Genomic DNA, 99236 nt, shown 5'->3' with positions numbered 1-99236 from the left:
GTTGCATCGACCCATTGAACTCACAGCACGAAGCGGAAGTTGCTGAGCAGAAGATCCTCAGTGAGCGAGAAGCGGACGTTGAGGCGCCTGATAAATCGTCTCAGTTTTCAACTTTTCTTACCCTTAATGTCCTGATTAGCAAATCATACAAGCTATCCACAGCTGAAGAACTCTGAGAAGCACGACTTCTGAACAAGGCGACTTCCATCGGTTCAAGGGGCCCCAAAAGATGTTCACTGCCAAGAACTTGCAAGTGGGGGGGTACGCTGCACTGGGTGAGAACGGCAACAGCCAGACCACTTTCTACTGCTGTAATCTGTCCCGACAGACTGGAGCTGTTATACACCACCTTATATCTCCGCCCCTGTAATGCTAATGCATTGATGGCGCTACGCTTAGCAAGGCTCGTGCTTTCATATACCGCAATGGGTAATGGATCACGCCTCCACACCTCAAACTGCGGAGAACCTACCCACACCATGGGTTCATAAAACAATAACGAGCCCTGGCTGGGATGTTCCCGGGAAACCAGGGCCAAATCGAGATCGCCGCTCTCAACGCGAGGAATGAGTGATGTTGATTGCTCACAGCTCAGTTCGATCTCGACCGATCCAAAGTTAGGCGCAAATCTCTTCAGCGCAGGTGTAAGGTATTTTGCTGCATAATCATCAGGAACCCCCAGACGAATACGCCCTGTTAATTCCTTACCGTGGAATGCTGCCATCGTTTCAGCATGAAGGTCGAGCATCCTTCGGGCATATCCCAACAGCTTTTGTCCCTCAGAGGTGAGTTGATGCTGCCGAGGACCGCGAAGTAAAAGCTGACATCCTAATGCGGATTCCAGCTTCTTGAGTTGCATGCTGACCGCAGACTGCGAGCGATGAACCTCAGGTGCCGCTGCCGAAAGCGACCCCGCGTCTACTACCGCAACAAAACATTTGAGCCAGTCCATCTGGAGGTCTTGATACTGCACCGTTGATCCTTGTATTCGATAATCAAATATTAACATCAATTATTATGCGTTTTTATTGATTTCACAACGCTGTCATAGTGGCGCTCTGTTTAACATGACTGAGAGGAAGAGCATGAGGCCCCGGATGACGTATTACGAATCTGATTTATCTCAACTAAATCATTCGCTTGTATGGGCTGGTTTTCGGCAACTTATCCCGGTGTCACTTTTTGTCGCTGTTTTTGGTGCCGCCTTTGGCCTGGCTGCATCGCAGAAAGGACTGGACCAGATGACCGCAACAATGATGAGTTTGCTGGTTTTTGCCGGTTATGCGCAGTTCGCTACGTTAGAGCTTTGGACGTCTCATGTTCCGGTATTAACGCTAATAGCCACCGTCTTTGCCATTAATGCCCGGCATCTGTTGATGGGGGCAACTTTATACCCGTGGCTGCGCTCTTTAACACCCGCTAAACGCTACGGAATCATGATGGTTGCATCCGATGCTAATTGGGCTATGTCCATCCAGGCATTCGGCAGGGGAAAAGCAGGACTTGGATTGCTCTTTGGCGGCGGTCTTGCGTTATGGCTTTTTTGGGTAGCAGGGACTCTGGTAGGGCTTTATTTCGGCAATGCTATACATGAGCCTAAACGCTATGGACTCGACATGGTCATGGGATGTTTTCTCCTTTCCATGGTGTTCGAAGGAGAAAGAAATCTAAGGATGCTTTGTATCTGGGCCGTAGCGGCCGGGGCTTCGCTGATAGCGTATAAAGGGTTACCAGAAAATAGCCACGTGATCGCCGGAGCCCTCGCCGGAGGCATCGCTGGAATCATCATGAGAGATAAAAAATGAGTATTGAGACGGTAGGTTTTGGGCCTCTGATTATTATCATTATTATGGCCCTGGTCACTCTTGCTACCCGATGGGGGGGCGTCTGGGTTATGTCTTTTGTTCCTTTTAATAACAGAATAAAAGCCTTTATTCAGGGCATGTCAGGCTCCGTTCTCGTTGCGATTTTAGCCCCCGTGGCTCTTACCGGCGACAAAGGTGCTCAGATGGCATTATTGACCACCGCTATTGTAATGCTGGTTTTTAAAAGGCCTTTGCTTGCGATCGCTTTTGGGATTGGCGTTTCAGCGCTGGTCAGGTTTTGTTAAACCGTTCTAACGAATGTTTTCCTGACTGACTTCATTACGGTAAGGTCCGCTTTTGGCACCAGGCTGACGGTTCAAATGACAAGAATACCTAGATTTCAAGTGCAGCCAGGATGACGGTTTCCATTTTCGCAGGGGTAGTGAACGGTGCAAAACGCTTTAGCGGCTTGCCATCGCGTCCAATAAGGAATTTTGTGAAGTTCCATTTTATCCGTCCACCCAGCATGCCGGGCAATTCATCTTTTAGATAACGAAATACCGGATGTGTAGCGGCGCCGTTAACCTCCACTTTTTCAAACATCGGGAAGCTTACACCGTAGTTGACGTGGCAGGTCTGCGCGATTTCGTCGGCGTTGCCGGGTTCCTGCTTACCGAACTGGTTGCAGGGGAAGCCAAGCACCACCAGTCCGCGAGCGGCGTACTTTTTGTAAAGCGCTTCCAGACCTGCGTATTGTGGCGTGAAGCCACAATGGCTGGCGGTATTTACCACCAGAACCAGCTTGCCAGCATAGTCAGCCATAGGGATACGCTGGCCGTCCAGGCTGGTGGCTGTCAGTTGATAAAATGTGGTCATAGCGAACTCCTCAGAGCAGGACCTGTTAGATATTGGCATAGCCATCCAGCACGGTGCTGCTGGGGCAAGTGAGAAGCGGAGGTGAGTCCGCTCGGTAAGTGCTGTCAGATTCAGTCCCTAATGCTCCAGATCTTCGCGAGTGGGTCCTTGAAAGTAAAGGGTACTAATATGGCAACTACGCGGTTGAGTCAGCACAAAACGAATTGTTTCCCAGACAGAACGCCCATTCATTAGATGCTCTCCCATTCTGGATTGAGTGTCGACCAGAGGATCTAACCCGGTCAATTCAAAATCCGGTGGGTATAATCCGGTAACCCGTATATTTTCTTTGGATAACTGTTTCGACAGTTTAGTTGTAAAACCACTCATCCCGTGTTTACTGGCAAAAAAAGCGGGATGGGCAATTGAATCCGTAAAATTCGGAATGCCGCAGACAGATATAATCGCAACGATGTCAGCACTGTCTGAGCGCCTTAACCCTGGAAGCAATGCCTGTGTTAGTAGAATTGAGCCTGTCAGGCCTGAGCTGACGGTATTGAAGATTTCTGTGTCCGGTTGTTCGTCTATGGTCCCTGACAACCACTGAGCAGCATTGAGGATTAGAATGTCGATGGGCCTGTCTATATTTAAGAGCTGTGAAGCAAACTGAGAAATAGACTCAGGTTGGGTTAAATCACACAGATACCCTTTTGCAACACCACCTTCAGCGGCGATGATGCTGCAGGTTTTGTGAATATCCTCAACCCGCCGAGCAGAAAAATCCACGTTGACGCCTTCTCGAGCCAACCAAACGCACAACGCCTGACCAAATTCTCCTCCGCCGCCTGTGATAACGGCTCTTTTACCTTTCAACATAGCGATGATCCCCTTTCGTGATGAGTCAGTATCGCTGGATATATAGCATGGCGATACGGGGTCACATCTTCCCGTTAGTGCCATTTACGGCGGGATATAAATAGCGGTTTGCATGCGTTATATCGTTCTCAAAAGGGGCGCAGATCAGATTTAAGCAAAATGCATACCGACGGGGAGGAAGCATGAAGGAGGCTCATCCTGTTCGTTGCTTTCAACCTGTCCTGCGAATGGTGCCAGGTGTCGGGCATGTAAATGGCTGGAACCGATATTGACAATCAACTGGATAGCATTTAATCACAGCTTCATGTTCCGCGTAATGTGGGCAAAATGCGGCGCACAACAGAGTCACCCCTCCCGGTGGTTATTCTCCGCCGGGAGGGACATCAATTCAGATTAAAATACCGACAATCCCAACCCTTGTTTTACTTCTCTTAGCGTTTGCTGCGTGATGTCGTAGGCCTGTTCGCTGCCTTTTTTAAGCATCGCCATCAGCATACCTTTATCCTGAATATAGGTTGCCCGACGCTCACGCATAGGCGCGATGAGTTCTTGCAGGCACATCTCCAGCTCATTTTTGCATGCCCGATCACCCAATCCTCCTTGCTGATAATGCGCTTTCATTGCTGCGACTTTGGCCTTGTCCGGGTGAAAAGCATCCAGGTAGGTGAACACGACATTGCCCTCAATTTGCCCCGGATCGGACACTTTTAGGTGGTTAGGATCAGTGTACATTGCGCCGACGGCGCGATGGATAGTCTCTTCACTTGCCGACAGGAGCAGCGTATTGCCAAGTGATTTCGACATTTTGGCGTTGCCGTCGATACCCGGAAGACGACTGGTTTCGCTTAACATAGCTTTACAGTGATGCAGAACGGGGGCCGGTAACAGGCTGTTCATCTTGTGCACGATTTCATTAGTTTGCTCAATCATCGGCAACTGATCGTCGCCGACGGGGACCAGGCTGGCTTTGAACGCCGTAATATCTGCTGCCTGGCTGATCGGGTAAACCAGGAAACCGACCGGAAGCGAACGGGCGAAACCTTTTTGCGCAATTTCATTTTTGACCGTTGGGTTACGCTCGACGCGAGCCACGGTAACGATATTCATATACAGCGCGGTGAGTTCGGCAAGAGCAGGTAGTGCCGATTGTAAACAAAGGGTGGTGAGTGAGGGGTCAATACCTGCGGCGAGATAATCGGCCAATACTTCGGGTATATTATTTTGGATCTTTTGTGGGTTGCTGCCGTTATCGGTCAGACCTTGCAGGTCTGCGACCAGAACAAATTGCTGATAATCGTGTTGCAGTATCGCACGTTGGCGCAGGGAACCTGCATAGTGGCCAAGATGCAATGGCCCAGTAGGACGGTCGCCGGTAAGGATGATGGATTTGTTGTACATAGAAGACTCCTTAAGCATAAAACCGAAAGGGGTCTCAAAATGCAAATAACCGCCTTTCGGCGGTTATTTAAAAATGGATAAACACATTCTGACCGCCTTTAAGAAGGCAGCCACCAACGCTGGTGGTTAAAACCGTTGCAATCGTGTTTTATATTCATCTGATCAACATATCACTGCAAGGAGCTGAGGTAAAGTAATGCTCTGCCCGGTCGGGGTGGGCAACGTCATTTTGGCTTTACGGGTAGGGCATCCATTGTTATGTTTGGAAGCCCCCTTGTAATCATGGCGATAATTTTCGACAAGGAAGTACAATGCATAAAGACGTTCCGGTGAAACGCGATCTCGCGGCATTGCAAAGTAGTGGACCATTGCTGTGGGAGAAAAAGCTGCGTCCAGGTGACGTTTTGTTAGTTTGTGGAAACAGTCCATTCAGTTCACTAATTGTGAAAGCGAGCGGCGGACCATACTCTCATGCCGCTATCTGGATCCATGGTGGTGATTCAGGCATTGAAAGTCTATATCTTGCCGAATCGGATACATCGGGAGTTGGATTTACTTTTTTATTGCCAATGAGTCTGTATCCCGGTGGACAGTCCACTGCAGAAAAGGTTATTTGCATCCCCGAAAATCCGAGAGAATGGATTTTATTGCGCCATCCTGAATGCGAAAGTATTGATCTCTCCAGGATGATTCAGGCTTCGAAAGATCTACAAGAAAATGATTTTTATAAAACCTACTCTGCTGTACCGAGGCTTCTTGAGGCCATAACGCTACCAGATTTTCCACATTTACTGGCAAAACATGTTGCGCAAGCAATCGAGTCCTGTCGTTTTGATAAAGGAACGCGAGGCGCATTTTGTTCTGAGCTTGTCGCTACATTTTTTTCCAGACTCGGTCTGGAACTGTTTACCGATGGACGTGATCCGCACACCGTTTCGCCAAATGATTTTTTATTGCCAGAATGCCGATTAACCGTGGTTACGGATGCGTTTGTCGATGCAGGTAGTTTGCTGCCCGGGACCTATGGCTACGGAACGCCTTATCAAAAACGGAGTAACGATCCTTTTTTGCGTGCGATGATAAGCAATCGCGACGTATACGATAAAATCACCGTAAGTATGAAGGGTGCAGAGAGCGCTCAGCAAGAAGCATACACTAGGATTATTACACCGCACATTAAGAATGCCGATGCTATGGAGCACCAGTTTGCTGAGCAGATAGCGCTGGCAGAACAGTGGCATGAATATGAGTACGTCGAGAAATTACAGCGTTACGCGATTATGTTTAAATATAGCCACCGCTTACTACAAAATGTATGTGAGCTAAAACATCACTATTGGTCTGGAGATAATCCCCTTATCGACATTACTGCCTGGGATCAGGCGAGTGCAACGCTTCAATTGAGCGCCAGCCAGATGCTATATTGCGCCCAGCGTGCACTAATTAGAAACATGGCACTTTCCGGTCTGCGCAGAATAAGAAGCATACACAAAGTTTCACCGCCAGGCCGAATACAGTTAGCTAAATTTAGACGCTTACGTGCTAATAATTTGAAACGTTGGTGCCAGTATAAAAAAGACAGTTACGCCAGTCTTGACTCCTGTATAAAATTCTCTTCTGCAGGTGTGCCTGGTGAGCAGGCAATTGTCTATATTCAGGATGTAATCCAGAAAACTCACCAGTCACTTATCGATGAATATACCAATTAACGGGGGACTTCCTCGAGGGGATAGTTTAGGAAGTACCCGTCTGGGCTTACGCCCCGCTTTTTAGCTCGCTTCCAGCATCCCAAAGCTCACTATGCGCGAACGCCCCAGCTCTTTTGCACGATACAACGCGACATCCGCGGCACGTAACAGGTTATCGCTCTGGGCGTGCTGCGGGTAGCTGGCGACACCAATAGACACATCAACGTGACCGATATCAGAGACGCCAAAGCTGAGCGTCAACTCGCGTACGCCGTTGTAAATGTCCGTCGCAAAGCGATTGGCCGCTTCTTCATCCATACCGGCAAGCAGAACCAGAAACTCTTCACCACCGTAGCGGAAGGCCATTCCGTGGTCGTGAACAACGCGCTGAATAATTGCTGCGATACTTTTTATCACCCCATCACCTGCCTCATGACCAAAACGGTCGTTGATGCTTTTGAAGTGATCGATATCGATCATCAGGCAACTGATCGGTTCCTTGTTGTGGACAGCCTGACTCATCTGGGTGCGCAGAGTGTCTTCAAGGTGATGGCGATTGCGCAGACCGGTCAGAGGATCGTAAAGCGCTTTTTCCAGTAGCGCATCGCGCAGACGTTGGTTGGCTAATGCCAGTCCAAGTGCCTCGGCCATCAGTTCCAGATAAGCACGTGAAGGGGCAGAATTGTCGCTGAGATTCTGGAATGAGAGCAGGCCGATGGCTTCCCCCTGGGCGATCAGTGGTATACACAGCGTATGATCCTGACACGACTCAGGCAGGTGGTAGCAGGCGATATCCGGCTCACCTTGCACGGGAGGATGACTTTGTCCACGGCGCACAGCCCAGCATTCATCCGGATGGAAAGGGTCTGCTTTGCCCTGCGGTGAGAGCCACTCGGCGGCACAGCGCATGTGCCAGGCTTCCCGATCAAGAATGTAGAGCCGTCCGGCAACGCCAGGGGCAATGTTCGGGGCAAAAAGCTGCGCGACATTGATAACATCGGCAAAGTTTTCGCAGCCCTGTAAACGCTGGGTCATACGAGCCAACAGTTCGCGGATTGCCCAGTCGGCATCCCGCTCTTTCTCCAGCCGCTGCCGCGCCAGGCCGTTCTCACGAAAAATGCGAATGGCTTGCGCCATATCGCCAATCTCATCAATCTGATTAAAGTTAGGCGTTTCTACGGCATAATCCTGCGATGCGAGGCGGTGAACCACGTCGCTCAGACGCACAACCGGGCGCAGTACGCGGCGTTTCAAAATAAAACCGAGGACAAACAAAAACAGCAGCGCGGTTAATCCGACCATGACTTCAGAGAGCGTACGCAGTATGCGGGAAGTCCTCGTGGCATCGTCAATGCTGTTACGTACACGGTTATCGAGCAACTGCCGGAAATGATCTATCCGCACCTGCGCCCGTTCCAGCTCCTGTTCATAGGCTTTACCGTAGAGCAGGGCGATTGCCTGTGACGTTTCTCCGCGGGCCATACTGGCGAGCGCTATTGCTTGCTCTTCCTGCAGCGCATCGACAATTTGTAATCCTTCATGCAGCAGCGCCAGCTCTTCACCTGTCGCGCCGACGTCTTTTAATTTTGTTAACCGCTGCTCAACCTCTTGTAGCGACGACGCCTTCTGGCGATAAGCATTCAGTGCCTCTGGATCTTTAGCGATCACGTACTCGCGAGCTAAATCGGACAAGGACCAGGCATCGAGCTCCACCTCTTCGGTGAGCTGATCAAATTTATACCGCTGCTCCACCACCTGACGTTCAGTATTGTCTGCTCCGGATGCCATCAGCATAACAACGCCGGAGGCAATGGTCAGGCATACCGTCGCACTGTAAGCCCAGTTGGTGATTGTGGCTATTCGCACTTTTTCGTTCCTTCTGCGACGATTAATGAATAAGCATGATTGAAATTATAGGAAACGTATGATTTTGCGTGAAAACAAAAGGCGACCCGAGGCCGCCCCTTGTTATCGTCATGCCATCATAAATCTGGAGGGTTTTTTCCTTCTTCCATGAAGGCTTCATCGATACCTTCTACGTTGCCCTCATGGTCACGTCCGGAGAACAGATTCCAACTGGCCAAAAACAGTGCGGCGATCAGCGGGCCAATCACAAAGCCGTTGATACCGTAAATCTCCATCCCGCCGAGGGTGGTAATCAATATCAGGTAGTCCGGCATTTTGGTGTCTTTTCCTACCAGTAGCGGGCGCAGGATATTGTCCACCAGTCCGACAATAATGACGAAGAATCCGACAATAAACAGCCCTTGCCACAGCTGGTGGGTGGCAAAGAGGAAAATAGCCGCAGGGACCCAGACTATCGCCGAGCCAACCGCAGGCACCAGCGAGAGGAATGCCATTAGTGCGCCCCACAAGATGCTGCCGTCGATGTCGACAATGGCGAAAGCAATGCCGCCCAGCGTGCCCTGTACGACAGCGACAACCGCCGTGCCTTTGACAGTCGCCCGCGTGACACCCACGAATTTGGCAAACAAGTGCTGCTTGGCAAAATCAGACAGCGGTAAGGAATCCAGAATCTGACGCACCAGATACGGTCCATCCTTCAACAGGAAAAACAGCAGGTACAGCATGATGCCAAAGCTGATGGCGAAGCCGAAGGTCCCTTTACCAATCAGGAAAGCACTGCCTGCGAGGTACTGCCCGCCCTGCAGCGCGATGTCGGAGAGTTTCTTCTGGATCTGCGCGACGTCATCCAGATTGTGTTCTGCGAGGAAGCCCCTGGCCCAGTCAGGAAGATAAGAAAGAATAGAACTAACCACTTCCGGAAACTGCGTATCGTTTTGCTGCAACTTGGTGTAAACCACATTCAGTTCGATTGCCAACGACGACAGGATCAGCATCAGAGGAATAAAGACAATCAAACAGATAATCCCGATAGTGATTAACGATGCCAGACCGTTACGTTGGCCAAGCGCGCTGCGCAGTTTGTTTTTTACCGGATTAAAGATAGTTGTCAGAATTGCGGCCCACAAGATTGCGGAGAAGTAGGGGGACAACACGTCGAAAAACGCCCAGGTCACGAGGGCAAGAATGAAAATGAAGAAACCTTTGGTCAGTCCGTTAAATCGCATTAGTGAATCCTGTAACTGAGAAGCAGTCTCGACTATAGAACTGTTCAGCAGAATTACCAACTGTGGATGTTGATTCCGGCTTAACGCCGCCTTGATGATCAAACAGTGAACTCAGAGCAAAAAATTGCCCCGTGTTCCTGTCTCTGTCAGGGGTGAGCGAATGATCTATCTACGCGTCGAGAAATGGGGCAATGTGTCTGGAAAGCCAAAATTTCTCCGTTGTCGATTCAAACAAACCACAGCAACTGTCTCGTTTCACACAGTCAGTACAGGCTATATTCCAGCTATTTTTAAAATCACTGATACTCTGCTTACAATACGTATAGGTATCAGGATTCACGAGGCAAAGAGGGAGATTAAAAACACGTACGTCAATCCCATATAGCTGAAAAATTTCAATTGCAGCTGAAAGCTTGTCTTTATAATCCCATGGATCGATAAATACTGTTTCCCGATTCAGCTTTGCATAACCCATATTTTCCATGCCCATCAGGGCGACATGTTTTACGAAGAAAAGATTACGCGAGATATACTCGGCTAGTGCTTTCAGATAGGGTACGGTTGCCTTGTTTAATACGACGCGTAGTTCGATACTGATCCCCTGTTTGTAACAGTTCAGAAGCCCTTCAATCGTTTGATTAAAAGCACCGTCGGACTGAACTACGTAGTCATGTACTTCAGATACATGACCAAAAAGAGGGATCCCCACGAGCAACTGATGCCTCCCCGCTCGAGCCAGACGTGCGGTGTAGTATTCATCAGAGAGATATCGTCCATTTGTCAGGAGATGGATTAGGGTTTGGGGCATTTTTACTGAAATACCATCTACAATGCGCAGTAACCCGTCGTCGAGCATTGTTGGCTCACCACCGGTAATACAGAGAGATGAGGGAGCGTGCTCATTATCAATCAGGGCGAGCGTCTGCAGGATCCGTTGTTCAATAGCGCCATGATTAACCTGTGATTGTGGTTTAGGTGGCTGCGGGCACATTATACAAAGATTGTTGCACGCTTCGGTCACTAAGAACGCGTTGTTTTGCGAAGATGCCCGGAAGTAGCGATGAATCCTCCCTCGCTCGCTAACGGAGATAATATCTCCCTGGCTAAATACGACATCGGCCGCAACAACAATGACTGGAATTGTTTTCTGCAATTTAATCATATTCAGACGGGAGTCGTGGTTTGTACATATTACCGCGCTGACAAGGTCTAATGACGGCAGAGAGTCTTGTTGGTTTGGTGGTAGGTAGAGAATAGTATCGGCCTGGTTTATCTGAAAATCGGTTACAACCTTACCGAAAAGCGGGGCGTTTAAGTGCAGCGTGTTCTCTGCCTGCACAGAAAGAAAGAGTGTATCTTTTGCGTACGGTGTATTCATTTCATGCCCCACTGCATCAACAGACGACGTGTGTCGTCATCGCCCTCGGTGAATTTTTTGATAACCATCGCGATAATTCCTTTGTTTTTCAAACAGAAATCATCTTTTCCAGGATGTCCATATACCGAACCCGTTACCTGATATCTGCGAATTGGGTCTGCGCCGCAATAAGGTGCGAATGCGCAATCTGAACAGACAGGTAAGCAATCATTCACACCAGAGGCAGCTAATTCTTGCATTACAGGGCCAAAGAAGAGTTCTTCACGGCTACTTTCGAAAATATTGCCCATTCTGAAGTGTTGGTCACCCATTTCAGCCATCATGCGGCTTTCATCACTGGGGTAGATATTCCCGTCGTAGTTATACAACGTGACGCCAAAACCAGAACCACAGGGAGACTGAAGATCGACGAAGCCGGTTGCCCACGGGGTCATGAGCTTTTTCATTATCAGGCTGGCATAGGATTCACGAAAGGGAATACCCTGACGATTGAGGTGAATAATATAATCGAGACACGTTTCATAAAATGCCAAAAATTGAGCGGTGCTGTAGCCAATTTTGTGAAAATATTTATGGGCAAAACCATATGGGTTAAGTTCCCGAATAAAGATACTGCGAAACCCATGCTTCACATATTCATCAATAATCGCATGCGGCATTTCGAGGCTTTGCCGGGTTGTCGTCATTAATGCGCTGACCTTGTCAAAAGCATTTTGCTGTTTAATTTTACCCAGTGTTGAGATCAGCGCATTCCAGGCGCCTGTGTTTGCATATCTACGATTCGCATCATGCAACTCTTGTGGGCCATCCAGTGACGTACTGATTGAGAAATCATGCGTAATGAGAAATTCAAGATCGCTATCGTTCAGCTCGCACAGGTTAGTACAAACGACAAACTGAATATCCTTCTGTGTATTTTTCTGTTTAACCAGTGCGACAGCCTGCCTGATAAGTGGCATATTGAGTGTGGACTCACCACCCTGAAATTCCAGCGTTAACTTATCTGCTGGCATCGACAAAAATAGTTCGATGCTCTTTTCCATCACTGCAGGGCTCATGTCATAGCGCGCCTGATCTGACTGGCAACTTTTACGTGATGCCTGGCAGTATACACACGAGTTATTACAGCGAACTGTCAAAACAAAAATATGCAATTGAGAGAAGTTCTCGATAAATGCTTTTTTCGTTCGATAGCGTGAGGCTAATAATGCAATATTTCCCGTGTCATTATGCTCGCAGACAATGTGCCTGGCTTTCAGTTCATACCAAAGCGACTCATCTTCAATTTTTTCTTTATTTGTTAGTGCGATAAGTTGTTCGGGCTGCAGACAAATCCACTCACCATAATCTGTCGACAAGAAATAGCATCCATTGTCCAGCAAACTAAAGCGGAATGGTAGAAGACGATATGACTCGTGGGCGAATTTCTCGGGAAGCTGGAATTTAACGCTCATTATTCATGATATCCTGTATGCTTAACTCAAGGATGTTATTGAGGAAGGCGTTAATAATCTGCGAGCGTTCTTCGTCATACTCCTGTTTCACATTCATTATGAGCAACATTTCCTCTCCGACAACAGACTCAACGCGCATAAAGTCAGAAAACTGCTGCGTCATATCAGCAACAGCTTCCAGGGAATAAAACTCAGGGTCTAATGTAATCTTCATGGAATCATACTGCCGACGTAATGATATTTAGAGTGTCATTGTGGGACTTGTTGTTAATAAGTGCTGTTGCCGGAGCGAAAGCTTTTTTTACAATTTCTTCATGTAAAACAGATGTTTCTTGATAAATTATCTGGCGCATCTGGTTTTCGGTAAGGGATTGTAAAAATTGCCTGATTCCAGCATCTATATGCTGATTGTTGTGATCCTCATTTTTGCTGTAAAAACAGATCCCAGTTGTGTTATTAGCGACTTTCACAACATGGATATAATAATTATCTGTAAAAGCATAACAAGTCTTCATTATCGCTTCACGACTGTAAATTTCTTTATCCAGTGATAGCAGAAAGAAGTCACCTAACGCATTGGTACCTTGCACAACATTTTCCATCATCATTACCTTTAGGTTGGCCAGCGTTGCTGCTGGCCGTGAGTATTAGCACGTTGAACCTGGTGTGCAGGAATAGTGGCTGGAATGGCTGGCATGACTGGAGTGGCTGTAATGCGCAGCGAAGGCTTGCCCATCAAGAGATGGCTTCGCCAGGATGATGGCGGTATTGGTTTGTTGTGCCGTATGGTTAACTACGGTTTGCATTTGCGTTGTCGAAACCGGGGTTCCGCTACTGCTGGATGCCATTGCTGGTGCACTCACACCTGCCATAACCCCGGCAACTATACCTGCGACAATAGGTGTAATGTTTTTATTTGAAAGTTCGTTAACGGAACCTTTTGCTACTTTCGGCAAAACTTTCATTTTTAATCCTTACCAAAGGTGAGTTGATAACGGCGTTGTTATCTTTAACATAATAAACCGCTGCTATATTTTCTTCGCTCGTTATATTTAATAAATATTTGATTTGAATCATTAGAAAATAAACTGCTGAGCTAATGTGAATAAGTTGGTATTAAGGTCATTTAACCATGGTTAGACACTTAGATAAAATATGCACACAGATATGTTACACTGAATTAATGTCTACATTAACGCCATGCTGTGATAGATGATTAAGCTGTGTTAATTTCTTATCCTGGCTATTGATTATATCTCTCTCAGTTTTCTCAATGTGCTGGTCACGGATAATTCAAACTCCAAAGCCATGTCATCTGACATAATAGATTGTATTTCTTCAAGGTCATCCCGGTGCAAAGTGAGTATTGACCTGATGGAAAGATCTGGGTGAGCAGCATGCAGGTTAAAAGCATAATCAATTACCTTGTTGGTTTTTAGGCGAATTGACTTGTTTTCATCATAACTAACGAAATTAAGTGGGTTTTCTTTTTTATAAGCCGGTGGTTCAGTGGCTGAGAGTTCATGCGTTTCTTGAGACTTTGGCGAGAATGGTTTGCTATGGTTGAACACCCAGCGAAAAATATACAGGCTGATTATTATCGGTAGTACAGGGGTGACAAACACGGATGTGGAAAGACTTGTGTTGTTATGTAAGAAGTAGGCAAACGTATCGCTTACAGATATCGCTTTGTTTATGGAAAGATCCAATGCCAGTAGGTATAGTACAAAAACGGCTGCAGCATAACACCATAGGAATGCTTGCCAGAATGCCATGTCTTTGAAGTAATTAGTTGCCCATTTATATTTAAAATACAGCATGCCGATACTAATGATAATGACAGATAACACAGTCGTGCCATTATAACCTTCAGTGTAGAGTGCACCGGGTGAAATAATGCCGAAAAGGCATATAAGCCCCAATACTAGCTGTTTTATTGTAGACATGACTATGGCCGAAGAACAATGGATGGTTAATGATAATTATTTGTTCCAGATATGCAAATGGAAAATATGTGTATTAATGTACACATTGACTTGAGTCTCACGATTCATACCGTATATTTAATAACGGTTCTGTAAAAGAACAGCATGGTATTTATCATATGCTCAACATTATCCTCATCGAAAGTAGACAATTTCCAATGCCACCGCATTGGGTTGATTATCGTCCTTTCATGAAGCGAGTTGATTCGCCAGCCGGTTGAAAATTCGTTATGATCCACCCCCACTTTTTAGTCTGGTTGTCTGATGTCTACGATTCTCGATACCTTTGTTGCTCCGCCGTGCCATGACGAAATAGAGATCCTTTACCAGGATGAACATCTGCTGCTTATCAATAAACCCAGCGGGTTGCTGAGTCTGTCGGGGAAAAATCCGCAAAATCTTGATTCGGTGCACTATCGCCTGGTACAGATATTCCCTGGCTGCACGCTGGTGCACCGGCTTGATTTTGGTACATCGGGTCTGATGGTCGTTGCACGCAATAAAGCAATCAATGCTGCGCTCTGTCAGCAGTTCAGCCAACGTTCGGTGACTAAGGTGTACAGCGCATTGTTATGTGGACACCTGAAACAGGATAACGGTGTGATTGATGCCGCCATTGTCAAAGATCCCGCACTGTTTCCGTTGATGTCGATTAGTACCATTAGCGGTAAACCTGCGCGTTCCCGTTTTCGGGTGATTGAGCGCTTCAATCAGCGACTGAAGGATGGAAGGTCACTGCCCCTGACGCGGGTGCAACTGATGCCGGAGACCGGACGAACCCATCAGCTACGTCTTCACTGTCAGCATTTGGGTCATCCGATCTGGGGCTGTGATCTTTATGGTGGACGCGAGTGGCCTGGCACGGAACAGACGTCACGGCTGATGTTACATGCCAGCGAATTGCGTCTGGTACATCCCATCAGCAAAGAACACATCAACGTCTGCCATGCCTGCCCATTTTAACCCGGCGGCTATTACGGTGTTATCGTGCGGCACGTTGCAGAATGACGGCTGACGGCTGGCGTTGCAGAAAACGCATCCGCAGCATCATCAACACCGCGGCAGAGGTCAGGCCAATAATAAAGCCCATCCAGAAGCCCGCTGGCCCCATGCGGTCGACGACCAGATCGGTGAGCGCAAGAATATATCCACTTGGCAAACCCAGCACCCAATACGCCGTGAAGGTGATAAAGAAAATGGAACGCGTATCTTTATAACCACGCAGGATCCCGCTGCCAATAACCTGAATTGAGTCTGATATCTGGTACACGGCAGCCAGTAACATCAGCTGTGCAGCCAGTGTGACAACTTCAGGATTATTGTTGTAGAGCAGGGCGATGTGCTCGCGCAAGGTGACGGTGAAAATGGCGGTCATCATCGCCATGCATACGCCGACACCTAAGCCTGTTCTGGCTGCGGTCTGTGCATCCAGCGTTGATCCCTGACCCAGGCGGTATCCCACACGAATGGTGACGGCAGCAGCCAAAGACATCGGCAAGACAAACATGAGTGAGCTGAAGTTCAGCGCGATTTGGTGTCCGGCGACGTCGACAATCCCCAGTGGGGAGACCAACAGCGCTACCACGGCAAACAGCGTGACTTCAAAAAATAATGCCAGCGCAATGGGCAAACCCAACTGTACCAGGCGTTTCATCACCGCGGTGTCAGGTTTCTGGAAGCCACGCGCATTACGGATATCACGCATTGATCGGGCGCGTTTGACGTAAGAAAGCATGGCGGCAAACATCACCCAATATACCGCAGCCGTAGCCACACCGCAGCCTACGCCGCCCAGCTCTGGCATACCCAAATGGCCATAGATGAAAACATAGTTAACCGGAATGTTCACCAGCAGGCCGAGAAAACCCATTACCATTGCCGGTTTGGTCTTGGCCAGACCTTCGCACTGGTTACGGGCAACCTGGAAGAACAAATATCCGGGCGCACCCCATAGCAGCGCGCGCAGATAGCCAACGGCTTTGTCGGCCAGTGCAGGATCAATGTTATGCATAGAGCGGATAATGTGTCCCGCATTCCAAAGCACAATCATAATCAGAACGGATACCATCCCCGCCAGCCAGAAACCCTGACGTATTTGATGAGCAATTCGATCGCGGCGTCCGGAACCGTTAAGTTGCGCAATCACTGGCGTCAGCGCCAGCAACAGCCCGTGACCAAACAAAATTGCGGGTAGCCAGATGGACGTACCAATAGCAACGGCGGCCATGTCCGTCGCGCTGTATCCGCCGGCCATCACGGTATCGACGAATCCCATTGCGGTTTGAGCGATTTGCGCAAGAATCACCGGAATTGCCAGAGCTAATAACTGACGCGCTTCACTTACATACTTTTGCACGTGTACACCACTATATTGTTGTTATTTGAGAGACTAAAAAAGCCGCCTTATATGGCAGCAAGAAGAAAATGCAGGGGAAATTTCAGTCTATTGTAGCGAGGAATCCGTATTTCTCCAGTGAAAAAATAGGTGGGAGTGGCGCATTGCTGGCAACCTGATTTTCCACCTGCTATTGTGCACAGCAGAGATGTCTTAATTGAGTTCAGGAGTTACAGGTATGTTTACGGGTATTGTGCAGGGCACCGCGAAACTGGTGTCGATTGATGAAAAACCGAATTTTCGCACACATGTAGTGGAGTTACCTGAATACATGTTGGATGGGCTGGAGACCGGCGCATCGGTGGCACACAACGGCTGTTGTCTGACAGTGACCGAAATTAACGGTAACCAGATAAGCTTCGATCTGATGAAAGAGACGCTGCGAATCACCAATCTGGGTGACCTGAAAGTCGGGGACCTGGTCAACGTTGAACGTGCGGCAAAATTCAGCGATGAGATTGGCGGACATCTGATGTCAGGCCATATTATGACTACCGCTGAAGTATCCAAAATCCTGACCTCTGAAAATAATCGTCAGGTATGGTTTAAAGTTCAGGATCCGTCGCTGATGAAATATATCCTGTACAAAGGATTTATCGGTATTGACGGTATTAGCCTGACGGTAGGCGAAGTCACACCGACACGCTTTTGCGTGCATTTGATTCCGGAAACGCTGGAACGTACGACGCTGGGTAAGAAAAAACTGGGTGCGCGAGTCAATATCGAAATCGACCCGCAAACGCAGGCCGTTGTTGATACGGTTGAACGTGTACTGGCCGCACGTGAAAGCGCTATGAGTAACGTGACTGGCGAAGCGGGCGTTTAAGTCGGAATAAAAAGCCCCCGGTCGTTCGGGGGCGATGCTGTCTAACGGGGAACGCGGAGCCCGTGTTCAACGCCACGAGAGAACACAACCTGCCACAGCTGGATGTCGCGCGCGCGAAATGCGCCAGCACACGCATTCAGGTAATAACTGAACATCCGTTTAAAGCGTTCACTATAGTTGTCGGCAATTTCTGGCCAGGCGGTCATGAAACGCTCGTGCCAGGCCATCAGAGTGGTATCGTAATCCGCCCCAAAGTTATGCCAGTCTTCCATCACGAAGTGCGGTTCGCTGGCGTTGGCAATCTGGCGAACTGACGGTAAACAGCCGTTCGGGAAGATGTATTTATTGATCCACGGATCAACATTATTGTCGGTTTTTTTAGAGCCGATGGTATGCAGCAAAAAAAGACCATCTTGCTTTAAATTACGGTCAACAACGTCAAAATAGGTGTTGTAGTTTTTCGGTCCCACATGCTCAAACATACCGACGGAAACGATACGGTCAAACCGGTCATTCAGGTCACGGTAGTCCTGCAGCAAAATCGTGACATCCAGCCCTTCACAGCGCGTCTGCGCCATTTTTTGCTGTTCTGCTGAAATCGTCACGCCAGTCACGCTTACCCCGTATTGTGACGCCATGAACTGGGACAAGCCTCCCCAGCCGCAGCCAATATCGAGTACGCGCATACCTGGTTTCAATTGCAATTTCTCGGCAATCATTTTTAGCTTCGCCTGCTGGGCAGATTCCAGGGTATCGGCATCTTTCCAGTAGGCGCAGGAATATTGCATGTAGGGATCAAGCATGCGGGTAAAGAGATCGTTGCCAAGATCGTAGTGTTCTTTGCCGACGACCCAGGCACGTTTTTTGGTTTGTAAATTAAACAGACGAGCCGTTGCGATACGTAGCGTATCTCTGAAGTGGCGGGGGAGTTGGCTTTCAAGACCTGCACGCAGGACTTTGTTAAAAAACATATCCAGCCGATCGCATTCCCACCAGCCGTCCATATAACTTTCACCTAACCCCAACGATCCTTCCTGCAACACGCGTTTGAAAAAGTCGGGGTTTTTAACGCGAATATCTGCCGGTGCCGGGCCATTAATGGTAATGCCTGCACGGCTCAATAACTCATTGGTGATTCGGTACCAGTCATCATCCGGTACGCTGACGTCTTCTATACATGATGAACTCATAGCTTCTCCATCACTGGTCGGTGATCAGAACCTTAAAACAGCGTAGACGCTTTTTTGGGCTTTGTGAGAAATCTCACGGAATTAATCCGTGAATCTATAATCCGACGTAGAACAGAGGAAGGGAGGAACCCTTGCCGAAAAGGCCATCCATGGAAAAGCGGGAACCTGCTTGTTCCCGTTACTCTATAAATCTTATCGTTTTATTAACAACCGAAAATCAGTATAGGCCTGAATTTTTGGCTATTCAACCGATAATTGTTAGCGGGCTAACTAAATGCCCGCAACAATGATTAATGTGACTCACCGTGGGCAATTTGCGCGCTCTCATCCGGCAAGGATGTGTTGTCAGTCTGTGACTGCATTTTGTAGCCTAGCGCGGCCAGCAGCACTGTCGTCAGCATAACGCTGGTGGTGGTGAGCAGCGGCGTGCTGATTAACCACGAAACGACCAGGCTTGCCAGGAAGCATAACCCCAGTTGCAGCGTGTTCTGCAGCGCAGCGGCACGCCCTGTTGCCTGTGGGAATGGACGCAGCGCCTGGGCGACAACGATAGGGTAGATTGCCCCGTTCGCAATGGCCATCACACAGAATGGGATCAGGATTTCAGCCAACGCAACGTGGTGAATAAAGCCAGTAGCCCAGGTGGCGATAACGCTAATGGCATACAGGATAAGTAACCACGGCAGAAGCTGGCGACCCTGCCATTTTTGCAGTGCCGCACGGCAGCCGTAACCACCGATCAAAAATGCAATAGTTTGCGGAACATAGCTCAGACCAATCACCGCCGGGCTATAGCCCATTTCGCTAAGGATAAACGGTGAACCCGTCAGCCATGCGAAGAAGCTCGCAGAACATGCTGCGTAAATCAGTACATTTCCACGGTATGCTTTGGAGCGCAGCAGCGTAGCGAACGTCAGTTTATCCTGGCTGTCATCGCGCGCTTTTGCCGTTGGTTTTAAGCGCAGGGCCGGCAGCATCAGGACCAGGGTAATTGCAAAAAGGGTGGCAAAAATGGCCTGCCAGGAAAAATGTACCAGGATCCAACTGCCTAATAATGGTGCAAGAGCAGGAGACAATCCGACCAGCGGCATAATGGTGGCAAAGATGCGGTTTACTTTTTGTGAAGGATAATAATCGGTAACCAGCGCCTGCCAGATAACCGAAGCCGCACAGACACCAACGGCCTGAATAAAGCGCAGCACCAGTAAGCCGGTGGCGTTTTCTACCCACAACATGCCCAGGCTGCCCAGCGCGAAGATGGATAAGCCCAGCATCAAAATCGGTTTACGACCATAGTGGTCGGAGAGTGGCCCCCACAAAAGTTGTGCAACGGCAAAACCCGCTAAGAACAAACTAAGGCTGGCACTCACGGCGGAGGCGGGTGTCTGTAAATCGGCCTGAATAGCCGCAAAGGCGGGCAAATACATATCGGTTGCCAGAAAACCCAGCACGCTAAGACCTGCCAGCCAGACTAAAAACCCTTTTCCTGGTTGCATTATCGTTTCTCTTTTTAGCAATAGAACATTGCTGCTGAGTGTAGTGAGTGTAATTCTCGCTGTGAAACGCTAATATTTGCTTACTGATTTCAAATTTTTTGCAGGCAGAATATGTGGTCGGAATATTCACTTGAGGTGGTTGATGCGGTGGCGCGTAACGGTAGCTTTAGTTCCGCTGCTCAGGAGTTGCACCGCGTACCTTCGGCGGTAAGCTACACGGTGCGCCAACTGGAAGAGTGGCTGGCTGTGCCTCTTTTTGAACGTCGTCATCGGGACGTGGAATTAACGCCTGCTGGCGCATGGTTTTTAAAAGAAGGCCGGTCTGTTATCAAAAAAATGCAGATCACCCGTCAGCAATGTCAACAAATTGCCAATGGCTGGCGAGGACAACTGGCAATTGCGGTAGATAATATTGTGCGTCCAGACCGGACTCGACAGATGATTGTGGATTTCTACCGCCATTTCGATGATGTGGAACTTCTGGTCTTTCAGGAGGTGTTTAATGGCGTCTGGGACGCGCTTTCGGACGGTCGCGTGGAGTTAGCTATCGGCGCAACGCAGGCTATTCCGGTAGGGGGACGCTATACGTTCCGCGACATGGGAATGCTGAGCTGGAGTTGCGTGGTAGCCCGTCATCATCCGCTGGCGGCGATGCCGGGACCGCTCAGTGACGATACGTTGCGCAACTGGCCATCGCTGGTACGCGAGGACACCTCCCGCACACTGCCGAAACGTATTACATGGTTGCTGGACAACCAAAAACGCGTTGTGGTTCCTGACTGGGAATCCTCGGCCACCTGCTTGTCAGCCGGGCTTTGTGTCGGGATGGTACCGACGCATTTTGCCAAACCGTGGATCGATAGCGGAAAATGGGTGGCGTTACAGCTGGAAAATCCGTTCCCGGATGCCGCTTGTTGCCTGACCTGGCAGCAGAATGATACGTCGCCAGCACTGAGCTGGTTACTGGACTACCTGGGGGACAGTGAGACGCTGAATAAAGAGTGGCTGCGGGAGCCGGATGAGGCCCCCGCACAACAGGCTTAACGACGATAATCGCGGAATGGACCGTCGGCAACGGAACGACGTTCTACCAGGCGTGGGTGCACCTCGATAGACTGCGATTCTTCACGTTTATTCACGATTCGGTCTAACAGCATGTTGAAGGCCGTTTCACCCAGTGAATCTTTTGGCTGATGAATGGTTGTCAGCGCAGGGGTGAAGTAACGGGCGTTGCGCACGTTGTCGTAACCGATAACTGAGATATCCTGCGGCACGCGCAGTCCCATCTCGTCTGCGGCACACAGCGCACCCATCGCCATAATATCACCACCACAGAATACGGCGGTTGGGCGATGCGACTGGGAGAGGATTTGCTGCATAGCGCGATAGCCGGATTCAGGTTCGAAATCACCCTGGACAATCCAGTTTTCGGGAACTTTAATCAGCGCTTCTTCCATTGCTTTCATAAAGCCAGCCAGGCGGCCTGCGCCGGTATTACGCTCCATGGGGCCCGGGATTACGCCGATCTCACGATGACCGCGTTCAATCAGATACCGGCCTGCCATGTAACCACCTTCAAAAGCGTTATCAATGACGGTATCGGTAAAGTCGGCTTTTGCCTCGCCCCAGTCCATGACCACCATTGGAATATGGCGATACTCTTCGAGCATGGAAAGCAGTGATTCCGGATACTCTGAACACATTACCAACAGGCCATCGACGCGCTTTTGCGCCATCATAGACAGGTAGGCTTGCTGTTTTTCAAGACTGTTCCAGGCATTGCCCAGAATCAGCGTGTAGCCTTTCTGGAAACAATTTTTCTCAACAGCCTCGATAATTTCGGCGAAATAGGCAGCTTCACTGCTGGTTGCCAACAAACCGATCGATTTGGTGTGATTCACCTTCAGGCTACGTGCCACTGCGCTAGGGGAGTAGTGCAGTTCTTTAATCGCTGCCCAGACAGCGTTGCGCGTTTCTTCTGCGACAAAGCGCGTTTTGTTAATTACGTGTGATACGGTTGTAGTGGAAACGTTTGCTCGCTTCGCTACATCTTTAATAGTTGCCATTACATCTCACTCCAGACCATATCCTAAGCTCCTGAGAATACTCCAGGTAAACGTTTGCCTTCACACACCCTCAACGCAACGTCAGGGTTGCGGCACGCCGGGAAAACGACACGGAACGTCAGGAAGGGGTCAATGGCCGGTACGCTAATCAAGTAAGCGTGGAATTTTGTCTGATCTTAACGAAAAGGGGAAGAGTTAAAAGCAGTTATCAATATAAATCGTGAGAGATTTTTGCTTTCAAGTGTGTAAAAATGCGCAATATCACTTTTTGTGTGGGAATAAAAAGGAGAAAACTTGATGAGCACCGATCTGAAATTTTCGTTAGTGACGACCATAATTGTTCTGGGCCTGATTGTTGCGGGTGGCCTGACTGCAGCACTGCACTGATTTCCCCCGAGGGAGTTCGCTCTCCCTCATCCTTCCTGATTGTCTTTCCCCTCCTATTTTTTGCAAATAAGCAAAAGTCTTTTGCAGTTTTGTTAACTTTATTAATTTTGCGATCAATGTCATGCTTTTGACTCTTATGATGTGTCGTGCCAAGGCTCGACGTTACGGAGTCGATAGATGAAAATAAATTATCCTTTACTGGCGCTGGCGATAGGTGCGTTTGGCATTGGAACGACCGAATTTTCTCCCATGGGATTGCTACCCGTCATTGCCAAAGGCGTGGATGTTTCCATTCCGGCCGCAGGGATGTTAATCAGCGCGTATGCGGTAGGCGTGATGGTTGGCGCACCGCTGATGACCTTACTGCTGTCCCATCGTGCGCGTCGCAATGCGCTTATCTTTCTGATGGCCATTTTTACGTTGGGTAATGTGCTTTCGGCGATATCTCTGGATTACACGACGCTGATGCTGTCGCGCATTTTGACCAGTCTTAACCACGGGGCATTTTTTGGCCTCGGTTCAGTTGTGGCGGCAAGCGTTGTCCCTAAACATAAACAGGCCAGCGCCGTTGCGACTATGTTTATGGGGTTAACTATCGCGAATATTGGCGGTGTTCCCGCGGCAACCTGGCTTGGGGAAACCATCGGCTGGCGTATGTCCTTTATGGCGACGGCGGGACTGGGCGTTATCGCGATGGCTAGTCTGTTCTTCTCGTTACCGAAAGGCGGGGCAGGTGAGCGCCCTGATGTGCGCAAAGAACTGGCTGTGTTAATGCGTCCACAAGTGGTGTCAGCTTTACTGACGACCGTTCTGGGGGCCGGGGCGATGTTTACGCTTTATACCTACATCTCACCCGTGCTGCATAGCATTACTCATGCTACGCCGGCGTTTGTCACCGGTATGCTGGTGCTGATTGGCGTTGGGTTCTCTATCGGTAACTATCTGGGGGGTAAACTGGCTGACCGTTCGGTTAACGGTACGCTGAAAGGCTTTTTACTGCTGCTGATGGTTATTATGCTGGCGATACCTTTCCTTGCTCGTAATGAGCTGGGTGCGGCCGTGAGTATGGTGGTATGGGGTGCTGCAACGTTTGCGGTGGTTCCGCCGCTGCAGATGCGTGTGATGCGCGTTGCCAGCGAAGCACCTGGATTGTCATCGTCAGTCAATATTGGCGCGTTTAATCTGGGGAATGCCCTGGGAGCGGCGGCTGGTGGGGCGGTAATCTCCGGAGGGTTGGGCTACAGTTTCGTCCCGGTAATGGGGGCGATTGTGGCGGGACTTGCGCTACTGCTGGTCTTTGTCTCGGCAAGGAAACAAGCGGAAGACGTCTGCAACGCAACGAACTAAAAACAAAAAAACGCAGAAGGGAACTCCTTCTGCGTTGTCATTTTATGCTGCGAAGTTTTTCGCAACAAATTCCCAGTTCACCAGTGCCCAGAAGTGTTCCAGGTAGCCAGGACGGGCATTACGATAATCGATGTAGTAAGCATGTTCCCACACGTCAACGGTCATCAGCGGCGTCGCATCAGTCGTCAGCGGCGTACCTGCGTTGGAGGTGGACACGATAGCCAGTTTGCCATCCGTTCCTTTTACCAGCCAGGTCCAGCCAGAACCGAAATTCTTGATAGCGGCATCGGTGAATTGTGCTTTGAAGTCTGCAAAGCTGCCAAAGGAGGCGGCAATCGCTTCGGCCAGTTTACCGGTCGGCTCGCCACCTGCGTTTGGCGCCAGGCAGTTCCAGTAGAACGTGTGGTTCCATACCTGTGCTGCGTTATTGAATACACCACCTTCAGAGCTCCGTACGATCTCTTCCAGTGATTTACCTTCAAACGCGGTGCCTTTAATCAGGTTATTCAGATTGGTCACGTAGGTCTGATGGTGTTTGCCATAGTGGTATTCCAGCGTTTCGGCAGAAATGTGCGGTGCCAGAGCATCTTTGGCATACGGTAATGCAGGTAATTCGAACGACATTGCTTCTCTCCTTATTATTTATAGTGAGTACACACAATAGCCTCATTGTGAGTAAGGATAGGGTAGCAAATTGAAAGGTTATGCAAAAGAAGAACTTACCCTACAGCATATTCTGTAGGGTAAGTTTTTAGCGAATTGTTTTCGGCGTCATCACACGGCGAGCGCCCACGTAGTGGCGTTGCCAGTAATCTTCGCTCAGAGAGGTGATTTGAATTTCCTGACCGCTACGTGGGGACTGGATAAATTTACCATTGCCGACATAGACGCCAACGTGATCAGCAGTACCGCGACCTTGCGTGCGGAAGAAGACCAGATCACCGTTTTTCAGTTCACCACGTTCAATCGGCGCAGCGTCGCGCAGGTGATACATTTCATTGGCGGTACGCGGAATGCGGAACTTCACCAGATCTTTATATGCGTAATAAACCAGCCCGCTGCAATCAAAACCGGTTCTGGGTGAGGTGCCCCCCCAACGGTAAGGTTTACCGATTTGGTTCATCAGGGTAGACATGGCGGTTTTGGTCGCTTTCTGTACTTTCACTTTATGCACATCAGCAACGGCTGTTGGCGCAGTCGTCTTCACTTTTACACAACGTGGCTTATGACCTTTGCGCGGGGTACATTTTTCAGTCCAGGTGACGGCGGGGGTTTGTATTGCCGCTGTTTTACTGCGACGGTTTGCTGTTTTCGTCGATTTTGCCGGAGTCGCTGTGCGTTTTTTGGAGGAGGAGGCCGTTTTCGTACTGGTTTTACTGGTGTTTTTTGTCGCCGTTTTCTTGTTGGTTTTTGTTGCTTTCTGGCTGGTTGTTGCGCTTTTCTTTTTATCTACCGTCTTGACAGTGTGGGAAGCGGTAGGTGTCGTCCTGGCCTGCTTGGAAGCATGAGCCATAGGCGTAAAAGGCAGTGTGGTAAAAAGTAAAGCACAGAGCGTGATCGAGATTCGGTTTATCCGCGCCACTGAGCAGTCCTCTGGTAAGGCAGGTCTATCGCGCCTGCGTGTGATTTTCAAAACTTGACGATTCTAATCTATAGAAAGAGGGAAAGTTAATAGCTTTTTTCGTTTAAAACTACGTTTCGTAACCGACCGCAAAAAAAAACAGCAATTCAAGGCGTAATTGGTGAACAGATAATCAAATCCCCAGGCTTTACGCGGATAAGTGAGATTGTGAATGCAACTTTTAACGACAGGCGATAAAATAATATCGCGTAATGAAAATGTTATTTTCCGTTACCTGCCTGACCCGCTACAATGTCAGACTACTGCCGTAAAAGAAGTTTAAGGAAGCAAGATAATGAGCACCACTATCGAAAAAATCCAGCGCCAGATCGCTGAAAACCCGATTCTCCTGTACATGAAAGGTTCCCCAAAACTGCCAAGCTGCGGTTTCTCTGCTCAGGCTGTGCAGGCGTTGTCCGCCTGTGGCGAACGTTTTGCTTATGTTGATATTCTGCAGAACCCGGATATTCGCGCCGAGCTGCCGAAATATGCCAACTGGCCGACTTTCCCACAGCTGTGGGTTGATGGTGAACTGGTAGGCGGCTGTGACATTTTAATTGAAATGTACCAGCGCGGTGAGTTGCAGCAGTTGATTAAAGAAACTGCAGCGAAATACAAAACCGAAGAGCCGGACGCTGAGTAACCAGCAAAAATAAAAAAGCGACCTCAGCTGGTCGCTTTTTTTATGCCGCCGTTACGCCTCTTCGGGCACTGGCAGAGGCCAGCCGCCGAGACGTTTCCAGCGGTTAACAATCTCGCAGAACAGAACGGCTGTTCGTTCTGTGTCATACAGCGCCGAGTGCGCCTGAGTCCCATCAAACTCCATACCTGCAGCCAGACAGGCTTTTGACAGTACGGTTTGCCCCAATGACAGGCCGCTTAATGCTGCCGTATCAAAGGTGACGAAGGGGTGAAACGGATTACGTTTCAGTGAGGCGCGTTCTGCCGCAGCCATCATAAAACTGTGATCAAATGTCGCATTGTGCGCCACCATGATAGCCCGATTACAGCCGCTATCTTTGATACCTTTACGTACCATTTTAAAGATGGCATGCAGCGCATCGTACTCGCTGACGGCGCCACGCAACGGGTTGCTCGGGTCGATGCCGTTAAATGCCAGCGCTTCGGGTTGTAAATTCGCCCCTTCAAACGGTTCAACGTGGAAATGTAACGTCATGTCCGGCATCAGCCAGCCCTGTTCATCCATTTTCAGTGTGATGGCGGCAATTTCAAGCAGCGCATCGGTTTTGGCGTTAAATCCTGCTGTTTCGACATCAATGACGACAGGATAAAAACCACGAAAACGGTCACACAGACCGGAAAGTTGAGCGTTATCGGACATCTGGGTCTCTTAATACGGGAAAATTGCAGCGCGTATTATGGCAAAATGATGAGTATAAAACTACGGGCACAGACGATCTGCGCCCGAGGAGAGATTAGTCGCCCAGACCGCGGCCGGCGTCTTTTTCTTCGATCAGTTCAATTTTATAGCCATCTGGATCTTCAACAAACGCGATGACCGTCGTACCGCCTTTTACCGGACCCGCTTCACGCGTCACGTTCCCGCCGTTTTGACGAATACGTTCACAGGCCTCTGCCGCGTTATCTACGCTCAAGGCAATGTGACCATATGCGGTACCCAGTTCATACTTGTCAACGCCCCAGTTATAGGTCAGTTCGATCACGGCTTCGCTGGTTTCAGGGCCGTATCCGACGAATGCCAGAGAGTACTTATATTCAGGGTTTTCGCTGGTACGCAGCAGCTTCATGCCCAACACGTTGGTATAAAACTCGATGGAACGCTGCAGGTCACCTACGCGCAGCATGGTATGAAGTAAACGCATCTTTCTTCCCCTTCAAAAATGGCTAATACATTCAAAATGTTGTTTTAGTATAGCGGCGTTATAACGCCGCTATCAATGAACGATTAGAAATCGATTGGCAATTCTCAGGACGTTACAGGGTAGGATAATCGGTATAGCCTTCAGCACCGCCGCCGTAGAAACTTTCCGCACGCTGCGGATTGAGCTCGGCTTTACGCTGCAGACGTGCAACCAGATCCGGGTTAGCAATGTAAGCACGACCAAAGGCAACAGCATCGATCAGACCTTTCTCGATCAATGATTCGGCTTTCTCTGGCGTATAGGCGCCTGCACCAATAATCGGACCGTGGAAACGGGCGCGAACTTTCTCGCGAAACGCGTCTGAATACGGTTCGCCACCCGCCCAGTCTGGCTCGGACATATGCAGATAAGCAATGCCGCGTTTGCCCAATTGCTCGATCAGATACAGAGCATCAGCCTCTTCATTTGGACCGTTGTCGACGTTCTGGAACGAGCCGATTGGGGAAACACGGATACCAATGCGATCGGCACCCCATTCTTTAATACCGGCATCGACGACTTCCAGTACCAGACGGGCGCGGTTTTCGACGCTACCGCCGTATTGATCGGTACGCTGGTTCGAGGTTGGCGATAAGAACTGGTGCAGTAAGTAACCGTGAGCAGAGTGCAGCTCGACCAGGTCAAAACCGGCTTCACGCGCATTGGCAATCGCCTGGCGGAAATCATTCACGATGCCCGGGATTTCTTCGGTTTCCAGCGCACGCGGCATTGAGGTATCGGCACGTGTGGCCAGTCCATTTTCATCGCGCAGAGACGTTCGGGTGCCGGCACTGATGGCGGACGGTGCGACCGGAGCCTGACCGTTTGGCTGCAGGCTGGAGTGGGAGATACGTCCGGTATGCCACAGCTGAACGGCGATATGGCCCTGCTCAGCGTGTACAGCCGCCGTAATCTTTTTCCACGCAGCAATTTGCGCATCACTGTGCAAACCTGGCGCTCCGGCATAACCTTTCGCCTGCGCAGAAATCTGTGTCGCTTCGCTAATGATCAGACCCGCACTGGCGCGTTGACGATAGTATTCGGCCATCAGCGGAGTAGGGATGTCGCCAGGTTCGATGCTGCGCAAACGGGTCAGTGGGGCCATAAACACGCGGTTTGCCGCGGTGATCGCACCCACCTTCAGCGGGGAAAAGAGTTTTTCAGATGACATGTTACACTCCTGAATAGACCGGTCGTCTAGTGATAAATTAAATAAAAACGCCTGTTAAACGACAGGCGCTGCAATGATGGTTTTGACGTGAGCCAGCGCGTTTTCCAGCGGCGTGGCACTACGCGACATTTTGGCCTGCAGGTTGGCTCCCAGCCACAGCGCATACAACACCTGCGCCTGCTGCAAAGGTTCGCCAACAAACGACAGACAATGGTTCGCCTGACCTTTTTCCAGCGCCAGCGCCAGCAGCGTAATAATGTGTCGGGCGCCTTTGTCCATTGCTGTACGCATATCTTCGGAAAGATCGCACACTTCGGCAGACAATTTCACGGTTAAACAGCCACTGATGATGCCGTGCTGGCTAAACTGGTTCAGAGTTTCCTGGTAGTAGGCCAGAATACGGTCACGGTAGTTCCCTGCGCCCGTCTCAAAATGCGTAGCCAGTCGCTGATGATAGGCCGCGTAATGACGCTCCAGCATCGCCACACCGAACGCTTCTTTTGAGCGAAAATAGTGATAAAACGAACCCTTGGGAACCTCCGCGGTTTTCAGTAGCTCGCTTAAACCCATGCCGGTGAAACCGCGCTGCATACACAGTCGTTCGCCGGTCGCCAAAAGATGTTCGCGTGTATCGTGTTCAGTTACTTTGTTCATGCCGAAGAGTGTAATAGACCAGTCGGTCTAATGCAATAGCGCTTGCCAGATTTTCAGTTACCGTCTTCAATAGGTATATCAATCTTACAAAAGGAGGGGATGTGGCCGAACAGCTGGAGTTTTTCCCCGTCCAGAGCCCATGCCGCGGTATATGTCAGTCTGACGATCGCGGTTTTTGTCGTGGATGTTTTCGCAGTCGGGATGAGCGTTTTAACTGGCAGAAAATGAGCGATGCCCAAAAGCAGGAGGTACTGCGGCTCTGTCGCCAGCGTCTGATGCGTAAATTACGCGCAAACAAATCCAACCCACCGGAAGAACCGCAACAACCTTCACTCTTTTAAAAGCGTAATTGCGTATACTCGATGCACATTCACTTATAAGGAAGCTGCTATGGTTCAGCGTATTACTATTGCGCCGCAAGGCCCGGAATTTTCGCGCTTTGTGATGGGGTACTGGCGCCTGATGGACTGGAATATGTCCGCACGTCAGCTAGTCAGCTTTATTGAGGAACATCTCGATCTGGGTGTCACGACTGTCGATCACGCGGATATTTATGGCGGATACCAGTGTGAGGCTGCGTTTGGCGAGGCGATGAAACTGGCGCCGCACCTGCGTGAAAAAATGCAGATTGTTACCAAATGCGGTATTGCCACGACGGCGAAAGAGGAAAACACGCTGGGTCATTACATCACTGACAGCGCCCATATTATTGCCAGTGCCGAAAAGTCGCTGAAGCTGCTGGCAACCGATCGTCTTGATCTGCTGTTGATCCACCGCCCCGATCCGTTAATGGATGCAGACGATGTGGCGGAAGCTTTCAAGACATTACATCATAGCGGTAAGGTGCGCCATTTTGGTGTCTCTAACTTCACGCCGGCACAGTTTTCACTGCTGCAATCACGATTACCCTTTACCCTGGCAACCAATCAGGTCGAAATTTCACCGGTGCATCAACCTCTCCTGTTGGATGGGACGTTAGATCAGCTGCAACAGCTGCGTATCCGCCCAATGGCCTGGTCTTGCCTGGGTGGTGGGCGTCTGTTCAATGATGACGCCTTCCAGCCGCTGCGCAATGAACTGGCCGTGATAGCAGAAGAACTGAATGCGCAGTCCATAGAACAGGTGGTGTATGCGTGGATCCTGCGCCTGCCGTCGCAGCCGCTGCCGATTATTGGCTCGGGTAAAATCGAACGTGTGCGTGCTGCAATTGAATCAGAGTCATTGAACATGTCTCGCCAGCAGTGGTTCCGTATTCGTAAAGCGGCGCTCGGTTACGACGTGCCTTAATCACGTATTCAGCGTTCCGTCGTTCAAATTTGTGTCACTGGATTACACTTATCAGTCAGACACCTGGATGACGGAGGTTGTATGAAGCGTTTGAGTTTAGCCATCATCACGTTACTGGCCTGTGCAGGTGCACAGGCTGCCAGTGAGAAAGTGGTGATGAATCTGGTGACGTCGCAGGGCGTTGGCCAGGAAATTGGTACTGTCACTATTGCCGAATCCGCAAAAGGGCTGGAGTTTACGCCTGATCTTAAAGCACTGCCGCCGGGTGAACATGGTTTTCATGTGCATGCTAACGGCAGTTGCCAGCCCGCGATTAAAGAGGGGAAGGCCTCGGCAGCAGAATCGGCTGGCGGTCATTACGACCCGCATAAAACCGGCAAGCATGAAGGTCCGGAAGGTGCAGGCCACATGGGCGACCTGCCTTTGCTGGTGGTAAATAATGAAGGGAATGCCACGACGGCAGTGACAGCCCCCCGGTTGAAATCACTTGATGAAATTAAAGGTAAAGCGCTGATGATCCACGTTGGTGGCGATAATATGTCCGATCAGCCGAAACCACTTGGCGGTGGCGGGGCGCGCTACGCCTGCGGTGTTATCAAGTAATCAGCGACTCAGCGTGCCCGGTGGCGGCGCTTGCTCAAGTTGTGAAAGTGAGCAGTGTAGTCGCCAGATCAGGGCCGATAACTCCTGCGCAGCGGGCTGATGATGATGGGCCAGTGCATCACAGATGCGCTGGAGTTCATTAAGCGTGGCATTCAGCGGACGTTGCTGCACGCCACGCTCACTCATTACATCGCGTAGCAGTGAGATACACACATCCCTGACGCGCGCCAGCGGATCTGAGCGTGCCTCCCAGACGCGAAGTTGCCACACTACGTGTGAGCAGTTCAGTAGCACCACTCCCCAGCGTAGCAACCAACGTCGCGCCAGTGCATCCTGGCTGTTGCTGAGCTGGCTGACATGATGATAGGTCAGTGACTCAAACTCGTTTTCACTGAGTGAAGGGTGGCGGCTAAGTTGATCGACGAAGTTACGCCGTAACGCGCGAATGTGGCGGCGGCTTTTTCTCGCATCAGAACCTGGCCGCAGAATGGCAAAAGCCAGCCACGACAGCGCGACGCCAGTGATTTTCGCCGTATTATCATTCAAAAAACCTGCAAAATCATAGACGGGAGGATTGGTCACCGCGATAAACGATCCCATAAAGACGATCAGCTGTCCCCAAAGTCCCGCCAGTTTCGGCATCTGTAGTTTTAACAACTGCATGGTGGCAAGCAGCGGGAAGAGAAACAGAATGAACTGCCAGAGATCGGTAATTTGGACCATCAGACCGAATTTCACCGCAAAACTGAACAGCGACAGCAGGACCAGCGTGCGCATCAGCAAAGAGAGTGATTTGAAGGGGGCCGCTACGGCGGAGTACAACACGCAACTGATAGCGGCAAGCGTCAGAGCCCCGGAGCCTGACTCCCATTGCGCGCCAATGCTCCACGCGCCGATTGCCATCAGCGTAATAAAGGTACGCAATCCGCTCCAGAGAGCCTCCGCGTTATCGGTATGACGGGCAAGACCCGGCGTGCGCTCAATATTGAGATTATCGACCGTGACACCCTTTTCCAGTAAGCGCAGATAATGGCTGCTTTGCAGATAGATACGGCAAAAATAGCGCAGACGCTGCCAGAAGGCGACGTGCCGATAATCATGCTGATCGACGGGGCACAGCGGGGCGATAATCCGTGCGACGGCGTAGCTGTCGGTATCAGGTTTGACTAACGCGGTCAGCAACTGCTCGATGATATCCCGGGTATTAGCCGGATGATTAGGCCAGTTCAGTAGCATCCGCCGCAGACTGGAAATAACGCTGGTCAACCGCAACTGTTGGTGTAACAACGCATTGAGTAAGGTATTTTGACGGCGAAAACGGTAGTGGCTCCAGAACGCCTGAATACGCAGCAGATTCATTGTCAGGATTTGGCCGATCACCCCTTCATGGGCGGTGCGGATAGCATCTGTGGTTTCTGGCTGCCAGAGTAAACTGGCATGCTCCAGCAAACGTGCATGCATATTTTTCAATGCGGTCAGCAGCGTGGTGCCATCGGATGTACTGGGCAGGATCATCATCATCAGGCCGCCACAGAGGATCCCGACGATGACTTCGCACACGCGTGCCTGGGCGATATCCCACAGCTGCGTAACCTCTGTAATATGCACCATTGGAAAGGCAATAATCGCCGCGGTATAGCCTGCCAGTTGAAAAGCGTAGGCCACGTTGTTGGTGAAATGTGCACACGCCCAGGTACAAAAACCGATCCAGACTGACATGCTCAACAGAAACAGCCAGGGTTCATTGAGGGTATGGCCGGCTATAATCAATGCGGCCGTTGCACCGAGTAAACTGCCCGCGATACGCCCCAGGCTTTTGCTGATCACGCCACCGACGGTTGGAAAACTGACTACCGCCGCTGATGTCATCGCCCAGTAGGGTTCGTCCAGATTGAGGTAATAGGCGAAGGTTAACGCCAGACACATCGCAATAGTATTACGCAGCGCGTAACGCCACTGTCCGCTCGTGGCTTTAAACCACGGCAGACTGGCGGGTGTCAGGCGGGGCAGTTTCATTTTTGCTGACCGATGGACACGCTACAGGTTGTCCCTGAAACCAGCGTAACATCGTGCGGAAGGGTATCAAATTCGATACGAACGGGAACCCGCTGCGCCAGACGAACCCACGGAACGTTTGGTTTGATGTCAGGAACCAGACCGGAATTGCTTTCCACACTCTGATCATAAATGGCGCGACCAATGCCGGAAACGTGACCCTGTAACTTAATGTTGCCGCTGTAGAGCGTGATAAGAGCAGGTGCCCCGTCTTGAATATGGCGTAGCTTGGTTTCTTCAAAATAGCCCATGACATAAAAAGAGTGGCTGTCGACCAGGGCAAACAGAGGTTTACCCGTTGAGGCGTAGTCCCCGGTACGGGTTGATAGATTGGTGACCCAGCCTGTGACCGGGGCTTTGACTACCGTTTGCGCCAGTTGCCACTGAGCATGGCGCAAACTGGCCTGGGCTGCGGCAACGGTCGCCTGCATGGCTTTAACATTGAGCAGTGCGCTGTCCAAATCTTCGGCCGAGATGAAATTTTGCGACAAATTGCGGCGACGTTTGGCTTCATTACTGGCTTTGGTCAGATCGGACTGCGCTTTGGCCAACTGAGCCTGTGCGTTCAGCTCAGCAATCTGGAAAGGGGTCTTGTCGATAACAAAAAGAACATCGCCTTTGTTAACCAGTTGATTATCTTTAATGTTGAGTTCACTAATGCTGCCAGAGATCTGCGGAGTGATGCTGACTTGTTCAGCGCGGACTTTTCCGTCACGCGTCCATGGCGATTGCATATAGTAATTCCACATCCACCACCCGGCGAGGACGGCAATAACAGCGACTATAATAGTGGAGAAGTATTTAATGGTTTTAAGCGACATAATCACCACGCAATCAACATGATAAAGGCCAGACACACGCAAAGCGTAAAGAGGGACAGATCCATTAACAGGGGATGCCAGATTTCGCCAGAATAGATCCCGTCGCGTAGCAGGCGATGAACAACTAGCCAGAGGATAAATCCTGCAACAAACGCCTTGAAAATAGGGGGGAAGTAGACAGATGCTCCGATCATTAAATCTTGTAGGGGCAATCCTGTTGCATTAAACATAAACTTCACGGGCAAAATCCTTGGCGAAAAGAGCGTTGCTATAGGTTTAGCAAAAAAAGGGACAATGTGTCTTTGTAACGCATAATGTCTGAAAAAATGTCATCCGGTAAGCAAATTTGGCAATACATTTGTTTTGGGAATACAAATGCTGCACACTATTCTAAAATCAGCACAATAACTTAGCAAGCTAATTATAAGGAGATGAAATTGGAATCGCCATTAGGTTCTGATCTGGCACGGTTGGTGCGCATTTGGCGTGCTCTGATTGACCATCGCCTGAAACCTCTGGAGTTGACGCAGACGCATTGGGTTACGCTGCACAACATTCATCAGTTGCCACCGGATCAATCACAGATTCAGCTGGCTAAAGCGATTGGTATTGAGCAGCCTTCATTGGTGCGTACGCTCGACCAGTTAGAAGAAAAGGGACTCATTTCACGACAGACTTGCGCCAGCGATCGTCGGGCAAAGAGAATTAAATTAACGGAGAAGGCCGAACCGCTGATTGCTGATATGGAAGCCGTTATCAACAAAACGCGCGGCGAAATTTTGGAAGGGATTTCAGCTGAGGAAATTGATCTGCTGATAAAACTGGTCGCCAGACTGGAACACAATATCATTGAACTGCAGTCGCAGGGCTAAAGCGATCAACACGACGTGTGGCCAGAGGCTGACCACACGTGAATTCGATTAACGTGGAGACACGGTAACCTGGCTACCATTGTTAGCCATAACAACGCGCTGACCCGCAGAGAATTTGGTCGCACCCTGCTTCTGAACCACCATGATGGTATTACCATCATCCTTACGAATTTCCAGTTCTACGCCCTGGGTTTTATTCATCGCACCTTGTACGCCCTGGCCTGCTACGCCGCCGGCAACCGCACCTGCAGCTGTCGCTAATGAACGACCGGTACCGCCGCCTACGGTGTTACCGAGGAACCCACCCAGCACAGCACCACCAATAGCGCCAATCACGTTTGCGTCGTCACCACCCTGGATTTGCACCGGACGAACATGAACAATCGTACCGTAGGTAACGTTCTGAACTTGTTTCGCTTCGGATGCGGTATACACGTCACCTGAAAGGCTATCATTGTTAACGCAGCCCGCTAAAGATACGCCCATTAATGAAACAATCAGCACACGTTTAATCATTTACAAATCTCCTTTGTCACCACGAAACGCTAATAAAGCACTCCTCATGGCTAAATTATATGGCATTTGTGAGTCTAAGGTCACATGTTCTACTGGAACAATATGAAAATCTTAACCGAAATCGGGTTAACCGAGTATAAACGAATCATTCATCACGTTAATGGAATTTAAGGGTTACTGGAAAGATTAACCCGCAAAAATCATCAAGGAAGCATGGAATTAGTCGACACTTTATGGTGGAGTGTCAAGGCTAATTTGCTTAAAAGGATGACGTATGAAATCGGGCCGTTTTATCGGAGTGATGTCTGGAACCAGCCTTGATGGTGTGGATGTTGTGCTGGCGGCGATAGATGAAACGATGGTTGCGCAGCAGGCAAGTCTGACATGGCCCATCCCCGTTCATGTAAAACAGGCCATTCTGGATATCTGTCAGGGGCAGCAACTGACGCTTTCCCAATACGGTCAACTGGACACGCAGTTGGGGCGTTTGTTCGCCGATGCGGTGAACGCGTTGCTGCAGCAGGAAAAATTAAAACCGCAGGATATTGTCGCGATCGGCTGTCATGGGCAAACCGTGTGGCATGAACCGACAGGAATTGCGCCACATACGCTACAAATTGGTGATAACAACCAGATTGTTGCGCGTACCGGGGTAACGGTGGTCGGCGATTTTCGTCGGCGCGATATCGCGTTAGGCGGACAGGGGGCACCGCTGGTTCCTGCTTTTCACCAGGCGTTGCTGGCGCATCCAACGGAGCGCCGGATGGTGTTAAATATTGGTGGTATTGCCAATCTGTCACTGCTCATTCCAAAACAACCGGTTCGGGGATATGACACCGGTCCGGGCAATATGCTGATGGATGCGTGGATTTGGCGGCAATGTGGCCAACCTTATGACAAAGATGCGCAGTGGGCCTGTTCGGGGACAGTGATTCTGCCGCTGTTACAAACGATGCTTAACGACCCGTATTTTTCCGCACCAGCGCCAAAGAGTACGGGGCGCGAATATTTCAATTATGGCTGGATTGAACGCCATCTGACCCAGTTTCCGGGAATTAGCCCACGAGACGTACAGGCGACGTTGGCTGAACTGACGGCCGTGACAATTTCCGAGCAGGTCCTGTTGAGCGGAGGGTGTGAACGGTTGATGGTATGTGGCGGCGGTAGTCGCAATCCACTTCTTATGATGCGTCTGGCGGCGCTGCTGCCGGGTACGGAAGTGACCTCCACTGATGAAGCCGGGATCAGTGGTGATGATATGGAAGCGTTAGCCTTTGCCTGGCTGGCGTGGCGTACTCTCGCGGGACTGCCGGGGAACCTGCCTTCTGTGACCGGCGCATCTGAGCCCAGCGTTTTAGGGGCTATTTTCCCCGCTAATCCACGAACTCAGAGTTAACTGAAATTATTCTACGCGCTATACCGATAAACTAGGGATGTTAGGGAGGGTGTTTTTGCCCTCCGGGACCAGGAAAGTCTTCAGGATATGGCTATGAAAAAACTGTTATTAGTGTGTCTGCCCGTATTGCTTACCGGTTGTAGTGTGTACAACCAATTTGTCGAGCGTATGCAAACGGATACGCTCGAATATCGCTGTGATGAAAAACCGCTTACCGTAAAATTGAATAATACCCGACAGGTGGCGAGCTTTGTTTATGATAATCAACTATTGAATCTCAAACAGGGCGTGTCGGCATCGGGTGCACGCTACACAGATGGTATCTACGTCTTCTGGTCTAAAGGAGACAATGCGACGATCTATAAACGAGACAGAATTGTGCTGAATAACTGTCAGTTACAGAACCCGAAGCGTTGAGATTTTCACCTGGGCGGCGCACAATAGCGTCACCCACTGACAATCCGTAGCCCAACATCATGTCTGATAACGACGAATTGCAGCAAATCGCGCACCTGCGCCGTGAATACACGAAAGGCGGTCTTCGCCGCCGCGATCTTCCCGCCGAACCCCTCGCGCTGTTTGAGCGCTGGCTGGGGCAAGCCTGTGATGCCAAACTGGCAGACCCTACCGCGATGGTCGTCGCAACAGTCGATGAACACGGTCAGCCGTACCAGCGAATCGTGTTGCTCAAACATTATGATGACAAAGGGCTGGTGTTTTATACCAACATGGGCAGCCGTAAGGCGCACCAGATCGAGAACAACCCGCGCATCAGTCTGTTATTCCCCTGGCATACGCTGGAACGGCAGGTGATGGTCATCGGCAAGGCCGAACGCTTGTCCACGCTTGAGGTGGTAAAATATTTCCACAGTCGCCCGCGCGATAGCCAGATTGGCGCCTGGGTTTCTAAGCAGTCCAGTCGGATTTCCGCACGTGGAATTCTGGAAAGTAAATTTCTTGAGCTCAAGCAGAAGTTTCAGCAAGGGGAAGTGCCGTTGCCAAGTTTCTGGGGCGGTTTTCGCGTGAGCATTGAACAAATGGAGTTCTGGCAGGGTGGCGAAAACCGTCTGCACGACCGTTTTTTATACCAACGTGAAGATGACGCGTGGAAAATTGACCGTCTGGCCCCCTAAAGATGCAAAATTCTTGTTTTAAGCGCTGGTGCTGATGAATCCGGCGCTTTATTCTATGTCTCTTTCGCATCAGGCGAAAAGTCGTGTACCGGCAAAGGTGCAGTCGTTTTATACATGGAGATTTTGATGGCAAGCAGTAACTTGATTAAACAATTGCAAGAGCGGGGGCTGGTGGCCCAGGTGACGGACGAGGAAGCGTTAGCAGAGCGACTGGCGCAAGGCCCGATCGCGCTCTATTGCGGCTTCGATCCTACCGCTGACAGCTTGCATTTGGGGCATCTGGTTCCATTGTTATGCCTGAAACGCTTCCAGCAGGCAGGCCATAAGCCTGTTGCGTTGGTGGGTGGTGCAACGGGTCTGATTGGCGATCCGAGCTTTAAAGCCGCCGAGCGTAAACTGAATACTGAAGATACCGTGCAAGAGTGGGTGGATAAAATCCGCAAACAGGTTGCACCGTTCCTCGATTTCGACTGTGGCGACAACTCGGCGATTGCTGCGAACAACTACGACTGGTTTGGCGGTATGAACGTACTGACTTTCCTGCGTGATATCGGCAAACACTTCTCCGTAAACCAGATGATCAACAAAGAAGCGGTCAAGCAGCGTCTGAACCGTGACGATCAGGGGATCTCCTTTACCGAGTTTTCTTACAACCTGCTGCAAGGTTATGACTTTGCCTGCCTGAATAAACTGCATGGCGTGGCATTGCAAATTGGTGGTTCTGACCAGTGGGGTAACATTACCTCTGGTATCGATCTGACCCGCCGTCTGCATCAGAACCAGGTATTTGGCCTGACGGTTCCGCTGATCACAAAAGCTGACGGTACCAAATTCGGTAAAACGGAAGGTGGCGCAGTTTGGCTGGATCCGAAGAAAACCAGCCCATACAAGTTCTACCAGTTCTGGATCAACACGGCTGATGCGGACGTTTATCGCTTCCTGAAATTCTTTACTTTCATGGACATTGAAGAGATCAATGCGCTGGAAGAAGAAGATAAGAACAGCGGTAAAGCGCCGCGTGCCCAGTATGTTCTGGCTGAGCAGGTAACGCGTCTGGTTCACGGCGAAGAAGGTTTAGTGGCGGCGAAACGCATTACCGAAAGCCTGTTCAATGGTAACCTGAGCGACCTGAGCGAAGCGGACTTCGAACAGCTGGCGCAGGATGGTGTACCGATGATCGAAATGGACAAGGGTGCCGACCTGATGCAGGCGCTGGTGGATTCTGAGCTGCAGCCTTCTCGCGGTCAGGCGCGTAAGACCATTGCGTCTAATGCGGTCAGCATTAATGGTGAGAAACAATCTGACCCGGAATATTTCTTCCAGGACAGTGATATTTTGTTCGGCCGCTACACCTTACTGCGCCGTGGCAAAAAGAACTACTGTCTGATTTGCTGGAAATAAGTAAAAGTCAGCAGGGGCGTGGGAAACTACGCCCCTTTATTTTTTTAGGGTTGTGGTAAGTAAAATGAAGAATATCCTCGCCATCCAGTCCCACGTTGTTTTTGGCCATGCCGGCAACAGTGCTGCCGAATTTCCGATGCGTCGTCTTGGCGCGAATGTCTGGCCGCTCAACACCGTTCAGTTTTCTAATCACACACAGTACGGTAAATGGACCGGCTGTGTTATGCCGCCCAGCCACCTGACTGAAATTGTTCAGGGCATTGCTGATATCGATAAACTTCAGACCTGTGATGCGGTGCTGAGTGGTTATCTGGGATCGGCTGAGCAGGGCGAGCATATTCTGGGTATTGTGCGCAAAGTGAAAGCGGCAAATCCTCAGGCGAAATTCTTTTGCGATCCAGTGATGGGGCATCCTGAAAAAGGCTGCATCGTGGCGCCCGGTGTTGCGGAGTTTCATGTTCGTCACGCACTTCCGGCCAGCGACATTATCGCGCCAAATCTGATTGAACTCGAAATTCTGTGCGAGCATGCGGTTAACAATGTTGATGAGGCGGTGATGGCTGCCCGTGAACTGATTGCTCAGGGGCCGGAAATTGTGCTGGTTAAGCATCTTGCCCGTGCAGGTATCAGCGCAGATCGCTTTGAGATGCTGTTGGTCACCGCCGATCAGGCGTGGCATATCAGCCGTCCGCTTGTTGATTTTGGCGCACGTCAACCGGTTGGCGTTGGTGACGTCACCAGCGGCTTGCTGTTGGTTAAACTGTTGCAGGGGGCTTCATTGCAGCAGGCGCTGGAGCATGTGACTGCGGCGGTGTACGAAATTATGATCGCCACCAAAGAGATGCAGGAGTATGAACTGCAGGTGGTTGCCGCACAGGATCGTATCGCGAAACCAGAACACTACTTTAGCGCCACTCAGCTGTAATCAATGTGCAATGGCGCTCACGCTTATCGGGCCTACGTTTGTCGGTAGGCCGGGTAAGCGCAAGCGCTACCCGGTAACAGCAATTACTTTAACCCTTCCGCTTTAAGCGCTGCGGCAACTGCCGGACGCTCAGTCATGCGCGTCATATATGCCTCGATATGGCTTAATCCTGCCATATTCAACTTAACCGCATACGCCCAACGCAGCACGGTAAACAGATAGGCATCAGCAATGCTGAAGCGTGCGCCGCAAATCCACGGATTGTCTTTCAGCGATTCGTTCACATACTGCATTTTTTTCTCAAGCAATGCGCGAACGGTTGGTTTGTACTCCTCTGGCGTATCCGGGCGGAACAGTGGGGTAAAACCTTTATGTAGCTCTGTAGCGATATAGTTAAGCCATTCGATAGTTTTGTAGCGTGAGAGACTGCTGGTAGGGGCCAGGAGATGACGGTCTGGAACGGTATCTGCCAGATATTGCATGATGGCGACGCCTTCGGTCAGTAGTGTACCGTCATCCAGCAACAGTGCGGGAACTTGTCCTTTCGGGTTTACCGCGAAAAAATCGTCGCCGTTTTCCAGACGTTTCTTCATCAGATCAACACCATCCAGCGTGAAATCTTTACCGCTCTCACGAAGTGTGATGTGGGAAGCAAGAGAACAAGCGCCCGGTTTGTAGAACAGTTTCATCGGTAACTCCTTTTGGCTGAGGTATACCGTATGGTAGTGCTACCTGGAGCAAAAAAAAAGCCGCTAACAACAGTTAGCGGCCTGAAATTAAGTTTCCCTGAGAATTACGCTGTTGCGGCCTTAGCGGCTTTCTCACTGATGTCGTCATCTTGCGTCATGCGGTTCAGTTTCGGCGCCGTCAGCAGCATCAGTACGGCGATAACTGCAGTAGCAACACCAATCTGCAGGAACACGCGACCGTAGACTTCAAGGGACATCAACGGATCGGTCACATTCTCCGGAACCGCCATCATGTTTGCCACGTAACCACCGATGATGTTTGCACCGGCAGTGGTCAGGAACCAGCTACCCATGATGAAGCCCATCAGACGCTGTGGAACCAACTGCGCCACCATCGCCAGACCCAGACCAGAAATCATCAGCTCACCGATACTTTGCAGGCCGTAGCAGATGATCAGCCAGTTAACCGAAACGATACCCGCATCGGTCGCGAATTTCGCACCCAGCGGCAGGATCAGGAATGCGCCGGAGCACAGCACCATACCAATTGCAAACTTGGTCGGCATCGGCAGAGTGTCACCCATCTTGTTATAGATAGCGGCAAGAATTGGGCTACCGATGATGATCCAGAACGGGTTCAGTGCCTGATACTGCTCTGGTTCGAAAGCAATACCCAGAATAGAGTGTTCAACGTTACGAATCGCAAAGAAGTTCAGGGATGTCGGCATCTGGCTGTACAGCACGAAGAAGATAATGGCTTCCAGCATCAGAATAAAGGCGACGATCATCTTACGACGTGCAGCACCCTGCATAGAGAACGCTTCTTTCGCAAAGATAACCACGATACCCATGGCGATAACACCCAGAACCATACGTGCGATGCCCTGGTTGTGCAGCAGCCATGTTGCGATAGCGATAAGCACCACAACACCAACAATGGTCAGCAGCAGGTTGCGGAAGTTGATGGGTTCAAAGTCAGGCTTGGAACCGTACTGTTTAACCCAGCGCTGGCAGAAGGCGAAGTTAACAACGGTGATCAGCATACCCACGACGCTCAGGGCGAATGCGGTGCTCCAACCGTAACGCGCTGCCAGCCACGGCGTTGCCAGCATAGAGAAGAATGAACCGATGTTGACGGACATGTAGTACATGGTGAATGCACCATCAAGACGCGGGTCATCTTTGGCATAGCAGGTAGAAAGCAGGGAAGATGGGTTTGCTTTAAACAGGCCGTTACCGACCGCGATGGCCGCCATACCCATATAAACGATACCCGCATCGTGACCAGACCATGCAACCAGTGCATAACCGATGGCCAGGACAACGGCACCCAACATAATCACACGCTTTGTGCCCAGAACTTTATCACCTAACCAGCCACCAATGGCAACAAGGCCATACACCAGGGCGCTAAAGGAGGAGAAAAGAGTGATGGAATCCGCTTCTGACATACCCAGTTGCTTCACCAGGTAGACGGCCATAATCCCTTGCAGGCCGTAATAACCAAAACGTTCCCACAGCTCAATTGAGAAAATGAGATAGAACGCTTTTGGTTGTTTGAAGGCGTTTAAACTGACGCTTTCTGTTGGTTTATTGTTTGCAGTAGACACTTTTACCTCTTTTTTTACATCCCATATCAACGGGGGTGTTCTGGTACGTGATGAGTCAAGTTCATCCGTCCGATTGTTATAGTGGGAGGGGAAACGGCAAGTAATGTTCACTATCTTGACCATTCAGACAAGGGGTTTGTAATAATCTGTTACATATAACTCAGATGGTGAAATCGTCGGGGCTGAGAAATGTTATCCAGCGTTAAATTTCTTCATTTGAAGAATGGCAGATTTTTACACTGTGAGGATGGGGTTAAAATGGGAATGTGGCGATATGTTCTGCTATTTTGCCTTGAAGGTAGTGATATGGTCCATTATCTGAAAAATAGCCAGTGTAATGTTTTGTATCGAAACGAAGCTGTCAGGTCATCTGATTGTCATTTTAACGATAAAATAATAAATATTTTACATAATGTTATCAGGGTGATCCTGATCACGGATAGATAGAAATTTCTACTATTAAAAAAACGATTAACCTGCTCAGGTGTTAGTTCACAAGAATATTACATTAGATATGCCGGAAGGTACGGCATCATTGTCGGGAAATGAACGATTGAGAAGTGCATAACTAATCGTTATGGAAGAGGGGCCAATGTTATGGCCCATACTGTCAGATATCGACTTTTTCTTTGAATTCGCACAGATCTTCGATAATGCAGGAACCGCAGCGTGGTTTTCTGGCTATGCAGGTGTAGCGACCATGAAGAATTAACCAGTGGTGACAATCGACTTTAAATTCACTGGGGACGACTTTCAGCAGCTTCTCTTCGACCTGTTCGACGTTTTTACCTGGGGCGAATTGTGTACGATTACAGACCCGAAAAATATGGGTATCTACGGCAATCGTTGGCCAGCCGAAGGCGGTATTCAACACCACGTTGGCCGTTTTACGACCAACACCGGGCAGTGCTTCCAGTGCCGCCCTGTCTTCGGGTACTTCGCCATTATGCTGTTCCAGCAGGATACGACAGGTCTTAATCACGTTCTCTGCTTTACTGTTGAACAGACCAATCGTCTTGATATACGACTTAACCCCCTCAACACCGAGCTCGAGCATGGCAGCAGGGGTATTGGCGACGGGGTATAGCTTAGCCGTCGCTTTATTGACGCTGACATCGGTGGCCTGCGCGGAGAGCAAGACCGAAATCAGCAGCTCAAACGGTGATGTAAAATTAAGTTCGGTTGTCGGATGCGGATTGTTATCACGCAGGCGCGTCAGTATTTCCAGCCGTTTCGTTTTGTTCATTACACATTCCCTGTTTCACCCGCCGGGTCTGTTGCCATTGCGGCCTCGGCACGGCGCTTCTTCATCTTTTCATCAATCAGATACTTAACCGCCAGCATCAGCCCCAGGCCAATGAATGCACCCGGCGGTAGCATGGCCAGCAGAAATGGTGTGTCAGTATGGAAGATCTCCACGCGCAGGACTTTGGCCCAATTGCCCAGCAGGCCGTCTGCGCCGTCGAACAATGTACCGTTACCTATTATTTCACGCAGCGATCCGAGTACAAACATGGCACCGGTCGCCCCCATACCAATAGAAAAACCATCGAGCGCGGATAAAGCAGGGCCCTTTTTCGCGGCAAAGGCTTCAGCACGGCCCACAACAATGCAGTTGGTTACAATCAAGGGGATAAAGATACCCAGTGATTGATACAGGCCAAAGGCGTAGGCATTGATAAGCATTTGTACCGCACTCACCACGGAGGCGATGATCATGACATAAATGGGAATACGGATTTCGGGCGGTGTCCAGCGGCGTAGCGCTGAAATAGTCAGGTTTGTCAGGGTCAACACCAGCGTAGTCGCAAGCCCCAGACCTAACGCATTGGTTGCGGTAGAGGTAACGGCCAGCAACGGACACATGCCGAGTAACTGGACAAGGGCGGAGTTATTTTTCCAAAGACCCTGAACAATGACGTCTTTAATTTCGCTCATGGTTATTCTCCACAGGCGCTAAGTTGAGGAAGTTGCGCAGGCAGCGTCTGCGCAAACAGGCCAGCACGTTTCACAGCATTAACCACTGCTCGGGGCGTAATGGTCGCACCGGTGAACTGATCAAAATCGCCGCCATCTTTTTTCACCGCCCAGTGAGGGTCGTTCTCCGCGCTAATCGTTTTGCCGCTAAAGTGGGTTATCCAGTCTGACAGACGTAACTCAATTTTATCACCGAGGCCTGGCGTTTCATGATGTTCCGTCACCCGCGTACCCAGCACAGTACCGTTGAAATCTACACCAACCAGCAGTTGAATTGCACCGGAATAACCATCAGGGGCCGTGGCCTCCAGAATTGCCGCAACCGGACGGTCGTCCTGGCGGGCAATATAGATACGATGTGTACCTTTACCTAGTGCCTGCGCATTAACCAGATAGCAACTTTCTGGCAGATTGTTATTGTAGCGATCGCCAGGCAGTACCTGATCAAACAACGCCTTTTGCTGCAGGGCAGCTTGTTCATCAATGGTAGACTTGGTTAGCTGATTAATCGCCGCTGTTAACCCTGTAGAGCCCGCAGCAAACAGTGCCAGAGTGATACCGCGTTTACGAATCGTTTTCAGCATACGTTGTCCTTAGCGATGTCCGTACACACGAGGACGGGTGTAATAATCAATCAGTGGAACGGTGATATTTGCCAGTAACACGGCAAAGGCTACGCCATCAGGATATCCACCAAAACTACGAATCAGCCAGACCAACAGACCCGCAAGCGCGCCAAAAATCAGGCGACCACGGTTGGTAGTTGATGCCGTAACGGGATCGGTAAGAATAAAGAATGCACCCAGCATGGTGGCGCCGGAAAGCAGGTGCAACTGCGGTGATGCCAGAGAATCTGGCGAGAAAATCCAGCCTAAAGTGGCGCAAACAGCAAGCGATAGCAGGAAGCTCACCGGGATATGCCAGCGAATCGCTTTCTGCCATAACAGTATGATACCACCCGCAAGCCAGGCAAGGTTTACCCACTGCCAGCCAGCGCCTGCAAGCATGCCGCTGTAGATAGGGTATTGCATCACCTGCTCAACAGTACGTCCCGCGTGCAGGGAGGTCTTAAAGGTATCCAGAGGCGTTGCCTGACTAATACCATCAATGCCCATGCGTAGTGTGTTCATATCGCCGCCGCCAGCGGTATGCCCGGTAAAGATAACGTTTAAAGCATCAAAAAAGCCGGGCACCGTAGCGGCAATTTCATGCGGTGGCAGCCAGCTTGTCATCTGCACCGGGAATGAGATCAACAGCACGACATAACCAATCATTGCCGGATTAAAGGGATTCTGCCCAAGACCGCCATACAGTTGCTTGGCAATGATAACGGCGAAGACGGTACCCAGGATCACCATCCACCACGGAGCCAGAGGGGGAATACTGACGGCAAGCAGCAACCCTGTCAGCAGGGCGGAGTTGTCTTTCAGGATCGCGGCAACGGGCTGTTTACGTAGTTTAAGCACGCCCGCTTCGGCGGCGATGGCACTGACCGATGCCAGCACTATCTGGAACAATGTACCCCAGCCGAAGAACCACCATTGAGCGGCAATTCCTGGTAATGCAGCAATCAGAACCAGCATCATGATACGCGATGTCTGACGCTGGTTATGGGTATAAGGGGAGCTAGCTATTCTGAATACCATTTATTCCTCGTTTACAACCTGCTGCTGTGCGGCTTTCTTGGCCTGAGCGCGTGCAATAGCGGCCGCAACGGCAGCTTTGCGCGAGTCAACCGGTTCGACAGATTCCGTGGCGACTTGTTGCTCAAGCTTGCGGGCTTTGGCGCGGGCAATTGCGGCTTCGACGGCAGCTTTGCGCGGGTCAACCGGCTCGGCGGGTTCTGTGGTGGCTTGTTGCTCAAGCTTGCGGGCTTTAGCACGGGCGATGGCAGCTTCGACGGCGGCTTTGCGCGTGTCAACCGGCTTGGCGGGTTCCGTGGCGGCTTGTTGCTCAAGCTTGCGGGCTTTGGCGCGGGCAATTGCCGCTTCGACGGCGGCTTTGCGAGGGTCCGTACCCGCGCTGCTGTTCTCATCTTTTGACGGATTTTCACTGCGCGCGGCGCGGGCCTGCGCTTTGCGCGCTTCACGTGCGGCAATCACTGCGCTGTTATCCGGTTTTTCACCCGCCTGGATGACAACCGGCTGCATAGCCTGAGCCTGTTTCTCTTTCACGCGAGCCAGTGCCGCAGCGATGGCATCATGATCTTTCGCTGCAGGTTGTACAGCTGCGCTTTTATGCCGTTCAAGACGTGCCGCTTTTTCACGCTCAAGTCGGGCTTGTCGGGCCTCAAAGCGCGCTTTTGCTTCTGCAGCACGTTTTTCTTCCTGACTGATGGCGTAAATCTCCGCCTTTTCCTGGCGGAAGTACTGTACCAGCGGGATATTGCTTGGGCATACCCATGCACATGCCCCGCATTCAATGCAGTCAGCAATGTTGTGGGTTGTCGCTTTATCATGCTGCTGGCCTTTACTGAACCAGTAAAGTTGCTGCGGCAGAAGATCGGCAGGGCAGGCATCGGCACAGGCGCTACAGCGAATGCAGCCTTTTTCTTCCTGCGGTTCACCCATTTCACTGGCAGAGGGCGCAAGCAGGCAGTTGCTGATCTTCACGATGGGAACATCCAGCCAGGGCAGGGTAAAGCCCATCAGCGGACCGCCCATGATCACCATCTGGTCAGCAGAAGGACAGAAACCTGCATCGTTAAGCAGGTGACGAACAGGTGTACCCAATCGCGCCCAAACGTTGCCCGGGCGGCTGACTGCTTCGCCCGTTAGCGTGACCACTCGCTCGGTGATTGGCTCGCCGTCAATAACGGCCCGCTTGACAGCATAGGCAGTCCCCACGTTTTGCATCAGCACCCCGATATCGGAGGAACGTCCACCGTGAGGCACCTGCTTCCCGGTCAGGATTTGCGTCAGTTGCTTGGCGCCGCCTGACGGGTATTTGGTGGGGATGACACGTAAGCTGATATCGTGAGAATCAGCCAACACAGCGCGCAGCATGGAGATGGCTTGTGGTTTGTTATCTTCAATGCCCAGCAGGACTTCACGCGGTTGAAGAATATGAGCGAGTATGCGGATACCTTCGACTACCTGAGCCGCGCAATCTTGCATTAAGCGGTCATCGGCGGTGATGTAGGGTTCACATTCAGCGGCGTTGATGATCAGTGTTTCAATTTTATCACCGCCCCCTTGCAGTTTGACGCCAGTTGGAAAACCGGCGCCGCCGAGTCCGGCAACACCGAATTGGTGAATACGGGCTATGAGCTCCTCGCGGCTGTGGGCACGATAATTTGCCCAACCGTCACGCTCAATCCAGCGATCTTCACCGTCCGCATCAATGATGACGCTAAGTTCAGCTAAAGCCGAAGGATGCGCGGTAGAGTGCGGGGCTATGGCAACAACGGTGCCGGAGGTTGGGGCGTGCACGGGCAGCATTCTGCCGCGCCCACGGGTTAGCGCCTGACCACGCAGCACGGTATCGCCCACATTGACACACAGTTCACCTTCAGCGCCAATATGCTGCTTCAACGGAATAATAAAGCGCGGAGCCAACGGAACCTGCCGCAGCGGTGTCCCGTTAGACTGGGTCTTCATTTCTGGTGGGTGAATGCCGCCATCAAAGTCCCAGATTTTATTTTTTCTGAATGCGGAGAATAACTTAAGCATGTTGTTCCACAGGAATGATGCGCACAGGAATAGTGTTTAAATCCCACTTCCAGCTGTCAGGTGTCTCGGCGACCGGGCGTAATTCGATACATTGGGTCGGACACGGATCAACGCACAAATTGCATCCGGTGCACAGATCGCTCATCACCGTGTGCATGGCACGCGTCGCGCCCACGATGGCATCGACCGGGCAGGCCTGAATACATTTCGTGCAGCCGATACAGTTATTTTCATCAATGACCGCCAGCATACGAACGGGGGTAGCATCCTGCTCATCACCATCAATAGGTTGCGGATCGACGTTCAACAGGGTCGCAATTTTTAGCATCACCGCTTCGCCACCTGGGGCGCAACGGTTGATTTTTTCGCCCTGACAGCCAATCGCTTCAGCATAAGGACGGCAGCCCGGGTAACCGCACTGTCCACACTGGCTTTGCGGGAGAATTTCATCAATTTTCTCCACGACCGGGTCATCCTCGACGGCAAATCGACGAGAGGCATAACCCAAAATAGCGCCGAACGCCAGACCCAGCAGACTCACTGCGGCAACGGCAATCCAGATAGCATTCATTACAACTTCACCAAACCACTAAAGCCCATAAAGGCCAAAGACATTAAACCAGCGGTAATCAGCGCAATCGCATTACCGCGGAACGGGGCAGGAACGTCTGCCACGGCGAGGCGTTCGCGAATTGCGGCGAACAGAACCATCACCAGTGAGAAGCCGACGGCGGCGGAAAAACCGTACAGCGCCGACTGTAAAAAATTATGCCCGAGGTTGATGTTCAGCAACGCCACACCCAAAACCGCGCAGTTAGTGGTGATCAGCGGTAAGAAGATCCCCAGCAGGCGATACAGCGCAGGGCTGGTTTTGCGTACAACCATCTCGGTAAATTGCACCACCACGGCGATGACCAGAATAAAGGCCAGCGTGCGCAGGTAGATGAGATCGAGCGGGATGAGGATCCAGGTGTCAATCAGCCATGCGCAAATGGATGCCAGCGTCATTACAAAGGTCGTGGCGAGGCCCATACCCATTGCGGTTTCCAGTTTTTTGGAAACGCCCATAAAGGGGCATAAGCCCAGAAACTTGACCAGTACAAAGTTATTGACCAGTACAGTTCCGACAAACAGCAGCAGGTAATCAGTCATTTTTCGGCCTGAAATAAAAAAGCCGCCTATTATCTGACAATCTACAACAGGCGACAACAGGTTAACTGTAGGGTTATTACGGGTTCACAAACGTTGTCTTAACGCGTTGCGAGCGTTTGAAATAGGGCACCAGCAGCGCAGCCGCCAACAATGGGAACAGCAGCTGACGTACGGCAAACGCATCCGGAACAGGAGAGAATGCAAACGCTTTAATCGCCAGCAACACGGAGATCAGCAGCCATATAATATAGTGCTTTGGCACACAGACTCTGCGTTTGAAAAACGCGATGGTCAGCCACAGCGTGTAGTACCACATAGCGATAGCGGTAATAAAGGAGACGCCCCATAGCAGCAAATTCGTCGTGCTTTGCTCGCTCAGCGTGTGGAATGTCTGCGGTGTGGCCAACGCAGTGACATACAGCAGTAACGCCAGCGAAGCACTTAACAACGCGACTAACAGCCAGGCCAAAGGCCCAAGTAGCCAGCCTCCGATACGTTGTGCCGGTGTTGTAGTCATTTCATCTCCAGGTTTACGCGCGCGAACAGACATGCCGTTCATTTTGGGGCGATTATTATAAAGCTTTTAACGCCAGGCGCTACTTTCTTGTTTATTGCACGTAATGCCAGACGGATTTGGGTACCTGACCGACATCGAACAGGCGGCCTCCCGAAATGAGCTCGGCACGGCGGTGGTCTGCAGCGCGATACATATTGATAATGTCGCTATCGTCAGTCAGTGTGTAGTTAAGATGATCGAACAATTTTTCCAGACTTTCTAGCGAACTGATTTTGCGGAATTTTAATAAGTAATCCTGAACAGTCATAAAAGGCAATCCATATTAATAAAATAATACTAACGGAGTAGTAAATATTAAAAAACAACCAACGTTGTACAGGTAAACGCGAATTTGCGCGCAAATGTAAGAAGAGTTTTCAACCCTGTGGGAACCAGGCGCTATTCGCGCCTGTGGAAAGGGTAACGCGCTTCACGATCGCAGGCAATACGCACTGGAGCGGGATGCGGCATAATTCGCTTTTTTTTGACAAAAACTGATCTTTTACAGCCCCACCCAGCAACCATCGCGGAGTTAACTGCCAGGCTATAACGGGCTGCGTATATTTATTTTTTCTGTACTGCAGCGACGGGTTCCGGTGGTTGGTAGTTGTCAATATGATTGGCAACACCCAACAGGATCACGGAGACCACGAGAACAATCCAACCTGTTAACTCAATAAGACGATTCATTACTGACGACATTTGCTTTGATTTATCCATAAACACAGGGAGCAAATGTTACTTATCAATAAATAATACAGCAAGAGCATTGGGAACGATTTCGATGACTTTTTCGCGGCAAGTTAACTCTAAGTGGCATATGTTTGACTTAAGTTAAGTAACAACCTTTGTAGCGCAAAGGTTATTAAACTATTGTGGCGCTACTGTCTATGGTGTGAAATAGGCCAGATCTGAATTGAGAGGCAAAAACATGAGTGACAACATCCGCGTTGGGCTAATCGGTTACGGTTATGCCAGTAAAACTTTCCATGCCCCCCTGATCGTGGGCACTCCGGGTCTGGAACTGGTTGCGGTGTCCAGTAGTGATGAAACAAAAGTGAAGGCGGACTGGCCTTCAGTGGCAGTTGTTACTGAGCCTAAACACCTGTTTAACGATCCGAGTATCGACCTGATTGTGATCCCTACACCCAATGATACACACTTCCCGCTGGCGAAAGCGGCGCTGGAAGCAGGTAAGCACGTGGTTGTTGATAAGCCTTTCACTGTGACACTGTCACAAGCACGCGAGCTGGATGCGCTCGCCAGAAGCGTAGGTCGCCTGCTTTCTGTCTTCCATAACCGTCGCTGGGACAGCGATTTTCTGACGCTGAAAGCCTTGCTGGCGGATGGCGCGTTGGGTGAGGTGGCTTATTTTGAATCTCATTTCGATCGCTTCCGTCCGCAGGTCCGTGACCGCTGGCGTGAACAGGGTGGCCCGGGGAGTGGTATCTGGTATGACTTAGCGCCGCATCTTTTAGATCAGGCAATTAACCTGTTTGGCTTACCCGTGAGTCTGACGGTCGATCTGGCACAGCTCCGCCCGGGGGCGCAGTCGACAGATTACTTCCATGCCATCCTGACGTATCCGCAGCGTCGGGTGATTCTGCACGGAACGATGCTGGCAGCCGCTGAGTCTGCTCGATATATCGTTCACGGATCGCGTGGCAGCTATGTGAAGTATGGTCTGGACCCACAAGAGGAACGGCTTAAAAATGGTGAGCGCCTGCCGCAGGAAGACTGGGGTTATGACATGCGTGATGGTGTACTGACACGCATGGAAGGTGATGAGCAGGTAGAAGAAACCTGGTTAACCGTGCCAGGCAATTATCCTGCGTACTATGCGGGTATCCGTGATGCGCTGAATGGTAACGGCGAGAACCCGGTTCCAGCCAGACAAGCCATTCAAATCATGGAACTGATTGAGCTGGGCATTGAATCGGCGAAACACCGATCGACGCTGTGCCTTGCCTGATAATGTCGAGGCATCTTATCCGACCTACATTGTAACGTAGGCCGGATAAGCGTTAGCGCCATCCGGCAATAAAACCATTACGCTGCGGCGACTTTGTCACGCAGTGCTTGTTTCTCTACATTGCTCAGAAACGCCATTTCCAGACCATTGATTTGCGCCTGGCGAATCTGTTCACGCGTCAATCCTGCAGCCGGAGCGGCTACGGTGTATTCGTGAATAATATCCACACCCTGAACCGCCGGATCGTCCGTATTCAGACTCGCCAGCACTCCGTGCTCAAGGAATGTTTTCAGCGGATGCGTCGTCAGTGAGGCGACGGTACTGGTTTGAATATTCGATGTCAGGCAGGATTCAATGCCGATACGCTGCTCGGCGAGAAAATCCATCAGGGCGCGATCTTCGACGGCTTTTACGCCGTGGCCAATACGCTCTGCTCCCAGTTCTCTGATAGCTTGCCAGATGCTTTCCGGGCCTGCCGCTTCACCTGCATGAACCGTGATATGCCAACCTGCATCGCGCGCACGGTTGAAATGGGACAGGAACAAACTGCCCGGGAAACCGAGTTCATCGCCGGCCAAATCCAGTGCTGTGATGTGATCGCGGTGCGCTAACAGTGCATCCAGTTCCTGCAGACAGGCTGCTTCACCGAAGGTACGGCTCATAATGCCAATTAAACGGGCTTCAACGCCGAAAGCCTTACAACCTTCGCGTACGCCGGCAATAACGGCTTCAACCACACCTGCAACGGGGAGTTGATGCGCCATAGCCATGTAGCCTGGAGAAAAACGTAATTCAACGTAATGAAGACCGTTACGTGCGGCATCCTCAATATTTTCAAATGCGACGCGACGACAGGCATCCAGCGATGCCAGCACTTTCACACCCCAGTCAAGCTTTGACAAAAAACTGACCAAATCAGGCTCAGTCGATGTTACCTGCACGTGAGGGATCAGCGTTTCAAGTGTTTGAGCAGGAAGCGTTAAATTAAACTGACGACCAAGATCCAGGATCGTTTGGGCACGGATGTTCCCATCAAGGTGGCGATGGACGTCGGTTAATGGAAGGGAAGTATCAATCATGGTCGCACTCATGTTTTTAGGTAAAGTGCGCAGTATTATAAGAATAAATCGGGATAAAAAGCTATGTTGCGCAATGATTAATTTCATTGCGCAACTTTAGTTAGCGCAGAGAGCGCAGGGCGTTAATTAATCCCTGAACGCCTTTCTCAAGTTTTGAACGGGGGCATCCGGTATTTAGACGTACAAAACCGCACCCTTCCTCTCCGTAAGTCGATCCCGGCATGATCGCCACTTTTTGCTGGTGGATAAGCGCATTTTGTAACGCCTGGTCATCAACCTTGAGCGGACGTAAGTCTATCCAGGCCAGATAGGTGGATTGTGGGATCTGCCAGTTAAGTTCAGGGAATGCGGTATTAAGTTCATCAGCAACGTAATGCAGGTTGCCGGCAAGATAATCTCGTAAGGCATCCAACCAGCGCTCACCTTGCTGATAGGCGGCAATATGTGCGGTGAGTGCCAGCACCGCAGGAGAAGACAGTCCGTCGCGTCCCTTTAGCACACTGAGATAATTGTTGCGGCTATTAGCGTCTTCGATGATCCCATACGCGCCGGTTAATGCCGGGATATTGAAACTCTTGGAGCCGGAGGTGAGTAGCGCCCAGTCACCGCGTGCGACATTGATCCATGGGATATGCGGTTGGTCTCCCCACACCATATCCATATGGATTTCATCGGAAATGACGTTGACACCATATCGCTGGCATAAGTCAGCCATGGTTTCCAGTTCCTCGTGCGTCCACACTTTGCCCGTTGGATTTTGCGGGCTGCACAGCAGAAGAATTTTACTCTCGGGTCGTGAGAGAGCTGCCTCCAGCTTTGCCATGTCGCAATACCAACCGTTGCTCCGCTTTTCCAGACCGACGGGGAGCACTGTGCGCTGGTTGCCTTCGATGGCCTTGTAGAATGCATCGTAAGCTGGTGTATGGACAACGACCGCGTCGCCAACAGACGACCACTGGCGGATGAGTTCAGAGACCATATAGATAACTGAGGGGCCATATACCAGCGATTGAGTGTCGATCCGGGTATGGTGACGAGTTTGAAACCAGTAGCTAATGGCCGCCAGAAATTCGTCATTTTTCCAGCGGCTGTATCCTAACACACCGTGTGACAGGCGCTGGGTCAGCGCCTCCAGAATGCAAGGGGCCGTAGCAAAATCCATATCAGAGATGGTGAACGGCAGCAGATCGGCAGTGCCAAAACGGTCAGCGACATAATCCCACTGAGTGCACCATGTTCCTTGCCTGTTCACAACCTTTGAAAAATCAAACATGTCGTTGTCCTCACGCCTGTACTGTATTCATCAGAACCGCGATTTCGTCTTTCACTGACTGGACCTGCGGGCCAATAACGACCTGAAGGTTATGCTGATTGAGCTGTACCACGCCAATGGCCCGGTTGTCTTTCAGTGCCTGGACATTGACGCGTGACATATCTTTGACCGACAAACGCAAACGCGTAATGCAGTTGTCCAGACTAACGATATTCTCTGCGCCACCCAGTGCCGCCAGAATTGCCGGGACATTGTAGCCAGATTTACCGGGGGTGCCTGCCATCACTTTCTCTATATTGCTGGCAACGTCGACATCACGGCCCGGTGTCTTCAGGTTAAAGCGGGTGATCGCGAAGCGGAAGATAACGTAGTACACCGCAAACCAGATGGCCGCGACAACAGGGACCAGGTACCACTTGGTGGACAACCCGTGCAGGATCCCGAACACCACGAAGTCAATCAGGTTACCGTCTGTGTTGCCGATAGTCACACCGAGCACCGCCATCACGGTAAAGCCGAGACCGGTCAATAAGGCGTGGATCACGTACAGAACCGGGGCAACAAACAAGAACAAGAATTCCAGTGGTTCGGTGGTACCGCCAATGACGCAGGCAATCAGACCAGAAATTAATAACCCTTTAATTTTATGTCGATTCTCAGGACGAGCACAGTGATACATCGCTAATGCTGCACCCGGTAAACCGCCGAGGAATGCCGGCATTTTGCCCTGAGACAGGAAGCGGGTTGCGCTTTCAGAGAAGCCTTGCGTGGTTGGGCAACTCAGCTGCGCCTGGAAAATAGTGAGTGCGCCACTGACGCTATGACCACACACTTCCTGGGTACCGCCCGCTTCAGTAAAGCGAATGAGGGCCACCAGAATATGGTGCAGGCCAAAAGGCAGCAGAAGACGCTCGCCGGTACCAAACAGCATCGGACCAAATTCACCTGCGCTGTTGATGATATTACCAAGCCCGGTAATACCCATCGCAAATACAGGCCAGATCAGAGGGATAACTAACCCAACCAGCCCCATGACCAGTGAAGAGATGATGGGGACAAAACGGGTGCCGCCGAAGAAAGCCAATGCGTCCGGCAGACGGATATTGTGGAAGCGCTCATGCAGCATCCAGACAATGATCCCGGCGATGACGGCCCCGAGGATCCCGGTGTCGATCGACTGGATACCCAGGATGTTTTGGATATTATTGGCCTTCAGGATTGCCGCATCTGTGGTGGGTAAAATCCCTTTCGCCGTCAACCAGAAGTTAACGGCAAGGTTCATGACCGCATAGCCAACAAACCCAGCAAATGCCGCCACACCTTTGTTCTCGCGCGCCAGACCGAGAGGAATAGCAATACAGAACATCACGGGTAAGAAACTAAAGGCGAAAGAGCCGACTTTACTCATCCAGGTAAAAAGAGCCTGAAGCACCGGGTTACCCAATGCGGGGATCAGCGTTAAGACATCATGGCTGCTTAACGAACTGCCGATCCCCAACATGATCCCGCAGAAGGAGAGCAGAGCCACGGGCAACATGAAGGTTTTGCCCAACTGCTGGAAAAATTCCCATAACGTTATTTTGGGTGTGGTTCTCGTCGTCATCTAACGACTCCTCGTGAAAGCTTGGTGACAAATGATGGCGAGAAGATAAAACGTTTTACCTAATTTTAGTGCGGTATAAATCACATTATCGAATGATAATAGAGCGTATAACTATAACCGATTGATAAAACGTTTTATCCGTCACGTTATCAGGGAGTTTTCTGTTTTTATGGCTATAGCCAAAAAAATAACCATCCATGATGTTGCGCTGGCTGCGGGAGTTTCGGTCAGTACAGTCTCATTGGTGCTTAGTGGAAAAGGGCGTATCTCATCCGCAACCGGGGAGCGGGTAAACGCTGCCATTGAGCAGTTGGGGTTCGTACGTAATCGTCAGGCATCGGTGCTGCGTGGCGGTCAGAGTGGTGTGGTCGGGCTGATTGTACGCGATCTGTCTGCGCCATTTTATGCTGAACTGACGGCAGGCCTGACGGAAGCATTAGAAGCACAGGGTCGGATGGTCTTTCTTTTACACGGCGGTAAAGATGGTGAGCAATTGGCGCAGCGTTTCGCGATGCTCCTCAATCAGGGCGTGGATGGTGTAGTCATTGCGGGTGCCGCTGACAGCAGTGATGCACTGCGGCAGTTGGCTGAAGAAAAAGGGATCCCGGTCGTATTTGCCTCACGAGCCAGTTACCTGGATGACGTCGACACGGTCCGCCCCGACAACATGCAGGCAGCGCAATTGTTGGTTGAGCATCTCATTCGGCACGGTCACCAGCGAATCGCGTGGCTGGGAGGACAGAGTTCTTCTTTAACCCGCGCGGAGCGTGTCGGCGGCTATTGTGCGACGCTGCTAAAATATGGTTTACCGTTTCATAGTGATTGGGTTCTGGAGTGTTCATCCAGTCAGAAGCAGGCTGCCGAAGCCGTTACTGCACTGTTACGCCGCAACCCGACGATCAGCGCCGTTGTGTGTTACAACGAGACCATCGCTGTTGGCGCCTGGTTTGGACTGATGAGAGCGGGGCGTCAGAGCGGCGAAATTGGCGTCGATCGCTATTTTGAACAGCAAGTTTCACTGGCGGGATTTGCGGATGTGGCGGAAAACGCGCTGGATGACATTCCCATTATCTGGGCCAGTACCCCGGCACGCGAAATGGGTTACACCCTGGCTGAACGTATACTGCAGCGCATTGGTCATGATGACAGCCATTCCCGCAATCTGACGCTTTCCGCCCGACTGGTCACGCAGAAATAGCTTGTCGAAGGTCAAAGCCCGATAAGCGGTATTATCGGGCTGGGTTCAGAGAACAATTACTGCTGGGGAACAGCCGGAGCATCCGGTTCGCCAAGGGTCGGCATACCGAACATACCAACAAACTCATCCAGCGGCATCTTCTGCCCGTTGAGCGTTACCTGACCATTGGTGTACTGCAGGCTGGAGCCGATGGTGTTGTCCTGCATCGTGGTAATGCGGAACATCTGACCCATCGCAGCCAGACCATTAACCTGCTGTTTCGCCAGCCCCGCGGCTTGCTCCTGCTGATAGCCTTCAATTTTGGCTATCTGTGTCATGAACTCAGTCGCCATATCCACAGGAATAGTCAGCTTCGCGTCCAGTGATTTGACGGAACGATCCACTTCCTGAGCCAGCGTTTGTGGCTCTTCTTTGGTCGCGGTTGGATCTTTGAGCAGCAGCGACAGGTTAAACGTCGTTTCACCTTTCGCATTTTTCCAGCTTAACGGCGCAATGGTGATTACGGGTTCACCCTTCATCAGAATGGGCAGCGCATTGAAGAACGCTTCCGTCACTTTCTGCTGATACAGCTCTGGGTTTTGGACGACATCAATCTGCGACATCAGGGCCTTGGTTTGGGCACTGTACTGCTGGCTGAACTGATGCAGGGCTTCACCGTCAATCTGACCCACTTTCAGCGTCAGCTTGCCGCTACCCAAATCCTGCCCCTGTAATTTAAGGCTGTTCAGGGTGTAATCCAGCTGACTGTTCACGGTTTTTCCATCGTTAATCAGATCGGATTTACCATCAATTCCCATGCCTTCCAGCACGGCCAGCTCTTTGCCTTCGACCGATATCGACAGCTTATCGAGTGCCAGCTTTTGGTCGCCGATGCGTTCACCAAAACTGGCGATGCTGCTGGACCCTTCGGTTGTCAGGTTATTAAAGGTAACTTGCACCTTCTGGTCGTATTCGTTGACTGCATTAACCTGACCGCTTTGCGCAGCGCCCGTCAGGGAAACCGCGTTACCGTCTTTATCTGCGGTGAACTGGAATTCCCCGCCGCTAAAGGCCACTTTTTCGTCGCCTTTCTCGTAGTTCAACGGTTTGAGGGAGAGATCGGAACGGGTGTCGCCACTGTAGCTAATACGGGAGTTAATGATGAATGGCGTCTCACCTTTGGCAATATCAAACAACGGTTTGGTAACGTCGTTATTGACCAGCGTCGTTTTCACGGAGGCCATAGCCGGAACCAGATTCAGTGATTTCAACTGAGCCAGCGGGAAGGGACCGTGATCCACGGTTTCATTGAGGACGATGCTTTGCCCCGGTTTCAGCCAGGAACCAGCCTGTCCGGCGATAGGTTTTACCACCAACTGCAGTTGGCTATTGAACACGCCGCGCTGGTAGTTTTGATAACTCAGTTCAATGCCCGCCTCAGGTGAGTAGCGTTTTAACTGATCGTTTGCCTGCGTCACCATCTCGGCGAGATGCGTTTCCAGTTTCTTTCCGGTGTACCAGGCGCCGCCCGTCCAGACGATACCCAGCGCAACCACCACACCCGCAGCTACCAGCGATTTTTTCATTTCGATATCCATAAAATAAAACCAGGCGTTTAAAGACGCCTGGAGGAGTGACATGTTTTTAACTCTCTACTAGCTTAGCAAGAGTTGTTAAAAATATCAGTATCTTGCTAGAGCTTGTTGTAAACACGCGCTAAACGGCCGACGCCGCTGACACTTATTGGCGATTCATTCGCACTAATAAATGCGGATTCACCCGGTTTTAGTACCAGACGCTGATCGCCTTTGCTCAGTAGCGCTTCACCTTCTATGCAGAACAAAATCGCCGCGCTGTGCTGGCTAATTACGGCTTCCCCGGCAGACAGTTCATGCAGGGAGAAGGCGAAATCATCAACCGGGATCGGGAAGTCGAGTTCACCACCGGTTTTGACCGGAGTGGTCAACAGTTGGTTCGCCGGTTTTGCGACAAATTTAACGTTGGCCACCAGCTCCGGAATATCAATATATTTCGGTGTCAGCCCAGCACGCAGCACGTTATCTGAGTTAGCCATGACCTCAAGTGCCACACCTTGCAGATAGGCGTGCGGTGTTTCGGCGAACAGGAACATCGCTTCGCCAGGATTTAGCTTCACCACATTCAGCAGCAGTGGGGAGAAAAGACCACTGTCGTTCGGGTAGACATCAGCGATAAGGCGAATAGTCTGCCACGGTTCGCCTTGCTGGCTGTTAAGGGCTGATTTCAGTATTGCCAGTGCATGCGATTTTTCCTGGTCCTGCATATTTAACAGGCTGGCGAAAAGGTAGCTCAGGCGCTCGGCACCGGGTTCCTGCAAAAAGTGAGCAATGGCAGGATGCGCGCCAGCAACCGGTTGTAACAACGCAACGATGTCAGAGAACTCGCGAAACGCATTCATCGCCAGGAATGGCGTCAGGGCAAATACCAGCTCTGGCTTGTGGTTCGGATCTTTGTAGTTACGCTCCGCGGCATCCATTGGGATCCCGGCTGCGTTTTCTTTGGCGAATCCTATCTCAGAGTTGTGTTTGTTCGGATGGACCTGAATAGAAAGCGGTTGAGCGGCGCAGAGCACTTTAAACAGGAAGGGCAGTTCGCCAAAGCGTTTTGCTACGGCATCGCCTAACAGTGCGGATTTATCGTGCTCGATAACATCGCGCAGAGCAACGGGTTGGCCATCGGCCCCTTGAACCTGAGAGCTGCTTTTCGGATGAGCACCCATCCACAGCTCGGCCATTGGCTGCTGGGTTGGGTTGGCAATGCCATAAAGTTCCGTTAACGCAGTTTTACTTCCCCAGGCGTAGTGTTGCACTGAGTTGATCAGTTTTTGCATTATCAATGCCCTGTTTCAATGTTGAAAAATCTCTGGCTATTAAACCAAGAAACCCCGGACGAAGTAACCTGCACGTGCAAAAAGTCGTACTAGTCTCAGTTTTTGTTAAAAAATTGTGTAGGATATGGTGACTCGCTTTTAATACCCTGAGTAATTCCGGTTGCAGAAAGCCATACCTTCTACAACCCGAGCTGCGGCAGGGAAGCAGGGCAATGGAACATCTGCCCAGAAAATAACCAGACCGAGCAGTAAGTGAGAGCACAATGTCAAACAAACCCTTTCATTATCAGCATCCTTTTCCCCTCAAAAAGGATGATACCGAATACTATCTGCTGACCCGCGACTATGTTTCCGTTGCCGAATTTGAAGGGCAGGAGATTGTCAAAGTCGCGCCTGAGGCCTTAACTTTGCTGGCTCGCCAGGCGTTCCATGACGCATCGTTTATGCTGCGTCCTGCACATCAGCAGCAGGTTGCAGACATCCTGCGTGATCCGGATGCCAGCGAAAACGATAAATATGTCGCCCTGCAATTCCTGCGTAACTCTGATATCGCGGCAAAAGGCATTCTGCCAACATGTCAGGACACCGGCACGGCGATTATCGTGGGTAAAAAAGGACAGCATGTCTGGACCGGCGGCGGTGACGAAGCGGCGCTGGCACGTGGGGTTTATAACACCTACATCGAAGATAACCTGCGCTATTCACAAAACGCCGCGCTGGATATGTACAAAGAGGTGAACACCGGTACCAATCTGCCAGCCCAGATTGATTTGTATACCGTCGACGGCGATGAATACAAATTCCTGTGTATTGCCAAAGGCGGCGGTTCGGCGAACAAAACCTATCTGTACCAGGAAACCAAAGCGCTGCTCACACCAGGCAAATTAAAAAATTACCTGGTGGAGAAGATGCGTACACTGGGAACAGCCGCATGCCCGCCGTACCACATCGCGTTTGTGATTGGCGGAACGTCCGCAGAAGCCACGCTGAAAACGGTGAAACTGGCTTCGGCGAAATACTACGATGAGCTGCCGACCGAAGGTAACGAGCACGGCCAGGCATTCCGTGATGTTGAACTGGAAAAAGAGCTGCTGATTGAAGCGCAGAACCTTGGTTTAGGCGCCCAGTTTGGCGGGAAATATTTCGCACACGATATCCGTGTGATCCGCTTACCGCGTCACGGCGCGTCGTGCCCGGTTGGCATGGGCGTTTCTTGCTCAGCGGATAGAAACATCAAAGCTAAGATCAACCGTGAAGGGATCTGGATTGAGAAGCTCGAACACAATCCTGGCAAATATATCCCGGAAGAACTGCGTCAGGCAGGCGAAGGCGAAGCGGTGCGTGTCGACCTGAACCGCCCGATGAAAGATATTCTGGCGCAGTTGTCGCAATATCCGGTTTCTACCCGCTTGTCGCTGAATGGTACGATCATCGTTGGACGTGACATAGCGCATGCGAAACTGAAAGAACGGCTGGATAACGGCGAAAGTTTGCCGCAGTATGTTAAAGATCACCCAATCTATTACGCCGGACCGGCAAAAACGCCGGAAGGTTATGCATCTGGCTCGCTTGGCCCAACCACCGCCGGTCGCATGGATTCCTATGTTGATCAGCTTCAGGCCGCGGGCGGGAGTATGATTATGCTGGCAAAAGGAAACCGCAGCCAGCAGGTTACTGACGCTTGCCATAAGCATGGTGGTTTCTACTTAGGCAGCATTGGCGGGCCAGCGGCTGTGCTGGCCCAGGGCAGCATCAAGAGCCTGGAGTGCGTGGAATATCCCGAACTGGGGATGGAAGCCATCTGGAAAATTGAAGTGGAAGATTTCCCGGCGTTTATCCTGGTGGATGACAAAGGCAACGATTTCTTCCAGCAAATTCAGACGTCGCAGTGCGCACGCTGCGTTAAGTAACGTCAGCCGCCCTACGGGGCGGTTTTTTTTACCGCACGAACCACCAAACGACAGTTTTTTCCTCGTTAATACTCATAAGACCAATGCAAGTGGGCAATGTCGAAACATAACCTAATCAATTGTTAATATAAGGAGCAGGTAATGGTAACGGTACGCCGCGAGAATGATTCAATGGGTGCGATCGATGTTCCGGCCGATAAACTCTGGGGCGCGCAAACTCAACGATCGCTGGAGCATTTTCGCATTTCAACAGAGAAAATGCCGGTCTCGCTGATCCACGCGCTGGCGCTGACTAAGCGGGCCGCTGCGAAGGTTAACCAGGATTTGGGGTTGCTGGCTGCGGAGAAAGCCTCCGCCATCATGCAGGCTGCAGACGAGGTGCTGGCAGACAAACATCGTGATGAGTTTCCGCTGGCTATCTGGCAGACCGGCTCCGGCACGCAAAGCAATATGAATATGAATGAGGTGCTGGCAAACCGGGCCAGCGAATTGTTGGGCGGCGTGCGGGGGATGGAGCGAAAAATACATCCGAACGATGACGTCAATAAAAGCCAAAGTTCAAATGATGTTTTTCCCACGGCAATGCATGTCGCCGCGCTGTTGGCTCTGCGTGAACATCTGATCCCACAGCTGAAGGTGCTGACCACCACATTACGTGAAAAATCGCATGCCTTCGCCGACATTGTCAAAATCGGCAGAACCCATTTACAGGATGCGACGCCACTGACGCTGGGCCAGGAAATCTCCGGCTGGGTGGCAATGCTGGAACATAACCTGAAGCATATCGAACATAGTCTGCCGCACGTTGCTGAACTGGCGTTGGGCGGTACGGCAGTAGGGACCGGGCTGAACACCCACCCGGAATATGCCGAGCGGGTTGCGGATGAACTGGCGGCGTTGACCTCTGCACCTTTTGTCACCGCGCCGAATAAATTCGAAGCGCTAGCCACCTGTGATGCACTGGTACATGCCCACGGTGCGCTCAAAGGCCTGGCCGCATCGTTGATGAAAATCGCCAATGATGTACGCTGGCTGGCATCCGGTCCGCGCTGCGGCATTGGCGAAATTTCTATTCCTGAAAATGAACCGGGCAGTTCCATCATGCCGGGCAAGGTCAACCCGACACAATGTGAAGCCCTGACTATGCTGTGCTGTCAGGTCATGGGTAACGATGTTGCCGTTAATATCGGCGGGGCGTCAGGGAATTTTGAACTGAACGTCTACCGCCCGATGGTTATCCATAACTTCCTGCAATCGGTTCGCCTGTTAGCTGATGGTATGGAAAGCTTCAACGAGCACTGTGCGACAGGGATCGAGCCAAATCGTGAACGCATTGATCAGTTGCTCAACGAGTCACTGATGCTGGTAACCGCGCTAAACACCCATATTGGCTACGATAAAGCGGCTGAGATTGCTAAAAAGGCGCATAAAGAAGGACTGACTTTAAAAGCGTCAGCCCTGACGCTGGGATATTTAACCGAGGCCGAATTCGACAGTTGGGTCCGCCCGGAACTGATGGTCGGTAGCATGCGACCGGGTCGTTAATCCGCTACATACAGGTGCAGCCGTGGGATAATCAGTCTTAACGGTTGCGCTTGAGGTTTAAAACGATGCTGAACATTGTCAGCATCGTAGTTCAGTAATCCTCCGATATCCGGCACCGTCATGCCATTTTCGTTATTTATTAGCGCAATTAATGGCGTCGGGCAGGCATATTGCACCTGTTTTTGCTGCCCTTTGTACCAGACACGGGCGATGGGCTGTACTTTGACCGGGCGTTTGATTTTTAATTTTGCCTGTTGTGGCAGGGCAGCGATGTCCTGGTATTCGCGCTCAAGCCTGGCCTGCCACTCTTCGCGTGTCCACGGATGCACGCTGCGCGGTGATGTCAGGCTCTTTTCCAGTTGTTGCAGCACCTCATCACGCGTCAGGTTCTTAATAATGTGCTTGTTGGCCCAGCCAAATCGCAGGGTAGCCGGTTCTCTGACAACCGTTAGCGTCCGATACGCGTTCAACGTAATCAGCCCCGGTAGGTGGCGGTGCACCCATTCAAAACGCGCGGCTGATGGCAGACCAGACTCGACGGTGACAATGCGCTCAAAGGTGGTTTTAAGCTGATTAATACGTTGTATTTGCTCTTCCAGCACGACTTGAGTGGCGGTATCCACCTGATAGCAGAGTACCCCCGGCAGGCGGACAGCCGCTTTGCTACTGCGATTCTCGGACTGCTGTTGAATAAACAGGTGGCGATAGTGGCGTAGTGCCAGGCTTTCCGCCTCTTTACCCAGGTGCTGTTTAACGTCGATGGTTTCCAGTGGCGCGTGTTCTGCCTCTTTCACCACTTCCGGCAAAGAGAACACGCGAGCAATCAGCAGCGTCTGCTGTTGCAATTGCCCGGTGAGGTGTGCCAGTTCTTGTTCCATTTGGCGAAAGGTTCCGTTTAAGCGTTCAACGAGATCGTAGCGAGCCATAGGTTTACCATTTTAGTTACAACATACTTTTTTATAGCACAAGACGCTCAGCCTGACCACCGAGCAGGGTAGGTCAGGCAGCTGAAAATTCAGGTATGTTATGCCAGACAGGCCAACTGAAGGTGAAGCGGGCGCCACCCAGTTCACTTTCATCACAGACCACCGTACCGCCCATAGCCAGAGCGATGGAGTGGACGATGGCGAGGCCAAGTCCGCAGCCACCTGTCGCCCGGTCACGGCTGGGGTCCAGACGTACAAACGGTTCAAAAATTTGCTCGCGCGCAGCTGGTGCGATGCCAGGTCCATCATCTTCGACGATCAGCGTTGCCTGACGCCCATTGAGTTGCAGGCTGGCTTGAACCGTGGACTGGCAGTAACGCAGAGCGTTGTTTAACAAATTATCCAGCACACGCTCCATCAAACGCATATCCAGTGCGCCGTAGTCTCCGATCTGAAGATGGCGCAGGCGTACCGCACGATCAGGATTGACGCTTTGTACATCTTCCAGATGGGTTGTTAGCCACACGGGCAGGTCAGGAACACTGAGTTTTAGCTCATTTTGCGGCCGATCCAGACGCGCATAGGTGAGCAATTCTTCAATTAACGCTTCCAGTTGACCAATATCGCGGTTTAGCGCCTGCGATTCCTGCTCGGTAAGGTTATCGCTCATCTCCAGGCGGTAACGCAATCGCACCAGCGGCGTGCGAAGCTCATGGGCAATGCCGTCAATCAGTTGTTTTTTACTGGCAATCAGGGCATTGATATTGTCTGCCATTTGGTTAAACGCCACGCCCAGACGCTCAAAGCTTGAGCCGCTGTCAAAGTGCAACCGCTCATTAAGATGCCCTTCACCAAAACGCTGCGCAGCGGCCTCCAGTCTGAGCATCTCTTGCCAGTGTGGGCGCATCCAGATCAGCACAGGGAAGGCCAATGAAATAGCAATGAAGGCCATCAGCGCGACGTCCAGCAAGCGCATCTGGTGCAGGAAATAGAGATAAGGTACCGGGCCGACGGCAAGAACATAGTGGCTGCGCGGGATTCGTTGAATAAAGGTGTACTGATCGTCGAGTGCAACGATATCGCCTTCCCGTAAGCGTTGCATGGTGGAAGCATCCAGATGGTATTTATTCAACGGTTCTACGCGCAGATCAAAAGACAGATTTAAATCCATCTCTTTCAGGGTTTTCCCCCAGTCACGCGGTGGGATTTCGCGTAATTCGCTGCGCATCAGATACAGCGAGCTTTTCATCAAATCGTCGAGCGACTGTCTGCCCGCACGTTCAGCGGTGAATTTGTACACCAGGCCAACCAGCAGGGTCATCACCAGAAAACAGACAAACAACAAGAGATAAAACTGCACAAACAGCTTTTTCATAAAATCACCGAACACTCAATAGGTTAGCTAAAGTGCAGTTGCCCCCGAAGCAGGTGGACGGTATCACTGTATCCACTGACGCACGGGGGAATATCAATCCGACCACCATCAACGCACTTATCCTGGCAGATTACACGGTATAAACCATTTCTGCATTCTTATGAGCGACCGGGCGCCTGTACAGGATCGTCATTTAATGGGCCTAACTCAACGCAAGAGCAACAACTCAATAGGCCTGCATACGCGGAAACAGTTCGTTTATACAACAACGATACCCTGCACCGACACAAAAACGAAACCACTTATATAAATATGGGTATTTTCACCGACAATCAGGCGACTTATTTTTGAGTTGACTGATAAGGTTATATAGACCTGAAATAACAACACTGACCCTCTTTAAAAAATTTAAAAGCAGAAGTGGGTTAATTTTTTTGATTTTGATTGGTTGTGATGAAAATAAACGAACAGCTTGATAAATGAGACAGGCCAGAGGCCATTATTCGAGTGTGTCGAATAAAGCCTCAAGATTCTCCATCGAATGTAACGCTGTCATTATCCCATCTTCTGTAAACGGCGATACCAAACGTATTCCCTGTTTTGACTCATACCGACCGATACGGCTGTTTACATCCGTCTGCTTGCAGTTGTAAGTTCTTCGTGGGCGCAACTTAGCGCGGTACTAGCGCAGAAACACCTTTCCAATCATATAGGTCGTTGCCTGTCCGCCTATATACACACGGTCGCCCACGAGCTGGCAGCGTAATTCTCCGCCGCGTTCGAATCCCTGGTGCGCCAGCATCTGCATTTTGTTTAGCTGCCTGGCCCAGTAAGGGATGAGCATCGTGTGCGCTGAGCCGGTGACTGGGTCTTCTGCTACAGCCTCTCCAGGGCAGAAGAAACGGCTAACAAAGTCGTATTCACCTTCACCCGGCGCGGTTATGCAAACCATTTTCCCGAGAGGGATCATGGCATTAATGTCCGGTTTAACCGCTTCAACTTGCTGCTGATTGTCCATCACGACCATATAATCACGCGCCATGCGTACTTCTTTGTATTCCGTGATACCTAACGTTTGCAGTAGTAATGCCGGCGGTACAATAGATTCAGTTTCCCATGCAGGAAAATCAAGTGTCAGCCATTTGCCATTGCGGCTTACCGTCAGTGCGCCGACAAATCGGGTTTCAAAATGAATAATGGTGTTCGGGTAATTAAGGTGTTCAAAGATGACATGTGCCGCAGCAAGTGTGGCATGGCCACAGAGGTTGATTTCGCCCTGAGTCGTAAACCAGCGTAATTCAAAACCTTTCTGAATCGGGACGAAAAAAGCGGTTTCCGACTGGTTATGCTGCTTTGACATTTTTAATAGTGTCTCATCAGGCAACCATTCTGTGAGCGGGCATACTGCGGCAGCGTTTCCGCCAAACGTGGTAGTGGTAAAAGCATCTATCATAAAAAAATCAATTTGCTGCATAGCGTAAACCTCTCATCAGTTCTGGCGGAAATCGCACTCTAGCACGCCATGTTAATCCGGTATTTAGAATTCTTTATCTACCTGAATTATTTTCTATTTCGCTACCCGCTATGATTTTTATTTAATGTAAAATTTCATTTGAAATACTACTTCTTGATAATTCTGAATGCTGGAAAATTGCCCTAATATACTTTTGCTATGTGATTATAAATTCAGTTGATTATTTTGCTTTGTTACTTATTGATGATAGGAATGGTAATGGGATTGTTAAATTTCAACAGTGGTTTGTTCATTGTGGTATTGGCATTGTCTGCATCTGTTCTGGCAGGTGAAAATGTGATTACCGGCGGTTATGTTCATACCAAAACAGCAGGAAAAAGCCTTAGTGGTTTTAATGCGAAGTATGGATACACGCCCGATGAAAGTGATTTGGGTGTCATCTCCTCGCTCACTATTTCCGCTGACAATGAAAACGATATTGACCGTGGATATGGTTCTGCTCTGGTGGGGGCAAGTTATCGCATAAACGATGTCCTCAAACCTTACGTATTGGCGGGTATCGCAAGGGGAGCAATAAAGGCTGATGGTGATACAGATACATCTACTGGCTTTGCATATGGAGCGGGTATTCAGTTAACCCCCATTGCAGGTTTCACTATCGATGCGGGCTATGAAGGTTCTAAGATCTTTAGGTCACAGGCTAATAGTGTGGTTCTGGGCGCGGGCTGGAAATTCTAAGGTATCTATTTTGAAAAAGTTAATGATGATGGTTTTATTCACCTCCGCTATATCCTTGCTATCCGGCTGCGTGACTGAACAACAACGAGTAGACAGATGCGTAGCAACAGGCGTAAGTCGTGATACTTGCTACCATGAGGAAAAAGAATACTGGCGTTCGGTGAATGCTAACTACGCAACCGAGCGTGCAGCGGAAACCCAGGCTGATGCTTTCAGAGAAGGCATGGGAAACAATAAACATAAAAAGAAAAGGTAGGGAAGTTAGGAAAGCTATTGGGTTATGAAAACGATGATTAATTATAATGCCAGCGGTTCACGGCAGGTGGGATGACGTTGGCATTATTTCTGGGCGCGGCTTTGTCGACTGAGAGATAACGACAAAGCCTGCGCCTTATTGGGCAACCCCCATTTGTACAGCCGTTCCTTCACGCCCGACTGAGGCACCAAACAGATGAGAAATCACGGTGCTGATAAAGACCAGCGGCGCCATGCGAAGGCGGATGATGCTGTGAGGATGGTGGATTTCATCAAGAACGAGGTTATTGCCACCCTCAACGGCGCTTCCGTACAACAGATAAATCCATCCTACAATGAAGCCGGTGACAGGAAGTAACCAGATAAGCCAATGGTGGTTGACTCGGGTCGTGGTGGCCCAATCAAGAGAAAACAGGAATAATGCAGAAGCTGTGCCGGTTAGTACGGCGATGAGCAAAGCCAGGGCAAGCCATTGCCCGAGTGCAGTTATTGAATTATTGAGCAGAAAGTGATTTGAGCGCATTGACGCATCCTCAGATGAATTTTCATCCCGGACACACAGCGCAGCATGGCTAAAAATACGTACACCTGCCTCTTCCCGGTCCGGGAATATAAAGCAGGCATCATTAGCCACATGGCGGTTCAAGGGGGAATGCCATCCCCTGTGTGCGCTATATTAATACAAGAATCGATTCAGCAAAAGAGCGTAGACGCCTGGCTAACATGAGGGAACACAGTGGAAAAATGCATGTTTCAAACCTGGCTTCGCCAATGGGCGCTCATTCCTGACGGCAATCCGGTTATGACGCGAACATCAGCGCTATTACCCGTTACCACAATCAAGGAGGGGCGGAAAGCCATGCTTAAGCTCACCGATGATGAAAATGAGCGTACTGGCGGTGAGCTTATGGTGTGGTGGAATGGCAGCGGTGCGGCGCAAGTGATAGCTCATGATCATGGCGCGACCCTGCTAGTCCGCGCAACAGGAGCGGATTCGTTATCCGCGATGTCCCGAACGGGGGAGGATGCGCGGGCATGCCGTATTCTTTGCAATACTGCCCGACAACTCCATCGACCAGCCAATGCGTCGACACCGGTATTAACGCCGCTGCGGCACTGGTTTCGCCATCTTGCTCCTGCGGCGAAAATCTATGGTGGAGTCATGACGCGCTGTGCAGAGATTGCAAACGAGTTGTTCTCTTCACCTCAGGATGAGGTCGTATTGCATGGTGACTTACACCACGGCAATGTCCTCGATTTTGGCCCGGCAGGCTGGCTGGCAATTGATCCCAAGGGGCTATTGGGTGAGCGAGGGTTTGATTACGCCAATATATTCACGAATCCTGACCTTGCCGATCCCGGCGTTGCTATCGCGACAGACCCAAATATTTTTAAGCAACGTGTGCAACTTGTCGCTGAGATAACCGGGATTGAACGACAGCGACTGCTGATGTGGATAGCCGCATGGTGTGGTTTATCTTCTGCATGGTTTCTGGAGGATGGGGAAAATGCGGCGATAACCTTGCGTGTCGCGGAGCTAGCGATTGCTGAACTGGACGAAGAGAGCAGGCAACTTTGATCTAAGACACTGGGCTGGTAATTCTTAAACGTTATCATTAGGCTGATAAACGTTTTATTAATCTATCAGTGAACGGCGGTGATGTTGTGTTGTTTATTACAAAACGAGTGGGCCGGAAATAATGACTTCGTTGTTTTCATTAATAAAAAAACGGCCAAACCTCATATTGCTGGTGGTTTTTCTCATCGGAGCAAACATAGTCGCCTGGCTCTGGGCATTCACCGCGTTTAGGCATAATACGTCACTTCTGGCACTGAGCCTGATCGCGTGGTGTTATGGTTTGCGTCATGCAGTCGATGCCGATCATATTGCGGCCATAGATAGTGCGACGCGAAAGCTCATGCAGCAAAACAAACGCGCATTGACGACGGGGGCATGGTTTTCTCTGGGACACTCCACCATCGTCGTGCTGGCAAGTATGGGTATTGCTCTGACCACCAGCGTGTTTAAGCAGCATATGGTATGGTTTCAGAATATTGGTGGCATTATCGGCACCACCGTTTCTGCCGCATTTCTGCTGATTTTGGCTACCATCAACCTCATCATTTTCTGCCAGGTCTGGAAAGCGTTCCGTCATCTGAAACGCACCGGTATTTATGATCTCTCCACCGAAGATGTCACGGTTTCAGGTCCGCTGAGTTGGCTATTCCGCTCAGCCTTCAGGTTGGTTGGGAAAGACTGGCACATGTATTTTGTTGGTTTCTTATTTGGCCTGGGCTTTGACACCGCGACTGAAATCTCGTTGTTGGGCATATCGGCTTCAAGCGCCTCCAACGGGATGTCTGTCTGGTCCATTTTAGTCTTCCCGGCGCTGTTTACCTGCGGTATGGCGCTGATTGATTGTCTCGACAGTATTCTGATGGTTGAGGCTTACGGTTGGGCATTCAATAAGCCACAGCGTAAGCTGTACTACAATATGACCATTACCGGAACCTCAGTGATTGTGGCGCTGTTTATCGGCGGACTGGAGGGGTTGAGCCTGCTGTCTGATGCTTTTTCGCTACAGGGCGGGCTGTGGGACACGGTCAGTAACTTAAGTGACCACATGGGCAACGTCGGGTTTGCCATTATTGGTGTCTTTATTGCCTGTTGGATTATTTCCGCATTGAACTACCGCTGGAAAAAATATGACGGTCTGACGTTCGGTTGAGGTAGAAAAATCGATTCTCCATCAACGTTACACTGTCACGTTGATGGCATCCACGCGATTGGTTATGTGGTTCATCCGGTGGGCTATTTCTGAGGTTCGTCGTCCCAGGCATGCGGAGCGAACAGATAACCTTTGTTACGTACCGTTTTGATTCGATAGGGTTCAGTCGCGTTATCGAGCAGTTTTTTGCGTAGTCGGGAGATTGCGACATCGACACTGCGGTCCATACCGTCGTAACTTACGCCGCGCAGGTTTTTCAGTAAGGCATCGCGATCCATAATCTGCCCGGCATGGGTTGCCAGTTCCCAAAGTAACTCAAAATCCGCCGTAGAGAGGGCGACTTGTTCACCGCCGAGCAGCACAGACCGATTCGTTGGGTCAATGGTCAGTGCGCCAAAACGCAGTGTGGTGTGCGGGGTGATGGTGGCCGCCTGAATCCCTTTAGCCTGGGCTGAATGTTCATTCTGGCGTAAGTGCAGGCGCAGGCGAGCCAGCAGCACCGCCGGTGGTGTGGTTTTCAGGATATAGTCGCAGGCACCCATTTCGAGGGCCAGAATATGGTTCATGTCACTGTCCAGCGAAGTCAGCAGGACAATTGGACCTTGCCAGCGCCCACGCAAATCACGGCAAATAGTCATACCGTCTTTACCTGGAAGCATAATATCTAACAACACCAGATCGGGTTGCACTTGCAGGATTTTCTCTTCGGCCAAATCACCACGAGGTTCAACGATAACCTCAATATCATGCCGGGCCAGATAGGCCGCAATCAGCGAACCTACTTCGGGATCATCTTCAACAAATACGATGGTGTTCATATCATTCATTTTGAATATAAAACGCCAACATACACCGCCATCGTTTTTCCTTCCATTAATCTTTTCTAAACGAGAACGCTTCCGTTATGCTAGAGGCTGATGTTATTGATGTGTTAAGGCAAAACGATGGGGCTCGTAGTCAAAGCGGCGCTGGGTGCGCTGGTAGTGGTGTTGATTGGTTTACTGGCTAAAACAAAGAATTACTATATTGCGGGGTTAATTCCACTGTTCCCGACCTTTGCGCTTATAGCGCACTATATTGTGGCCAGCGAGCGGGGAATAGATGCATTACGTACAACCATCGTATTCAGCATGTGGTCGATTATTCCCTATTTTGTCTACCTCATTTCACTGTGGTATTTCACCGGTTTTATGCGTTTACCCGTCGCGCTCATTGGCTCGGTAGTTTGCTGGAGCCTGAGCGCGTGGTTGCTGATCTTTTGTTGGATAAAACTGCACTAGCGCAGGTGACGACCACCATCAACGGCAAAACTGCGGCCGGTAACAAAGCAGCTGGTAAATAGGTAGTCTATTAAATCAATGACTTCTTTTTCACCGGGCGCTGTTTTCATCAACGATTTATTCAGCGCCTGCTGGCGATAGTCTGCATCGTCACCTTCGTTAAACAGGATTAGCGAGGGGGCGATTGCGTTAACTTTCACTTCCGGGGCCAGTTTGCGGGCGAATGAGCGGGTCATATTATCCAGCGCCGCTTTACTGGCAGCATACGCAATATGCTTGTCGCTGCCGCGTTCGACGACGTAATCAGTAAAATGGATAATATCGCTGGCCGCATGTCCATGTCCGCGCAGCAGGCCTTCCAGCGCGTGATTAAGCAGGTAAGGGGTATTCACGTGGATCTGCATCATACTGGACAGCACCTCAGAAAGCGGCAGCCCCGGTTTTTCGGCAACCCAGGCGCTGGCATTATGCACAATAGCGCGTAAACCTTCGGTACGGGCTTTCACTTCATTGGCAAAAGCGAGTACACCTTCGTCGGTCGCGAAGTCAGCCTGAATACACTGTGCACCCGCCTCTTGCAGGCCATCTATCGCCGGGTAGTGTGTCCGGTAGCTGACGATAACCGGCTGCTTTTGATTCAGAAAATGCCACGCGATGGCGAGACCGATGCGACGGCCCCCTCCGGTGATAAGTATTGGCAAAGCGGGCTTTTTACCCATCGAGTTCTCCATGAGTCGCAAACGATGGGTCAACTATTTAACCCATCAGCATCCAGGTCGCTGGAACAGCTGCTACAAGAAGCAGGCCGATCAAAGCCATTTCCTGGCGTTTTAATACGTTGTCATGCGCGTGAGTTTTGCGGGCATAAAGGAAAACCAGCAAACCCGGAGCATACAGCACCACGGACAACAGCAGGTGCATCGGACCTGACGCGTACAGTAACCATAAGCCATAAATGCATGCACCGACACCAACAGCCTGATGAATTGGACGGGTTGCTATTTTCAGCAAAAATGCGCCGACGAGGAAATAGGGCACCAGAATCATCTCTGAGGCAATAGTCAGCAGCGTATTGTAGTCAGAACCTGTGAGCCAGATCAGCACCAGACAGACCTGTACGCAGATGTTAGTCAACCACAGTGATGCAGATGGCGCACCTTGCGCATTCTGACGGGCAAAAATACGCGGGAATGCTTTGTGCGTGGATGCCAGAAACGGGACTTCCGCCGCCATAATCGTCCAGCTCAAATAGGCGCCGCAGACAGAGACAATCAAACCCGCGGCGATAATGATTTCGCCCCATGGCCCCATCATTTTAACCATCAGACCAGCCATGGATGGGTTGCGGATTTCAGCCAGTTCCGGGCGTGCGACTACGCCAAGAGAAAGCAGGGTTACCAACAGGTAGACGCCAAGCGCGGCAAGTACTGCCAGCAACGTTGCGCGTCCGACATCGCGTTTGTTCCTCGCCCGTGCGGAAACCACGACAGCGCCTTCGACACCGATAAACACCCACAGGGTGATAAGCATGGTGTTTTTAACTTGCTCCCAGACAGGAACACCCAGTTTCACACCGGTAAAGTCGAGGCTGAAGGTGTCGAGCTTAAATAACATGAATGCCAGCACGATAAACAGGCCGAGCGGCAGTAGCTTCGCCAGCGTCGCCACCAGATTAATGCTGGCGGCTGTCTGTACGCCACGTAACACCAGAAAATGCACGATCCACAGCAGTACCGAGGCGCCAACAATAGACTGCCAGGTATTCCCGTCGCCAAACAGACGCAACGCAGGTGTATCGGTAAAGAAGCTAAGAGCGGAAAAGACGATAACCAGATAGGAAACGTTAGCGATAACGGCACACAGCCAATATCCCCACGCGGAGCAAAAACCGACCAGTTCGCCGAAGCCTTCGCGTGCGTAGGTAAAGATACCACCATCCAGTTCCGGGCGGATACGTGTCAGGATAAGCATGGCAAACGCGAGCAGCAGGATCCCCGCACCCGTAATCGCCCAACCAATCAATAACGCTGCCGGGCTGGCTACCGCAGCCATATTTTGTGGCAGGCTGAAAACACCAGCGCCAAGCATTGAGCTTAGAACCAGCGCTGTCAGTGCGCTCAGACCCAATTTCTTTTCCATTTGTATCCAGTTACAAAAACGAGAGTGAGAGAATAATTATTTTGGCAAATCGCATAAAAATGGTGAAAGCGACTCAAGGCGCGGGATTTTACGGAGAGAAGGCAGCGCATGCAATGGGGACAGGCAGATTTGTGACTAAAAATGCTAAAGGCGGCATAAAGCCGCCTTTTATTATTACTATTGTCTGTTACTTATACAGATCGGCGCTGATGGTCATGTTGTTACCACGTTCCGACCACTGGCGGGTGATGTGGTAGTACTTGGCCCCTTTTTTCGCTGCGCGTTTAGCAACCTGGTAAGAGACTTCGGTCATGTTGCCATAGTTACCGGTGAACTTGATGCTGTCGAACGGCACCATCATCGCGGCGGTAGCTTTGTTCAGCTCTTCAACTTTGGTACCGTCAGGCAGGGTGACAGTGTAACGTCCGCCTTTAGTTGACTGCGTTTCGAAGAAACGACCTACTTCGGCACTCGGCGACGCGGTTGTTGCCACGCCCGGAATTTCAACTTTCTTCGCGGCTTCGCCACCGGCTGCTAACGCGGCCCGTCCGGCATCGGAATCAGCAGGGATCGCATCAGGGCTTTGAACAACACGTTTTTTCGCATCTTCTTTGTAGATGAATGCGGTAATACGTTGGTTACCACCCTGGTTGGCATCAACCTGGCGTACGATATAGAAAGAGTAAGCCCCTTTTTCTTTCGCCACTTTGGTGATGGCATCATTTACTTCAGGCTGGCTGCGGTAGAACCCCTGAACCGTAACGGTATCGAAAGGTTCAATCAGAACGGCCTGGTCTTTCGGTAATTCCATAACGCCGTTGATGACGCGATTTTTGGTGACTTCTGCTTTTTCAGCGTCGGCTTTATAGATATCGGCGACGACGCGCCAGTTACCGCCACTGCCAAAATCTGAGGTATCAACAACATAAAAGGAGGCTGCACCGTCTTTATCTGCACGACGGGATACGGCGTCTACCGCATCACCGATAGCATTAAAACGACCGGTAACCACAATGCGGTCATAGGGTTTCAGGGCAGCTGCTTGCTCCGGCGTCAATTCTGTCGCTGCATTTACAGAAAAAGCAGTCGCAGAAAGAAGAGCGGACGCCAGGAGAGTGTTCTTAAGCTTCATAAAAATAATCCTTCGCCTTGCGCAAACCAGGTACTGGTATTGTTATTGACTAGAAACGTGGCTGATTATTGCATTTAAATTGTGTCAGTGTCTGCGTGATTTTTCACTCATCGTGCCACCCATGCTAACAACATCGATAACATTTAGTGATATGTCTAAAAATTCGGCGTTTGGCGGCTAAAACTGATAAAGCAGTTGAATTTCATAAGTTAATTTAATGTTAATCAATTGTTCTACGGTGGCGCTTAATCATGTTTTGCCGCTTCGCTTGAGCGAATTATCAGCCTTTGTGGGTTATTTAAAGGGCATTATCCCTGCTTGCGAGTGAATTCATTCCTGTTTTGCAAATTTCATAATAAATACTGTTTTTTGGCGCTAGATCACAGGCGTCATTTTCAGTAGGTTATACAGAGTTTGTTACTGTTTTATTTTATTGAGGTAACACTGAGCTCTCTCGGGAGTGTGCGCATGCCTCTTGCGAACATTGATAAACCATCATCAAAAATACAGATGGAAGGGAACATTATGCGAATTGGCATACCAAAAGAACGGTTAACCAATGAAACCCGTGTTGCAGCCACACCGAAAACGGTTGAGCAGCTGCTGAAGCTGGGTTTTAGCGTCGCGGTTGAAAGCGGCGCAGGTCAACTGGCTAGTTTTGACGATAAGGCGTTTGTGCAAGCAGGCGCAGAAATTGTTGACGGGAATGCTGTCTGGCAGTCAGAGATTATCCTGAAGGTCAACGCGCCAGAAGCGTTTGAGATTCCGTTGCTTAATCCGGGTACCACGCTGGTGAGTTTTCTCTGGCCTGCGCAGAACCCTGAGTTACTGCAAAAACTCGCTGAGCGAAATGTGACGGTTATGGCGATGGATTCCGTGCCGCGTATTTCGCGTGCACAGTCACTGGATGCCTTAAGCTCAATGGCCAACATTGCCGGGTACCGCGCAATTGTTGAAGCGGCACATGAGTTCGGTCGGTTCTTTACCGGGCAAATTACCGCGGCGGGTAAAGTTCCACCAGCCAAGGTGATGGTGATCGGTGCTGGCGTGGCGGGATTGGCCGCTATCGGTGCGGCAAACAGCCTCGGGGCGATTGTTCGCGCCTTTGATACACGCCCGGAAGTAAAAGAACAAGTTCAGAGTATGGGGGCGGAGTTCCTTGAGCTGGACTTTAAAGAAGAAGCGGGCAGCGGCGATGGCTACGCCAAAGTGATGTCCGAAGCGTTTATTAAAGCGGAGATGGAGCTGTTCGCCGCGCAGGCAAAAGACGTCGACATCATCGTGACCACCGCGCTGATCCCGGGGAAACCCGCGCCGAAACTGATCACGCGTGAGATGGTTGATTCGATGAAGTCCGGCAGCGTGATTGTCGATCTCGCCGCGCAAAACGGGGGTAACTGCGAGTATACCGTTGCCAATCAGGTGACCACCACCGAGAACGGCGTCAAGGTTATCGGCTATACCGATTTGCCGGGTCGTTTGCCGACTCAGTCTTCGCAATTGTATGGCACCAACCTTGTCAACCTGCTGAAACTGTTGTGCAAAGAGAAAGACGGCAACATCACCGTTGATTTTGACGATGTGGTGGTGCGGGGCGTGACAGTGGTTCGCGATGGTGAAATTACGTGGCCTGCACCACCCATCCAGGTTTCTGCTCAGCCACAAGCGGCGCCTAAGGCTGCACCTGCACCACAGGAAGAGAAAAAACCTGCATCCCCATGGCGCAAATATGCGCTGATGGCGCTGGTGGTGATTCTGTTTGGCTGGCTAGCCGATGTCGCGCCAAAAGAGTTCCTCGGACACTTTACGGTGTTCGCACTTTCCTGCGTGGTAGGTTACTACGTGGTGTGGAATGTCTCGCATGCGTTGCATACCCCGCTGATGTCCGTGACTAACGCTATCTCCGGGATCATCGTCGTGGGGGCATTATTACAAATTGGCCAGGGCGGCTGGGTGAGTTTCCTGAGCTTTATCGCGGTGCTTATTGCCAGTATTAATATTTTCGGTGGCTTCACCGTGACTCAGCGCATGCTGAAAATGTTCCGGAAAAACTAAGGGGTAACATATGTCTGGAGGATTAGTTACAGCTGCATACATTGTTGCCGCAATCCTGTTTATTTTCAGCCTGGCGGGACTTTCCAAACACGAAACGTCTCAACAGGGTAACAACTACGGCATCGCCGGGATGGCGATTGCGCTGATTGCCACGATTTTTGGCCCGGATACCGGCAACGTCGCCTGGATTCTGGTCGCAATGATCATCGGTGGCGCAATTGGTATTCGTCTGGCGAAAAGAGTCGAGATGACCGAGATGCCGGAGCTGGTGGCGATTCTGCACAGCTTCGTCGGTCTGGCCGCCGTACTGGTTGGTTTCAACAGCTATCTGTATCACGATACCGGTCTGGAACCGATCCTGGTGAACATTCACCTGACCGAAGTGTTCCTTGGCATCTTTATCGGTGCAGTCACCTTCACTGGTTCTATCGTGGCGTTTGGTAAACTGCGCGGCAAGATCTCATCTAAGCCGCTGATGCTGCCGAACCGCCATAAGCTGAACCTGGCGGCGCTGGTGGTTTCTTTCCTGCTGCTGGTCGTGTTTGTTCGTACCGAGAGCGTGGGCCTGCAGGTCCTGGCGCTGCTGGTGATGACCATTATCGCCCTGGCGTTTGGCTGGCACCTGGTCGCATCCATCGGTGGGGCCGATATGCCGGTCGTCGTCTCGATGCTGAACTCCTATTCAGGATGGGCGGCGGCAGCGGCAGGCTTTATGCTGAGCAACGATCTGCTGATCGTTACCGGTGCGCTGGTCGGTTCTTCGGGTGCGATCCTGTCTTACATTATGTGTAAGGCAATGAACCGCTCTTTCATCAGCGTTATTGCGGGGGGATTTGGCACTGACGGCTCCTCAACCGGTGATACCGAAGAAGCCGGTGAACATCGCGAGATTAATGCCGAAGATACCGCTGAAATGCTGAAAAACTCGCATTCCGTGATCATCACCCCGGGCTACGGTATGGCGGTGGCGCAGGCGCAGTATCCGGTGGCGGAAATTACTGAGAAACTGCGCGCCCGTGGTATCAAAGTTCGCTTTGGTATTCACCCGGTAGCAGGACGCTTGCCTGGTCATATGAACGTGCTGCTGGCGGAAGCCAAAGTGCCGTATGACATCGTGTTGGAAATGGATGAGATCAACGATGATTTCGCCGACACCGATACCGTACTGGTTATTGGCGCGAACGATACGGTGAACCCGGCAGCGCAGGACGATCCGCGCAGCCCGATAGCCGGAATGCCAGTGCTGGAAGTGTGGAAAGCGCAGAATGTTATCGTGTTCAAACGCTCAATGAACACCGGCTATGCTGGTGTGCAGAACCCGCTGTTCTTTAAAGAAAACACCCATATGCTGTTTGGTGATGCCAAAGCCAGCGTGGATGCGATTCTGAAAGCGCTGTAATGCGTGCTTAAAAGTAAAACGGCCTCTGCGGAGGCCGTTTGTTTGTTTGTTAAACATCCAGTTTACGTTGGGTTATCCATTCCACTCGAGCCGGATCGCGATGCGAGAAAAATGCGCTGATCCCGGCGTCCATGGCGGCGATTTGCGTCATTTCTTCAGCTGTTAAGGCAAAATCCAGTATCTGAATATTCTCTGTCATACGCGCTTTACGCACGGTTTTTGCCAGAGAAATAATTCCGCGTTGATAAATCCAACGCAGCACCACCTGACCGATGCTTTTCCCGTACTTCTCGCCAATCGCGGCCAGTGTCGGATTTTGAAACAGGTCATTGCGCCCCTCGGCGAACGGCGCCCAGGCCTGTGGTTGAATATTGCGGCTCTGCATCCAGGCTACGGCATGCGGTTGCTGGTGGAAGGGATTCACCTCTATCTGGTTCACCGCCGGGATGATGCGGTTGAAGGCCATCAAATCTGCCAGACGGTCCGGGTGAAAATTGCTGACGCCAATCGCGCGAATTTTCCCTTCCTCGTAGAGTTCCTCCATAGCACGCCAGGCGCCGTGCACGTCGCCATAGGGCTGGTGGATTAAATACAGGTCAAGGTAGTCAAGCTGTAGGCGCTGCAACGAACGCGCAAACTGAGCTTTCGCGCCAGCGTAGCTGGTATCCTGTAACCACAGCTTGGTGGTGATGAAGAGCTCATCGCGAGGTACGCCGCTTTGTTGCAGCGCATTGCCGACCTGAGTTTCATTCAGATAGGAGGCGGCGGTATCGATCAGGCGATATCCTGTTTCGATGGCATCCCGCACGGCTTGCTCACACTCGTTAGCGTCGGTCATTTGGTATACGCCAAAACCGAGCAGAGGCATCTCAACACCGTTATTTAAGACGGTTGTATTCATGGAACGCTCCTGAAAATCATTTTTTGCATTGGCAGCAGATTAGCAAGAATCTGTTCACACTATTAGTCGGTTAAATCAGCATAGACCTATGAGTGAAATTCATTTTTAGCAGGATAGTATGCGAGGTATGTCCCATATATTTGGTGAGAAAGGGGGGATTCATGATTGATACTCATAAACTTATGCTTCTTTCGCTATCTAATCACTGCCATTCACCCCGTCTATACTGCCACCTGACTTTTCCTAAGATAACAGGACGCTATGCGTACACGTGAACAGCGCTCGCCGGTTGCGACTGCAAGCCACACCGGTCTCTCTTTTATTCTTATCCTCAGCGGCTTGATGGCCTTTACTTCACTTTCAACCGATATCTATCTTCCGGCGATGCCGACCATGGCAGGGGATTTAAACGGCAATGTGGAGCTTACTGTTACCGGTTTTTTGGTGGGATTTGCTATTGCGCAGCTGATCTGGGGACCGATCAGCGATCATCTGGGTCGACGTAAACCGCTGTTCATCGGCATGGTGCTGTTTATCATCGGTTCAGCGGGGTGTGCGCTGTCTACGGATATCACGCAAATTGTTTTCTGGCGGGTCTTTCAGGCGCTGGGGGCTTGCACCGGGCCGATGCTGGCGCGTGCCATGATTCGTGATCTCTTTGCTCGTAATCGTGCGGCGCAAATGTTATCTACCCTGGTACTGGTTATGGCGATTGCCCCCATCGCAGGGCCATTGATTGGCGGGCAAATTATTCGACTGAGCACCTGGCACTCTATTTTTTGGTTGCTGGTGGTCATTGGCGTGCTGATGTTTATCTCGCTGCTGTGGTTGCCGGAAACACTCCCTGAAGAAAGACGCGTAAAAGCCTCACTGGCAGGCGCATTTCGTCATTACCGCACGCTGTTAACCAATGGTCAATTTATGCGCTACACCCTGAGTCTGACCTTTTATTACGTGGGGGCGTATGCGTTTATTACCGGTTCGCCATTTGTTTATATTCGCTACTACCATGTCGATCCACAGCATTACGGCTGGTTATTTGCGTTAAATATTGTTGGCGTTATGGCGATGAGTGCGGTCAACCGCCGGCTGGTGCAACGGCATGCGTTAGAACAGTTGCTGAAGTACGCGACGATGTTGGCGGCACTGGCTGCTGTTGCATTGGCACTGCTGGTTAAGCTGGAAATAGGGGGAGTTATTGCCATTATCATCACTGTGTTTCTGCTGTTTTCGATGAATGGAATCATTGCCGCAACGTCGACGGCCGCCGCGCTGGATGCCGCCCCCAATATCGCCGGTTCAGCTTCGGCGCTGATTGGTTCATTACAGTATGGCAGTGGCATCATCTCGTCTTTACTGCTGGCGAGATTGAGTGACGGCACCCCCTGGACCATGGCCTGGATTATTGCGCTATTCACACTGATGAGCGCTGCACTGGTATTCCGTGTCAAACAGTAGTTGAACAACCCCGCGAGAGCAGGGCATACACTTATTCTTTGTTAAGATCGCTCAGCAGGACAGCAATGCTTTGACCACCATTTGTTTGCTCAAGGGCAATCTTTACGATGATGGTCAGCGGTACTGAAAGCAGCATTCCAACGGGGCCGAGCAGCCAGCCCCAAAAAATCAGCGACAGGAACACCACCAGCGTAGAAAGCCCCAACCCTCGCCCCATGATGCGCGGTTCGAGGATATTGCCGAACACCAGGTTAATCACAAGATAACCTGCCAGCACGAGCAACGCGTCGTAAAAACCACTGAATACCAGGACCTGAGCAATAGGGGGAATTGCTGCCAGCACCGAACCGATGTTAGGAATATAATTCAGGGCAAAGGCCAGCAGTCCCCAGACAAACGCGAAGCGGACATCCAGTGCGGCAAGCATGCCCCAGGCGACCAGTCCGGTGACGATACTGATGGCGGTTTTTAGCACCAGGTAGTGCGAGACACTGTCGATAGCGCGTTGGATCGCGGCCATTCCTTCAAGAGGGCGGCTCATCATTTGTTTGAGTTTGCCGGGGAGTTGCGGTACTTCCAGCAGCATAAAAACCACGGTCAGCAATAGTAGAAATATCGAGGACATCGCATTGGAGAGTTGTGTCAATAAATTGGTGACCAGCGTCATCGCTGCGTTCGGATCGACATATTTCACCAACTCGTCGACGGAAACCCCGATCCCCGCACGTTGTAGCCACGGTTCGATATTTTTCAGTGGGATAACCAGGGACGAACGATATTGCGGCAGTGTCCGTGCCAGCTCATTTAAGGAGGTACCTAAATAAGCCAGAAGCAGCACCATTAGCATGACAATAATAACAATCAGCAATGACACGGCGAATACACGCGGTATACGGAGCTTAACCATGCGTTGTACTACGGGATTGAGCACGACGGCGATAAATAACGCCAGAATAAACGGTACGATGATTTCGGCGGCAAATCGGATACCGGTTAAAATGATAACCAACATGCCAAGCATAATAACTATTTTTAGGCCGTTAAGCGTGATGATCGGTTTTGCCATGTGAATCCCTGAGTTTTTTATCTATATAATAATGTGATCTGCCTCGAGCCGTTATAACAAAAATCAAACGTGCCGGGTAAAGAAGTGAAAAGATTTTGAGTTCGTATTGAACCTATGATACAAATCATCTGTGTTTAACTACCGAGGACAATTATCATCCGCGATGATGAGAAGCAACACTGCGGATAATTGTAATATTATGGACAATACGTTCAGGATGTTTTTGCGTTTACCTACACTTCTTCGTACCTCTTCCACTTTCTTGCTTGCGGGTGAGCAACACTGGCGCAACGCGCTTTAGTCCCTTCTTCTGCCTGAGCTGGCGTTATGCGCTGAGCTATCTGATTCTATTTTTTGGTTTACTGCATGCAGTAGGCCCAAAGGACTATATTCTCAAGCAGGAGAAGCATCATGTTTTACTGGATATTATTAGGTCTGGCCATTGCGGCTGAAATTACCGGTACGCTGTCAATGAAATGGGCCAGCGTAGGCCATGGTAATGCGGGCTTTATTTTAATGCTGGTAATGATCGCCTTATCGTATATTTTTCTCAGTTTTGCCGTTAAAAAAATCGCCCTTGGTGTGGCCTATGCCTTATGGGAAGGTATCGGAATTTTATTTATTACGCTGTTTAGCGTGCTGTTATTCGACGAAACCTTGACCACAATGAAAGTTGCTGGACTGGTCTCGCTGGTGTTAGGCATTGTGTTGATCAAATCGGGTACACGCAAGCCGGCAAAAGCGAGGAGGGAGGTGACCCATGCAGCAGTTTGAGTGGGTTCACGGCGCCTGGCTTGGAATGGCCATCGTTCTTGAAATCGTTGCTAACGTCTTCTTAAAATTTTCCGATGGTTTCCGCCGTAAGGCTTATGGCGTGTTGTCGCTGGTGGCGGTATTAGCGGCATTTAGTGCGCTGTCCCAGGCGGTAAAAGGAATCGATCTTTCTGTCGCCTACGCGCTGTGGGGAGGATTCGGGATCGCCGCAACGTTAGCCGCAGGATGGGTGCTTTTTGGTCAGCGCCTGAATAACAAAGGCTGGATTGGCGTCGCCTTGCTGCTGGCCGGAATGATCATGATCAAACTTGCCTAATCTTCGTGCTGCCCGCAAATGTGGGCAGCATGTGTTATCCCTTCGCCAGTGCTTCCAGTTTATCGCGAAACCCCGTCACAGAAATGGCGCGATTATCTGCCCGCCAGCGATCTTTCGCTGCTGGAGCGGAGCTTTGCACACCAATCAGTTGCCAGCCTGAGTCTGTCTTTAACATCAATGGGGAGCCGCTGTCGCCAGGGAGCGTATCGCACTGATGTGACAGGACTGTATTTTGCGCCCAGCCAGTTACCACGCAATCCTGATGCGTGTACAGGTCATCCAGGTGATCTTCCGGGTACCCCGACTGAGTCACTTTACGGTCAGCGGCTTTTAGCGCAGCGGTTAACGCGGCTTTATCACCGTCAAATAACGGTAGCGGCGTGATCCCAGAAGGGGGATAACGTAACACCACCAGACCGAAATCCCACGGGGCCGCAGAAGGAGGGACAATCCAGCCGTCACCATCTGCTTTTAAACGCTTGCCGAGAGAGGGATCAACCCGTCCTTCAATGCCGTGGATTTCATAGCGCCAGATACCCTTTTTCGACACAAAACGTAGCGCGACGGCTTTATCCGGCTTGCCTTTCGGTGGGGTGAGTAAGCAGTGCCCGGCGGTCAGGGCCAGGTGAGGTGAAATGAGCGTAGCCGTACACAGGTTACCGCTGGCGGTTTCCAGTTGCCCGATAGCGTCCCACGGTGATTGTGTCGGGTCAGTCACCCTCACACGATCGTCATGACCAAAAAACAGCGTTTTTATGTTATCGACTTCAGCAGCGGTCGTTGCAGGCTGCTCCGCATGTGCAACGACAGGAAATAGACAAATTGAACCCAGTAATACCGCAATGGTTTTATGCATATCACACTCTGGTGGGGAATTATGATTATTAACAGCAAACCCTCAGTTAATACTATAGACGGGACGGCGGGAAAGTGGGAGTAAAATCAGATAACTACACTCAGGAAAGATAAAAATGCATGGCGATAAGAGCGCAAATTATCAGGGTAATAAGAATGAACTCAAAGCGGTAATGTGACACCATTTTACCCTCCGAAAGGCGGCGCTAAATCAGACTGATTTAGCGCCGTATGCTATGGCATGGGGGACGCCATGGTTACTACAGATGTTTTATGCAGCCGGTTGAGCAGCAGGTTTAGCGGTTTCGTGTTTTACTGCTTTTTTGGTGTGTTTTTTAGCGGCCTGAGCTTTCTGCTCTGCGGCTGGTTTGGTTGCAGCTGGTTTAGTTGCGGCTTTTTTGGTGTGTTTTTTGGCAGCCTGAGCTTTCTGCTCTGCAGCTGGCTTGGTTGCTGCTTTTTTGGTGTGTTTCTTCGCAGCCTGAGCTTTCTGCTCTGGCGCTTTTTGTTCTACAGCCGGTTTAGTCGTGGATTTTTTAGCGTGCTTTTTGGCAGCCTGTGCTTTCTGCGGCGCTGCTTTGTGCTGTTTTTTATGATGAGTGGTTTTTGCCGGTGCAGCTTTCGTGGTCGCAGCAGCAGTCGGAGCGGTAGTCGCAGTTGTTTCAGCAGCAAATGCAGCGGAAGACAGACCCATAGCAGCGGCAACAACCAGAGCTAATACTTTTTTCATTCTCATACCCTCGATTTGGTTTTTCATTCAACCCCACTGCGGGGCCGTTGAAATAACTATATCGCTGTAATCTCTGGGCTTCCGTGAGTCATTGGTTTCGACGTGTAACCGTTTGTACAATGACTCACGGTATACGATTACAGATAGCGGGCTTCCAGATGGGCGCGGAAATAGCGGCTGCTCAGCGGTTCTCCGGTTGCCTGGGTAATGAGCTGCTCGGTCGTGAAACGACTACCATGTTGCCAGATATTCTGGCGCAACCAGTCAAACAGGGCGCTAAAGTCTCCTTGCGCAATGGCGTGGTTTAAGTCTGGCAATGCACGGTTAGCCGCACTGAAAAGCTGGGCTGCATACATCGCCCCCAATGTGTACGAAGGGAAGTAACCAAAACCGCCATCGGTCCAGTGGATATCCTGCATACAGCCGTTACGGTAATTCCCGATGGTAGACAGCCCTAACCAGGCCTGCATTTTTTCATTCCACAAGGCAGGAATATCATCGACCTCAATGTCGCCATTAATGAGTGCGCGTTCAATTTCATAACGCAGGATCACGTGAGCGGGATAGCTCACCTCGTCGGCATCAACACGGATAAACCCCGGTTTGACCTGCTGGTTCCAGGCGATGAAATTGCGTTCCTCAAAGGCGGATTGATCGCCAAAATGCCGGGTTACTGCGGGAATTAACCGTTTCAGAAACGCCGGGCTGCGGCCTAATTGCATTTCAAAGAACAGGCTCTGAGATTCATGGATGGCGGTTGAGCGTGCCAGCGCGATAGGTTGCCCTAACCAGTTACGTGGCAGATTTTGCTCATAGCGGGCGTGACCGGTTTCATGGATAACGCCAAACAGCGCGCTGAGCAATTCATTTTCATCATAGCGGGTGGTAATACGGACATCTTCCGGTACACCGCCACAGAAGGGGTGTGCACTGATGTCCAGGCGTCCTGCGGTAAAATCAAAACCTAACTGCGCCATGGTTTCAAGGCCCAACTCACGCTGAACTGCGGTCGGAAAAGGGCCAACCGGGGCGATAAGCGATTGTTGTGATTGTTTGGCCACCACTTTATTGAGCAATTCGGGTAGCCAGCTTTTGATGTCGGCAAAGAGAATATCCAGCCGGGCGCTGGTCATTTCTGGTTCAAAGACATCCAGCAATGCGTCGTAGGGCGAACAGCCTTTCGCTTCAGCACGCAGTCGGGCCTCTTCGCGGCTGTACTTCACCACCTCTTTCAGGTTTTCAGCAAACCCTTCCCAGTCATTGGCCGGGCGTTGGCTGCGCCAGGCGTGTTCGCAACGACTGCCCGCCAGTGATTTCGCTTCGACCAGCGATTCGGGTAGCAAGGACGCTTGATGATGAAGCCGCGACATTTCGCGCAGATTGGCCTGTTCAACATCGTTCAGGTCTTCCTGCTGTGCGGCGGCTAACCACGTTGCCACCTTCGGGTCGGTTAACAGTTGGTGCTCAAGCACGCTCAGCTCGGCCAGCGCTTCGCCGCGAGCTTTGCTGCCGCCTGATGGCATCATGGTAAACATGTCCCAACTGGCGATTGCCGAGAGGTGGGAGAAGCGAGAGAGGCGCTGGAACGTGCGGCTGAGCTGATGGTAATTATCATTGTTACTCATTTTTTGTTCTCGTTCTGCTTAGGTGTAGTGAGAAGTTTACCGTGATTCATTCACTTTTCATAAACACACCTTTATGCCCGGTTTTCCGTAACAGCTTTTTATAGCGAAAAGCCAGCAGCACGACAAAACAAATGGCGTAGATTATGGGGAGCGGGGATAGCACTTTTACCGACCACAGGTAATGCAGCGGAAGCAAAATGGCGGCCAGGTAAACGTAGTTGTGCAGCGTTTGCCAGCGTTTGCCCATTTTACGCTGCGCGGCTTGCGTTGAGGTCAGCGTCAGCAGGAGTAAGATAACCCAACCCGTCATGCCCAGCGTTAGCCAAGGGCGTGAAACCAGTTCACGACCCAACAATCCCAGATTTTGCATACCCAGCTCCAGCAGCGCATAGCTGGTCAAATGCAGCGTGGCCCATGCAAAACACCATAAACCTAACAACCGCCGGGTGCGAAACAACAAAGGCTGCTTTGCATAGCGCGCAAGCGGCGATACCAGCAGGGTAGCCAGTAAAAACTTCAGCGCAATAATGCCCGTAAAGTGCTGGATATCTTTTCCCGGGTCGGCACCCAACCCGCCATGTTGTACGGCCCAGAAGAGCCATAGCAGAGGTAAAAAACCGGCTAGATGCAGCAGTATTTTCAGCGCGGTTATCTGTTTTGCGGTTAGCCTCACTTAAAAATACTCCCTTAGGTCCATGCCCTGATATAAAGAGGCCACTTCATCGGCATAACCATTGAAAGGCAACGTGGGCTGTCGCTGTACATCGAGGATGCCACCCGAACCGATAAAACGCTCTGTGGCCTGAGACCAACGCGGGTGATCGACCTGCGGATTTACATTGGCGTAAAAACCGTATTCGTTTGGCGCTGACATATTCCAGGTCGTCGGCGGCTGCTCGCGAGTGAGCTTAATACTGACTATCGATTTAATGCCTTTAAAGCCGTACTTCCAGGGTACGGTCAGGCGTATCGGCGCCCCGTTTTGCGGCGGTAATGCTTTGCCATATACGCCTACGGTAAGAAGTGTGAGCGGGTGCATAGCCTCATCCAAACGCAGACCTTCGACATAGGGATATTTCAACCCACCGCCAATAAAGCGGTCTTTCTGGCCCGGCATTTCATCAGGGGCGTAGCGTGTTTCAAAAGCGACGTATTTGGCGTGACTGGTTGGCTCAACCAGCGCCAGTAATTTATGCAACGGAAAACCCACCCACGGCACAACCATTGACCAGGCCTCAACGCAACGCATCCGATAAATACGCTCTTCTAATGGAAAGCGTGTGGTCAGCGCATCATGATCTAAGGTTAAAGGTTTGTTGACCTCACCGCTGATGGTCAGCGTCCAGGGATCGGTTTTCAGGCTACCGGCATTGGCGGCTGGATCGGCTTTATCCAGACCAAATTCATAGAAATTATTGTAGCCCGTCACCTTGTCTTCCGGCGTCAGGGACAGATTTTTTTGCCAGTGCTCGGGCTTTGTAAACCCGAGTGGTATGCCCGCCGGCGCAGGTGGACGATCGTTGCCTTTAAACCAATTCAACAAACTGGCCTGTGTCGGGGAAGGCAACGATGCCGCCACCGCGCCGATCCCAAGTGCTTTAAGGATCTGTCGTCGTTGCATAAAAAATACTGACTTGGCTGTAACATCAGCTTCCCGAAGCGGACGTTTTTTCTGCATAACGTTTCCTTTTTATTTTCATGTTAGGGGCAACAAAGCGACGTTTCCCTGTTGATGCCTGACGAGTGTATAGCGACATACTGGGCGTATGCGTATCCCAGGATCCTCACGAAAAGTTAAAAATTTTGTGATAACTTCCGCCCCTTGCCTGAGGTAAGCTTTCAGCACGACGAGAGGGAGATGACACTGATGGCAGGCGCAAAAAAGATATTTTTGGTGGAAGATGACAGCGATATTGCCGCACTTTTGCAACTTAGCCTGAAAGATGAGGGGTACGAAATTATTCATGAGGCTGATGGGGCACGAGCGCTTGAGCAACTTGAGAAGCATGTATGGGATGCGGTTATCCTCGATCTGATGCTACCGGGCGTAGACGGTCTGGAGATTTGTCGTCGCATTCGTCAAATGAGTTTCTACCTCCCTGTCATCATTATCAGCGCCCGCACCAGTGAAACTCACCGCGTATTGGGGCTGGAAATGGGGGCAGATGATTATTTAGCCAAACCTTTCTCGGTGCTGGAGTTGATGGCCCGGGTAAAAGCATTGTTTCGCCGTCAGGCGGCGATGAGTCAAAACTTGCGTATGGAGGCGGGGATTATTACCGTCCATGGCGTGGAGATTGATCCATTAGCCAGGGAAGTCCGCCAGCATGGTAAATCCCTTGATTTAACGCCGCGTGAGTTCGATCTGCTCTACTTTTTCGCCCGTCATCCAGGGGAGGTCTTTTCGCGTCAGGCGCTGTTAGATCAGGTGTGGGGCTACCAGCACGAAGGATATGAGCATACGGTGAACAGCCATATCAATCGCCTGCGGACCAAAATTGAAAAAGATGCGGCGGAGCCGGAAGTTATTCTCACCGTTTGGGGACGAGGCTATAAGCTTGCTGCGGTTAACGCGGAGCATCAGCCATGATTTATCGCCTGTCGCTGAGCCAGCGTCTGACCCTGGTCTTTACCGCCATTATGTTGATTTGCGCGGTTGCCGTCAGCATTGTCCAGATCCGCAGCAGTAAACAGTATGGCGACGCCATGGTGCAAAGGCTCTCGCTGGAACTGGCCAGCAAGATTGTCAAAAGTGAGTCACTTATTGATGCCAGTGGGCAGGTTAATCGCCAGGCGTTAAAGGGGGTGTTTGATCGCCTGATGACGCTCAACCCAAGCGTGGAGCTGTATCTGGTTTCACCGTCAGGTGAAATCCTCGCCGACGCTGCTCCGCCTGGGCATATTCAGCGCCAGAAAATTAGCGTGCAGCCGATTCAGGTTTTCCTTAACTCGGACGAACTGCCCGTCTACGGCAACGATCCGCGCAGCAGCCAGCAAAAAGTCTTCAGCGCCGCGCCAGTTTTCTTTAACGGCAAGCTGCATGGCTATTTGTACATTATTTTGCAGGGCGAAGACCTGAATATGCTGGCGAATACCGCCTGGCAAAAAACGCTCTGGAATACTGTGGCCTGGACGTTAATCCTGGTTTTATTAGCCGCTGCCATCGCAGGATTCCTGGTATGGCGATGGGTGACGAACCCGGTGAAAAGGCTGACCGGACAGGTGGTTAAACTGGAGCTGGACAGCATTAGCGTCATCAAACAGCTGGCGCAAAAAAATCCCGAACCGGGACCGGCGAATGAAATTGCGTTGCTGGACAATGCGTTTATCGAGTTAGCGCAGAAAATTGCCCAGCAGTGGGATCTATTAGCGGACAGCGATCGTCAGCGCAGAGAGTTTATTGCCAATATTTCGCACGATTTGCGTACACCGCTGACTTCACTGCTGGGGTATCTGGAAATGCTGTCGTTGAAAGCTGATACCATGACGCCGGAGGAAAATCGACATTATCTTAGCATCGCGCTGCGCCAGGGGCATAAGGTTCGCCATCTGTCACAACAGCTGTTTGAGCTGGCGAGGCTTGAGCATGGTGGTATAAAACCGCAGCGTGAACGATTTGCTATTGGCGAGCTGATCCAGGATGTGGCACAGAAATTTGATCTCCCCGTTGCCACACGTCATTTGCAGTTGCACCTTGAGGTAACGGGGCCGTTACCGCTGGTGAATGCGGATTTATCGATGATGGAAAGGGTCGTGACGAATTTGCTGGATAACGCAATCCGTCATACGCCTGACGGAGGCGAAGTACGGCTAAAAGTCTGGTGTGATGAAGGTCGTTTGTTAGCCGAAGTGCAGGACAGCGGGCCAGGGGTAGATGAGGCAATACGAGAAGTATTATTTCAGCGCCCGACTGCGTTAATTCCCCGTGAGCAGCGGGCAGAGCGGGGCGGACTGGGCTTACTGATTGTGCGTAGAATGCTCGAACTGCATGGGGGAGATATTAGCCTTGTTAATTCAACGGCAGGGGCCTGCTTCCGTTTTTCCTTGCCGCTGGCGGATTCGTCACTGCGTCGCTGATGAGGTTCCGGCATACAGGGATTATAACGCTTTCTGGCGTTGCAACCCTGGACATTGCGTAAAAGTTGGTAGGTTGCTTGTGATAATGAGAATCTTTATCATATTCTGATAATTCATCAACTTATCTTCGATAAGCCCAAGGAGATCGTATGTCACAGGATGCCGACAACCTGTATATCGCCAGGACAAAAGCAGTGGCTGGTTGTTTCTCTATGTTTTTGTTGATGTTCTGCCTCACATTTTCCCCACTATTTTTCCCTGCCAGTCAGGACCTGCTTGCCAAAGGGTTACTTTTTCCGCTGCTGTTTGCGCTGGAATTTGTTGTGCTGGTTCCGCTGTATTATTTCTTCTTTAGAAAAAGAGAGGGACTGGGCAAAGGCATTTTCAACGCCAGGTGGTTTGCCATTTTGTTCGCGGCGCTGCTGTTTATTCAGCTTATCCTGCCATTGATTTTGGGTCTCAGGCAAGCTGAAGCGTGGGTGACCAGCCAAATATCCTTAAGTAGTTATGCGTTGTGGTTATCTACGTTGACCCTGATATTTATCGCGCCAGTTTATGAAGAAATTGTTTTCAGAGGCTGTTTATTCAACGCGTTCCAGTACTGGTTCAATAATAAAACCTGGCTGTCGTCAGTGGTGGTATCGGTCATTTTTGCCATCATGCATACGCAGTATGTGGATCTACGCACGTTGCTGATGTTGTTTCTTGTGTCGCAGGTGTTGATCCTGGCCAGACTGAAAAGCAACGGTCTGTTGATGCCAATTTTGCTGCATATAGTGATGAACGGGACGGTTGTTGCTCTGCAGATGGCGGCTCAGACGTTACAGCCAGGGTGATGAAGGCGATGCCCGGAACCCGGGCATCGTGGATTATACGTGCAGACGGTGATGCAAACGGGCACCAACCAATAGCGCCAGCACCAGCATCAGTGCGATAAACCCGCCCACGCCGTTCCAGCCATAGCTGTGCCAGAAAATACCCCCCAGTGTCCCGGCAATGCTTGAGCCCAGATAATAGCTGAACAGGTACAGTGAAGAGGCCTGGCCTTTAGCACGTTTGGCTCGCGGCCCGATCCAACTACTGGCCACGGAATGCGCCGCAAAGAACCCGGCTGAAAAAAGCAACATACCGGCAAAAATCAGCCATAACGAGGTAAACAGGGTCATTATTAGCCCGAACAACATCACGCCTGTCGAGAACAACATTACCGGGCCGCGCCCATAACGGGTGGTCATGGAACCGGCTTTAGGTGAGCTCCAGGTACCGGTAAGATAAGCCACGGACAACAAACCGACGACAGCCTGGCTGAGTTCCCACGGAGACAGCATCAGACGGTAGCCGATGTAGTTAAACAGTGTGACAAACGACCCCATCAGCAAGAACCCTTCTGCGAACAACAGCGGAAGTCCTCTGTCACGCCAGTGCAAACGGAAGTTGATAAATAACGTTTTAGGCCGTAACGATGTCGGTCTGAAGTGCCGTGATTCCGGTAAGATCTTCCAGAACATGAGCGCGGAGGCGAGGGCAAAGCAGCCAATAGCCGCCAGCGCAATTCGCCAGTTAAAAAAGTCAGTAAATACGCCGCTAATCAAACGACCACTCATACCACCAATCGAGTTCCCGCTGATGTATAAGCCCATTGAGAATGCGACAAAGCTCGGGTGAATTTCTTCACTCAAATAGGTCATTCCCACGGCCGCGACGCCGCTCAGTGAAAGTCCTATAAGAGCACGCATGATTAAAATACCGTGCCAGCTGGTCATCATCGTTGAAAGCAGCGTACAACAAGAGGCGAGCAGCAGCGCGGTCACCATTACCGGTTTACGGCCTATGGCGTCGGAAAGTGGGCCGGTAAACAGTAAGCCGATTGCCAGCATGGCCGTTGAGATAGAAAGCGAAATACTACTGCTGGCAGGAGAGACGCCAAACTCATGCGACAGCACGGGCAGTATGGGCTGGACGCAATAGAGAAGGGCAAATGTCGCCAGCCCGGCAGAAAAAAGCGCCAGCGTGACGCGCATAAAAGGGGATGTACCGCGTTTAATAAAACCATCCGGCGGATTGACTATCTGTTCATCAACATCGCCCGCCGGGGCGGTATCGACAGTAGTTGTACGGCTCACTTAAAATCCTTGCTCAATCATTTACATCTATACCCTGCGTTTTTCAAGCCACGCAATGCGACGTGAAATCCATAGGGTCTACAGGACCAGCCTTAAGAGTATGAAAATCACAATATTCTGTCTAATATATTAATAATCTCAAATAATATCTTAAGAATATGAATATTGAACTGCGTCACCTACGTTACTTTGTGGCAGTGGCGGAAGAGCTGCATTTTGGTCGTGCAGCGGCACGACTGAATATTTCGCAACCGCCGTTGAGCCAGCAGATCCAGATCCTCGAACAGCAGGTGGGTGCTCGGCTACTGGCGCGGACTAACCGCAGCGTGGCGCTTACCGCTGCCGGGAAACAGTTTCTGGCGGACAGTCGGCAGATCCTGGGGCTGGTAAATGAGGCTGCCGCCCGTGCCGAACGATTACACCTGGGAGAGTCGGGGGAACTGCGCATCGGTTTTACGTCATCAGCCCCGTTTATTAAGGCAGTGTCCGATACGCTGTCTCTTTTTCGCCAATGCTATCCAGCAGTGCATATGCAAACCCGTGAAATGAATACGCGCGAGCAAATTGCCCCGCTCAACGAGGGTGCACTGGATTTGGGGCTCTTGCGCAATACGCAACTTCCGGACACATTGGCGCGGGAGGTCATTTTGCATGAACCGCTGATGGCGATGATCCCACGCGCACATCCTCTGGCGCAAAAACCAGTGGTGACGCTGGCGGAGCTGGCCAATGAGCCATTTGTCTTTTTTGATCCGCATGTTGGAACGGGGTTGTATGACGATATTCTCGGCCTGATGCGCCGTTACGATCTGAAACCAACCATCACCCAGGAAGTCGGTGAGGCGATGACTATCATTGGACTGGTGGCCGCAGGGTTGGGGGTTTCCATTTTGCCAGCCTCTTTTAAACGGGTGCAATTGTATGAAATGTGTTGGATCCCTATTGCGGAAGACGATGCGGTCTCCGAAATGTGGTTGGTGTGGCCGAAGCATCATGAACAAAGCCACGCAGCGCAACGTTTTCGCCAGCAGCTTTTAGCCGCGGTGCAGCGCGGTTAATTTAGTTTAAAAATGGTCGAAAATGTGCAGTAAATCACAAGGCTAAGTAAAAAGTTGACGGAAACCATTGAAGTGCTTCACCATAGTCCGCAGATTATTTCGGAGCGCGAAAATAAAGGGAGTAAGTGGTGGTTGCTGATAGTCAGCCTGGGCATATCGATCAAATTAAGCAGACCAATGCGGGCGCGGTTTATCGTCTGATTGATCAGCTGGGACCGGTATCGCGTATTGATCTCTCTCGCCTGGCACAATTGGCCCCTGCCAGTATTACCAAAATTGTCCGAGAAATGCTGGAAGCGCATTTGGTGCAGGAGCTGGAAATAAAAGAAGCCGGTAACCGTGGACGTCCGGCTGTAGGGCTGGTGGTTGAAACAGAAGCCTGGCATTACCTTTCTATTCGTATTAGTCGTGGCGAGATTTTCCTGGCGCTGCGCGATCTGAGCAGCAAACTGGTGGTCGAGGATTGTCTTGAAATGGCGCTGGTCAGCGAGACACCGTTACTGGAACGGGTTGTTGCGCAAGTCGATCAGTTTTTTATCCGTCACCAGCAAAAACTCGAGCGCCTGACCTCTATCGCGATTACTTTACCCGGCATTATTGATACAGAAAATGGTATCGTACATCGCATGCCGTTCTATGATGACGTCAAAGAGATGCCGCTCGGCGAAACGCTGGAGCGGCATACCGGCGTACCGGTGTACATTCAGCACGATATCAGCGCCTGGACCATGGCAGAAGCGCTGTTTGGTGCATCACGCGGGGCGCGTGATGTTATTCAGGTAGTCATCGATCACAACGTGGGTGCAGGGGTGATCACTGATGGTCATTTACTGCATGCAGGCAGCAGCAGTCTGGTCGAAATAGGTCATACGCAGGTGGACCCTTACGGCAAACGTTGCTACTGCGGTAACCATGGGTGTCTGGAGACGATCGCCAGCGTCGACAGCGTGCTGGAACTGGCGCAGGTGCGACTGAAGCAGTCAATGAGCTCCTCTCTGCACGGACAACCGTTGACGGTAGACGCACTGTGTCAGGCGGCCATGCAGGGCGATTTATTGGCGAAAGATATTATTAGCGGCGTTGGAACCCATGTCGGTCGTATCCTGGCCATCATGGTGAATTTGTTCAACCCGCAAAAAATATTGATAGGATCCCCACTCAGTAAAGCCGCTGACATTTTGTTCCCGACCATTGCTGACAGCATTCGTCAACAGGCGCTTCCGGCCTACAGCCAGCACATTGTTGTCGAAAGTACGCAATTTTCGAATCAGGGGACGATGGCGGGGGCCGCCCTCGTTAAGGACGCGATGTATAACGGTTCTTTGTTGATTCGTCTATTACAGGGTTAACATTTTTTAACTGTTGTACGAAAAATTGCGCTATCTCAAGCTGGTTCTGGCCGTCATACCTTAGACTTTCTCCACTGTTTTATTTTCCTGACTTATATTTTCATAGCATACGGTGGAGTTAGTGATGCTGAAGCGTTTCTTTATTACAGGTACAGACACTTCTGTTGGGAAGACCGTGGTTTCCCGCGCATTACTACAAGCGTTAGCGTCAGGGGGTAAACGTGTGGCGGGTTACAAACCCGTCGCCAAAGGCAGCAAAGAGACACCGGAAGGTATGCGCAATAAAGATGCGCTGGTGCTGCAAAGCGTGTCATCCATCGAACTGCCGTACGAGGCGGTTAACCCTATCGCGCTGAGCGAAGACGAAAGCAGCGTGGCGCATAGTGGTCCGGTTAACTACACCCTGTTATCCAATGGACTGGCAAGCCTGAGTGAGAAGGTTGATCACGTTGTTGTTGAAGGCACAGGCGGCTGGCGTAGTCTGATGAACGATCTGCGTCCGTTATCGGAGTGGGTGGTACAGGAGCAACTCCCGGTTTTGATGGTGGTGGGTATTCAGGAAGGCTGTATTAACCATGCCATTCTTACCGCACAGGCGATTGCCAGTGACGGGCTGCCGTTGATTGGCTGGGTAGCGAACCGTATTAACCCGGGGCTGGCGCATTATGCCGAAATCATCGACGTGCTAAGCAAAAAATTACCGGCACCGTTGATTGGTGAATTGCCTTATTTGCCACGAGCAGAGCAGCGCGAGCTTTCTCAGTACATTCGTCTGTCAATGCTCGGCAGCGTGTTGTCTGTAGATAGAGTCACGGCGTAACGTTCGCGACAGCACTGACGCCACGACGCAAGCCATCAACAGGCCGGGGAGCAGTCGATACTCCCCGGTCATTTCACAAACCATCAATGTCGACATAATGGGGGCATGGGTCGTCGCCGCCAGCAGTGTAGCCATTCCTGTTAAGCCCAACAGTACCGCAATGTCATCCGTCCCCGGAAGCCAGAATCCCCATACCCGACCCATCAACATACCGACAGATAAACCGACAAACAGCGTTGGTGTAAACACGCCGCCGGGTGCCCCTGACCCGCTACTGGCGAGCACGGCCAGCAATTTGCAAATGAAAATTCCGCTGATGACGGCGAGCAAAGGGGGAGAGAGTAAATACGATTGTACCACGCTGTAGCCGTTGCCCCAGACCGCAGGAGTGAGTAGCGACAACAGGCCAACGATCAGCCCGCCCAGGGCTAACTGGCCAGGCGGTGCGAGTTTTAAGCGCAAAAAGCCGTTGTGGCTGGTGGTCATAAGCCACATAAAAAGAGGTCCGCAGAGACCGGCTAACAGACCAGTGCTGATAATCATCACATATTCCAGCACATGCAGTTCCCGAGTCAGATGAACGGTATACAGCAGCGCGTTGCTGTCGCTAAGCGCATTGGTGGTTAACAATGCGACGACGGCGGAGACAACCACCGGCCCTAATGAGGCGAGGATCAACGTGCCAAACAGCACTTCGGCAATAAATAAGCTACCCGCCAACGGCGCGTGATACGCACCAGCCATACCCGCAGCCGCCCCGCAGGCAATCCATAATTTCCATTCCGAACGCGGTGTGAAACGTTGTGCGAAGCACGAGGCTGCCAGTGCGGCCAATAAAATCATTGCCCCTTCACGACCAATGGCGCTGCCGCTTGCCACGACGACCAAAGAGGCCAGTGATTTCACCAGACTTGCGCTGACGTCGAACTGTCCGTCAGTCTGCAGGGCTTCCATATAGTCTGTGGGGGCCTGTGGGCGTAAACGATTACATTTTTGCCAGCCCCAAAGCAAGAGTCCTGCCGCCAGACCACCGAGCGCAGGTGTCAGCATGCGTCTGAACGGCGGCAGATTTGTCGCGGCGTTGACCAGGCTTCCCGTATCGTTACTCAGGAACAGCCACTCAAGCAATTGCATCGCATGACGAAACCCTGCAACGGCCAGGGCTGCAAGGATACCAATCAGCGCGGCGATCAGTAGACGCCGAAACAGGGTACGCAGGTCAGGATAAGCATGTAAACGATGCATGGGTTGCCAGACAGGAAAATTCAGACGGTCTATTTTGCGGGTAATTAGCCGCAGAAGCAAAAGCTCAGCGTGCGAAACTCAGCGGGAAATGGGCAGGAAATATCCTGCCCGTGGGTGATATTAACGGAACAAGGGTTTATCTGCCACCGGCACTAATAACTGCGACTGCCATTGTGCCAGTGTCAGGCGTGCCAGTTTACCCAACGCCTGGTAGAACGGATGGTCCGCCTTCTCGATAAAAACGTCGAGGAAGCGAGCCGACCACGGCAGTAAATGCCAGGCCAGCAATTGCTCACATTCGGTGTGGCGGCCATTTTCGGCAAGCCAGGCTGTCAGCAGTAACAACGAACCAAAGTGATCTTCTGGCTCATTCTGTTGCAGCGCAAACTGAATGCCGTTGTCGCGCATCCATTGACGTAACGCCAGCGTGGAATCACCAAACAACACGTTTTCGCGATCCAGCCAGACCGAACCCCAGGGCGGGGATGGCAATGCGTAGGGGCCGATAAACAAACGTTGCCAGGCTTGCGGGAGCGTTTCATCGCTATCTGTCTGCATCTGAGCAGCCAGCGGCGACAACGTAGCTTCCGGCAGCGGCCACTGTGCTTGCCAGCCATCAGCTTTTAACGCACTGACCATCGCAGCTGCTTCGGCGCTATCTGGCGCATAGTAGAACAACGCGCCCAGAACGCGCGCAGCGGTTGAAAAGTTGTCACATTGTGAAAAATGGGTCATGCAAACAATCCTGAACAGTGCGGGTTGCCCCGCACCCGAGAGTTAACCTGCAACAGCCATTCCGACTGTCATATGCAAACCATAAAACAAACCACGACCAATGATTTCACCGGCCAGGACTAAAAGTAAACCTAACGCCAGCCCAGCGGCATGCGGGTCTTTGCGGCGAATAAGCGGGCAGATCCAGCACCCAAGACCTGCGGCCAGCAAGACGATGCGCCACAGCTGTAAGCGGCCATAGTCAGGTACCAGCGCATTGGCGAATTGCACTGAGCTGTGGATTGTGCCGAGGGAAAGTCCCTGCAGGACAATCACACCCGCGCTAACCAGCAACGCCAGCACACTGATCCCCGCGAACACGTTGGCATTAAAAGAAACACCAGCAGCACGCAGTAGCAGGGCGGCAAAGAGTGGCCCGCTCAGAAGCAGGGTCATGAAAAAGGCCACCGTAGTGTAACCATTATACCAGGTCGGTACGGTATCTATCTGGTAAACGTTGGTCATCGCCCAGACAAACACCACGCCCAGCAGCATGCTTACCAGCAGCCATATTTTACCTAATGCAGCAGGCATTTTACCGAGAAAAGCGACCAGCCACCATAAACCACCGGCGGCAAAAAACAGCGAGCCGCTGGCAATTTCATTACTTAGCGCTGACTCACCGATTCTGTTCAGCGAGTTAAATGCGCGTAACGGAGACCCTAAATGCATAACCGAGGCCAGGAATGCGATGCCCATTACCAGCCAAAGAAAAAACATACTGCGAACAATGCGCTGTCTTACAACATCGTCTTTAGCGGTAAACCAACCCAGCCCACTGACGATTAGCGCGCCTGCCACGCATTGGCCCAGAACCGTGAACAGTACCAGCGGCCATTCATGCCATCCACTTCCCATTTTAGACCTCCTTCGGATTAGCCAGATAACCCGTGGTATCCCCGGTCGG

General features: G+C 51.0%; 98 protein-coding genes, 2 pseudogenes and 1 riboswitch. Of the genes and pseudogenes, 38 read left to right on the top strand and 62 right to left on the bottom strand.

Translation table 11 applies throughout. The annotated features are described in order from the left end of the window. Positions 1 to 100 precede the first annotated feature (100 nt). A complete protein-coding gene (locus FDX19_RS01230) occupies positions 101 to 973 on the bottom strand; it encodes a LysR family transcriptional regulator (protein ID WP_137381303.1) in 873 nt (290 codons plus the stop codon). A gap of 124 nt (positions 974 to 1097) precedes the next feature. Here FDX19_RS01230 and FDX19_RS01225 point away from each other — a divergent pair, with 124 nt between their 5' ends. Together FDX19_RS01225 and FDX19_RS01220 are read left to right on the top strand one after the other, a co-directional pair. Further along, a complete protein-coding gene (locus FDX19_RS01225) occupies positions 1098 to 1805 on the top strand; it encodes an AzlC family ABC transporter permease (protein ID WP_137381302.1) in 708 nt (235 codons plus the stop codon). After that, on the top strand, positions 1802 to 2110 hold the full coding sequence (locus FDX19_RS01220) for an AzlD family protein (RefSeq protein ID WP_137381301.1): 309 nt from the start codon (positions 1802 to 1804) through the stop codon (positions 2108 to 2110). Before FDX19_RS01225 ends, FDX19_RS01220 begins: the two co-directional genes overlap by 4 nt. Before the next feature lie 88 nt (positions 2111 to 2198). Here FDX19_RS01220 and FDX19_RS01215 read toward each other — a convergent pair whose 3' ends face one another. The 3 genes from FDX19_RS01215 to trpS form a co-directional block, all read right to left on the bottom strand. After that, a complete protein-coding gene (locus FDX19_RS01215) occupies positions 2199 to 2681 on the bottom strand; it encodes a glutathione peroxidase (protein WP_137381300.1) in 483 nt (160 codons plus the stop codon). A gap of 117 nt (positions 2682 to 2798) precedes the next feature. Continuing rightward, positions 2799 to 3536 carry an SDR family oxidoreductase gene (locus FDX19_RS01210; protein ID WP_137381299.1) on the bottom strand — a complete coding sequence of 246 codons (738 nt, stop codon included), beginning with the start codon at positions 3534 to 3536 and terminating at the stop codon, positions 2799 to 2801. 393 nt (positions 3537 to 3929) lie between these two features. Further along, on the bottom strand, positions 3930 to 4934 hold the full coding sequence (gene trpS, locus FDX19_RS01205) for a tryptophan--tRNA ligase (protein ID WP_137381298.1): 1005 nt from the start codon (positions 4932 to 4934) through the stop codon (positions 3930 to 3932). A gap of 311 nt (positions 4935 to 5245) precedes the next feature. Between trpS and FDX19_RS01200 the strand changes: the two genes are divergently transcribed. Beyond that, positions 5246 to 6643, top strand: a complete 1398-nt coding sequence (locus tag FDX19_RS01200; RefSeq protein ID WP_137381297.1) for a hypothetical protein — start codon at positions 5246 to 5248, stop codon at positions 6641 to 6643. Between the two features lie 60 nt (positions 6644 to 6703). Here the strand turns inward: FDX19_RS01200 and FDX19_RS01195 are convergent, their stop codons facing one another. The 8 genes from FDX19_RS01195 to FDX19_RS01160 all read right to left on the bottom strand — a co-directional run bounded on the left by FDX19_RS01195 (position 6704) and on the right by FDX19_RS01160 (position 14492). Further along, entirely contained in the window at positions 6704 to 8488 is a 1785-nt protein-coding gene (locus tag FDX19_RS01195; protein ID WP_137381296.1) for a diguanylate cyclase, read from the bottom strand. A 116-nt stretch (positions 8489 to 8604) separates the two neighbouring features. Further along, positions 8605 to 9714: an AI-2E family transporter gene (locus FDX19_RS01190; RefSeq protein ID WP_137381295.1), complete on the bottom strand. Its 1110-nt coding sequence runs from the start codon at positions 9712 to 9714 to the stop codon at positions 8605 to 8607. A gap of 169 nt (positions 9715 to 9883) precedes the next feature. Beyond that, positions 9884 to 11092, bottom strand: a complete 1209-nt coding sequence (gene hxsC, locus FDX19_RS01185) for a His-Xaa-Ser system radical SAM maturase HxsC (protein WP_137381294.1) — start codon at positions 11090 to 11092, stop codon at positions 9884 to 9886. Beyond that, a complete protein-coding gene (gene hxsB / locus FDX19_RS01180) occupies positions 11089 to 12546 on the bottom strand; it encodes a His-Xaa-Ser system radical SAM maturase HxsB (RefSeq protein ID WP_137381293.1) in 1458 nt (485 codons plus the stop codon). Before hxsB ends, hxsC begins: the two co-directional genes overlap by 4 nt. Then, positions 12536 to 12760, bottom strand: a complete 225-nt coding sequence (locus FDX19_RS01175) for a hypothetical protein (RefSeq protein ID WP_137381292.1) — start codon at positions 12758 to 12760, stop codon at positions 12536 to 12538. Before FDX19_RS01175 ends, hxsB begins: the two co-directional genes overlap by 11 nt. Before the next feature lie 4 nt (positions 12761 to 12764). Continuing rightward, positions 12765 to 13148 carry a His-Xaa-Ser system protein HxsD gene (gene hxsD, locus FDX19_RS01170; protein WP_212734694.1) on the bottom strand — a complete coding sequence of 128 codons (384 nt, stop codon included), beginning with the start codon at positions 13146 to 13148 and terminating at the stop codon, positions 12765 to 12767. A gap of 45 nt (positions 13149 to 13193) precedes the next feature. Further along, the gene (locus FDX19_RS01165) at positions 13194 to 13511 is read right to left on the bottom strand and encodes a hypothetical protein (protein ID WP_137381290.1); all 318 of its coding nucleotides are present in this window, start codon (positions 13509 to 13511) and stop codon (positions 13194 to 13196) included. A 285-nt stretch (positions 13512 to 13796) separates the two neighbouring features. Then, on the bottom strand, positions 13797 to 14492 hold the full coding sequence (locus FDX19_RS01160; protein WP_137381289.1) for a hypothetical protein: 696 nt from the start codon (positions 14490 to 14492) through the stop codon (positions 13797 to 13799). Between the two features lie 303 nt (positions 14493 to 14795). Between FDX19_RS01160 and FDX19_RS01155 the strand changes: the two genes are divergently transcribed. Beyond that, on the top strand, positions 14796 to 15494 hold the full coding sequence (locus FDX19_RS01155; protein ID WP_137381288.1) for an RluA family pseudouridine synthase: 699 nt from the start codon (positions 14796 to 14798) through the stop codon (positions 15492 to 15494). 19 nt (positions 15495 to 15513) lie between these two features. On the opposite strand, the gene mdtK is transcribed toward FDX19_RS01155, so the two are convergent. Next, positions 15514 to 16887 (bottom strand): MdtK family multidrug efflux MATE transporter, encoded by a 1374-nt coding sequence (mdtK, locus tag FDX19_RS01150; protein ID WP_137381287.1) that lies wholly within the window; start codon positions 16885 to 16887, stop codon positions 15514 to 15516. A gap of 217 nt (positions 16888 to 17104) precedes the next feature. Between mdtK and FDX19_RS01145 the strand changes: the two genes are divergently transcribed. After that, positions 17105 to 17752 (top strand): riboflavin synthase subunit alpha, encoded by a 648-nt coding sequence (locus tag FDX19_RS01145; RefSeq protein ID WP_115643435.1) that lies wholly within the window; start codon positions 17105 to 17107, stop codon positions 17750 to 17752. 41 nt (positions 17753 to 17793) lie between these two features. On the opposite strand, the gene cfa is transcribed toward FDX19_RS01145, so the two are convergent. Next, a complete protein-coding gene (gene cfa / locus FDX19_RS01140; protein WP_137381286.1) occupies positions 17794 to 18942 on the bottom strand; it encodes a cyclopropane fatty acyl phospholipid synthase in 1149 nt (382 codons plus the stop codon). Positions 18943 to 19232: 290 nt separating this feature from the next. Next, on the bottom strand, positions 19233 to 20438 hold the full coding sequence (gene punC / locus FDX19_RS01135; RefSeq protein ID WP_137381285.1) for a purine nucleoside transporter PunC: 1206 nt from the start codon (positions 20436 to 20438) through the stop codon (positions 19233 to 19235). A 111-nt stretch (positions 20439 to 20549) separates the two neighbouring features. Between punC and punR the strand changes: the two genes are divergently transcribed. After that, positions 20550 to 21482, top strand: coding sequence for a DNA-binding transcriptional activator PunR (punR, locus tag FDX19_RS01130; protein WP_137381284.1), 933 nt, complete (start codon positions 20550 to 20552; stop codon positions 21480 to 21482). Here the strand turns inward: punR and purR are convergent. After that, positions 21479 to 22504 carry an HTH-type transcriptional repressor PurR gene (gene purR, locus FDX19_RS01125; protein ID WP_137381283.1) on the bottom strand — a complete coding sequence of 342 codons (1026 nt, stop codon included), beginning with the start codon at positions 22502 to 22504 and terminating at the stop codon, positions 21479 to 21481. The two genes, punR and purR, sit on opposite strands and share 4 nt — an antisense overlap. Positions 22505 to 22801: 297 nt before the next feature. Here purR and cydH point away from each other — a divergent pair, with 297 nt between their 5' ends. Together cydH and FDX19_RS01115 are read left to right on the top strand one after the other, a co-directional pair. Next, positions 22802 to 22891, top strand: a complete 90-nt coding sequence (gene cydH / locus FDX19_RS01120; RefSeq protein ID WP_003029209.1) for a cytochrome bd-I accessory subunit CydH — start codon at positions 22802 to 22804, stop codon at positions 22889 to 22891. Between the two features lie 177 nt (positions 22892 to 23068). Continuing rightward, positions 23069 to 24238, top strand: a complete 1170-nt coding sequence (locus FDX19_RS01115; protein ID WP_137381282.1) for an MFS transporter — start codon at positions 23069 to 23071, stop codon at positions 24236 to 24238. A gap of 42 nt (positions 24239 to 24280) precedes the next feature. Here the strand turns inward: FDX19_RS01115 and sodB are convergent, their stop codons facing one another. Further along, complete coding sequence (gene sodB, locus FDX19_RS01110; RefSeq protein WP_048211764.1) at positions 24281 to 24862, bottom strand: superoxide dismutase [Fe]; 582 nt, start codon at positions 24860 to 24862, stop codon at positions 24281 to 24283. A gap of 127 nt (positions 24863 to 24989) precedes the next feature. Next, complete coding sequence (locus FDX19_RS01105) at positions 24990 to 25820, bottom strand: C40 family peptidase (RefSeq protein ID WP_137381281.1); 831 nt, start codon at positions 25818 to 25820, stop codon at positions 24990 to 24992. A gap of 334 nt (positions 25821 to 26154) precedes the next feature. On the opposite strand from FDX19_RS01105, the gene grxD reads away from it, so the two are divergent. After that, complete coding sequence (grxD, locus tag FDX19_RS01100) at positions 26155 to 26502, top strand: monothiol glutaredoxin 4 (protein ID WP_003832760.1); 348 nt, start codon at positions 26155 to 26157, stop codon at positions 26500 to 26502. A gap of 51 nt (positions 26503 to 26553) precedes the next feature. Here grxD and rnt read toward each other — a convergent pair whose 3' ends face one another. The 4 genes from rnt to FDX19_RS01080 form a co-directional block, all read right to left on the bottom strand. Then, positions 26554 to 27201, bottom strand: a complete 648-nt coding sequence (rnt, locus tag FDX19_RS01095) for a ribonuclease T (RefSeq protein WP_137381280.1) — start codon at positions 27199 to 27201, stop codon at positions 26554 to 26556. Positions 27202 to 27295: 94 nt separating this feature from the next. After that, on the bottom strand, positions 27296 to 27703 hold the full coding sequence (gene gloA, locus FDX19_RS01090) for a lactoylglutathione lyase (protein WP_003029198.1): 408 nt from the start codon (positions 27701 to 27703) through the stop codon (positions 27296 to 27298). A gap of 112 nt (positions 27704 to 27815) precedes the next feature. Continuing rightward, positions 27816 to 28913: an alkene reductase gene (locus tag FDX19_RS01085; RefSeq protein WP_005127184.1), complete on the bottom strand. Its 1098-nt coding sequence runs from the start codon at positions 28911 to 28913 to the stop codon at positions 27816 to 27818. Positions 28914 to 28967: 54 nt separating this feature from the next. Continuing rightward, a complete protein-coding gene (locus FDX19_RS01080; protein ID WP_137381279.1) occupies positions 28968 to 29567 on the bottom strand; it encodes a TetR/AcrR family transcriptional regulator in 600 nt (199 codons plus the stop codon). 101 nt (positions 29568 to 29668) lie between these two features. Here FDX19_RS01080 and FDX19_RS01075 point away from each other — a divergent pair, with 101 nt between their 5' ends. The 3 genes from FDX19_RS01075 to sodC all read left to right on the top strand — a co-directional run bounded on the left by FDX19_RS01075 (position 29669) and on the right by sodC (position 31457). Next, positions 29669 to 29908 carry a DUF1289 domain-containing protein gene (locus FDX19_RS01075; RefSeq protein WP_137381278.1) on the top strand — a complete coding sequence of 80 codons (240 nt, stop codon included), beginning with the start codon at positions 29669 to 29671 and terminating at the stop codon, positions 29906 to 29908. A 49-nt stretch (positions 29909 to 29957) separates the two neighbouring features. Further along, on the top strand, positions 29958 to 30854 hold the full coding sequence (locus FDX19_RS01070) for an aldo/keto reductase family oxidoreductase (protein WP_137381277.1): 897 nt from the start codon (positions 29958 to 29960) through the stop codon (positions 30852 to 30854). A gap of 81 nt (positions 30855 to 30935) precedes the next feature. Next, complete coding sequence (gene sodC, locus FDX19_RS01065; RefSeq protein WP_137381276.1) at positions 30936 to 31457, top strand: superoxide dismutase [Cu-Zn] SodC; 522 nt, start codon at positions 30936 to 30938, stop codon at positions 31455 to 31457. On the opposite strand, the pseudogene FDX19_RS01060 reads toward sodC, so the two are convergent. The 3 genes and pseudogenes from FDX19_RS01060 to FDX19_RS01050 form a co-directional block, all read right to left on the bottom strand. Then, positions 31433 to 33473: pseudogene (locus tag FDX19_RS01060) on the bottom strand (FUSC family protein). The gene sodC and the pseudogene FDX19_RS01060 sit on opposite strands and share 25 nt — an antisense overlap. Further along, on the bottom strand, positions 33470 to 34333 hold the full coding sequence (locus FDX19_RS01055) for an HlyD family secretion protein (RefSeq protein ID WP_137381274.1): 864 nt from the start codon (positions 34331 to 34333) through the stop codon (positions 33470 to 33472). Before FDX19_RS01055 ends, FDX19_RS01060 begins: the two are co-directional and overlap by 4 nt. Positions 34334 to 34335: 2 nt before the next feature. Next, positions 34336 to 34572 (bottom strand): DUF1656 domain-containing protein, encoded by a 237-nt coding sequence (locus tag FDX19_RS01050; RefSeq protein ID WP_137381273.1) that lies wholly within the window; start codon positions 34570 to 34572, stop codon positions 34336 to 34338. A 192-nt stretch (positions 34573 to 34764) separates the two neighbouring features. Between FDX19_RS01050 and slyA the strand changes: the two genes are divergently transcribed. Further along, on the top strand, positions 34765 to 35205 hold the full coding sequence (gene slyA, locus FDX19_RS01045) for a transcriptional regulator SlyA (protein WP_019076732.1): 441 nt from the start codon (positions 34765 to 34767) through the stop codon (positions 35203 to 35205). Positions 35206 to 35253: 48 nt separating this feature from the next. Here slyA and slyB read toward each other — a convergent pair whose 3' ends face one another. Then, positions 35254 to 35721, bottom strand: coding sequence for an outer membrane lipoprotein SlyB (gene slyB / locus FDX19_RS01040; RefSeq protein ID WP_003029175.1), 468 nt, complete (start codon positions 35719 to 35721; stop codon positions 35254 to 35256). A gap of 274 nt (positions 35722 to 35995) precedes the next feature. On the opposite strand from slyB, the gene anmK reads away from it, so the two are divergent. The 5 genes from anmK to pdxY all read left to right on the top strand — a co-directional run bounded on the left by anmK (position 35996) and on the right by pdxY (position 40576). Beyond that, the gene (gene anmK, locus FDX19_RS01035; protein WP_137381272.1) at positions 35996 to 37117 is read left to right on the top strand and encodes an anhydro-N-acetylmuramic acid kinase; all 1122 of its coding nucleotides are present in this window, start codon (positions 35996 to 35998) and stop codon (positions 37115 to 37117) included. Positions 37118 to 37204: 87 nt separating this feature from the next. After that, positions 37205 to 37534, top strand: coding sequence for a C-type lysozyme inhibitor (gene mliC, locus FDX19_RS01030; RefSeq protein WP_137381271.1), 330 nt, complete (start codon positions 37205 to 37207; stop codon positions 37532 to 37534). 59 nt (positions 37535 to 37593) lie between these two features. Next, the gene (gene pdxH, locus FDX19_RS01025) at positions 37594 to 38250 is read left to right on the top strand and encodes a pyridoxamine 5'-phosphate oxidase (RefSeq protein WP_048211753.1); all 657 of its coding nucleotides are present in this window, start codon (positions 37594 to 37596) and stop codon (positions 38248 to 38250) included. Between the two features lie 126 nt (positions 38251 to 38376). Then, positions 38377 to 39651 (top strand): tyrosine--tRNA ligase, encoded by a 1275-nt coding sequence (tyrS, locus tag FDX19_RS01020; RefSeq protein ID WP_137381270.1) that lies wholly within the window; start codon positions 38377 to 38379, stop codon positions 39649 to 39651. A 64-nt stretch (positions 39652 to 39715) separates the two neighbouring features. Further along, positions 39716 to 40576: a pyridoxal kinase PdxY gene (gene pdxY, locus FDX19_RS01015; protein WP_137381269.1), complete on the top strand. Its 861-nt coding sequence runs from the start codon at positions 39716 to 39718 to the stop codon at positions 40574 to 40576. Between the two features lie 83 nt (positions 40577 to 40659). Here pdxY and gstA read toward each other — a convergent pair whose 3' ends face one another. From gstA to blr, 12 genes are all read right to left on the bottom strand, one after another. Further along, on the bottom strand, positions 40660 to 41265 hold the full coding sequence (gstA, locus tag FDX19_RS01010; protein WP_137381268.1) for a glutathione transferase GstA: 606 nt from the start codon (positions 41263 to 41265) through the stop codon (positions 40660 to 40662). Positions 41266 to 41369: 104 nt separating this feature from the next. Then, positions 41370 to 42875 (bottom strand): dipeptide/tripeptide permease DtpA, encoded by a 1506-nt coding sequence (dtpA, locus tag FDX19_RS01005; protein WP_137381267.1) that lies wholly within the window; start codon positions 42873 to 42875, stop codon positions 41370 to 41372. Between the two features lie 610 nt (positions 42876 to 43485). Then, entirely contained in the window at positions 43486 to 44121 is a 636-nt protein-coding gene (gene nth, locus FDX19_RS01000; protein WP_137381266.1) for an endonuclease III, read from the bottom strand. Continuing rightward, positions 44121 to 44813 (bottom strand): electron transport complex subunit E, encoded by a 693-nt coding sequence (locus FDX19_RS00995; protein WP_137381265.1) that lies wholly within the window; start codon positions 44811 to 44813, stop codon positions 44121 to 44123. Before FDX19_RS00995 ends, nth begins: the two co-directional genes overlap by 1 nt. A gap of 2 nt (positions 44814 to 44815) precedes the next feature. Continuing rightward, complete coding sequence (gene rsxG / locus FDX19_RS00990) at positions 44816 to 45436, bottom strand: electron transport complex subunit RsxG (RefSeq protein WP_137381264.1); 621 nt, start codon at positions 45434 to 45436, stop codon at positions 44816 to 44818. 9 nt (positions 45437 to 45445) lie between these two features. Continuing rightward, the gene (gene rsxD / locus FDX19_RS00985; protein ID WP_137381263.1) at positions 45446 to 46498 is read right to left on the bottom strand and encodes an electron transport complex subunit RsxD; all 1053 of its coding nucleotides are present in this window, start codon (positions 46496 to 46498) and stop codon (positions 45446 to 45448) included. Beyond that, positions 46499 to 48523 carry an electron transport complex subunit RsxC gene (rsxC, locus tag FDX19_RS00980; RefSeq protein WP_137381262.1) on the bottom strand — a complete coding sequence of 675 codons (2025 nt, stop codon included), beginning with the start codon at positions 48521 to 48523 and terminating at the stop codon, positions 46499 to 46501. It abuts the gene before it with no gap. Continuing rightward, the gene (gene rsxB / locus FDX19_RS00975) at positions 48516 to 49094 is read right to left on the bottom strand and encodes an electron transport complex subunit RsxB (RefSeq protein WP_005121200.1); all 579 of its coding nucleotides are present in this window, start codon (positions 49092 to 49094) and stop codon (positions 48516 to 48518) included. Before rsxB ends, rsxC begins: the two co-directional genes overlap by 8 nt. Then, entirely contained in the window at positions 49094 to 49675 is a 582-nt protein-coding gene (rsxA, locus tag FDX19_RS00970) for an electron transport complex subunit RsxA (protein WP_005121199.1), read from the bottom strand. The genes rsxB and rsxA overlap by 1 nt, the downstream gene beginning before the upstream one ends. 76 nt (positions 49676 to 49751) lie before the next feature. Continuing rightward, a complete protein-coding gene (locus FDX19_RS00965) occupies positions 49752 to 50192 on the bottom strand; it encodes a DUF2569 domain-containing protein (protein WP_116361209.1) in 441 nt (146 codons plus the stop codon). Between the two features lie 91 nt (positions 50193 to 50283). Continuing rightward, the gene (gene ydgT / locus FDX19_RS00960) at positions 50284 to 50499 is read right to left on the bottom strand and encodes a transcription modulator YdgT (RefSeq protein ID WP_003832804.1); all 216 of its coding nucleotides are present in this window, start codon (positions 50497 to 50499) and stop codon (positions 50284 to 50286) included. Positions 50500 to 50795: 296 nt separating this feature from the next. Further along, entirely contained in the window at positions 50796 to 50921 is a 126-nt protein-coding gene (blr, locus tag FDX19_RS00955) for a division septum protein Blr (RefSeq protein WP_040233850.1), read from the bottom strand. A 241-nt stretch (positions 50922 to 51162) separates the two neighbouring features. On the opposite strand from blr, the gene FDX19_RS00950 reads away from it, so the two are divergent. Then, the gene (locus FDX19_RS00950) at positions 51163 to 52203 is read left to right on the top strand and encodes an oxidoreductase (RefSeq protein ID WP_048211743.1); all 1041 of its coding nucleotides are present in this window, start codon (positions 51163 to 51165) and stop codon (positions 52201 to 52203) included. Between the two features lie 77 nt (positions 52204 to 52280). Here the strand turns inward: FDX19_RS00950 and add are convergent, their stop codons facing one another. The 3 genes from add to malX form a co-directional block, all read right to left on the bottom strand. Beyond that, positions 52281 to 53282, bottom strand: coding sequence for an adenosine deaminase (gene add / locus FDX19_RS00945; RefSeq protein WP_137381261.1), 1002 nt, complete (start codon positions 53280 to 53282; stop codon positions 52281 to 52283). A 100-nt stretch (positions 53283 to 53382) separates the two neighbouring features. After that, entirely contained in the window at positions 53383 to 54555 is a 1173-nt protein-coding gene (locus FDX19_RS00940; protein ID WP_137381260.1) for a MalY/PatB family protein, read from the bottom strand. Between the two features lie 10 nt (positions 54556 to 54565). Further along, positions 54566 to 56158, bottom strand: coding sequence for a maltose/glucose-specific PTS transporter subunit IIBC (gene malX, locus FDX19_RS00935; RefSeq protein WP_040233853.1), 1593 nt, complete (start codon positions 56156 to 56158; stop codon positions 54566 to 54568). Positions 56159 to 56327: 169 nt separating this feature from the next. Here malX and FDX19_RS00930 point away from each other — a divergent pair, with 169 nt between their 5' ends. Further along, complete coding sequence (locus tag FDX19_RS00930; RefSeq protein ID WP_137381259.1) at positions 56328 to 57356, top strand: Mal regulon transcriptional regulator MalI; 1029 nt, start codon at positions 56328 to 56330, stop codon at positions 57354 to 57356. Positions 57357 to 57412: 56 nt separating this feature from the next. On the opposite strand, the gene FDX19_RS00925 is transcribed toward FDX19_RS00930, so the two are convergent. Together FDX19_RS00925 and manA are read right to left on the bottom strand one after the other, a co-directional pair. Beyond that, on the bottom strand, positions 57413 to 58921 hold the full coding sequence (locus FDX19_RS00925; protein WP_137381258.1) for a YdgA family protein: 1509 nt from the start codon (positions 58919 to 58921) through the stop codon (positions 57413 to 57415). 107 nt (positions 58922 to 59028) lie between these two features. After that, complete coding sequence (gene manA, locus FDX19_RS00920) at positions 59029 to 60204, bottom strand: mannose-6-phosphate isomerase (RefSeq protein WP_005121190.1); 1176 nt, start codon at positions 60202 to 60204, stop codon at positions 59029 to 59031. 263 nt (positions 60205 to 60467) lie between these two features. Here manA and fumB point away from each other — a divergent pair, with 263 nt between their 5' ends. Further along, positions 60468 to 62114 carry a class I fumarate hydratase gene (gene fumB / locus FDX19_RS00915; protein WP_137381257.1) on the top strand — a complete coding sequence of 549 codons (1647 nt, stop codon included), beginning with the start codon at positions 60468 to 60470 and terminating at the stop codon, positions 62112 to 62114. A gap of 141 nt (positions 62115 to 62255) precedes the next feature. Next, positions 62256 to 63659 carry a class II fumarate hydratase gene (gene fumC / locus FDX19_RS00910; protein ID WP_137381256.1) on the top strand — a complete coding sequence of 468 codons (1404 nt, stop codon included), beginning with the start codon at positions 62256 to 62258 and terminating at the stop codon, positions 63657 to 63659. Here the strand turns inward: fumC and tus are convergent. From tus to FDX19_RS00895, 3 genes are all read right to left on the bottom strand, one after another. Further along, the gene (gene tus / locus FDX19_RS00905) at positions 63656 to 64585 is read right to left on the bottom strand and encodes a DNA replication terminus site-binding protein (RefSeq protein ID WP_137381255.1); all 930 of its coding nucleotides are present in this window, start codon (positions 64583 to 64585) and stop codon (positions 63656 to 63658) included. The two genes, fumC and tus, sit on opposite strands and share 4 nt — an antisense overlap. A gap of 73 nt (positions 64586 to 64658) precedes the next feature. Then, positions 64659 to 65960, bottom strand: a complete 1302-nt coding sequence (rstB, locus tag FDX19_RS00900) for a two-component system sensor histidine kinase RstB (RefSeq protein WP_137381254.1) — start codon at positions 65958 to 65960, stop codon at positions 64659 to 64661. A gap of 682 nt (positions 65961 to 66642) precedes the next feature. Next, positions 66643 to 67434, bottom strand: a complete 792-nt coding sequence (locus FDX19_RS00895; RefSeq protein ID WP_137381253.1) for a PhzF family phenazine biosynthesis protein — start codon at positions 67432 to 67434, stop codon at positions 66643 to 66645. Positions 67435 to 67692: 258 nt separating this feature from the next. On the opposite strand from FDX19_RS00895, the gene FDX19_RS00890 reads away from it, so the two are divergent. Together FDX19_RS00890 and FDX19_RS00885 are read left to right on the top strand one after the other, a co-directional pair. Next, entirely contained in the window at positions 67693 to 68172 is a 480-nt protein-coding gene (locus tag FDX19_RS00890; RefSeq protein WP_249357506.1) for an outer membrane beta-barrel protein, read from the top strand. Positions 68173 to 68182: 10 nt separating this feature from the next. Next, the gene (locus tag FDX19_RS00885) at positions 68183 to 68428 is read left to right on the top strand and encodes a hypothetical protein (RefSeq protein WP_137381251.1); all 246 of its coding nucleotides are present in this window, start codon (positions 68183 to 68185) and stop codon (positions 68426 to 68428) included. Between the two features lie 141 nt (positions 68429 to 68569). Here FDX19_RS00885 and FDX19_RS00880 read toward each other — a convergent pair. Continuing rightward, positions 68570 to 68950, bottom strand: a pseudogene (locus tag FDX19_RS00880) (chloride channel protein); the annotation flags it as partial. An 87-nt stretch (positions 68951 to 69037) separates the two neighbouring features. Next, positions 69038 to 69099: riboswitch (Fluoride riboswitch) on the bottom strand. 64 nt (positions 69100 to 69163) lie between these two features. Between FDX19_RS00880 and FDX19_RS00875 the strand changes: the two are divergent. Both FDX19_RS00875 and FDX19_RS00870 read left to right on the top strand, forming a co-directional pair. Beyond that, positions 69164 to 70006: an aminoglycoside phosphotransferase family protein gene (locus FDX19_RS00875; RefSeq protein WP_137381250.1), complete on the top strand. Its 843-nt coding sequence runs from the start codon at positions 69164 to 69166 to the stop codon at positions 70004 to 70006. 121 nt (positions 70007 to 70127) lie between these two features. Next, positions 70128 to 71156 carry a HoxN/HupN/NixA family nickel/cobalt transporter gene (locus FDX19_RS00870; protein WP_137381249.1) on the top strand — a complete coding sequence of 343 codons (1029 nt, stop codon included), beginning with the start codon at positions 70128 to 70130 and terminating at the stop codon, positions 71154 to 71156. 83 nt (positions 71157 to 71239) lie between these two features. On the opposite strand, the gene rstA is transcribed toward FDX19_RS00870, so the two are convergent. After that, a complete protein-coding gene (rstA, locus tag FDX19_RS00865) occupies positions 71240 to 71974 on the bottom strand; it encodes a two-component system response regulator RstA (RefSeq protein WP_170974323.1) in 735 nt (244 codons plus the stop codon). A 126-nt stretch (positions 71975 to 72100) separates the two neighbouring features. On the opposite strand from rstA, the gene FDX19_RS00860 reads away from it, so the two are divergent. After that, positions 72101 to 72436 carry a GlpM family protein gene (locus FDX19_RS00860; protein WP_137381247.1) on the top strand — a complete coding sequence of 112 codons (336 nt, stop codon included), beginning with the start codon at positions 72101 to 72103 and terminating at the stop codon, positions 72434 to 72436. On the opposite strand, the gene folM is transcribed toward FDX19_RS00860, so the two are convergent. The 3 genes from folM to ydgH all read right to left on the bottom strand — a co-directional run bounded on the left by folM (position 72433) and on the right by ydgH (position 75707). Further along, a complete protein-coding gene (folM, locus tag FDX19_RS00855) occupies positions 72433 to 73155 on the bottom strand; it encodes a dihydromonapterin reductase (RefSeq protein WP_137381246.1) in 723 nt (240 codons plus the stop codon). The two genes, FDX19_RS00860 and folM, sit on opposite strands and share 4 nt — an antisense overlap. 37 nt (positions 73156 to 73192) lie before the next feature. Next, positions 73193 to 74575, bottom strand: coding sequence for an amino acid permease (locus FDX19_RS00850; protein WP_137381245.1), 1383 nt, complete (start codon positions 74573 to 74575; stop codon positions 73193 to 73195). A gap of 187 nt (positions 74576 to 74762) precedes the next feature. Beyond that, complete coding sequence (ydgH, locus tag FDX19_RS00845) at positions 74763 to 75707, bottom strand: DUF1471 family protein YdgH (RefSeq protein WP_005121175.1); 945 nt, start codon at positions 75705 to 75707, stop codon at positions 74763 to 74765. Positions 75708 to 76232: 525 nt separating this feature from the next. On the opposite strand from ydgH, the gene pntA reads away from it, so the two are divergent. Beyond that, entirely contained in the window at positions 76233 to 77762 is a 1530-nt protein-coding gene (gene pntA / locus FDX19_RS00840; RefSeq protein ID WP_137381244.1) for a Re/Si-specific NAD(P)(+) transhydrogenase subunit alpha, read from the top strand. Positions 77763 to 77772: 10 nt separating this feature from the next. Beyond that, positions 77773 to 79161 (top strand): Re/Si-specific NAD(P)(+) transhydrogenase subunit beta, encoded by a 1389-nt coding sequence (gene pntB / locus FDX19_RS00835; protein WP_005121173.1) that lies wholly within the window; start codon positions 77773 to 77775, stop codon positions 79159 to 79161. 49 nt (positions 79162 to 79210) lie between these two features. Here pntB and FDX19_RS00830 read toward each other — a convergent pair whose 3' ends face one another. Then, entirely contained in the window at positions 79211 to 80062 is an 852-nt protein-coding gene (locus FDX19_RS00830; RefSeq protein ID WP_137381243.1) for an aldo/keto reductase, read from the bottom strand. Between the two features lie 261 nt (positions 80063 to 80323). Here FDX19_RS00830 and FDX19_RS00825 point away from each other — a divergent pair, with 261 nt between their 5' ends. Next, positions 80324 to 81520: a multidrug effflux MFS transporter gene (locus FDX19_RS00825; RefSeq protein ID WP_137381242.1), complete on the top strand. Its 1197-nt coding sequence runs from the start codon at positions 80324 to 80326 to the stop codon at positions 81518 to 81520. 31 nt (positions 81521 to 81551) lie between these two features. Here the strand turns inward: FDX19_RS00825 and FDX19_RS00820 are convergent, their stop codons facing one another. Continuing rightward, positions 81552 to 82586, bottom strand: coding sequence for an AI-2E family transporter (locus FDX19_RS00820; RefSeq protein ID WP_137381241.1), 1035 nt, complete (start codon positions 82584 to 82586; stop codon positions 81552 to 81554). A 408-nt stretch (positions 82587 to 82994) separates the two neighbouring features. Here FDX19_RS00820 and mdtJ point away from each other — a divergent pair, with 408 nt between their 5' ends. After that, entirely contained in the window at positions 82995 to 83360 is a 366-nt protein-coding gene (gene mdtJ / locus FDX19_RS00810) for a multidrug/spermidine efflux SMR transporter subunit MdtJ (protein WP_161958620.1), read from the top strand. Next, positions 83347 to 83676: a multidrug/spermidine efflux SMR transporter subunit MdtI gene (gene mdtI / locus FDX19_RS00805; RefSeq protein ID WP_040233868.1), complete on the top strand. Its 330-nt coding sequence runs from the start codon at positions 83347 to 83349 to the stop codon at positions 83674 to 83676. The genes mdtJ and mdtI overlap by 14 nt, the downstream gene beginning before the upstream one ends. 34 nt (positions 83677 to 83710) lie before the next feature. Here the strand turns inward: mdtI and FDX19_RS00800 are convergent, their stop codons facing one another. The 5 genes from FDX19_RS00800 to msrP all read right to left on the bottom strand — a co-directional run bounded on the left by FDX19_RS00800 (position 83711) and on the right by msrP (position 88561). Continuing rightward, complete coding sequence (locus FDX19_RS00800; protein ID WP_137381240.1) at positions 83711 to 84532, bottom strand: serine protease; 822 nt, start codon at positions 84530 to 84532, stop codon at positions 83711 to 83713. Positions 84533 to 84802: 270 nt separating this feature from the next. Further along, positions 84803 to 85258, bottom strand: a complete 456-nt coding sequence (gene asr / locus FDX19_RS00795; RefSeq protein ID WP_137381304.1) for an acid resistance repetitive basic protein Asr — start codon at positions 85256 to 85258, stop codon at positions 84803 to 84805. A 137-nt stretch (positions 85259 to 85395) separates the two neighbouring features. Next, positions 85396 to 86883: a carboxypeptidase M32 gene (locus FDX19_RS00790; RefSeq protein ID WP_137381239.1), complete on the bottom strand. Its 1488-nt coding sequence runs from the start codon at positions 86881 to 86883 to the stop codon at positions 85396 to 85398. 46 nt (positions 86884 to 86929) lie between these two features. Beyond that, the gene (msrQ, locus tag FDX19_RS00785; RefSeq protein WP_137381238.1) at positions 86930 to 87556 is read right to left on the bottom strand and encodes a protein-methionine-sulfoxide reductase heme-binding subunit MsrQ; all 627 of its coding nucleotides are present in this window, start codon (positions 87554 to 87556) and stop codon (positions 86930 to 86932) included. Next, positions 87557 to 88561 (bottom strand): protein-methionine-sulfoxide reductase catalytic subunit MsrP, encoded by a 1005-nt coding sequence (gene msrP, locus FDX19_RS00780; RefSeq protein WP_137381237.1) that lies wholly within the window; start codon positions 88559 to 88561, stop codon positions 87557 to 87559. Positions 88562 to 88750: 189 nt separating this feature from the next. Here msrP and FDX19_RS00775 point away from each other — a divergent pair, with 189 nt between their 5' ends. From FDX19_RS00775 to FDX19_RS00765, 3 genes are all read left to right on the top strand, one after another. Then, positions 88751 to 89473, top strand: a complete 723-nt coding sequence (locus FDX19_RS00775) for a response regulator transcription factor (protein ID WP_137381236.1) — start codon at positions 88751 to 88753, stop codon at positions 89471 to 89473. Next, a complete protein-coding gene (locus FDX19_RS00770) occupies positions 89470 to 90960 on the top strand; it encodes an ATP-binding protein (RefSeq protein ID WP_137381235.1) in 1491 nt (496 codons plus the stop codon). Before FDX19_RS00775 ends, FDX19_RS00770 begins: the two co-directional genes overlap by 4 nt. Before the next feature lie 149 nt (positions 90961 to 91109). Beyond that, positions 91110 to 91796 carry a CPBP family intramembrane glutamic endopeptidase gene (locus tag FDX19_RS00765; RefSeq protein WP_137381234.1) on the top strand — a complete coding sequence of 229 codons (687 nt, stop codon included), beginning with the start codon at positions 91110 to 91112 and terminating at the stop codon, positions 91794 to 91796. A 33-nt stretch (positions 91797 to 91829) separates the two neighbouring features. On the opposite strand, the gene FDX19_RS00760 is transcribed toward FDX19_RS00765, so the two are convergent. Further along, on the bottom strand, positions 91830 to 93083 hold the full coding sequence (locus FDX19_RS00760; protein WP_137381233.1) for an MFS transporter: 1254 nt from the start codon (positions 93081 to 93083) through the stop codon (positions 91830 to 91832). Between the two features lie 158 nt (positions 93084 to 93241). On the opposite strand from FDX19_RS00760, the gene FDX19_RS00755 reads away from it, so the two are divergent. The 3 genes from FDX19_RS00755 (at position 93242) to bioD (ending at position 96310) form a co-directional block, all read left to right on the top strand. After that, positions 93242 to 94141 (top strand): LysR family transcriptional regulator, encoded by a 900-nt coding sequence (locus FDX19_RS00755; RefSeq protein WP_137381232.1) that lies wholly within the window; start codon positions 93242 to 93244, stop codon positions 94139 to 94141. Positions 94142 to 94269: 128 nt separating this feature from the next. Further along, positions 94270 to 95490, top strand: coding sequence for a sugar metabolism global transcriptional regulator Mlc (mlc, locus tag FDX19_RS00750; protein ID WP_137381231.1), 1221 nt, complete (start codon positions 94270 to 94272; stop codon positions 95488 to 95490). Positions 95491 to 95614: 124 nt separating this feature from the next. Then, positions 95615 to 96310: a dethiobiotin synthase gene (gene bioD / locus FDX19_RS00745; protein ID WP_137381230.1), complete on the top strand. Its 696-nt coding sequence runs from the start codon at positions 95615 to 95617 to the stop codon at positions 96308 to 96310. On the opposite strand, the gene clcB is transcribed toward bioD, so the two are convergent. From clcB to FDX19_RS00730, 3 genes are all read right to left on the bottom strand, one after another. Continuing rightward, positions 96266 to 97555 carry a voltage-gated ClC-type chloride channel ClcB gene (gene clcB / locus FDX19_RS00740; protein WP_137381229.1) on the bottom strand — a complete coding sequence of 430 codons (1290 nt, stop codon included), beginning with the start codon at positions 97553 to 97555 and terminating at the stop codon, positions 96266 to 96268. The genes bioD and clcB overlap by 45 nt on opposite strands. A 120-nt stretch (positions 97556 to 97675) precedes the next feature. Further along, positions 97676 to 98290 carry a Tat proofreading chaperone DmsD gene (dmsD, locus tag FDX19_RS00735; RefSeq protein WP_137381228.1) on the bottom strand — a complete coding sequence of 205 codons (615 nt, stop codon included), beginning with the start codon at positions 98288 to 98290 and terminating at the stop codon, positions 97676 to 97678. Positions 98291 to 98332: 42 nt separating this feature from the next. After that, on the bottom strand, positions 98333 to 99187 hold the full coding sequence (locus FDX19_RS00730) for a dimethyl sulfoxide reductase anchor subunit family protein (protein ID WP_137381227.1): 855 nt from the start codon (positions 99185 to 99187) through the stop codon (positions 98333 to 98335). Between the last annotated feature and the right edge of the window lie 49 nt (positions 99188 to 99236).

The sequence above is a fragment of the Citrobacter sp. wls619 genome, assembly GCF_005281345.1.
Classification (GTDB): Bacteria; Pseudomonadota; Gammaproteobacteria; order Enterobacterales; family Enterobacteriaceae; genus Citrobacter.
The sequence above is the reverse complement of the archived record's forward strand: the minus strand, read 5'-3'. Positions and strand labels throughout refer to the sequence as shown.

Coding starts and splice junctions, on each gene's coding strand:
- FDX19_RS01225 (WP_137381302.1), top strand. CDS start 1,098: ATGACGTATTACGAATCTGATTTATCTCAACTAAATCATTCGCTTGTA.
- FDX19_RS01220 (WP_137381301.1), top strand. CDS start 1,802: ATGAGTATTGAGACGGTAGGTTTTGGGCCTCTGATTATTATCATTATT.
- FDX19_RS01215 (WP_137381300.1), bottom strand. CDS start 2,681: ATGACCACATTTTATCAACTGACAGCCACCAGCCTGGACGGCCAGCGT.
- FDX19_RS01210 (WP_137381299.1), bottom strand. CDS start 3,536: ATGTTGAAAGGTAAAAGAGCCGTTATCACAGGCGGCGGAGGAGAATTT.
- trpS (WP_137381298.1), bottom strand. CDS start 4,934: ATGTACAACAAATCCATCATCCTTACCGGCGACCGTCCTACTGGGCCA.
- FDX19_RS01200 (WP_137381297.1), top strand. CDS start 5,246: ATGCATAAAGACGTTCCGGTGAAACGCGATCTCGCGGCATTGCAAAGT.
- FDX19_RS01190 (WP_137381295.1), bottom strand. CDS start 9,714: ATGCGATTTAACGGACTGACCAAAGGTTTCTTCATTTTCATTCTTGCC.
- hxsC (WP_137381294.1), bottom strand. CDS start 11,092: ATGAATACACCGTACGCAAAAGATACACTCTTTCTTTCTGTGCAGGCA.
- hxsB (WP_137381293.1), bottom strand. CDS start 12,546: ATGAGCGTTAAATTCCAGCTTCCCGAGAAATTCGCCCACGAGTCATAT.
- FDX19_RS01175 (WP_137381292.1), bottom strand. CDS start 12,760: ATGAAGATTACATTAGACCCTGAGTTTTATTCCCTGGAAGCTGTTGCT.
- hxsD (WP_212734694.1), bottom strand. CDS start 13,148: ATGGAAAATGTTGTGCAAGGTACCAATGCGTTAGGTGACTTCTTTCTG.
- FDX19_RS01165 (WP_137381290.1), bottom strand. CDS start 13,511: ATGAAAGTTTTGCCGAAAGTAGCAAAAGGTTCCGTTAACGAACTTTCA.
- FDX19_RS01160 (WP_137381289.1), bottom strand. CDS start 14,492: ATGTCTACAATAAAACAGCTAGTATTGGGGCTTATATGCCTTTTCGGC.
- FDX19_RS01155 (WP_137381288.1), top strand. CDS start 14,796: ATGTCTACGATTCTCGATACCTTTGTTGCTCCGCCGTGCCATGACGAA.
- FDX19_RS01145 (WP_115643435.1), top strand. CDS start 17,105: ATGTTTACGGGTATTGTGCAGGGCACCGCGAAACTGGTGTCGATTGAT.
- cfa (WP_137381286.1), bottom strand. CDS start 18,942: ATGAGTTCATCATGTATAGAAGACGTCAGCGTACCGGATGATGACTGG.
- punC (WP_137381285.1), bottom strand. CDS start 20,438: ATGCAACCAGGAAAAGGGTTTTTAGTCTGGCTGGCAGGTCTTAGCGTG.
- punR (WP_137381284.1), top strand. CDS start 20,550: ATGTGGTCGGAATATTCACTTGAGGTGGTTGATGCGGTGGCGCGTAAC.
- purR (WP_137381283.1), bottom strand. CDS start 22,504: ATGGCAACTATTAAAGATGTAGCGAAGCGAGCAAACGTTTCCACTACA.
- cydH (WP_003029209.1), top strand. CDS start 22,802: ATGAGCACCGATCTGAAATTTTCGTTAGTGACGACCATAATTGTTCTG.
- FDX19_RS01115 (WP_137381282.1), top strand. CDS start 23,069: ATGAAAATAAATTATCCTTTACTGGCGCTGGCGATAGGTGCGTTTGGC.
- sodB (WP_048211764.1), bottom strand. CDS start 24,862: ATGTCGTTCGAATTACCTGCATTACCGTATGCCAAAGATGCTCTGGCA.
- grxD (WP_003832760.1), top strand. CDS start 26,155: ATGAGCACCACTATCGAAAAAATCCAGCGCCAGATCGCTGAAAACCCG.
- rnt (WP_137381280.1), bottom strand. CDS start 27,201: ATGTCCGATAACGCTCAACTTTCCGGTCTGTGTGACCGTTTTCGTGGT.
- gloA (WP_003029198.1), bottom strand. CDS start 27,703: ATGCGTTTACTTCATACCATGCTGCGCGTAGGTGACCTGCAGCGTTCC.
- FDX19_RS01085 (WP_005127184.1), bottom strand. CDS start 28,913: ATGTCATCTGAAAAACTCTTTTCCCCGCTGAAGGTGGGTGCGATCACC.
- FDX19_RS01080 (WP_137381279.1), bottom strand. CDS start 29,567: ATGAACAAAGTAACTGAACACGATACACGCGAACATCTTTTGGCGACC.
- FDX19_RS01070 (WP_137381277.1), top strand. CDS start 29,958: ATGGTTCAGCGTATTACTATTGCGCCGCAAGGCCCGGAATTTTCGCGC.
- sodC (WP_137381276.1), top strand. CDS start 30,936: ATGAAGCGTTTGAGTTTAGCCATCATCACGTTACTGGCCTGTGCAGGT.
- FDX19_RS01055 (WP_137381274.1), bottom strand. CDS start 34,333: ATGTCGCTTAAAACCATTAAATACTTCTCCACTATTATAGTCGCTGTT.
- slyA (WP_019076732.1), top strand. CDS start 34,765: ATGAAATTGGAATCGCCATTAGGTTCTGATCTGGCACGGTTGGTGCGC.
- slyB (WP_003029175.1), bottom strand. CDS start 35,721: ATGATTAAACGTGTGCTGATTGTTTCATTAATGGGCGTATCTTTAGCG.
- anmK (WP_137381272.1), top strand. CDS start 35,996: ATGAAATCGGGCCGTTTTATCGGAGTGATGTCTGGAACCAGCCTTGAT.
- mliC (WP_137381271.1), top strand. CDS start 37,205: ATGGCTATGAAAAAACTGTTATTAGTGTGTCTGCCCGTATTGCTTACC.
- pdxH (WP_048211753.1), top strand. CDS start 37,594: ATGTCTGATAACGACGAATTGCAGCAAATCGCGCACCTGCGCCGTGAA.
- tyrS (WP_137381270.1), top strand. CDS start 38,377: ATGGCAAGCAGTAACTTGATTAAACAATTGCAAGAGCGGGGGCTGGTG.
- pdxY (WP_137381269.1), top strand. CDS start 39,716: ATGAAGAATATCCTCGCCATCCAGTCCCACGTTGTTTTTGGCCATGCC.
- gstA (WP_137381268.1), bottom strand. CDS start 41,265: ATGAAACTGTTCTACAAACCGGGCGCTTGTTCTCTTGCTTCCCACATC.
- nth (WP_137381266.1), bottom strand. CDS start 44,121: ATGAACAAAACGAAACGGCTGGAAATACTGACGCGCCTGCGTGATAAC.
- FDX19_RS00995 (WP_137381265.1), bottom strand. CDS start 44,813: ATGAGCGAAATTAAAGACGTCATTGTTCAGGGTCTTTGGAAAAATAAC.
- rsxG (WP_137381264.1), bottom strand. CDS start 45,436: ATGCTGAAAACGATTCGTAAACGCGGTATCACTCTGGCACTGTTTGCT.
- rsxD (WP_137381263.1), bottom strand. CDS start 46,498: ATGGTATTCAGAATAGCTAGCTCCCCTTATACCCATAACCAGCGTCAG.
- rsxC (WP_137381262.1), bottom strand. CDS start 48,523: ATGCTTAAGTTATTCTCCGCATTCAGAAAAAATAAAATCTGGGACTTT.
- rsxB (WP_005121200.1), bottom strand. CDS start 49,094: ATGAATGCTATCTGGATTGCCGTTGCCGCAGTGAGTCTGCTGGGTCTG.
- rsxA (WP_005121199.1), bottom strand. CDS start 49,675: ATGACTGATTACCTGCTGCTGTTTGTCGGAACTGTACTGGTCAATAAC.
- FDX19_RS00965 (WP_116361209.1), bottom strand. CDS start 50,192: ATGACTACAACACCGGCACAACGTATCGGAGGCTGGCTACTTGGGCCT.
- ydgT (WP_003832804.1), bottom strand. CDS start 50,499: ATGACTGTTCAGGATTACTTATTAAAATTCCGCAAAATCAGTTCGCTA.
- blr (WP_040233850.1), bottom strand. CDS start 50,921: ATGAATCGTCTTATTGAGTTAACAGGTTGGATTGTTCTCGTGGTCTCC.
- FDX19_RS00950 (WP_048211743.1), top strand. CDS start 51,163: ATGAGTGACAACATCCGCGTTGGGCTAATCGGTTACGGTTATGCCAGT.
- add (WP_137381261.1), bottom strand. CDS start 53,282: ATGATTGATACTTCCCTTCCATTAACCGACGTCCATCGCCACCTTGAT.
- FDX19_RS00940 (WP_137381260.1), bottom strand. CDS start 54,555: ATGTTTGATTTTTCAAAGGTTGTGAACAGGCAAGGAACATGGTGCACT.
- malX (WP_040233853.1), bottom strand. CDS start 56,158: ATGACGACGAGAACCACACCCAAAATAACGTTATGGGAATTTTTCCAG.
- FDX19_RS00930 (WP_137381259.1), top strand. CDS start 56,328: ATGGCTATAGCCAAAAAAATAACCATCCATGATGTTGCGCTGGCTGCG.
- FDX19_RS00925 (WP_137381258.1), bottom strand. CDS start 58,921: ATGAAAAAATCGCTGGTAGCTGCGGGTGTGGTGGTTGCGCTGGGTATC.
- manA (WP_005121190.1), bottom strand. CDS start 60,204: ATGCAAAAACTGATCAACTCAGTGCAACACTACGCCTGGGGAAGTAAA.
- fumB (WP_137381257.1), top strand. CDS start 60,468: ATGTCAAACAAACCCTTTCATTATCAGCATCCTTTTCCCCTCAAAAAG.
- fumC (WP_137381256.1), top strand. CDS start 62,256: ATGGTAACGGTACGCCGCGAGAATGATTCAATGGGTGCGATCGATGTT.
- tus (WP_137381255.1), bottom strand. CDS start 64,585: ATGGCTCGCTACGATCTCGTTGAACGCTTAAACGGAACCTTTCGCCAA.
- rstB (WP_137381254.1), bottom strand. CDS start 65,960: ATGAAAAAGCTGTTTGTGCAGTTTTATCTCTTGTTGTTTGTCTGTTTT.
- FDX19_RS00895 (WP_137381253.1), bottom strand. CDS start 67,434: ATGCAGCAAATTGATTTTTTTATGATAGATGCTTTTACCACTACCACG.
- FDX19_RS00890 (WP_249357506.1), top strand. CDS start 67,693: ATGGGATTGTTAAATTTCAACAGTGGTTTGTTCATTGTGGTATTGGCA.
- FDX19_RS00870 (WP_137381249.1), top strand. CDS start 70,128: ATGACTTCGTTGTTTTCATTAATAAAAAAACGGCCAAACCTCATATTG.
- rstA (WP_170974323.1), bottom strand. CDS start 71,974: ATGAACACCATCGTATTTGTTGAAGATGATCCCGAAGTAGGTTCGCTG.
- FDX19_RS00860 (WP_137381247.1), top strand. CDS start 72,101: ATGGGGCTCGTAGTCAAAGCGGCGCTGGGTGCGCTGGTAGTGGTGTTG.
- folM (WP_137381246.1), bottom strand. CDS start 73,155: ATGGGTAAAAAGCCCGCTTTGCCAATACTTATCACCGGAGGGGGCCGT.
- FDX19_RS00850 (WP_137381245.1), bottom strand. CDS start 74,575: ATGGAAAAGAAATTGGGTCTGAGCGCACTGACAGCGCTGGTTCTAAGC.
- ydgH (WP_005121175.1), bottom strand. CDS start 75,707: ATGAAGCTTAAGAACACTCTCCTGGCGTCCGCTCTTCTTTCTGCGACT.
- pntA (WP_137381244.1), top strand. CDS start 76,233: ATGCGAATTGGCATACCAAAAGAACGGTTAACCAATGAAACCCGTGTT.
- pntB (WP_005121173.1), top strand. CDS start 77,773: ATGTCTGGAGGATTAGTTACAGCTGCATACATTGTTGCCGCAATCCTG.
- FDX19_RS00830 (WP_137381243.1), bottom strand. CDS start 80,062: ATGAATACAACCGTCTTAAATAACGGTGTTGAGATGCCTCTGCTCGGT.
- FDX19_RS00825 (WP_137381242.1), top strand. CDS start 80,324: ATGCGTACACGTGAACAGCGCTCGCCGGTTGCGACTGCAAGCCACACC.
- FDX19_RS00820 (WP_137381241.1), bottom strand. CDS start 82,586: ATGGCAAAACCGATCATCACGCTTAACGGCCTAAAAATAGTTATTATG.
- mdtI (WP_040233868.1), top strand. CDS start 83,347: ATGCAGCAGTTTGAGTGGGTTCACGGCGCCTGGCTTGGAATGGCCATC.
- FDX19_RS00800 (WP_137381240.1), bottom strand. CDS start 84,532: ATGCATAAAACCATTGCGGTATTACTGGGTTCAATTTGTCTATTTCCT.
- asr (WP_137381304.1), bottom strand. CDS start 85,258: ATGAAAAAAGTATTAGCTCTGGTTGTTGCCGCTGCTATGGGTCTGTCT.
- FDX19_RS00790 (WP_137381239.1), bottom strand. CDS start 86,883: ATGAGTAACAATGATAATTACCATCAGCTCAGCCGCACGTTCCAGCGC.
- msrP (WP_137381237.1), bottom strand. CDS start 88,561: ATGCAGAAAAAACGTCCGCTTCGGGAAGCTGATGTTACAGCCAAGTCA.
- FDX19_RS00775 (WP_137381236.1), top strand. CDS start 88,751: ATGGCAGGCGCAAAAAAGATATTTTTGGTGGAAGATGACAGCGATATT.
- FDX19_RS00770 (WP_137381235.1), top strand. CDS start 89,470: ATGATTTATCGCCTGTCGCTGAGCCAGCGTCTGACCCTGGTCTTTACC.
- FDX19_RS00765 (WP_137381234.1), top strand. CDS start 91,110: ATGTCACAGGATGCCGACAACCTGTATATCGCCAGGACAAAAGCAGTG.
- FDX19_RS00755 (WP_137381232.1), top strand. CDS start 93,242: ATGAATATTGAACTGCGTCACCTACGTTACTTTGTGGCAGTGGCGGAA.
- bioD (WP_137381230.1), top strand. CDS start 95,615: ATGCTGAAGCGTTTCTTTATTACAGGTACAGACACTTCTGTTGGGAAG.
- clcB (WP_137381229.1), bottom strand. CDS start 97,555: ATGCATCGTTTACATGCTTATCCTGACCTGCGTACCCTGTTTCGGCGT.
- dmsD (WP_137381228.1), bottom strand. CDS start 98,290: ATGACCCATTTTTCACAATGTGACAACTTTTCAACCGCTGCGCGCGTT.
- FDX19_RS00730 (WP_137381227.1), bottom strand. CDS start 99,187: ATGGGAAGTGGATGGCATGAATGGCCGCTGGTACTGTTCACGGTTCTG.